Annotated in this window: 116 protein-coding genes, 1 other RNA gene and 1 pseudogene; 37 read left to right on the forward strand and 81 right to left on the reverse strand. The window is 45.3% G+C overall.

What is annotated here, in order from left to right; all coding sequences use genetic code 11:
• The 11 genes and pseudogenes from ICN48_RS09315 to gyrA all read right to left on the reverse strand — a co-directional run.
• A partial coding sequence (locus ICN48_RS09315) for a 2-dehydropantoate 2-reductase N-terminal domain-containing protein (RefSeq protein WP_304609754.1) occupies positions 1-331 on the reverse strand: 331 nt, incomplete at its 3' end.
• A 66-nt stretch (positions 332-397) separates the two neighbouring features.
• Positions 398-1,609, reverse strand: coding sequence for a lipopolysaccharide assembly protein LapB (gene lapB / locus ICN48_RS09320; RefSeq protein WP_216153424.1), 1,212 nt, complete (start codon positions 1,607-1,609; stop codon positions 398-400).
• A gap of 66 nt (positions 1,610-1,675) precedes the next feature.
• A pseudogene (locus ICN48_RS09325) lies at positions 1,676-2,014 on the reverse strand (integration host factor subunit beta); the annotation flags it as partial.
• Positions 2,015-2,066: 52 nt separating this feature from the next.
• Complete coding sequence (rpsA, locus tag ICN48_RS09330) at positions 2,067-3,740, reverse strand: 30S ribosomal protein S1 (RefSeq protein WP_068324328.1); 1,674 nt, start codon at positions 3,738-3,740, stop codon at positions 2,067-2,069.
• Positions 3,741-3,894: 154 nt separating this feature from the next.
• Positions 3,895-4,557 carry a (d)CMP kinase gene (gene cmk, locus ICN48_RS09335; RefSeq protein WP_216153426.1) on the reverse strand — a complete coding sequence of 221 codons (663 nt, stop codon included), beginning with the start codon at positions 4,555-4,557 and terminating at the stop codon, positions 3,895-3,897.
• Between the two features lie 25 nt (positions 4,558-4,582).
• Positions 4,583-5,911: a 3-phosphoshikimate 1-carboxyvinyltransferase gene (gene aroA / locus ICN48_RS09340; protein WP_216153427.1), complete on the reverse strand. Its 1,329-nt coding sequence runs from the start codon at positions 5,909-5,911 to the stop codon at positions 4,583-4,585.
• Positions 5,911-6,792: a prephenate dehydrogenase/arogenate dehydrogenase family protein gene (locus tag ICN48_RS09345; protein ID WP_216153428.1), complete on the reverse strand. Its 882-nt coding sequence runs from the start codon at positions 6,790-6,792 to the stop codon at positions 5,911-5,913. Before ICN48_RS09345 ends, aroA begins: the two co-directional genes overlap by 1 nt.
• Entirely contained in the window at positions 6,789-7,907 is a 1,119-nt protein-coding gene (gene hisC, locus ICN48_RS09350; protein WP_216153429.1) for a histidinol-phosphate transaminase, read from the reverse strand. Before hisC ends, ICN48_RS09345 begins: the two co-directional genes overlap by 4 nt.
• 63 nt (positions 7,908-7,970) lie before the next feature.
• A complete protein-coding gene (gene pheA / locus ICN48_RS09355) occupies positions 7,971-9,050 on the reverse strand; it encodes a prephenate dehydratase (RefSeq protein ID WP_216153430.1) in 1,080 nt (359 codons plus the stop codon).
• Entirely contained in the window at positions 9,050-10,147 is a 1,098-nt protein-coding gene (gene serC, locus ICN48_RS09360) for a 3-phosphoserine/phosphohydroxythreonine transaminase (protein WP_216153431.1), read from the reverse strand. The genes pheA and serC overlap by 1 nt, the downstream gene beginning before the upstream one ends.
• 27 nt (positions 10,148-10,174) lie before the next feature.
• Positions 10,175-12,889, reverse strand: coding sequence for a DNA gyrase subunit A (gene gyrA / locus ICN48_RS09365; RefSeq protein WP_216153432.1), 2,715 nt, complete (start codon positions 12,887-12,889; stop codon positions 10,175-10,177).
• 160 nt (positions 12,890-13,049) lie between these two features.
• On the opposite strand from gyrA, the gene ompA reads away from it, so the two are divergent.
• From ompA to ICN48_RS09390, 5 genes are all read left to right on the forward strand, one after another.
• Positions 13,050-13,619, forward strand: a complete 570-nt coding sequence (ompA, locus tag ICN48_RS09370) for an outer membrane protein OmpA (protein ID WP_216153433.1) — start codon at positions 13,050-13,052, stop codon at positions 13,617-13,619.
• Between the two features lie 96 nt (positions 13,620-13,715).
• Complete coding sequence (gene ubiG / locus ICN48_RS09375) at positions 13,716-14,405, forward strand: bifunctional 2-polyprenyl-6-hydroxyphenol methylase/3-demethylubiquinol 3-O-methyltransferase UbiG (RefSeq protein ID WP_216153434.1); 690 nt, start codon at positions 13,716-13,718, stop codon at positions 14,403-14,405.
• Positions 14,406-14,412: 7 nt separating this feature from the next.
• Entirely contained in the window at positions 14,413-15,093 is a 681-nt protein-coding gene (locus tag ICN48_RS09380; RefSeq protein ID WP_216153435.1) for an HAD-IA family hydrolase, read from the forward strand.
• 65 nt (positions 15,094-15,158) lie between these two features.
• Positions 15,159-15,517: a transfer-messenger RNA gene (gene ssrA, locus ICN48_RS09385) on the forward strand.
• 161 nt (positions 15,518-15,678) lie between these two features.
• Positions 15,679-16,932 carry an integrase arm-type DNA-binding domain-containing protein gene (locus tag ICN48_RS09390; protein WP_216153436.1) on the forward strand — a complete coding sequence of 418 codons (1,254 nt, stop codon included), beginning with the start codon at positions 15,679-15,681 and terminating at the stop codon, positions 16,930-16,932.
• Between the two features lie 7 nt (positions 16,933-16,939).
• Here ICN48_RS09390 and ICN48_RS09395 read toward each other — a convergent pair whose 3' ends face one another.
• From ICN48_RS09395 to ICN48_RS09415, 5 genes are all read right to left on the reverse strand, one after another.
• A complete protein-coding gene (locus ICN48_RS09395; RefSeq protein WP_216153437.1) occupies positions 16,940-19,000 on the reverse strand; it encodes an RNA-directed DNA polymerase in 2,061 nt (686 codons plus the stop codon).
• Between the two features lie 90 nt (positions 19,001-19,090).
• Positions 19,091-19,432 (reverse strand): M15 family metallopeptidase, encoded by a 342-nt coding sequence (locus ICN48_RS09400; RefSeq protein ID WP_216153438.1) that lies wholly within the window; start codon positions 19,430-19,432, stop codon positions 19,091-19,093.
• Positions 19,429-19,962 (reverse strand): hypothetical protein, encoded by a 534-nt coding sequence (locus ICN48_RS09405; protein ID WP_216153439.1) that lies wholly within the window; start codon positions 19,960-19,962, stop codon positions 19,429-19,431. The genes ICN48_RS09400 and ICN48_RS09405 overlap by 4 nt, the downstream gene beginning before the upstream one ends.
• Positions 19,963-20,144: 182 nt before the next feature.
• Positions 20,145-20,543 carry a hypothetical protein gene (locus ICN48_RS09410; protein ID WP_216153440.1) on the reverse strand — a complete coding sequence of 133 codons (399 nt, stop codon included), beginning with the start codon at positions 20,541-20,543 and terminating at the stop codon, positions 20,145-20,147.
• An 11-nt stretch (positions 20,544-20,554) separates the two neighbouring features.
• A complete protein-coding gene (locus tag ICN48_RS09415; RefSeq protein WP_071461894.1) occupies positions 20,555-21,601 on the reverse strand; it encodes a phage major capsid protein in 1,047 nt (348 codons plus the stop codon).
• 237 nt (positions 21,602-21,838) lie between these two features.
• Between ICN48_RS09415 and ICN48_RS09420 the strand changes: the two genes are divergently transcribed.
• The 4 genes from ICN48_RS09420 to ICN48_RS09435 all read left to right on the forward strand — a co-directional run bounded on the left by ICN48_RS09420 (position 21,839) and on the right by ICN48_RS09435 (position 25,177).
• Positions 21,839-22,255, forward strand: a complete 417-nt coding sequence (locus ICN48_RS09420; RefSeq protein WP_216153441.1) for a MarR family winged helix-turn-helix transcriptional regulator — start codon at positions 21,839-21,841, stop codon at positions 22,253-22,255.
• A gap of 76 nt (positions 22,256-22,331) precedes the next feature.
• Positions 22,332-22,721 carry a 4-oxalocrotonate tautomerase family protein gene (locus ICN48_RS09425; protein WP_216153442.1) on the forward strand — a complete coding sequence of 130 codons (390 nt, stop codon included), beginning with the start codon at positions 22,332-22,334 and terminating at the stop codon, positions 22,719-22,721.
• A gap of 239 nt (positions 22,722-22,960) precedes the next feature.
• Positions 22,961-23,566: a 3'-5' exonuclease gene (locus ICN48_RS09430; RefSeq protein WP_216153443.1), complete on the forward strand. Its 606-nt coding sequence runs from the start codon at positions 22,961-22,963 to the stop codon at positions 23,564-23,566.
• A gap of 111 nt (positions 23,567-23,677) precedes the next feature.
• On the forward strand, positions 23,678-25,177 hold the full coding sequence (locus ICN48_RS09435) for a Fic family protein (RefSeq protein WP_216153444.1): 1,500 nt from the start codon (positions 23,678-23,680) through the stop codon (positions 25,175-25,177).
• Between the two features lie 119 nt (positions 25,178-25,296).
• On the opposite strand, the gene ICN48_RS09440 is transcribed toward ICN48_RS09435, so the two are convergent.
• The 3 genes from ICN48_RS09440 to istA form a co-directional block, all read right to left on the reverse strand.
• On the reverse strand, positions 25,297-25,791 hold the full coding sequence (locus tag ICN48_RS09440; RefSeq protein WP_216153445.1) for a hypothetical protein: 495 nt from the start codon (positions 25,789-25,791) through the stop codon (positions 25,297-25,299).
• Between the two features lie 173 nt (positions 25,792-25,964).
• Positions 25,965-26,717 carry an IS21-like element helper ATPase IstB gene (istB, locus tag ICN48_RS09445; protein WP_216153446.1) on the reverse strand — a complete coding sequence of 251 codons (753 nt, stop codon included), beginning with the start codon at positions 26,715-26,717 and terminating at the stop codon, positions 25,965-25,967.
• 32 nt (positions 26,718-26,749) lie between these two features.
• Entirely contained in the window at positions 26,750-28,267 is a 1,518-nt protein-coding gene (gene istA / locus ICN48_RS09450) for an IS21 family transposase (RefSeq protein WP_216153447.1), read from the reverse strand.
• Positions 28,268-28,700: 433 nt separating this feature from the next.
• On the opposite strand from istA, the gene ICN48_RS09455 reads away from it, so the two are divergent.
• The 3 genes from ICN48_RS09455 (at position 28,701) to ICN48_RS09465 (ending at position 34,636) form a co-directional block, all read left to right on the forward strand.
• Positions 28,701-29,558, forward strand: coding sequence for a hypothetical protein (locus tag ICN48_RS09455; protein WP_216153448.1), 858 nt, complete (start codon positions 28,701-28,703; stop codon positions 29,556-29,558).
• Positions 29,559-29,908: 350 nt separating this feature from the next.
• A complete protein-coding gene (locus ICN48_RS09460; RefSeq protein ID WP_216153449.1) occupies positions 29,909-30,460 on the forward strand; it encodes a hypothetical protein in 552 nt (183 codons plus the stop codon).
• Positions 30,461-34,636: a calcium-binding protein gene (locus ICN48_RS09465; protein WP_255539524.1), complete on the forward strand. Its 4,176-nt coding sequence runs from the start codon at positions 30,461-30,463 to the stop codon at positions 34,634-34,636. It begins immediately after the preceding gene.
• Between the two features lie 144 nt (positions 34,637-34,780).
• On the opposite strand, the gene ICN48_RS09470 is transcribed toward ICN48_RS09465, so the two are convergent.
• From ICN48_RS09470 to ICN48_RS09505, 8 genes are all read right to left on the reverse strand, one after another.
• Positions 34,781-35,572, reverse strand: a complete 792-nt coding sequence (locus tag ICN48_RS09470) for a hypothetical protein (RefSeq protein ID WP_216153450.1) — start codon at positions 35,570-35,572, stop codon at positions 34,781-34,783.
• Positions 35,553-37,514 carry a hypothetical protein gene (locus ICN48_RS09475; RefSeq protein WP_216153451.1) on the reverse strand — a complete coding sequence of 654 codons (1,962 nt, stop codon included), beginning with the start codon at positions 37,512-37,514 and terminating at the stop codon, positions 35,553-35,555. The genes ICN48_RS09470 and ICN48_RS09475 overlap by 20 nt, the downstream gene beginning before the upstream one ends.
• 83 nt (positions 37,515-37,597) lie before the next feature.
• The gene (locus ICN48_RS09480; RefSeq protein WP_216153452.1) at positions 37,598-38,485 is read right to left on the reverse strand and encodes a GIY-YIG nuclease family protein; all 888 of its coding nucleotides are present in this window, start codon (positions 38,483-38,485) and stop codon (positions 37,598-37,600) included.
• A gap of 12 nt (positions 38,486-38,497) precedes the next feature.
• The gene (locus ICN48_RS09485; RefSeq protein WP_255539525.1) at positions 38,498-40,543 is read right to left on the reverse strand and encodes a hypothetical protein; all 2,046 of its coding nucleotides are present in this window, start codon (positions 40,541-40,543) and stop codon (positions 38,498-38,500) included.
• Between the two features lie 382 nt (positions 40,544-40,925).
• A complete protein-coding gene (locus ICN48_RS09490; protein WP_216153453.1) occupies positions 40,926-42,260 on the reverse strand; it encodes a terminase family protein in 1,335 nt (444 codons plus the stop codon).
• A 17-nt stretch (positions 42,261-42,277) separates the two neighbouring features.
• Positions 42,278-42,682 carry a hypothetical protein gene (locus ICN48_RS09495; protein WP_216153454.1) on the reverse strand — a complete coding sequence of 135 codons (405 nt, stop codon included), beginning with the start codon at positions 42,680-42,682 and terminating at the stop codon, positions 42,278-42,280.
• A complete protein-coding gene (locus ICN48_RS09500; protein WP_173960805.1) occupies positions 42,679-42,921 on the reverse strand; it encodes a hypothetical protein in 243 nt (80 codons plus the stop codon). Before ICN48_RS09500 ends, ICN48_RS09495 begins: the two co-directional genes overlap by 4 nt.
• Positions 42,911-43,852 (reverse strand): YdaU family protein, encoded by a 942-nt coding sequence (locus ICN48_RS09505; RefSeq protein WP_216153455.1) that lies wholly within the window; start codon positions 43,850-43,852, stop codon positions 42,911-42,913. The genes ICN48_RS09500 and ICN48_RS09505 overlap by 11 nt, the downstream gene beginning before the upstream one ends.
• A 551-nt stretch (positions 43,853-44,403) precedes the next feature.
• Between ICN48_RS09505 and ICN48_RS09510 the strand changes: the two genes are divergently transcribed.
• Positions 44,404-44,607 (forward strand): AlpA family transcriptional regulator, encoded by a 204-nt coding sequence (locus tag ICN48_RS09510; protein WP_216153456.1) that lies wholly within the window; start codon positions 44,404-44,406, stop codon positions 44,605-44,607.
• Between the two features lie 31 nt (positions 44,608-44,638).
• On the opposite strand, the gene ICN48_RS09515 is transcribed toward ICN48_RS09510, so the two are convergent.
• Genes ICN48_RS09515 through hsdR form a run of 3 tightly spaced genes read right to left on the reverse strand, consistent with a single transcriptional unit; the run spans position 44,639 to position 50,214 of the window.
• Positions 44,639-46,360, reverse strand: a complete 1,722-nt coding sequence (locus ICN48_RS09515; protein ID WP_216153457.1) for a restriction endonuclease subunit S — start codon at positions 46,358-46,360, stop codon at positions 44,639-44,641.
• Positions 46,360-47,832, reverse strand: a complete 1,473-nt coding sequence (locus ICN48_RS09520; protein ID WP_216153458.1) for a class I SAM-dependent DNA methyltransferase — start codon at positions 47,830-47,832, stop codon at positions 46,360-46,362. Before ICN48_RS09520 ends, ICN48_RS09515 begins: the two co-directional genes overlap by 1 nt.
• Before the next feature lie 39 nt (positions 47,833-47,871).
• Positions 47,872-50,214: an EcoAI/FtnUII family type I restriction enzme subunit R gene (gene hsdR, locus ICN48_RS09525; protein ID WP_216153459.1), complete on the reverse strand. Its 2,343-nt coding sequence runs from the start codon at positions 50,212-50,214 to the stop codon at positions 47,872-47,874.
• A 142-nt stretch (positions 50,215-50,356) separates the two neighbouring features.
• Between hsdR and ICN48_RS09530 the strand changes: the two genes are divergently transcribed.
• Complete coding sequence (locus ICN48_RS09530) at positions 50,357-50,659, forward strand: hypothetical protein (protein WP_216153460.1); 303 nt, start codon at positions 50,357-50,359, stop codon at positions 50,657-50,659.
• 13 nt (positions 50,660-50,672) lie between these two features.
• On the opposite strand, the gene ICN48_RS09535 is transcribed toward ICN48_RS09530, so the two are convergent.
• The 6 genes from ICN48_RS09535 to ICN48_RS09560 all read right to left on the reverse strand — a co-directional run bounded on the left by ICN48_RS09535 (position 50,673) and on the right by ICN48_RS09560 (position 55,696).
• On the reverse strand, positions 50,673-51,038 hold the full coding sequence (locus ICN48_RS09535; RefSeq protein WP_216153461.1) for a hypothetical protein: 366 nt from the start codon (positions 51,036-51,038) through the stop codon (positions 50,673-50,675).
• A 22-nt stretch (positions 51,039-51,060) separates the two neighbouring features.
• Positions 51,061-51,732 carry a hypothetical protein gene (locus ICN48_RS09540; RefSeq protein ID WP_216153462.1) on the reverse strand — a complete coding sequence of 224 codons (672 nt, stop codon included), beginning with the start codon at positions 51,730-51,732 and terminating at the stop codon, positions 51,061-51,063.
• 268 nt (positions 51,733-52,000) lie between these two features.
• A complete protein-coding gene (locus ICN48_RS09545) occupies positions 52,001-53,173 on the reverse strand; it encodes a methyltransferase (protein ID WP_216153463.1) in 1,173 nt (390 codons plus the stop codon).
• Entirely contained in the window at positions 53,174-54,028 is an 855-nt protein-coding gene (locus ICN48_RS09550; RefSeq protein WP_216153464.1) for a pirin family protein, read from the reverse strand.
• 41 nt (positions 54,029-54,069) lie between these two features.
• Positions 54,070-54,621, reverse strand: coding sequence for a carboxymuconolactone decarboxylase family protein (locus tag ICN48_RS09555; protein WP_216153465.1), 552 nt, complete (start codon positions 54,619-54,621; stop codon positions 54,070-54,072).
• 61 nt (positions 54,622-54,682) lie between these two features.
• Positions 54,683-55,696, reverse strand: a complete 1,014-nt coding sequence (locus tag ICN48_RS09560) for a tripartite tricarboxylate transporter substrate binding protein (protein WP_216153466.1) — start codon at positions 55,694-55,696, stop codon at positions 54,683-54,685.
• Positions 55,697-55,784: 88 nt separating this feature from the next.
• Here ICN48_RS09560 and ICN48_RS09565 point away from each other — a divergent pair, with 88 nt between their 5' ends.
• The 7 genes from ICN48_RS09565 (at position 55,785) to ICN48_RS09595 (ending at position 62,166) form a co-directional block, all read left to right on the forward strand.
• Positions 55,785-56,564: a sulfurtransferase gene (locus ICN48_RS09565; protein WP_216153467.1), complete on the forward strand. Its 780-nt coding sequence runs from the start codon at positions 55,785-55,787 to the stop codon at positions 56,562-56,564.
• Positions 56,565-56,633: 69 nt separating this feature from the next.
• Positions 56,634-57,638: a tripartite tricarboxylate transporter substrate binding protein gene (locus tag ICN48_RS09570; RefSeq protein ID WP_255539526.1), complete on the forward strand. Its 1,005-nt coding sequence runs from the start codon at positions 56,634-56,636 to the stop codon at positions 57,636-57,638.
• A gap of 66 nt (positions 57,639-57,704) precedes the next feature.
• On the forward strand, positions 57,705-59,078 hold the full coding sequence (locus tag ICN48_RS09575; protein ID WP_216153468.1) for an MmgE/PrpD family protein: 1,374 nt from the start codon (positions 57,705-57,707) through the stop codon (positions 59,076-59,078).
• A 24-nt stretch (positions 59,079-59,102) separates the two neighbouring features.
• A complete protein-coding gene (locus ICN48_RS09580) occupies positions 59,103-60,080 on the forward strand; it encodes a D-2-hydroxyacid dehydrogenase family protein (RefSeq protein ID WP_216153469.1) in 978 nt (325 codons plus the stop codon).
• Positions 60,081-60,106: 26 nt separating this feature from the next.
• The gene (locus ICN48_RS09585) at positions 60,107-60,652 is read left to right on the forward strand and encodes a chromate transporter (RefSeq protein WP_216153470.1); all 546 of its coding nucleotides are present in this window, start codon (positions 60,107-60,109) and stop codon (positions 60,650-60,652) included.
• Positions 60,649-61,170 carry a chromate transporter gene (locus tag ICN48_RS09590; RefSeq protein WP_216153471.1) on the forward strand — a complete coding sequence of 174 codons (522 nt, stop codon included), beginning with the start codon at positions 60,649-60,651 and terminating at the stop codon, positions 61,168-61,170. Before ICN48_RS09585 ends, ICN48_RS09590 begins: the two co-directional genes overlap by 4 nt.
• Before the next feature lie 18 nt (positions 61,171-61,188).
• Positions 61,189-62,166 carry a tripartite tricarboxylate transporter substrate binding protein gene (locus tag ICN48_RS09595; RefSeq protein WP_216153472.1) on the forward strand — a complete coding sequence of 326 codons (978 nt, stop codon included), beginning with the start codon at positions 61,189-61,191 and terminating at the stop codon, positions 62,164-62,166.
• Between the two features lie 54 nt (positions 62,167-62,220).
• Here the strand turns inward: ICN48_RS09595 and crcB are convergent, their stop codons facing one another.
• From crcB to ICN48_RS09615, 4 genes are read right to left on the reverse strand one after another with little or no spacing between them, the layout of a single operon-like run.
• Entirely contained in the window at positions 62,221-62,598 is a 378-nt protein-coding gene (gene crcB / locus ICN48_RS09600; RefSeq protein ID WP_216153473.1) for a fluoride efflux transporter CrcB, read from the reverse strand.
• Positions 62,599-62,608: 10 nt separating this feature from the next.
• Positions 62,609-63,388, reverse strand: a complete 780-nt coding sequence (ygiD, locus tag ICN48_RS09605) for a 4,5-DOPA dioxygenase extradiol (protein WP_216153474.1) — start codon at positions 63,386-63,388, stop codon at positions 62,609-62,611.
• A 9-nt stretch (positions 63,389-63,397) separates the two neighbouring features.
• Positions 63,398-63,535 (reverse strand): hypothetical protein, encoded by a 138-nt coding sequence (locus tag ICN48_RS09610; protein ID WP_216153475.1) that lies wholly within the window; start codon positions 63,533-63,535, stop codon positions 63,398-63,400.
• A 45-nt stretch (positions 63,536-63,580) separates the two neighbouring features.
• Positions 63,581-63,748, reverse strand: a complete 168-nt coding sequence (locus ICN48_RS09615; protein WP_216153476.1) for a hypothetical protein — start codon at positions 63,746-63,748, stop codon at positions 63,581-63,583.
• A 28-nt stretch (positions 63,749-63,776) separates the two neighbouring features.
• On the opposite strand from ICN48_RS09615, the gene ICN48_RS09620 reads away from it, so the two are divergent.
• Positions 63,777-64,439: a site-2 protease family protein gene (locus ICN48_RS09620; RefSeq protein ID WP_216153477.1), complete on the forward strand. Its 663-nt coding sequence runs from the start codon at positions 63,777-63,779 to the stop codon at positions 64,437-64,439.
• A gap of 64 nt (positions 64,440-64,503) precedes the next feature.
• Positions 64,504-64,956: a cytochrome c gene (locus tag ICN48_RS09625; protein WP_216153478.1), complete on the forward strand. Its 453-nt coding sequence runs from the start codon at positions 64,504-64,506 to the stop codon at positions 64,954-64,956.
• Between the two features lie 52 nt (positions 64,957-65,008).
• Here ICN48_RS09625 and ICN48_RS09630 read toward each other — a convergent pair whose 3' ends face one another.
• On the reverse strand, positions 65,009-65,689 hold the full coding sequence (locus tag ICN48_RS09630) for a cytochrome b/b6 domain-containing protein (RefSeq protein WP_216153479.1): 681 nt from the start codon (positions 65,687-65,689) through the stop codon (positions 65,009-65,011).
• A gap of 43 nt (positions 65,690-65,732) precedes the next feature.
• Here ICN48_RS09630 and ICN48_RS09635 point away from each other — a divergent pair, with 43 nt between their 5' ends.
• A complete protein-coding gene (locus ICN48_RS09635) occupies positions 65,733-66,938 on the forward strand; it encodes an MFS transporter (protein ID WP_216153480.1) in 1,206 nt (401 codons plus the stop codon).
• A gap of 41 nt (positions 66,939-66,979) precedes the next feature.
• On the opposite strand, the gene ICN48_RS09640 is transcribed toward ICN48_RS09635, so the two are convergent.
• A complete protein-coding gene (locus ICN48_RS09640) occupies positions 66,980-67,921 on the reverse strand; it encodes a 3-hydroxyacyl-CoA dehydrogenase family protein (protein ID WP_216153481.1) in 942 nt (313 codons plus the stop codon).
• Between the two features lie 85 nt (positions 67,922-68,006).
• Between ICN48_RS09640 and ICN48_RS09645 the strand changes: the two genes are divergently transcribed.
• The 4 genes from ICN48_RS09645 to ICN48_RS09660 all read left to right on the forward strand — a co-directional run bounded on the left by ICN48_RS09645 (position 68,007) and on the right by ICN48_RS09660 (position 72,974).
• Positions 68,007-68,936, forward strand: a complete 930-nt coding sequence (locus ICN48_RS09645) for a 2-hydroxyacid dehydrogenase (protein WP_216153482.1) — start codon at positions 68,007-68,009, stop codon at positions 68,934-68,936.
• A gap of 15 nt (positions 68,937-68,951) precedes the next feature.
• A complete protein-coding gene (locus tag ICN48_RS09650; protein WP_216153483.1) occupies positions 68,952-69,878 on the forward strand; it encodes a dihydrodipicolinate synthase family protein in 927 nt (308 codons plus the stop codon).
• Between the two features lie 33 nt (positions 69,879-69,911).
• Positions 69,912-70,862 (forward strand): TAXI family TRAP transporter solute-binding subunit, encoded by a 951-nt coding sequence (locus tag ICN48_RS09655; RefSeq protein ID WP_216153484.1) that lies wholly within the window; start codon positions 69,912-69,914, stop codon positions 70,860-70,862.
• 99 nt (positions 70,863-70,961) lie between these two features.
• Entirely contained in the window at positions 70,962-72,974 is a 2,013-nt protein-coding gene (locus ICN48_RS09660; protein WP_216153485.1) for a TRAP transporter fused permease subunit, read from the forward strand.
• An 85-nt stretch (positions 72,975-73,059) separates the two neighbouring features.
• Here ICN48_RS09660 and ICN48_RS09665 read toward each other — a convergent pair whose 3' ends face one another.
• Positions 73,060-74,193: a mandelate racemase/muconate lactonizing enzyme family protein gene (locus tag ICN48_RS09665; protein ID WP_216153486.1), complete on the reverse strand. Its 1,134-nt coding sequence runs from the start codon at positions 74,191-74,193 to the stop codon at positions 73,060-73,062.
• A gap of 297 nt (positions 74,194-74,490) precedes the next feature.
• On the opposite strand from ICN48_RS09665, the gene ICN48_RS09670 reads away from it, so the two are divergent.
• Positions 74,491-75,927 carry a M23 family metallopeptidase gene (locus tag ICN48_RS09670; protein ID WP_370624198.1) on the forward strand — a complete coding sequence of 479 codons (1,437 nt, stop codon included), beginning with the start codon at positions 74,491-74,493 and terminating at the stop codon, positions 75,925-75,927.
• A gap of 92 nt (positions 75,928-76,019) precedes the next feature.
• Here the strand turns inward: ICN48_RS09670 and ICN48_RS09675 are convergent, their stop codons facing one another.
• A complete protein-coding gene (locus tag ICN48_RS09675; protein ID WP_216153487.1) occupies positions 76,020-76,460 on the reverse strand; it encodes a universal stress protein in 441 nt (146 codons plus the stop codon).
• Positions 76,461-76,546: 86 nt separating this feature from the next.
• Between ICN48_RS09675 and ICN48_RS09680 the strand changes: the two genes are divergently transcribed.
• The gene (locus ICN48_RS09680) at positions 76,547-76,948 is read left to right on the forward strand and encodes a DUF2177 family protein (RefSeq protein WP_216153488.1); all 402 of its coding nucleotides are present in this window, start codon (positions 76,547-76,549) and stop codon (positions 76,946-76,948) included.
• A gap of 20 nt (positions 76,949-76,968) precedes the next feature.
• Positions 76,969-78,594, forward strand: coding sequence for a SulP family inorganic anion transporter (locus ICN48_RS09685; RefSeq protein WP_216153489.1), 1,626 nt, complete (start codon positions 76,969-76,971; stop codon positions 78,592-78,594).
• A gap of 7 nt (positions 78,595-78,601) precedes the next feature.
• Here the strand turns inward: ICN48_RS09685 and ICN48_RS09690 are convergent, their stop codons facing one another.
• Positions 78,602-79,321, reverse strand: a complete 720-nt coding sequence (locus ICN48_RS09690; protein WP_216153490.1) for a sulfite exporter TauE/SafE family protein — start codon at positions 79,319-79,321, stop codon at positions 78,602-78,604.
• Between the two features lie 76 nt (positions 79,322-79,397).
• Between ICN48_RS09690 and fnr the strand changes: the two genes are divergently transcribed.
• Positions 79,398-80,168 carry a fumarate/nitrate reduction transcriptional regulator Fnr gene (fnr, locus tag ICN48_RS09695; protein WP_216153491.1) on the forward strand — a complete coding sequence of 257 codons (771 nt, stop codon included), beginning with the start codon at positions 79,398-79,400 and terminating at the stop codon, positions 80,166-80,168.
• Here fnr and ICN48_RS09700 read toward each other — a convergent pair.
• The 10 genes from ICN48_RS09700 to ICN48_RS09745 form a co-directional block, all read right to left on the reverse strand.
• On the reverse strand, positions 80,165-80,425 hold the full coding sequence (locus ICN48_RS09700) for a hypothetical protein (RefSeq protein ID WP_215320646.1): 261 nt from the start codon (positions 80,423-80,425) through the stop codon (positions 80,165-80,167). The two genes, fnr and ICN48_RS09700, sit on opposite strands and share 4 nt — an antisense overlap.
• Entirely contained in the window at positions 80,422-80,625 is a 204-nt protein-coding gene (locus ICN48_RS09705; RefSeq protein WP_216153492.1) for a FixH family protein, read from the reverse strand. The genes ICN48_RS09700 and ICN48_RS09705 overlap by 4 nt, the downstream gene beginning before the upstream one ends.
• 26 nt (positions 80,626-80,651) lie before the next feature.
• Positions 80,652-82,109, reverse strand: coding sequence for a cytochrome c oxidase accessory protein CcoG (gene ccoG / locus ICN48_RS09710; RefSeq protein ID WP_216153493.1), 1,458 nt, complete (start codon positions 82,107-82,109; stop codon positions 80,652-80,654).
• 12 nt (positions 82,110-82,121) lie between these two features.
• The gene (ccoP, locus tag ICN48_RS09715; RefSeq protein ID WP_216153494.1) at positions 82,122-83,048 is read right to left on the reverse strand and encodes a cytochrome-c oxidase, cbb3-type subunit III; all 927 of its coding nucleotides are present in this window, start codon (positions 83,046-83,048) and stop codon (positions 82,122-82,124) included.
• Positions 83,045-83,212, reverse strand: coding sequence for a cbb3-type cytochrome c oxidase subunit 3 (locus ICN48_RS09720; RefSeq protein ID WP_215358288.1), 168 nt, complete (start codon positions 83,210-83,212; stop codon positions 83,045-83,047). Before ICN48_RS09720 ends, ccoP begins: the two co-directional genes overlap by 4 nt.
• Positions 83,213-83,247: 35 nt before the next feature.
• Complete coding sequence (gene ccoO / locus ICN48_RS09725) at positions 83,248-83,898, reverse strand: cytochrome-c oxidase, cbb3-type subunit II (protein ID WP_216153495.1); 651 nt, start codon at positions 83,896-83,898, stop codon at positions 83,248-83,250.
• A 12-nt stretch (positions 83,899-83,910) separates the two neighbouring features.
• Positions 83,911-85,350, reverse strand: coding sequence for a cytochrome-c oxidase, cbb3-type subunit I (gene ccoN / locus ICN48_RS09730; protein ID WP_216153496.1), 1,440 nt, complete (start codon positions 85,348-85,350; stop codon positions 83,911-83,913).
• 166 nt (positions 85,351-85,516) lie between these two features.
• Positions 85,517-85,696 (reverse strand): cbb3-type cytochrome oxidase assembly protein CcoS, encoded by a 180-nt coding sequence (gene ccoS, locus ICN48_RS09735; RefSeq protein WP_216153497.1) that lies wholly within the window; start codon positions 85,694-85,696, stop codon positions 85,517-85,519.
• A 9-nt stretch (positions 85,697-85,705) separates the two neighbouring features.
• On the reverse strand, positions 85,706-88,138 hold the full coding sequence (locus ICN48_RS09740; RefSeq protein WP_216153498.1) for a heavy metal translocating P-type ATPase: 2,433 nt from the start codon (positions 88,136-88,138) through the stop codon (positions 85,706-85,708).
• 8 nt (positions 88,139-88,146) lie between these two features.
• Positions 88,147-89,409 (reverse strand): nitrate/nitrite transporter, encoded by a 1,263-nt coding sequence (locus tag ICN48_RS09745; RefSeq protein ID WP_255539527.1) that lies wholly within the window; start codon positions 89,407-89,409, stop codon positions 88,147-88,149.
• 58 nt (positions 89,410-89,467) lie between these two features.
• Here ICN48_RS09745 and ICN48_RS09750 point away from each other — a divergent pair, with 58 nt between their 5' ends.
• Complete coding sequence (locus ICN48_RS09750) at positions 89,468-90,451, forward strand: tripartite tricarboxylate transporter substrate binding protein (RefSeq protein WP_255539528.1); 984 nt, start codon at positions 89,468-89,470, stop codon at positions 90,449-90,451.
• A 12-nt stretch (positions 90,452-90,463) separates the two neighbouring features.
• On the opposite strand, the gene ICN48_RS09755 is transcribed toward ICN48_RS09750, so the two are convergent.
• The 3 genes from ICN48_RS09755 to ICN48_RS09765 are packed head-to-tail and all read right to left on the reverse strand — an operon-like array spanning position 90,464 to position 93,528.
• Entirely contained in the window at positions 90,464-91,219 is a 756-nt protein-coding gene (locus tag ICN48_RS09755; protein WP_216153499.1) for a 2OG-Fe dioxygenase family protein, read from the reverse strand.
• Between the two features lie 32 nt (positions 91,220-91,251).
• Positions 91,252-92,217 carry a tripartite tricarboxylate transporter substrate binding protein gene (locus ICN48_RS09760; RefSeq protein WP_216153500.1) on the reverse strand — a complete coding sequence of 322 codons (966 nt, stop codon included), beginning with the start codon at positions 92,215-92,217 and terminating at the stop codon, positions 91,252-91,254.
• A gap of 9 nt (positions 92,218-92,226) precedes the next feature.
• A complete protein-coding gene (locus ICN48_RS09765; RefSeq protein ID WP_216153501.1) occupies positions 92,227-93,528 on the reverse strand; it encodes a TAXI family TRAP transporter solute-binding subunit in 1,302 nt (433 codons plus the stop codon).
• A gap of 114 nt (positions 93,529-93,642) precedes the next feature.
• Between ICN48_RS09765 and ICN48_RS09770 the strand changes: the two genes are divergently transcribed.
• Positions 93,643-94,404 (forward strand): SDR family oxidoreductase, encoded by a 762-nt coding sequence (locus ICN48_RS09770; RefSeq protein WP_216153530.1) that lies wholly within the window; start codon positions 93,643-93,645, stop codon positions 94,402-94,404.
• A gap of 7 nt (positions 94,405-94,411) precedes the next feature.
• On the opposite strand, the gene ccmI is transcribed toward ICN48_RS09770, so the two are convergent.
• From ccmI to ICN48_RS09870, 20 genes are all read right to left on the reverse strand, one after another.
• On the reverse strand, positions 94,412-95,614 hold the full coding sequence (gene ccmI / locus ICN48_RS09775; protein WP_216153502.1) for a c-type cytochrome biogenesis protein CcmI: 1,203 nt from the start codon (positions 95,612-95,614) through the stop codon (positions 94,412-94,414).
• A 2-nt stretch (positions 95,615-95,616) separates the two neighbouring features.
• Positions 95,617-96,093: a cytochrome c-type biogenesis protein CcmH gene (locus tag ICN48_RS09780; RefSeq protein ID WP_370624199.1), complete on the reverse strand. Its 477-nt coding sequence runs from the start codon at positions 96,091-96,093 to the stop codon at positions 95,617-95,619.
• Complete coding sequence (locus ICN48_RS09785) at positions 96,087-96,617, reverse strand: DsbE family thiol:disulfide interchange protein (protein WP_216153503.1); 531 nt, start codon at positions 96,615-96,617, stop codon at positions 96,087-96,089. Before ICN48_RS09785 ends, ICN48_RS09780 begins: the two co-directional genes overlap by 7 nt.
• Positions 96,614-98,533, reverse strand: a complete 1,920-nt coding sequence (locus tag ICN48_RS09790) for a heme lyase CcmF/NrfE family subunit (protein ID WP_216153504.1) — start codon at positions 98,531-98,533, stop codon at positions 96,614-96,616. The genes ICN48_RS09785 and ICN48_RS09790 overlap by 4 nt, the downstream gene beginning before the upstream one ends.
• Entirely contained in the window at positions 98,530-98,964 is a 435-nt protein-coding gene (ccmE, locus tag ICN48_RS09795) for a cytochrome c maturation protein CcmE (protein ID WP_216153505.1), read from the reverse strand. The genes ICN48_RS09790 and ccmE overlap by 4 nt, the downstream gene beginning before the upstream one ends.
• Entirely contained in the window at positions 98,961-99,149 is a 189-nt protein-coding gene (gene ccmD, locus ICN48_RS09800; RefSeq protein ID WP_216153506.1) for a heme exporter protein CcmD, read from the reverse strand. Before ccmD ends, ccmE begins: the two co-directional genes overlap by 4 nt.
• Entirely contained in the window at positions 99,149-99,919 is a 771-nt protein-coding gene (gene ccmC / locus ICN48_RS09805) for a heme ABC transporter permease CcmC (protein ID WP_216153507.1), read from the reverse strand. Before ccmC ends, ccmD begins: the two co-directional genes overlap by 1 nt.
• The gene (gene ccmB, locus ICN48_RS09810) at positions 99,916-100,581 is read right to left on the reverse strand and encodes a heme exporter protein CcmB (RefSeq protein WP_216153508.1); all 666 of its coding nucleotides are present in this window, start codon (positions 100,579-100,581) and stop codon (positions 99,916-99,918) included. The genes ccmC and ccmB overlap by 4 nt, the downstream gene beginning before the upstream one ends.
• Entirely contained in the window at positions 100,578-101,267 is a 690-nt protein-coding gene (gene ccmA, locus ICN48_RS09815) for a cytochrome c biogenesis heme-transporting ATPase CcmA (RefSeq protein WP_255539530.1), read from the reverse strand. The genes ccmB and ccmA overlap by 4 nt, the downstream gene beginning before the upstream one ends.
• Before the next feature lie 180 nt (positions 101,268-101,447).
• Complete coding sequence (locus tag ICN48_RS09820; RefSeq protein WP_216153509.1) at positions 101,448-101,999, reverse strand: flavodoxin family protein; 552 nt, start codon at positions 101,997-101,999, stop codon at positions 101,448-101,450.
• A 22-nt stretch (positions 102,000-102,021) separates the two neighbouring features.
• On the reverse strand, positions 102,022-102,993 hold the full coding sequence (locus ICN48_RS09825; protein ID WP_216153510.1) for a tripartite tricarboxylate transporter substrate binding protein: 972 nt from the start codon (positions 102,991-102,993) through the stop codon (positions 102,022-102,024).
• A gap of 7 nt (positions 102,994-103,000) precedes the next feature.
• Positions 103,001-103,747 (reverse strand): transporter substrate-binding domain-containing protein, encoded by a 747-nt coding sequence (locus ICN48_RS09830; protein WP_216153511.1) that lies wholly within the window; start codon positions 103,745-103,747, stop codon positions 103,001-103,003.
• 33 nt (positions 103,748-103,780) lie between these two features.
• Positions 103,781-104,635 (reverse strand): metal-dependent hydrolase, encoded by an 855-nt coding sequence (locus ICN48_RS09835; protein ID WP_216153512.1) that lies wholly within the window; start codon positions 104,633-104,635, stop codon positions 103,781-103,783.
• A 91-nt stretch (positions 104,636-104,726) separates the two neighbouring features.
• A complete protein-coding gene (locus ICN48_RS09840; protein ID WP_255539531.1) occupies positions 104,727-105,092 on the reverse strand; it encodes a carboxypeptidase-like regulatory domain-containing protein in 366 nt (121 codons plus the stop codon).
• Between the two features lie 129 nt (positions 105,093-105,221).
• Positions 105,222-106,202 (reverse strand): zinc-binding dehydrogenase, encoded by a 981-nt coding sequence (locus ICN48_RS09845; protein ID WP_216153514.1) that lies wholly within the window; start codon positions 106,200-106,202, stop codon positions 105,222-105,224.
• Positions 106,203-106,233: 31 nt separating this feature from the next.
• On the reverse strand, positions 106,234-106,677 hold the full coding sequence (locus ICN48_RS09850; protein ID WP_216153515.1) for a DUF2452 domain-containing protein: 444 nt from the start codon (positions 106,675-106,677) through the stop codon (positions 106,234-106,236).
• 42 nt (positions 106,678-106,719) lie between these two features.
• A complete protein-coding gene (locus ICN48_RS09855) occupies positions 106,720-107,253 on the reverse strand; it encodes a superoxide dismutase family protein (protein WP_216153516.1) in 534 nt (177 codons plus the stop codon).
• A 70-nt stretch (positions 107,254-107,323) separates the two neighbouring features.
• The gene (locus ICN48_RS09860) at positions 107,324-107,872 is read right to left on the reverse strand and encodes a DUF3833 domain-containing protein (protein ID WP_216153517.1); all 549 of its coding nucleotides are present in this window, start codon (positions 107,870-107,872) and stop codon (positions 107,324-107,326) included.
• Between the two features lie 3 nt (positions 107,873-107,875).
• Positions 107,876-108,424, reverse strand: a complete 549-nt coding sequence (locus tag ICN48_RS09865) for a chalcone isomerase family protein (RefSeq protein WP_216153518.1) — start codon at positions 108,422-108,424, stop codon at positions 107,876-107,878.
• The gene (locus ICN48_RS09870) at positions 108,421-108,825 is read right to left on the reverse strand and encodes a thiol-disulfide oxidoreductase DCC family protein (protein ID WP_216153519.1); all 405 of its coding nucleotides are present in this window, start codon (positions 108,823-108,825) and stop codon (positions 108,421-108,423) included. The genes ICN48_RS09865 and ICN48_RS09870 overlap by 4 nt, the downstream gene beginning before the upstream one ends.
• A gap of 60 nt (positions 108,826-108,885) precedes the next feature.
• Between ICN48_RS09870 and ICN48_RS09875 the strand changes: the two genes are divergently transcribed.
• A complete protein-coding gene (locus tag ICN48_RS09875) occupies positions 108,886-109,260 on the forward strand; it encodes a DUF2237 family protein (protein ID WP_216153520.1) in 375 nt (124 codons plus the stop codon).
• Positions 109,261-109,289: 29 nt separating this feature from the next.
• A complete protein-coding gene (locus tag ICN48_RS09880) occupies positions 109,290-110,189 on the forward strand; it encodes a histone deacetylase (protein WP_216153521.1) in 900 nt (299 codons plus the stop codon).
• A gap of 13 nt (positions 110,190-110,202) precedes the next feature.
• Here ICN48_RS09880 and ICN48_RS09885 read toward each other — a convergent pair whose 3' ends face one another.
• From ICN48_RS09885 to ICN48_RS09895, 3 genes are all read right to left on the reverse strand, one after another.
• Positions 110,203-110,754 carry a phasin family protein gene (locus ICN48_RS09885; RefSeq protein WP_216153522.1) on the reverse strand — a complete coding sequence of 184 codons (552 nt, stop codon included), beginning with the start codon at positions 110,752-110,754 and terminating at the stop codon, positions 110,203-110,205.
• A 151-nt stretch (positions 110,755-110,905) separates the two neighbouring features.
• Entirely contained in the window at positions 110,906-111,547 is a 642-nt protein-coding gene (locus ICN48_RS09890; RefSeq protein ID WP_255539532.1) for a hypothetical protein, read from the reverse strand.
• Between the two features lie 12 nt (positions 111,548-111,559).
• Positions 111,560-111,703, reverse strand: a complete 144-nt coding sequence (locus tag ICN48_RS09895) for a hypothetical protein (RefSeq protein ID WP_216153523.1) — start codon at positions 111,701-111,703, stop codon at positions 111,560-111,562.
• A 113-nt stretch (positions 111,704-111,816) separates the two neighbouring features.
• Here ICN48_RS09895 and ICN48_RS09900 point away from each other — a divergent pair, with 113 nt between their 5' ends.
• Entirely contained in the window at positions 111,817-112,494 is a 678-nt protein-coding gene (locus tag ICN48_RS09900; protein WP_216153524.1) for a DUF1345 domain-containing protein, read from the forward strand.
• The last annotated feature ends 178 nt before the right edge of the window (positions 112,495-112,672 follow it).

Raw genomic sequence — 112,672 nt, forward strand, 5'->3', positions numbered from 1 at the left:
TCATATGACGACCAATATTGCGCGCTGCCGCTACGACGTATTGCAAATCAGCTGAGCCATCTTCATCCGGAGGTGTACCAACCGCGATGAACTGAATATCACCATGAGCAACTGAGGCAGCAATATCGGTGGAGAACTGCAAGCGCCCTGCTGCACGATTGCGCCCAATCATTTCTTTAAGGCCTGGTTCGTAAATTGGGACACCGCCAGAATTGAGGATCTCGATCTTTTTTGGGTCTACGTCTACGCAAAAGACGTTATTGCCTTGCTCCGCTAAGCATGCGCCTGTTACAAGACCGACGTAACCGCTACCGATGATGGTGACTTTCAAATGACCTCCAAAATGTTTTTATTTATTTTCATCATTACACTATTTTTTTATGACGATTAAATTTATCTACATTGAAGGACCGCTAGGTGCGGCACCCTCACTTCGTCTTGGGGAATATGCCTCCCAATGATTGCAACCAGGGCATTGCCAATAAAATCTTCTCGCCCTGAAGCCACAGTTACCACATGTGTAACGAGCTAGACTGGTAGTTCGTTGGCGCAATAGGCTCAAAACGGATTGCAACTCCAGTAGTCTTTCTGGATTGGCACTTCCCTCTTCTAATGCTAAACGCGTTTCAGCCAATTTAGATAAAGCAATCAAAGTCGGTGAATGCTGCATCACATCAGACAACATCACATTGGCTGCTTGCGGTCCCCGAATTTTCATCAGATGTTTATGCACAATATCAAGCAACTCGCCTGTTGCCTGAGTTTTCAGCAATTCACAAAGACTATCTAAGCCTTCATCCACTTTATTAATAGCGATATGGGCTAGCATCCAACGATCTGCCAATAAATGCATGTATGCAGGATGCGTTCTAGCAATCACACCCCAAGCCTCGATCGCTTGAGTTGGGCGATCCATCGCCATCAAGTAATCACCTTGCAAAATTAAAGCACGCGCATGATTTGGCACGGCCTGCAAAGCCCGCTGTATCGATTGCTCAGCTTCAACCAAGTCCTTACGGCGTAAGGCCTCTTGACCAAGTTCACAGTGAAATTGTGCGATTTCAGTATGGTGTGATTTGCCCTGTATACCCTCAAGCTCACTGGCAGCAATGATGGCTTTTTGCCAATCATGCTCAATCTGATACATCTGCAATAAGCTCTCTTTTGCTGGCTCGGCATACTTGCCATTGCCCACACGATTTAATGATGCCTCTGCTCGATCAAGCAACCCTGCACGCAAAAAGTCTCGACCTAATTCATAGGCAGCATGATCACGATCGCGAGGCTTTAAGTCATCACGGTTAGCTAAGTGTTGATGCACCCGAATAGCGCGCTCAGTTTCGCCACGTCGGCGGAATAAATTACCCAATGAGAAATGAAGCTCAACGGTTTCTGGATCTAGCTGTGCAATTTTGACCAAGGTTTCAATAGCCTGATCGGGCTGCTCATTCAGCAAAAGACTTAAACCTTTAAACGTTGAGCGTTGCTGACGCATACGCTCGCGCTCGTCCATGCGATTCTCAAGACGCAAGTCCCAGCGAGCAGCCAACCAGCCAATACCAAACATGACTGGCAGCAGTAATAGCCAAGCGGTAGCTATCTGAATCATGGCGTGCAGAATTTAAATAAAAAAATGGCCCGAAAGGACCACTGAGGATGAGCCTGAATCTTAGGCACCAGAACCCTCTTTGGGGCCCGCCTGCTTCAACGGCTTGAAATCTACTCGCTCACGCAACTCTTTGCCAGGCTTAAAGTGCGGAACGCGTTTTTCTGGAATCAATACTTTCTCGCCAGACTTTGGATTGCGGCCTGTACGCGCAGGACGATGGTGAAGTACAAAACTTCCCACACCGCGCAGTTCAATACGCTTACCCTCAGCCAAAGCATGAGTCATTGTATCCAGCAAAGTTTTTACCGCCAACTCCACGTCCCTAGGCAACAGCTGCGGAAACTGTTCCGCGAGACTCTCTACTAGTTCGGAGCGGGTAATTGCTTGTAGCTCTTGATCTGTCATGATCTATCAATAAAAAATCGCCGCCATCCTAATGGATAGCGGCGATATTGATTTAGCCTTGATTATCCAATTTTGCTTTTAACAAAGCGCCCAAATTGGTTGTGCCAGACTGCGCATCACCTTGGAGCTTGCTCATTGCATCTTGTTGATCAGAGCTGTCTTTTGCTTTGATTGAAAGATTGATAACGCGTGACTTACGATCAATATTGATGATCATTGCAGTTACGCTGTCGCCTTCTTTCAATACATTGCGTGCATCTTCAACGCGATCTGTTGAGATCTCAGAAGCACGTAAGTAAGCTTCAACTTCATCAGCCAAGTGAATAGTTGCACCCTTAGCATCAACAGCCTTCACAGTACCAGTAACGAGGCTACCCTTGTCGCTGACAGATGTGTAGTTGTTGAATGGGTCGCCAGACAATTGCTTGATACCGAGAGAGATACGCTCTTTCTCAACATCAATTGCCAATACAGTGGCTTCAACTTCATCACCTTTTTTGTATTTCTTAACAGCTTCTTCGCCTGGCTCATTCCATGAGAGGTCTGAGAGGTGAACTAAACCATCGATGCCGCCTGGCAAGCCAATGAACACACCAAAGTCAGTAATAGACTTGATTGCGCCAGTTAACTTATCGCCTTTTTGCTGTGCACGTGAGAACTCTTCCCATGGATTAGCTTTGCACTGCTTGATGCCCAAGCTAATACGACGCTTGTCTTCATCAATATCCAGAACCATTACTTCAACTTCGGTTCCCAATGCAGTAGCTTTGCTTGGAGCAACGTTCTTGTTAGTCCAGTCCATTTCAGAAACGTGTACCAAACCTTCGATACCAGATTCGATTTCAACGAATGCGCCGTAATCAGTCAAGTTAGTTACTTTGCCGAATAAACGGGTATTTGGTGGGTAACGACGAGCAATACCAACCCATGGATCATCACCAAGCTGCTTCACGCCAAGTGAAACACGGTTCTTCTCTTGATCGAACTTCAAAATCTTAGCGGTAACTTCTTGGCCAACAGTCAACATCTCACTTGGGTGACGCACGCGACGCCATGCCAAGTCAGTGATGTGCAAGAGGCCATCGATACCACCGAGGTCAACGAATGCGCCGTAGTCAGTGATGTTCTTAACGAGGCCAGTAACCACTGCGCCTTCTTTAAGGTTAGACATCAACTTAGCACGCTCTTCACCTTGGCTAGCTTCAACAACAGCACGACGTGACAACACTACGTTGTTACGCTTACGGTCAAGCTTGATAACCTTGAACTCCATCGTCTTACCTTCGTAAGGGCTGGTGTCTTTGATTGGACGTGTATCAACGAGTGATCCAGGCAAGAATGCGCGGATACCGTTAACCATTACAGTCAAGCCGCCTTTAACCTTACCAGTAACAGTACCGGTAACGATTTCAGCTTGCTCGAGTGCTTTTTCCAAATTCATCCATGAGGCCAAGCGTTTCGCTTTGTCACGGGAGAGGATAGTGTCGCCATAGCCGTTCTCAAGAGCGTCAATAGCAACAGAAACGAAATCGCCAGGAGCTACTTCAATCTCGCCGGCGTCGTTATGGAATTCTTCAACAGGAATAAACGCTTCAGACTTTAAGCCAGCGTTAACAACGACGAAGTTGTGGTCGATGCGAAGAACTTCAGCCGAAATAACTTGGCCGGTCTTCATATTCGATCGGGTTAATGATTCTTCAAATAATTCTGCAAATGATTCAGACATGTGTATTCACTTTGTGCCGTCAGAAGGCCCGACGGGTTAGGTTATAAAAGCCTTAAAGAAACACGCTAATGAAAAGTCGCGTTGTGGAGTTTCTTAAGACACCAAAACTACTGCATAAAACTCACTACCAGCTCACTACTCAAAGCATACAAAATTAGGCAATCGCAGATTGATACCAATCCAAAACTGTCGTAACTGCTTGATCTATCGACAAATCTGATGTTTCAAGCACTTTTGCACCATCCGCAACTAACAAGGGTGCGGCACCTCGACTACTATCTCTGGCATCGCGCTCCTGCAAATCTTGCAGCAAGTCCTCAAGTTTAGCAGAAATTCCCTTAGCTATCAATTGCTTATAGCGACGCTCCGCTCTAGCAGCGGCTGTTGCGGTCAAGAAAACCTTCAAAACGGCGTCTGGGAATATGACACTGGCCATGTCCCTGCCATCCGCAACTAGGCCTTGAGCTTGACGAAAACTGCGCTGTAGACCCACTAAAGCAGATCTGACCTGAGGGTGAACCGCCAATGCAGAAGCTCTCAAACCAATATGTTCCGTACGAATAGCCTCAGTTACATCCTCTCCATTGAGCAAAATCTGACTATTTTTAAATGAAATCAGTAACTTAGGAACTATAAGGCCTAATTCTGGGCCATTTTTAACGTCAATTCCCTGCTTTTCACTGGCAAAAGCCACCAAACGGTAGAGTGCTCCACTATCCAAATAATGAAATCCCAGCTTTTCTGCGACCAATGAGGCAACCGTACCTTTACCAGAGGCAGTAGGCCCATCAATAGCAATGACTGGTGGAAGACTCATAAAAGGCTAGTTTTAGAAGAGTAAGTTAACTCACTACTTTCGCAAATTCAGCGAAGTAAGTTGGAAAAGTTTTTGCTACGCAATTGGGATCATTGATCTTTAATGCATTTGGACCAAAGGCAGCGAGCGAGAAACACATTGCCATGCGATGATCATCGTAAGTATCAATACCCTCGCTTGGTGATTTCCAATCAGCTTGTGAAGCAGGGGCTTGCACAACAATGTAGTCGACACCCTCCTCTACAACTGCGCCAACTTTTTTCAACTCTTTTGCCATCGCGGCAATACGATCAGTTTCTTTGACACGCCAGCTCGCAATATTATTCAAGCGTGTTGGGCCTTCTGCAAATAATGCAGCGACCGCAAGCGTCATGGCTGCATCCGGAATTTCCGTGCAATCAATGGTGATACCGTTGAGCTTGCCATTAGCATTTTTCACTCCAGCGACCTCTATCCATTCTTCACCAGCAGAAACATTGGCGCCCATCAAAGCAAGTGCATCAGCAAACGCCACGTCGCCTTGAATACTGTCCTTACCCACGCCCAATACTTTTACGGGGCCGCCGCCAATAGCGCCAAGAGCTAAGAAGTACGAGGCAGATGATGCATCGCCCTCTACCAATAATTGGCCTGGACTCTTGTAGACAGCCTCAGAAGTTTTCGCAGGAATAATGAATGACTGTTGATCTGGACATGCTACCTGCACACCAAAGCGCGCCATCAACTTTAAAGTAATGTCGATGTAGGGACGAGAAATCAATTCACCGATCACTTCGATACGTACCGGCTCAGCAGCAACCAAAGGCAATGCCATTAGTAATGCCGTCAAAAATTGACTGGATACATCGCCGCGCACTTTTACAACATCTTGAATCAAAATATCTGCAGCAGATATTTTGATTGGCGGATAACCTTCTTGCAATTCGTATTCAATCTTCGCGCCTACTTGACGCAAGCCATCCACCAAATCTCGAATTGGCCTCTCATGCATACGGGCAACACCAGATAAGCGATAGTTACCACCCTGCATGGCTAAAGCTGCAGTTAATGGACGCATTGCAGTGCCTGCGTTACCCATAAAAAGGTCAGCGTCTTGCGCTGGAAACTTACCGCCACAACCCTCAACAACACATACTTGATCCGCTTGATCAGTAACGGTCAATCCTAATTGGCGTAAAGCACTGCGCATGACTTGAGTGTCATCAGCATCCAGCAGATTCTTAAGGGTAGTAGTACCAGAAGATAGCGCGGCTAACAATAAGGCGCGATTAGAAATACTCTTGGATCCTGGCAAAACAATAGCGCCTTGCGCTTGTTTGAATGGCCCTATAGTGATATCCAGTAAACCACTCATCAAAGCACATCCAAATCTTGACGTGCTTTACTGGCCTTATTAAACAATTTCTCCAAACCTGCGCCATCATTTTCAGCAATGAGTTTGCGCATGTGATTGACGATCAAGAGGTATTGATCAAGCTCTTTGAGGATGGCTGTGCGATTATCTAAGCAGATATCACGCCACATTTCTGGACTAGAAGCAGCGATGCGCGTGAAATCTTTGAAGCCTGCACCTACATGACTTAATTTTTGCTCAGCATCTTCGGAATTCACTACGCTGGCCATCAAGGCATAAGACAAAATATGCGGCAAATGTGAAACAGCTGCATAAATAGCATCGTGTTGTACGACACCAATCTTTTTAACCTCCGAACCGACAGATTCCCAAAAACCCGTAATGAGCGCCGTGTCTTGCGGAGAGTTCTCTTGCAAAGGGCAAAGAATGGTTTGTTTGCCTTGAAATAAATCGGCCTTAGCTGCACTGGCGCCATGTTGTGCACCACCAGCAATGGGGTGGGCTGGTACAAATTGGCATGCTTTTTTACCCAATACTTCTTTAGCAGCCAAAATCACGCCACCTTTTGTACTGCCGGCGTCGGTAATCATGGTGCGAGGCTCAAGATATGGCTCAATCGCTTCAAACGCAGTACGCATTTGCGCGACCGGCACACAAAGAACAATCACATCAGATTGCTTAGCGGCTTCAACCAAATCGACCACGCCATCAATCGCACCCATCTTTTGTGCTTGTTCTAAATTTTCCTTGCTACGACCCACACCCAGTACTGTGGTCACCACACCAGCTTGCTTGAGAGCCAAACCCAAAGAGGCTCCGATCAAGCCAACACCTACGATGGTGACAGTGCCGTAATTGCTTACAGGATTAATGATGGTCATTTAAGAATATCTTTTAAGGCAGCAATAAATGCCGCATTTTCTTCTGACAAACCAATGGAAATGCGCAACCACTGCGGCAGACCATAGTTACCAACTGGCCGCACAATAATGCCGCGCTTAAGTAATTCCAAATTCATGCGCGCGCCAGCTTGATCATCTTCACCTACTTTAACTAGAACAAAATTTCCAGCGGATGATAGATATCGCAAACCTAATGCATCAAAAGCTTTGGTAAGCTGAGCATAGCCCGCGCGATTGAGCTCAAAGCCTTGCTGCAAGAATTCTTTATCTTGGAAGGCTGCAATCGCTGCAGCCTGAGCCAGACTGTTCACGTTAAATGGCTGACGAATACGATTCAGTAAATCAGTAAGGTGAGGTTGGGCGACGCCATAACCAATTCGCAAGCCAGCTAAGCCATATGCCTTAGAGAAGCTACGCGACAAAATCATATTCGGAAAACGTTTTACCCAAGCAATCGCATCATAGCGCTGCTCTAGCGTCAGGTACTCGTTATAAGCCTCGTCTAATACAACCACCACGTTTGATGGAACTGCCACTAAAAAATCTTCAATCTCTTTGGCGGTGAGATAGCTACCAGTAGGATTATTTGGATTGGCTACGAAAACCAACTTCGCTTTATCCCCTGAAACTTTAATCGCCGCCAACATTGCCGGTAAATCATGACCATACATATCAGTTGCATTCACTTCAATTGCTTTGGCACCAACAGCTTGTGTAGCCAAGGGGTAAACAGCGAAGGCATGCTTGGAGAAGATCACTTCGTCGCCTGCTTGCGCAACAGCACGTGCAGCCAATTCTAAAATATCGTTACTGCCATTACCTAAGGTAATCCAATCAGCTGGTACCCCTAGACGTGCAGCGAGAACATTTTTCAACTCAAAGCCATTGGAGTCGGGATAACGACCCAAATCACTTGCTGCTTTGAGCATAGCCTCTTGTGCAGACTTAGGCATACCCAATGGATTTTCATTAGATGCAAGCTTCACAATCTTGCTTTCGTCGAGGCCATACTCTCGTGCAACCTCGCTAATTGGACGCCCGCCCACATAAGGGGCAATTTCATGAATATGTTTTAGGCCGATTTTGGATGTCATTCGAGTTTTGCTAAATTTGTTTACTATTTTTATTGGCTAATGAATGTATAAATTCAGACTAAATCACGCAGAGTGCGGGTAAGAGCCTAAGTTTTTATAGAAAGCGGCAACACCTTTCAGCTCCTCAAGGGCATTCACCACTTTGGCATCATCAGCATGACCAGCAATATCAATATAGAAGTGATATTCCCAAGTGCCCTTACGAGCAGGACGAGACTCAAAGCGATTCATTGACACACCATGTTTTGCCAAGGGGGCTAATAAGCGATGTACCGCACCAGGCTGGTTGTCGACAGAGAGCACCAAAGAAGTTTGATCTTTTCCAGTTGGCTGGCAGGCATAGTTCCCCACAATCACAAAACGAGTGCGGTTTTGAGGGTCATCCTGAATCTGAGCGGCTACCGCTTGCAAGCCATACGCCTCTTGCGCAGGATCACCAGCGATTGCGGCCAAAGTAGGATCACTCGCCGCCATACGAGCAGCTTCTGCATTGCTACTCACTGCTTGGCGCTTTAACTGTGGCGCGTGAACACTTAACCACTGCTGACACTGTGCCAATGCTTGAGCATGAGCACAGACGGTTGTAACCCCATCTAAATTGCCGCTTTTGGTCAGTAAGTGATGACGAATTGGCAGCACTACTTCACCGCTAATACGCATCGATGAATCTAGCAATAAATCTAATGTGCGAGAAATCGCACCTTCGCTGGAATTCTCTACTGGCACTACGCCAAATTGCGCTGCACCCTTCTCTACAGCCTTAAATACCTCATCTAAACTGGCGCAAGGTAGGCCAGCAATCGAGTGGCCAAAATACGTTTGCGCCGCTTGCTCAGAAAACGTTCCTACTGGACCGAGATAAGCAATCGTTTGACGGGCTTCAAGCGCTCTGCATGCCGACATCACTTCTCGCCAGATTGCGGCAATGCCGTCTGGAAGCAAAGGGCCAGCATTGATTTCTTGTAAACGTCCAACCACCTGGCGCTCACGCTCAGGACGAAACACTGGTGATGCAAAACCACCTTTAACATGGCCAACCTCTTGCGCTGCTTTTGCACGCTGGGTTAGTAAATCTAAAATTTGTGCATCAAATGCATCAATTTTTTCCCGCAAGGGAGCTAAGCGCTGTTCTTCAGTACTCATTAAGCCCGCCTTTCAAAGTCGCGCATAAATTCAACTAAGGCTTTTACGCCTTCAATGGGCATAGCGTTATAGATGCTCGCACGCATACCGCCTGCAGCTTTATGACCACGCAAGGCAACCAAACCAGCTGCGTTCGATTGCGCCAAAAATTCTGCGTTTAGGTTCTCATCTTTTAAGAAGAAAGTCACGTTCATACGTGAACGATATTCTTTAGTGACGCGATTCTCATACAAACTACTTTGATCTAAGAAGTTATAGAGCAAATTGGCTTTTTCTTGATTGCGGTTTTCAATAGCCTTGACGCCGCCCTGCTTGAGCAACCATTTAAAGCCCAGGCCAGCCATGTAGATAGAGAATGTTGGGGGCGTATTAATCATGGATTGCGTATTTGACTGCACGGCCCAATCCCAAATCGTTGGAGTAATGCCCATGCTATGGCCAATCAGGTCCTTACGCACAATCACAATCGTCACACCAGATGGACCGATATTTTTCTGCGCACCACCAAACCAAACGGCGCACTTACTGACATCCATTTCTTTGGAAAGAATGTTGCTAGAAATATCTGCAACCAGTGGAGTGCCGGCAACATCGGGTACATCTGGAAATTCCACACCACCGATGGTTTCATTAGCGCAGTAAAGAACATAAGCAGCATCACTCGATAGCTTCCACGTATCTCTTGAAGGAATCGTATTGAATTTTTCTGCAGCAGATGAGGCGGCTAGATTCGCAACGCCATACTTCTGCGCCTCTTTATAGGATTTTTCTGACCATACGCCAGTAACGATGTAATCCGCCTTGGGTCCGTTTTTAGCCAAAGGCATCAAGTTCATCGGGATAGCCGCATTTTGCCCAAGGCCACCGCCTTGCAAGAGCAAAATCTCGTAACTATCGGGAATATTCATGAGGGTACGCAAATCTTGCACTACCTCTTCATACACTTCCATGAACTCTTTACTACGGTGACTAATCTCCATCACGCTTGTACCGAGTCCACGCCAATTCAGCATTTCATCGGCAGCCTGCTTCAACACCTCTTCAGGCAAAGTAGCAGGCCCCGCAGCGAAATTAAAAATGCGGCGGTCAAAAGTCATGATGTGGTCTAAGTCTAAAGGTGACGCTTAAGCGTCACCTGCCGTATCGTCATTAGAGTCGGTAGTTGGATCGGCAGATACGTCACCTTCTTCTGCACCATCAACATCACCTTCATCATCTGAATCGCTTTCGGCAATACGCTGCAAGCCAGATAGGCGTGTACCTTCATCAACGTTAATCAAAGTAACGCCTTGAGTAGCGCGACCCATTTCACGAATTTCAGAAACACGAGTTCGCACCAAAATACCGCCGGTAGTAATCAACATGATTTGATCTTCTGGCGATACCAGAGCAGCGGCAACCACTTTACCGTTACGCTCCGACGTCTGAATCGCAATCATGCCCTTAGTGCCACGACCATGACGCGTGTATTCAGCGATAGGTGTACGTTTACCGTATCCATTCTCCGTAGCAGTCAATACGCTACTTGGAATTGCAATGCCGTCCGCATCAACCACAGCCGCTTCAGCACCTTCTGCAGCTTCTGCTGGAGCAACCAACATAGCGATCACTTGATGACCTTCGCCTAAGTTCATGCCACGCACACCGCGTGCAGTGCGACCCATTGGACGAACATCATTCTCGTCAAAGCGCACTGCCTTACCAGCATCGGAGAACAACATCACGTCGTGCTGACCATCGGTAATCGCTGCGCCAACTAAGAAGTCATTTTCATTGAGGTCAACAGCAATAATTCCGGCCTTACGTGGATTAGAGAAGTCAGACAAGCGAGTCTTCTTCACGGTACCCAAGCTAGTAGCCATAAATACGTATTGATCGTCTTGATAACCCTTAATCGGAAGAATCACAGTGATCTTCTCACCCTCAATTAGCGGGAACATATTGACGATTGGCTTGCCACGCGAGGTACGACTTCCCTGCGGAACTTCCCAAACTTTGAGCCAATACATACGACCGCGATCGGAGAAACATAAAATAATGTCATGCGTGTTCGCAACGAAGAGTGTGTCAATCCAATCTTCATTCTTGGTAGCTGCGGCTTGTTTGCCACGTCCACCGCGTTTTTGTGCACGGTATTCGCTCAGCGGCTGACTCTTCATGTAACCAGTATTAGAAAGAGTCACCACCATATCTTGCGGTGTAATTAAATCTTCCGTGAAGAGTTCTGTTGCATTCATTTCAATAAATGAGCGACGACCTGTATCACCACCAGCAATACCAAACTCCGCTTGAACTTCTTTCAACTCAGATTCGATCACTTGAGTTACGCGCTCTGGCTTTGCTAATAAATCTAGTAAGTCTGAAATCTCGGACATTACTTCTTTATATTCATTAACAATCTTGTCTTGCTCTAAACCAGTCAAGCGTTGCAAGCGCATTTGCAAAATTTCTTGCGCTTGACTATCAGAGAGGCGATACAAACCAGTAGTTTGCATACCGTATTCAGGCAACAATCCTTCTGGACGATAGGCATTACGGCCGCCTGGCGTATCAGTCTCAGCGCGCGCCAACATCTCACGCACCATCGATGAATCCCACGCTTTGCCCATCAACTCTTGTTTAGCGATGACTGGGTTCGCGGCGGCTTTAATAAGCGCAATGAACTCATCAATATTTGCTAACGCTACAGCGAGACCTTCCAAGACGTGACCACGATCGCGTGCTTTACGCAATTCAAAAATCGTACGGCGTGTAACTACTTCACGACGATGCTGCAAGAAGTACTCCAGCATTTGCTTCAGGTTCAACAAGCGTGGTTGGTTATCTACCAAGGCCACCATGTTCATGCCAAAGTTATCTTGTAGCTGAGTGCTCTTATACAAATTATTGAGAACGACTTCAGGCACTTCACCGCGCTTGAGTTCAATCACAACACGCATGCCAGATTTATCTGATTCATCACGCAAATCAGAAATGCCTTCAACTTTTTTCTCATTCACCAGCTCGGCGATACGCTCGAGCAAGTTCTTTTTATTCACTTGGTATGGCAATTCATCAACGATGATGGCTTGACGCGCGCCCTTATCCAAATCTTCAAAGTGGGTTTTCGCACGCATCACCACACGGCCACGGCCAGTGCGATAGCCCTCACGGACCCCTTGAACGCCGTAGATAATGCCGGCAGTCGGGAAATCCGGGGCTGGAATGATCTCAATCAGCTCGTCAATCGTGCATTCTGGGTTGTGAAGCACATGCAAGCAGGCTGTAACCACCTCATCCAGATTATGCGGAGGGATATTAGTTGCCATGCCCACAGCAATGCCAGAACTGCCATTGATGAGCAAATTAGGCACTTTGGCAGGCAGAATCAGGGGCTCTTTCTCGCTACCGTCGTAATTTGGCCCAAAATCGACTGTTTCCTTGTCCAAATCAGCTAAAAGCTCATGGGCGATCTTGCGGAGGCGGATCTCGGTATATCGCATCGCAGCAGCGTTATCACCGTCTACGGAGCCAAAGTTACCCTGTCCGTCAACCAGCATATAGCGCAGAGAGAAGTCCTGAGCCATTCGAACGATCGTGTCATACACCGCAGAATCACCGTGCGGATGGTATTTACCGATTACATCGCCAACTATACGGGCAGATTTTTTGTAAGCTCGGTTCCAATCGTTGTTTAATTCATACATAGCGAATAAGACCCGGCGGTGAACCGGTTTGAGGCCGTCACGCACGTCTGGCAGGGCTCTGCCGACTATGACGCTCATTGCGTAGTCCAAATAGGACCGCCGCATTTCGTCTTCGAGGGATATTGGTAGTGTTTCTTTAGCGGCTTGTTCCATCTAGAAATAATATCATTTTGATGACAGGTAGGCCCTATGCTAAGATTCTGTCAGTTTGTACGAAATTGAGATGTGTCGCTTTGCAGTTTTTTGCATCAAGGTAGGGCGAATTACATTTAAGTTTGACTTTAATTAAAAAAGAGATTTTTGAGGACTAAAAATGAACAAAACCCTAAAAGTGTTGCTGGCTTCTGTTATTACTGTTTCTGCTTCTGCAGCAATTGCTTCTGATAACTGGGAAAACAGCTCTGGCTTGAATTGGAAAAACGGCGATGGCACATTGTGCTGGCGCGATAACAACTGGACACCTGCAACTGCAGCCAAGGGTTGTGATGGTGCTTTAGTTGCCCCTGCTCCTGCTGCTGGCGTTAGCCAAAGCAAGATCACTTTGCAAGCTGACACACTTTATGACTTTAACAAGTCTGATTTGAAACCAGAAGGTAAAGCTACTTTGGACAAGATCGCTGCTGACTTAAGCAAGATCAAGCTAGAAGTAATCATCGCTGTTGGTAATACTGACAGCGTTGGTACAGATGCATACAACATGGCCCTCGGTCAGCGTCGTGCGCAATCTGTTAAGTCATACCTCGTAAGCAAGGGTGTTGACGGTAGCCGTATCTACACAGAATCTAAAGGCAAGAGCAATCCAGTTGCATCAAATGCAACTGCTGAAGGCCGCGCTAAGAACCGCCGTACTGACATCGAAGTTGTTGGTACAGCAGCTAAGTAATTCACTTTACTTGTAAAAAAGCCCGCTTCTAGCGGGCTTTTTTATTTCCGCTATATTCATAAACTTCTTCTATCGCCCCACAATTAGCTAACCCATATGAACGTCGACCAATCAGAAATCGCCAAATTTAGCGCCCTAGCCCATCGCTGGTGGGATCCTAATAGCGAATTTAAGCCTCTACATGCCATCAACCCGCTACGCCTTAACTGGATTAAATCCTTTGTTAACTTAGACGGCAAAAAAGTAGTAGATATCGGCTGTGGTGGTGGCATCTTGGCTGAATCCATGTCCCAATCAGGCGCAGATACTACAGGCATCGATCTTTCTGAAAAAGCGCTCAAGGTAGCTGAATTACATGCATTAGAAGTGGGTGCAAACCTTACTTATCGCTCTATCTCAGCTGAAGCGCTGGCTGATGAGCAGCCAGAACAATATGACGTAGTGACTTGCATGGAGATGCTGGAGCACGTCCCTGACCCTGCATCAGTAGTGCGTGCTTGCGCAAAGCTTTGTAAACCGGGCGGAACGTTATTTTTCAGCACACTGAATCGCAATCCAAAGTCCTACTTATTCGCCATTATTGGCGCTGAATACATTCTGAAACTACTCCCAAAGGGCACTCACGAATACGCTAAATTCATCAAACCCTCTGAGTTAGTGGCCTTTACGCGTCACGCAGGCCTAGAGATGCTCGGCATGAAAGGGATGAGCTACAACCCACTTACCCAGGTATACAGCCTAGGTGAAGATGTGGATGTGAATTACATGATTGCCGTTAGAAAGTAATTCAACAGTGAACAATCTTTCAAGTCCTTATGCGGGCATCTTTTTTGACCTAGATGGCACGCTAGCCGATACCGCACCAGATTTAGTGGCAGCAACTAATAAATTGCTGATTGCACGCAATATAGCTCCCAAGCCTTATGAATTTCTGCGCCCTTACGCCTCAGCTGGCGCCCGTGGGTTGCTCGAAGAAGCCTTTGGTATCGCCCCTGATCATGTAGATTTCATTCCATTGCGAGATGAGTTTTTCAGTAATTATGAAAAAGCACTGCTAGTGGAGAGCAAATTGTTTGATGGAATTGATCATTTACTCGATCAAATGGATGAAGCAAAGCTGCCCTGGGGAATTATTACCAACAAAAGTGAGCGCTTTACCAACCCACTGACAGATCTAATGGGTCTGCGTCAGCGAGCTGTTTCAACTGTTTCTGGAGACACCACTCCTTATTCAAAACCACATCCTGAACCTATTCTGCACGCCGCTAGATCGATGAATATTGACCCTACAAGATCCATTTATGTTGGAGACGACATTAGAGACGTTCTCGCAGGTAAGGCGGCCGGGATGAAAACTGTTGCAGCCGCCTACGGATACTGTGGCTGCAAAGAGCCGCCTGAAGCCTGGGGGGCGGATTACATCATCAATAAACCACTCGATTTATTACAAATCATTTTCCCTAATAGGGGATAAGCCAAAAGATATTGGGCAAATTAAGGTCAGCGGCCTTAAAATAGGCTTTCCTATGCATGAACTCTGGGGTCGACATGGTTTCGACGTGGATTACAAAGCATCAAGGGCATACCGAGGACCCGTTATCTCGTAAATCAATGGGAATGTAATAACTGCAAACGACGAACGTTTCGCACTAGCCGCTTAATTGCGGTTGCCCCTGAACTGATTCTCTCTTGGGTCAGCTAGCGCAAGCTAGATCAGGGTCATTTACAAGAGATAAGATCATTTCATGTCACGGGGAATGATTCGAAAACTTAGTGAATCGTCAGCGTGGAACATGTCAATCTGTGCCTAGCTGGCTAAATTAAATGATATGACTAAGTATGTAGAACTTGTTGTAGAGGATTTGCGGACGCGGGTTCGATTCCCGCCGACTCCACCATTTTGAAGTATGTAACAGTCCAACGCCACCCACCAGGGTGGCGTTTTTCTTTGTAGATAAAGGGCTGTACGCCCATTGTGGTCTTTCTTGATTCCGCTGTATCCAAATACGCTGGGGGTATTATTGGGGGTATCAGAGCAAAATCGAACAGGGTCAAAAACATGGTTGGGGGTATTTCTGGAAAGCTTACGGAAAAAGGGATCAAGAGCTTCGTCAACCGCTCAGCCCCTGGCAGCAAGCTTGCAGATGGCCGAGGTCTTTATTTACTTATCACCCAGACCCAAACTGCTATTTGGCGAATCAAATATCGCATCGAAGGCAAAGAAAAAAGTTATTCCATTGGTGGGTATCCACAAAACAGTTTGGCCCAAGCAAGACTAGAGTTAAACGAGGTCAAAGCCTGTCTTACCAAAGGTCAGGATCCAGTAATCTCCAGGCGCCTTAATAGGGCCAATGCCGCCTCTCAGAGTGACAGCACCTTCAAGGCTGTAGCCGAAGAATGGTTCTCTATGAAAGAGAAAGATTGGAGTGCAACCCACTTCACGAAATCCAAGAGGGCTTTTGAGCGAGATGTTTATAAATCGCTGGGGGCACTGCCGATTGAAAGCATTACTCCATCGGTTATTGCCAAGGCAATTGAGACCATCAACAAACGAGATGTTCTAGAAACTGCCACAAGAATTTTGCAGCACCTCAATGGCGTCTTTCGTTATGCACAGGCTAAAGGTTTGTGTGAGGGCAATTCTGCTGCGCCAGTAAAGGAAATTCTTCCGCGGAAGAAAACCAATGGTCGTATGCCGGCATTACTCGATTGGAATTCTTTAGGCACCCTCTTACGCGCTGCAGATGCTGCGCGCCTCTCACCATCAGTTAGAGCGGCTCATCGTCTACTCGCATTTAGTGCAACGCGTATTAGCAACGTCGTGCAAGCTGAGTGGAAAGAATTTGATCTTGATGCAGATATTCCAATCTGGGTAATACCTCGCGCAAAGATGAAAGATCACACACGTATTGGTGATCACCGCATTCCTTTGGGCCCAGAAATTACTGCAGAGTTAAAACAATGGGGAAAACTTTTTGGAAGAAGAGGTTACGTATTTCCTTCACCTACTGGTAATCAATACATTAGTCGAGAAAGTCTAGAAAAGGCCTATCGAGTAACACTTAATATGGCTGGTAAGCATGCGCCGCACGGTTGGCGTAGCGCCTTCTCTACCCTTGCTAGAGACAATGGGTTTGAACAAGATGTTGTTGAATTAGCGCTAGATCATGCGCACGGGAATGAGGTGGTGCGAGCCTATGATCGTGGTGAACGATTTACGCAAAGGGTTGGGCTATATAAGTGGTGGGGCGAGAAGCTAACCCATGCGCAGAATGGTGCTGAGATTATTGAGCTGACTAAAAAAGCGGCCTGATTCACAACTAGTAACCAGATCTATGAAGTTCAGCCGTAGCGTTTCGTAGAAGACGAGATCCTGTTTTTAACCACTCAAACTTAATAGCCCGAGTAGGCTTTTGGTTCGCCCTAACAACAGCATGTGATAAGTGACTCAAGTATCTGCGATCATGAATTTCATTTAGATATCGATAAAGTGCAGGATACTTTATTCTCATTTTTTTACTATTCATAACACTACCAACTTCCCCCATCTTATATGAGCCCAAAAATGGATCTGCCCTATACAAAGAATCGAGTAGCCAATCATTAAAACCATCCATTGAATTTACCCATGCCGTAGCACTTGTCTGAAAATAGCCCTTTGAGCTAACGATCTGAGCCTCAGCTTTTTTGTAATTAGATCCAAATATAGATCTCCAATCAATTGGGATATCAGCAGAAGTCATTTCAAAAATAGATTTTCGGATTCCGCAGACAAAAGAGCCGGCACGTTTCACAACACCCAATTCCTTCAATAAAATTACCGCCTGAGGGTTCAACCCTTTAGAGGAACCCTTAACTGAAACCTCCAAAAATGCCGCAATCCAAGCCGCTGCTAATGCCACATCGGCACTCTTGGACCTGAGTGAAGTATTGATAAGGCTTGTACGACTAACCTCATCAATATCAAGCCATCTTGTTCTGTAATGCATTGATGCTGCAAGCCAGTCTGGCTGCACCTTAGTTAGACCATATTTTTGCTGGGCTAATGTAAATCCAGATTGATCCTGAAGCCAGCTCCATAATGCATTTGATAGGTCAGGCTGATGAAATTTTGGCTGCCATAACTTTTTAAAAATCGTCTTAAATCTAGCCAGATAAGATGATGGAATCCTTCCTATAGCCGAGTTAATCAGTGCAGCTCTTACGGCGGGATAGAGCTCCTGAGCCTCAATTTCCAGTAATAGTCTATCTGCCTGTTTATTGGATAGAACTTTAAATTTACTAAGATGACTAGCAATCTGTGGATAGTAATGTGGGGCATGCTCAAATACTCTCCATAATCTATCCATTAATTGATTTGAGGCTGTAGCTGATGCAACTAGAAATTTAAAGCGCGTTGGATTTAAAACTGCATAACCCCTTTTGCCTGGCGTAATCTCGGAAATTGCCTTCCTCAGGGCAGATTGATTTATGGAGGGCATTAAAAATAATGGTTCATAGGGATTGCTAATGCTCTTCAACTCATCTTGAATATTGACAACTTGATGGATATCGATTTTGCTTGACTGTGGAAATAACCCCACATCCTTGCTCAATCTATCAAGCTTAACTAAGGCATAGCGCAAATGTTTTTCTTGTTTTGCAAATAGCCTAATGTCATCAACATATCTAAGGTATGTAACCTTGTAATTAATATGATGATTTTCATCAAAGTGTTTGAGAACAACCTCCGCGATCAACCCAGAACTTAAGGGCCCCTGAGGTATTCCATGATTGTGATAGATTTGTGTAGCTGTAGCAGTCCACTTAGTGAGACATTGCGTTAAAAAATCTATCAAATCATTGGTTACGCCAATCCTCGAAAGCATTTGGCGCAATACATGATGATCAATACTGTCATAGAAGGCAGTTAAATCAAAACTTGCAGTCCAAACATAACCTGCATTGAATGTTGATTCAGATGCGCTGTTAAAAGCACGATAACCTTCCGACCATTTCTTATAAAACCAAGGACTTTTTAATCCAGCATATAAGTGACCAAAAACCTCTTTTTCGTATTTTGACTTAACGTGAGGTGCTAATTTTTCTGCAATTATATTTGCTATAGCTTGGTAAACAATTTGATCCTCTACACATAACAATGAGTATGGTCTCAGAATGCCAGAGGGCTTTGGAAAATAAATCTTGCAGGCATCAGTTGGCCCATATATGCCTCGGCGTAATCTATCTTGAAGGTGGTTGAGCTGCGCATCGCCAGCAATTGCATAGGCTGTATATGCATCCCTAAAATATCCCTTATAAGCCCTATCTGGATTTGATCTAATCCGCTGCCAAGCGAGATGCAAATTTTCAATTGCCCACACTTGCTTCAAGTCACTCATATAAAGCCTTATTTTGGATACTAGTCAACTATATATCCAGATGCTATCTACTGCTCCATTTCACTAAATTCTCTGACTCTCAAGCTAAATTTATGCAACCCTTTCAAAATGCGGCACATCCACAAATCCTTTGAAATTCCCACCCCACCGATTCTTCGGGCTTAGGCTCTCCCAGTATTCGCCAACCGCACGTATTAACTCTTTATCCCAAACAAGCTTTCCATTCCAGAAGAAATTGAGGTCAATAGCGCAACGCCTTAGATGATTGCTATTCATGGTCTTTGATCTACCACTCCTGAAATAGATCTCCTGCTGCTCTGGTGAGCGCCAGAGCTCACCCCCTGTAATGACCCAACCCTCTGCAGTAGCAAACTGAATAAGTCTACTGACATCAATTAAGAATGCCGATTGCTCCGTTACTAGACTGCTCATTGCTCTTCTTTTTTATTTAAGCCATGCATGCGCATCTCAAAGATTTTTTCGACCGATCTACCGCCAAAGTAGGCCAGCATGACTAGTTGACCCCATTCACCTAGAAGCTTTACATAAGCCTCATTGATATCAATACCCATAGCTGAGAGCAAGGCAAATAGTAGATAAGCCGTCAGGATGTAAACCAACGTTCCCGGTCTGATGTTCTTCGATAGCCTGGAGTCACTGCCCATATCGTATTGCCAACGATTGGTGGCATTGCCTTGTGAGGCTCGATGCATCTCGGCTAGCAACTTGGATTCTTCTATCTCGAGTTCTTTTTGCTTCAGGGTGTATTGCAGCAGTAACTGCTCTTGCTCAATCTCTAGCTGTTTAAGCTTAATGAGATCTTCCTGGCTAGGGTTCTCAGGAATGCGCACCCCAATCTTGCTCTCAATGAACTCCTTACCTTTGGCTTGGACCGCGCCCGCAAGTAAACCAAGGCCATTAACAGCCAAGGTTTGCACTAGAGAGGTGATGATTGGAAGCATGTCATTAGTTCTTTTTTAGATGCTTGTATTTAGAAGTCCACCGCCCCACTACCGCCAAGGCTTTTTATTGGTGTTGGCAGTGGGGCGCAGTTACGCGCGCCCACACACCATGGTTACTTCAACACCCGCAGCCGCACTCAAACACCTGCTGCTAGTGGTCATGGCGATGACCCTCCCTACTGCTAGCGTTTCTTGACTCCTTTGGTTTCTGGTGGATCTTGATGCGGTATTGCTTGCTCAAGAGTTCCTTCTAATGCCTTCTCTTGTGCTGGGAGCTGACCCTCTTTCATCAAACCTTCTACGATCTCCATTAGGCGATCCCCATCATCTTCACCAAAGACTTTAGCCACGACCTCATGACCATACTTGGCGCATAGACGGTCGTACTCTTGCTCTGGAGTAATCGTGGTCTTTGATGGGCGCTCGAACACCGTGACGTTCTCGCGCCCAAAGAGATTGCGCAGTATGTTGGTCTCATAGGGCGGTACATACACATGGATTGTTGTAAATGCATCCCTGCGCACTACTGCTTCCACCTCTTTAATTTGGAAGTCGCTATGAATGAGTTCTTTATGGTTCATGTTGGTCTTCCTTATTGAATCGCTAATACCGCATGGGCATTAGCGCGTGAGATGGATAAAGCGCAACGTAGGTTCACCATGGCATACATTGCCAAGGTATCGTGCGGACGAATTGGAGCAACGATGTCTAAATCATCATCACGCAGCTTCATAAAGCGAGTATTAAGGAAATAGCAACGCTTACTCCACTCCACCGTGCGATTCGCCATGGCATCAAGCTCATCAAACTGCGGATCCCAGATGATCTCCACACCCTTGAAGGCCAACCCTGTATTTACACCTGCGCCTACTCCTGCATCGATGTACTTGGTTTCACCTGACCCAGCAATATGGGTCACTGTGACTTGTTTTCGATAGGTATCAATGAACTTACCCCCAGCGATGATGAAATCAGGGCTACCGCCATGCTTAATACATTGACGCCATGCAGTCTCCATCTCACCTACTAAGTTACCCGGCGATGTTGAGGCGATGTCTTTGACTGCGTAGTTACGCCAGTAGCTTGCTTTGGCTCGATCGATACCACCTACCGTGCCGGCATCCGGCGCTAGGCTGACCAGACTATCTAAGCCAACTACTGCATCTGCACCGTGTGAGCCGTCGCGGTGTAGCTCTAGGTCCAGCTTATTGAGGAATCCCTCTCTCAGAACTTCTAACTGCTCATCTAGGAGGTTGATCAGTTGTACGCGCTCGTTGTATTCCAACTGGAATCCTCGCGCCCCACCTTCACGTACCTTAATGCCATTGCTAAATAGGCGGTCATAATCGATATAGAGGCCATCTACCGCCCTTCGCCACGGAAAGGAAGCCTGCTCAGTCGTGTTGCGTTTATTGAATTTGACTGTCTCCTCACCAAAAGCCCAGCTAAAGTTACTACCGTGTTCTTTACGGATGTTCTCGACTACGTTCTGTTTTGCGCCTAATAGGCTTTTTCGCCCTTCCATCAGTTTTTTAAGGAAAGGTCGCTCTACCGCGATTTGGTCGACTGGTAGATTGCGCAAGTACTCATCTAAGGAAACCTTAGCTAACTCTTGCAAGTCTGTATTTGAAATTGGCATATGCCACCCCTATCAATATGTTTATCTATTTACGAATTGGTTGGCTTCATTCCAATTGATAGAGCGTGAACCTATCCATTGCTACGCTACTAGGTGCGAATCTAGCTTTAACGCTGTGGTTTGAAGCACTGAGATCAATTATTGGGGTGGTAGGTGTGGGCTTAGGATATTTGTGGGTTTTTTGTTGATATTTTGAATATAGTTGCATAGCTAATTAATGTGGATTACACTAACCCAATGTTTGAACAATGCCTCTATTTCAATACCACCAGCCTAGCTCGCCAGCTAGAGCGGGAATGGACTAGTGCATTTAAACCCTTTGGCCTCACCCCGTCCCAGGCATTCATGCTTAGAGTGGTTTTAGATAAGGCACCCCTGTTACAAAGTGAACTAGCCTTAGAGATGAACATCAGTCGCCCTACTGCTACTAGAGGGTTAGATGGCTTGGAGCGTCTAGGTTTTATCAAACGGGCCTCATCCGCTAAGGATGGTCGGGAGCAAGAGATTCATCCCACCCATAGCGCTACAAAGATCAAGGTTGACCTTAATGCTGCTAGCGCTGCTGTTACCAAGCGCATGAAGAAGTTATTGGGTAGTAATGAGTTTGAATCCGTTGTAACGCAAATGAGGACTATTACATCAGTCCTGAAGTAAGTATTGATTTGTGAGTTTTTTTTATTTAAGTAATAGTTGCATAGCTAATTACTTTTAATTAACCAAGGAGATAAATATGCCTATCTTGAACGTAAAGGTCTGCGGACAAAAGAATGCTGCCACCACCAAAGCAATACATGAACTACTGTTAGATCTAACTCACCGGATTCTAGGTAAGAAGAAGGAAGTAACTGCCATTGCGATTGACTATGTAGATCCTGAATGCTGGATGGTGGGCGGGAAGCTATTGAGCGATCAAAATATGAATAGCTTTTACTTTGACATCAAGATCACCGATGAAACCAATACCAAGGATGAGAAGGCTAGATACATCCAAGAGGCTTTTGAGGGGTTTGCTCGCATCTTAGGAAACCTGCATGAAGAGAGTTATATCTACGTGCAAGATGTCAGGGCCACCTCTTATGGATATGGTGGAAAGACCCAGGAATACCGATACCACCAGTAGGTAATAACTAAGCCGCACTAGTCTTTATGCCCAATGTGTCTTTGTGCCACCTTGGGCATAAAAGAGCGTTTCTTTGGCAGTGGCCGTCAAGGGTGCGCAAGCCACCCCTTTGGGGTGCCCTTGACTGAATTACTTTCTTGTAAATTCATTAGTAGGAATGTGGTGATTTATTTTGTTTGACTCTTTGCGGCTTGATCTCTACATTGCACATTCATCTAAATGAATAGTGAAGGAGTTCCATGGATAAAGAGCAGTGTTATTTCTCGCTTGATTTAGAACTCAATAATGCCCAAGATAATTCCACAGTAAATCCAAAGATCATTCAAATAGGGTTAGCAGTCGGAAACTACCATGACTATGTCAATCAATCCCTATCTACGTATAAATGGTTCTTAGATCCTAAAGAGCCTATTTTTGAGTTCATCACCCAATTAACGGGCATTTGCAATCAGGATATTTCTGGCTATTCAGTTCCACATGAACAAGTAGCTAAAGAAATTGGGGAAATTATTACTACGCGTAATTGCTTTGTTAATCCCATTACCTGGGGCGGTGGCGATTCACTTGAACTGAAATCTGAATTTAAAGATCGAGGTATCAGCTTTCCCCATTTTGGTCGTCGCTGGATCGATGTCAAAACTTGGTATAGCCTGTACATGCTTGCCATGGGCAAAAAACCCAGTGGCGGTCTATCCTCAGGCCTGGGTTCTTTTAAGCTTCAATTTGAAGGCAGTCCACATAGAGCAGATGTTGATGCTCTCAATACCTTGAGGCTTTTCTTTGAAATCCTTCACAGACACAATCGGATATATCAACTGGTAAACGATGCCAAGGCTTTGAAATAGCCGTATCTATATCCCTAAAAATAGGGTTATTTTGATTCTATACACACTTTTGTTGACATTAAACTATAATATATGCATAGTTGTTGACATTAATGGATAAATTGAGGCCCTATGAACACTTCTGTTGACCAGCTGCCCCTCTTGCTTTTTAGTTCGAGAGAAGACAAAACCAATGCCCAGAGAATTTCCCGCTTGGCTAGGTCTGGTCGTTTGCGTCAAATTTATCGCGGCATTTACACCAGCGACCTCAACAGCCCACTCGAGCAAATCATTCGGCCAAATTGGCGGCAAATTACCGAATATCTTTATCCAGGCTCCGTAGTAGCTTACCGCTCTGCTCACCTTTGCAAACCGGATGATAGTGGGAATATATTTTTGGTGTCTGGCAATAGAGCACGTCAAATAGCATTTCCAGGGTTGACTCTCAATATCTTGCCAGGTCCTGCTGCAGTTCAATCGCACAAAGATTCGCTAAACGATACCCCGTATGGAAAACTCTTTATATCCTCGGAGGCTAGGCGGTTACTGGAGAACCTCTATAGCCGAAAAGGCTCAGATCTTCGCACTATGGGTCGCCCTTGGGTTGAGTCTTATTTAAGCAAGCTATGCACCATTCGTGGTGAACATAAGCTCAATGCACTGCGTGATGACGCTAAAGCGATTGCCCCTGAATTAGGTCTAGAGGTTCAATTTAAAACACTGAACACGATTGTTTCGGCCTTAATGCAAACTGGTAAGGCTCGCTCTTTAAGAGCAGCTGATGCATTAGCGCGCGCAGCTGGTAAGCCTTATGATCCTGATCGCATTGAGATCTTCGAAACTTTGTTTTCTGCATTAAGAAAACCTTTTCCCATCATTGAAGATCAGGCAAAAACGGGTAAAAGCGCCTTTAATTTCGCATTCTTTGAATCGTACTTTTCGAACTACATTGAAGGAACTACATTCACCGTCGAAGAGGCTTCCGAGATTATTTTCGATGGGAAGATGATTCCAAAACGAAATGAAGATTCGCATGATGTATTGGGCACCTTTAAAGCAATCATGGAGCAGCCCTTTCGCTCTAAGCCCCCAAAAGATGAAGATGATTTCTTAGCGTGGCTTTTGCAATGTAATCTCCAAATACTCTCTAGTCGCCCAGATAAAAATCCAGGCGAATGGAAAGAGCAAAGCAACCAAGCAGGAAATACCATTTTTGTTCACCCAGAGCTTGTAAAAGGTACTTTGCGCGAAGGATTCAAGCGCGTCGCTTTACTGGAAGATCCATTTGCGCGTGCATTGATGGCGATGTTTGTTGTTACTGAAGTGCACCCATTTATGGATGGTAATGGCCGAACTGCGCGCCTAACGATGAATGCTTACTTAACTCAACATTCCGCCTCTCGCATTATTATTCCCACAGCTTATCGTGAGGATTATTTGCTGCCATTAAAAGCGCTGTCTCAAAATAATGATCCCAGTCCTTTTATCCGATCCATGACTCGCGCCTGGCGTTGGACCGCTGGATTTGATTATTCGAACTTCCCAAATCTTTGGGAAAAAATGAAGGCTTGTAACGCATTTACAGACAACCCCTCACAGCATCAATTGCTTGATCCTCACGATATAAGCTAAGTTGTTGACGAAAAATGACTATATCGGCAGTTTTGTAGACAAAATGAGGCGATTTGGGTGTCTAAAGACATTTATGTCTACATGCCACTAGTTTTAAGTGGCATGTAATTCACAGCTATCTATATCCCCATATTGCCCAGGTGCTGGGCAATTCGATCCATGGGATTGCCTGCACTAGCTAACGGCGCTCCTAATGCTGAAGTTCGCGCCCGAATCGGTTGAGGGCTATGGATTGCCATAGGTTTAACACTTGCAAAGCTTGGCTCCGGCCTTCCTATTGCCTCATAGATAGACTCAATCATGGTCTGCCACTGCTCTGGCTGATTGCTCTGCACAAAGACTTGCATGTAGAACGGGTCTGACATGTATTTGTTAAAGCAGATCGCCTTATCGGTGTGATCAATTTCATCTGAACGAGTATTCAAAAACTTGAGCATCTGCAGCTTTGCTTCTGAGACCAATTCGGAAGGTTTTCTCTGGCTATCGGCGAGGGTCATCACATTGCCTACAAGCTTACCCTCTATTTCGTATTTGCGAACCGCGTCCTGAAGTGTGGCCACCATAGATTGCAAATCAACCACCTGCTTTTCTAGATCACGTTTTTCATTAATCATTTTCTGAATACGTTCACACCCTCGCTTTGATTTGATGCCGCTAGAGATTTCCGGATTAAGACTAGGTGCATATTACCGCCAAAAAGACCACCCGTTACCGTTCAAAAAGGCCACTCATTGCCACTCAAAATGAACCAGCAGTGCTGGGCACTGGTTCACTTTTTGATTTAAAACTAACTGCTGGCTTTATTATTCTTACGCTGAAGCCTCATGGATTCACCCCCAATTTCAATGCGCTCTGATCCACTAACCAACCTATCCAAGATAGCATCTGCAACCGTTGGATTTCCCCCGCTAAGATATCCATGCCACTCGCTCACCGGAAATTGGCTGGTAATGATGGTTGAACGTAATGCACAGCGTTGCTCTAGCACCTCCAATAGATCACCCCGTCCCGTGGGGTTCAATGGGGAAATGCCTAGGTCATCCAAAATAAGTAAATCGACTTTAGCTAACTGAGCCAGTCTTTTCCGATAGGTGCCATCACCATGGGCAATAGCTAAATCCTCTAGCAGCAAAGGAAGTCTGCAAAATAGGACTGTTAGTCCATAGCGACAAGTCTGATTGCCAAAAGCGCAAGCCATCCAAGTTTTCCCGCCCCCGGTTGGGCCAGTAATGATGAGATTAACCCCTTGCCTAACCCATTCAACTTTGGCCAATGAAGCAATGTGGGCCTTATTCAAGCCTCGACCAGGCAGATATTTAATATCTTCAATACAGGCGTTTTCTCGTAACTTAGCCGCGTGCAGCAAACGCTTTAGGCGCTTATTGTCTCTAAAAGTCATTTCCTCATCGACCATCAATCCAACTCTATCCTCAAAGGCCAAGTCTTTTGTGGCCGCGCTACAAAGTTGACCCTCAAAATTCTGGGCCATGCCCAGCAGTCGCAGGCTGTGTAATTTACGTTTAGTTTCTTCAATCATCATTTTGTATATTCTTTCGTAGTGGTGTGGAGTGTCTAGTGGTAGTAGGTGGAGCCGCGAACATTGGGATGCTCTAACTGGGACTCTTGGATTTGATTGTTTGCGTTGGGCTGACCATCTAAGCCAAGGCGCAGAATTGAGCGCAAGCTCGATATGGCATAGGCATCAATCTCCAGCGCTCTTGCGCAGGCCAATTCCATTCTCTGATCACCATATTCCTCTGCCAATTTTTTAAATACGATGTTTAGGCGATAGCCCTGCTCGTGACCACGGGTTTTTTCCAGCAACCTTTGTAGTAATTGCGCGACTGACCCGCCTATAGTCTGTGCCCAGGTTATTGCGCTAGTGGCGTTCCATGATCCAAAGCGACGATGCGCCTCTTCCATGTGCTCAGGCTTGATCACTATGGTTTGCCCATGTGATTTTGCGTGACTAGCTACTCGCTCCCCCTTGTGCAGGACCTCAATCGTGCCTATGCTAATTCGAAGCTCGACCTCTTTTCCAGCCAATTGCCACGGCACGCTATAAGAACAACCGTTAACCGTGATGCAATAATCCATGCCCACGCGTGCTTTGGAAAATTGTGCAAACTCGTATTTCTGGTCAGGCAATGGTTTTAAGGCGGGGTAATCTAAGGATTCAAATAAAGAGCGCCTTGACCCTGCTGTTTTTTGAAATGGCTTGCCGTTTATCTCAGACAAAAGTTCTTGTATGGCCGCATTGAGATCTGCAAGACTAGTAAAAATACGTTGGCGCAGGCGAAACAATATCCAGCGCTCAACAATCAAAACCCCATTTTCAGCCTTGGCCTTATCTTTTGGTTTGTACGCTCTAGCCGGAATTACCAATGTCCCATAATGCTCTGCCAGAGCCTGATAGGTTGCATTGATAATAGGCTCGGTTCTGCTCACCTTGGTTACAGCTGATTTAAGGTTGTCACAAACAATGAGCGATGGCACTCCACCAAAGTGCGCAAACATGCGCACATGCGCATCAATCCAATCCTCTAATTTTTGAGACCAGTTAGCTTGTGCATAGATATAGCTAGAGGCTCCGAGTACGCCTACAAATATCTGGGCATATTTTGGATCTACACTGCCAAGCTCATAAATTGGAAAAGTAGGTCCCGCATAATCGACAAAGACCTTTTCGCCAGGGGTATAGATCTGGCGCATAAACCGCTTCAGACTCTTTTTGTAAATACGGTAGTGGGTGCAAAAACGACTGTACGATAGGCCGCCTTGGTTCTGAGTCAGATACTCCTCATGCAAGATTTGCAAGGTAGCGCCTTTTTGCTTCATCGCCGCATGAATTTGCGCCCAATCTGGCAATGCCTTTCTAGTAAATTGCCCAGCCATATCACTTGGGTATAAATGCCGCTCAAGATCTAGATCGTTTAGTTGCGGTTGTAGTGGCCAAGTGAGCCCGCAAGCGCAAAAGCGAATTAAATATTCACTAGCAGCGTTTCTAGAAATGCCAAGGGATTTGGCAATCTCTCGCCCGCTGCTGTGGTGTTCGTAGTGCAGTCTTAATACCTGTCTAATTTTTCTCATGCAAATTCTCCTATTCATTTAATTGGGGATTGGTGATGGCTAAAAGCCAAGGCCAACCCCACCCCCTCCAATGAGAGCGAGCCAAGATTGGCGCGCCAGTTAATGGAATTTGTGTAAAAACCAAGCCAAAAGGGGTCATACCTATGACAAACCAAAAATGATGGATTGACAGAGGTGATGAAGTAGCGAGAAAATGAGGTCTTCAAAGTGGCATTTATTCGCTACTTAAAGCCATTAGAGTTCGCTCTCTAAGGGCTTTGTCTTTTGGCCATTACAGTTTCATGGACCCATTCATTTCTCCTTGATGTTGATTGAGCATTGATTGCTGGCTGGGCCGCATGGCCCCGTCAGCAAAACGAGTGTGCCTATGGGTAATAGACCAGTCCACCCGAATACAATCAATTCTTTTTCATACACTACACATTGGCATCCAATGGCCACCATGAAAATCAAGTCAGAAATAGGTCGGCCACCTCGCACCCGGCTAGAAAAGTTGCGTGATGACGTTTGGATTACAGGGGTTAAGCTGCAATCAGGGCTAAAAACGGGGTACGCCCTAGAAAAAGCTATTGAGCCCCATAAAATCAAGCGTGAAAAGGGTCATATCAATCGCCCCAGAAAATGGGATAACTATGTCAATGGCACTCAAGGCCCTGGAAAGATCAAGGACAAGCCAAGCTCAGTTGAGTTAGCTCAGGCAATGTTCCCTGGGACTGCCCGCTGGCATGAGCATCCCATCTGGCGAGTTCTAGATGAGGGCCCCATGGATCGATATGAGTGCGAAGTCCAAATAAAGCGATTGGACCGCCTTGTAACTGAAGTTCTGTATAAAGAGCTACCCAATCTTCCGGGGCAAAAGGTGCTCTGTGCATTTGGGCCTCATGTAGCAGATTGGCTGATGCGGTTGGGGAACTTAGATGGCTTAGCGGCCATCCTCTTGCTGGTGCGCTATGCAGAAGCTATTTCCTCGTCGGAATTGCGCAAAGACGCGCTCGCCTGCTACCCATCATTCCAGAAAACAATCCCCCTTATCCCCATGCTAGAGCCTCATTATTGCGAGCTTTTTGAGCTGGTAGATATGAGATTTAAGCATTGGGCATTTATCTCAAATAGCTTGCGCATGGATATCACCATTTTTCGAGAAAACCGGGCTGAAGACTTGCGCAAAAATGGGGTTGTGATTGAAGGCTCATGGATGGATCAATTTATTGAGATCACGCAGCAGTCTTCTGAAGATAATCCAGCGGAAAGTAGTGCGCCCATTGCGGGGTGGCCATCATTTCTAATATAAAAAATGGATTGCACAATGACTAAAGTTAACTATTTGTAAAATAGTTTGATGAAAACTGTCAAAAATAGGGTTTTTACTGATGAATCCATTGGGGGGGGGTAGGTAATAATGTGCATTGTTTGATCTGGGCGGCGATGTAGGGTGAGGTTTTAATGCTTGCAGAATGGCGAAGATGCTTTTGGATCGGTGTGTGGGTATTAATTTAATTGGGGTGGTTTGAGGTTGAGAAAAATATTTGGTAACTTAGTGGGTGGGCTTATTTATTGGTGGACGGGTGCAAGGATGGCTGACGCTGGTTCTTTGAATCTGTCGCTCGAGATTGCCCCCGCATTAGCTGTTGGCGAAATTCAATGAATAGCTATGTTCATGATGTTTCCCGAAGGTGGGATTCCTTGACCCGAGGCAAGAAAATTATTGCCTCGGTCATTTTTGGAGGCATTCTTTCATTAACGATTTACGCTGGCACACAGCTTTATGTGCATAGTATCACTCAAAAAATTGGGTATCAATTTGAGCATGCCCCCGTATTGACTGGGGTATTTAATTGTTGCGGAGGTGTGGAAAATTACCCCGTAAGCACCGTTGGTGGAGTAAAAATTTCATGCGCAGTGCCAAGTTATACAGGGCCTCCGCCGGCTGCTAAATTCAGTGACTTCAGTGAATATTGCAATTTTAAGCAATTAAACGGCATTTCTGTAATTGTTGAGCGGGTATGGATTGGGCACTTTGCTTACGTCACCAAAATTAGCACCAAAGATCAGACTTATTTTCAAAGAACAGATGAGCAATTAAGGCAAGAGTGGGTTTCTACATCTCGGCTTAACAATCTTCTTTTATGTATTTTATTTCCACTGGTTTTGGTGGTCGTTTTAATTATTAAAATCTTCAACGAGGAGCAATAAATGGCAACAGTCGTTAGCATTACAAATGTCTCAGCAGATATTAACAGCCTCCTCTCGGATGTAAAAACATCGCTTGAGAATCCAAATCAGAATAACTGGGCCTCGGTCATAAATGACTTTGCCGCTCTTGTAGCAGATGCGGGTTCGCTAGCAACGAATAATCCCGCATGGTCGACTGCTTTAAGCGGTGCTGTTGGTTATAGCGCCGCACAACAGCAATGGCGGAGCATGCTAGCTCAATATCAGCAAGGTGGTATTAGCAATATCAGGGCGGTTGATCTTTTTAGCATGATCAGTGGAGAGGCTAATGCATTGGCTGCGGCCGCTTTGGCTGTCACAACATCAACTGGCATACCTGCGCCAGCGCTCTTGGGGGTAGCGTTGGGAGGGCTTGGAGCCATTTCCGGCGTTACTGCTAGCGTTCTTAATGCAAATTCTCAACTTAAAGATCTAACTCTCGGAGCAATCGCCGGAAATCTATCTTCAGTCTTTGGCACCAGCGCTGATGGCAAGGTGGTAAGCACAGTTATGCTGGATAAAAGTGGCGCAAAACTTTCGGAAATTGCGCTCACATACACCGATAGTACGCGCACGACATTGCTTAGCAATAAGTCGATTATCTACAATGGTGGCGCTACAACCACAACCACCATTAATTACAATCCCAACAATCCAAATGGGGCCTGTAATGTCACTACCGAAACAACCTCGCTTGACGGCAAAACCCTCATCCAAAAAGTAGACAGCAACGCTGATGGCAAGATTGATTCCACCATTACCACTACAACCGATGCCAGCGGCAATAAGACCATCAAAACCGATAAAGATGGCAACGGCACTATCGATAGCTCCACCACCATCAGCTCGCTTGCCAAGAGTGTGCAGCTAGCCAAAAATGATGTTAACTACGATGGCTTTATCGATAGTGTCAGTGTCATTACCACCCTTGCTAATGGCACTCAGATTACGCGTGATACTACGGCTATTGGCAGCTTACAAAATGAAGACGCCTTGATGCGTTCACTCTATCAATCAGGGCAAGTGGATCAAGCCAGTTATCAAACTTATGCGAGTTGGTCTACCTCCCAGCTATTTTCAGGAACGGTCACGGTCTCTGCTGCTGCGTGGACTCCAGCTAGCGGAACAAGCTATGACGGTAAAAAAGCTTTTTATGAAGCTAGTACCAAAGTCGATAACTCAACATCAATTGCCAATAGAACCGGAGTCATCATTGGCAGCAACAATAAAGGCATCACGAGTTCTGCGCTACAGGCCTTAGATACCAATCAAGATGGCAAACTCTCTGGCGCCGAATTATCTAGCCTACAAATCTGGGCTGACGCTAATGAAAATGGCGTCCTCGATACCGGGGAGCTCAAAACTTTGGCTAGTGCAGGCATTAACCAAATAGCTAGCGCTGACTATGGCTTTTATACCAAGGGCAATAGTGTTTGGGCAAATACTCAAGGTTCCACCCCAGCCCAAACCAATCTGGTGCAAAGCGTTCCCAATAGCAACTACCGCACAATGCGCGATACCGATAACACCTATTGGATCAACTCTTCTCAATACATTGCCTTTGGGACAAATCAAGTCAAGATTAATAACTCTAATCGCACATATCTGATTGGCACAGATGGTAACGACAGTTTTGATGCTAATTACTACGCTGCGTATTCAGCCTACTTTAATAACGGTCTGCTCACCAACTTTGAAGCTGGTGCAGGCGATGATGTGATGGGTGGCTCATCACGAAACGACAATCTGTGGGGTGGCACAGGCAACGATACCCTCTTTGGATATGCTGGGGACGATAAGCTCTATGGTGAAGAAGGTAATGATCAGTTGCAAGGCAATGATGGCAATGACTACCTTGATGGGGGCATTGGTAATGACACCCTTTTTGGCCAAGTAGGTAATGACATCTTGGTTGGCGGTGATGGCGATGATTTATTAATGGGCTTTACTGGGGTCAATGAAGCGCAGCAAACGCTCTCTACTGGCCAAACAGATAATGATTATCTTTATGGTGGCAATGGTAATGATCAACTCTACGGCGGTCTTGGAGATGACTATTTGGACGGCGGCACTGGTGCAGATAATCTCAATGGTGGACTAGGTAATGATCAGCTTTTTGGCGGCTCTGAAAATGATCTTCTTAATGGCAATGAAGGCGATGATCAATTATCAGGCGATGCGGGCAACGACACTTTATGGGGCGGCGTAGGCAACGACATACTGTGGGGTGGTGATGGTAATGACACCTTGATGGGATTTACGCCAAGTAATGATGTCAAGCAAAGCCTGTTGGCTGGAGAGTCTGATAACGATATTATGTATGGCGGTGCTGGCGACGACCTCATCTTGGGCGGCCTAGGAGACGATGTTCTTTGGGGTGGTATTGGAGCGGATGAGTTGCAAGGCGGTATCGGCAATGACTCTCTTTATGGTGAAGATGGCAATGATCGCCTCTTTGGCGGGGCAGGCAATGACACCATCTATGGCGGAGCGGGCGATGATCTGATTTTCGGTGGGGCAGCTACCAATGAGACGGCATTGGCAAGTGGCACTGCGGACAGCAACTTTCTTTATGGGGGCGATGGCAGCGATACCATCGTGGGCGGCATTGGTAATGACTACATTGATGGCGGCGCAGGAGCCGACAATATGCAAGGCGGCTTGGGTGATGACACCTATATTGTAAATAGTGTGAATGATGTCATCTTAGAGCAGCAAAACGAAGGCTACGATACGGTAGTGAGTAGCTCTAACTACATGCTCAATGCCAATATTGAAGAGTTGCGGCTTGTTGAAGGTTTTAATATCAACGGCACGGGCAATAGTCTAGATAACCGGATCATCGGCAATAGCTTTGACAATATTTTAGATGGCGTTACTGGGGCAGATACCCTCATTGGCGGCCTAGGTAATGATACTTATGTCGTGGACAACCGTGGCGATACGGTAGTGGAGTTGGCGGGCGAAGGCGTTGATACCGTGCAAAGCAAGATTAGTTACACCCTGGGCAATAACGTTGAAAATCTCACGCTCTTAGATTTTTCCAATTTTGAGCGCGGGATTGTCAATGGGATAAATGTGTTGGTCTATGGTTACCCCAAGTCCAATGAGCTTGACTATATGCAGGGCAATGCCGTTGCTGGCTATAAAGGCACTTGCGCGCTCACCTCGATCGCTAACCTTGCCACCGAATCCGGGATTGCCACAACAGAAGCTCAAGTTGTGCAAACAGCCATTAGTAATAATTGGTGCGTAACGGATGCCACCAAGACCGATGCTGATAGGGGCTGCTCAAATTACGTGAGCCAACAGGCTTTGCTCAATAGCTATGGTATTCGCAATGACATGATTTCTGGGTATAACGAGCAAGCGGTTGCTAACCTCATTAAGAGTGGTCGAGGCGTATTGCTTGCCGTTAATGCAGGCAAGCTTTGGGGTGGCAATACCAATGCCAATTATGATTTTGGAGTGGTCGATCATGTCATCACTATTACCGGCGCTGTCTATGATGCTGGCTCAGGTGCGCTAAATGGTTTTTATATTGCTGATTCAGGTCGTGGTTTAGTGAGCGATATGTCGCGCTATGTATCTAGTGCTGATTTAAAGAGCGCTGCTACGGTAGGCTTAGCTTATACGCTCTATACGATTGATCCAATTAAGCTTTGGGAAGAAAGTATTAATGCAACAGGCAACGGCTTAGATAATGTGATTACTGGCAACCGTAGTAACAATATTTTGAACGGCCTTGCTGGTAACGATGCCTTAATCGGTGGCCTTGGCAACGACACCTATGTCTTTGGCGCAGGTTCTGGCACAGATACCATTATTGACGCTGACTCCACAGCAGGCAATCTAGATACGATAAGTGTTGGCGCTGGCGTAGCCAAAGAGCAATTATGGTTCTCCCAATCGGGTAATGATCTAGTGATGTCCATTATTGGGACTAACGACAAAGACATCATCAAGGATTGGTTTGCAGGAAGCCAGAATCAAATTGAACAAATCAAGCTATCCAATGGCAATACCTTGGCCAATGCACAAGTAAATACCTTGGTGCAGGCCATGGCGGGATACATGCCACCAGCAATGGGAACCACCACGCTATCAACTGCATATCAGGCGAACTTGGCCCCGGTGATTGCGGCTAACTGGCATTGATGAAGTATTGAAGCGGTAGAAAAGCTTTGCTATGCAAGCGCTAGTAATGGACTCTAAATTGGAGTCCATTTTTTTAAAGTGTGAATTGGAGTCGATTGCATCAAAGTAAGTTAACGCCGTTTTACTGATTGAACCCCACTGGAATCACTGGGCTTTTTTCCAGTGGAATGGGTGTGAGGCAAATAGACAATCAAGAGTCATGGCCTGCCCAGCATTGCTGGCCCACTTTGAACGGTAACGGGTGGCCTTTTTGAACGGTAACGGGTGGTCTTTTTGGCGGTAATATGCACTAGGATCGGCATCGGGACTCGAATCCGAGGATCCGGGGTTCAAAGCCCGCTTAATTAAATCTTCAGCTGTTTCAGCTTGAATTTCAGTTTTCGGTAGTGTATCGACGGTAATGGCGACTGGTGCAGGCAATATTTCACCAAGGTCATGGGCTTGTGGTGGCGCCGTAACCTCTGTGGCAGGCATAAAGGCTGGCACATGCACTTCGCCTTTAACGGGTGTAAATATAGACTCGGGCTCTAAAGCTTCTGACTCCTCTTCTAATACTTCGCCCTCATCAATATCCTCAGATAACTTGGCAAGGGATGCATTGGGGTTCTTACTTAAATCATCTAGTAAGTTGGTTGCTTGGCTCCGACTCTGGCTCTTACGTTCCGCCTTTTGGGTTTGTTGTGCCTGAGCGCTACGCTCCTTATCCAATTGAGCTGCCGCTTGCCTGGCTTTCGCTTGCGCAATCAGTTCAAGCGCACGCTCTTCCCTTGCCTTATTGCGCCTTGCGGCGCTCTCGGCGGCGTGCTTCTCGTAGGCTTCTTTTTCAAGCCGCTCGCGCTCCTTCTTAGCCTCTCTATCCTGCGCTCTTTGAATTGAGCCACCCTTAGTTAGCACCTCCGACTTAAAACCTTCCACTTCATTTGCTACTTGCGTCATTGCCTGTCTCCTCTTTTAATAAGTTGCTGCCGTAATTCATTTCAGCGTTTGTCTTTTGCCTTCGTTCAGAAAACCAATTCATTCCTAAGTTTGGGTCATCATCGCGTGACAATCCCTCCGCTTGCTTTTCTACATTCGGTATAAATAGATTTGAATCGATACGATCGTCATATCGCAAGAGAGTCTCTTGTAGGAGATTACGGATATGCTCGTAATCCATTCCTCTGACTTGTAGGTTTTGCATCTGTATTGATAGATTGGTAATCATTGGCAAGATCTTTAGCCAACCCTCCTTTTCCTCTATGCCATCGGGTGCGCCAGTGGTACCCGCTCTGATGCGCAGATCGACCATGTCAAAGATTCGATCTTTAGTGAGCTCTGGCCAGTCGTAAGTTTTCTCTTTAGTGGTGATGAGCTTGTCATCGACCATGGTGGTTTTGGTGGTGGGTGCGCCCATGAATCGTTCTACCTGCTCTTTAGTGAGTTCTTGCAAAAGTACCTGAGCGCTGTATTGAGCTATCTCTTGTAACCAATCCTCTATCTGGTCTTTGAATTCAAATACGCGCCCTGATAGGGCTCTTTGCAAAATGTTGGCTTCGGTAGCCGTCTTGGGTCTTACGACGGTGGAGCGTGCAGCATCTTGCAAGCCAGTGACTTGCTCCCAGTCATAACGTACTGCACTGGTGTCATAGACGATGGGATCAATCTTGGGGTGACCCCTAGGAATAATGACTTGATTAAGGGGCTTGCCTTCGGTATCGACAATCGTGATCTCACCAAAGCGGGAGTCTGAGTGTTTCTTAATGGTCTTTTCATTGATATCGGCAGAGGCTACCCATCCCGGTATGCAAAGGTCTCGATGTTGATTGAACCGATCCCTCGCTTCGTTGTGCTCGTCCTGTAAGCGTTCTGTCAGATCCACTAGGCTTGGGCCAATGAATTGACCATCTACTACTTGGTATGGCAATAGGAAGAATGGGTACCAACGCTCTCCAGCTCTTGGTGGTGAATAAGGTTCACGCAGCCATTCCGTTGCGCCCTCCACCATGGTGTAAACACGCTGGGTAGCCCTGTCCCAGATTTCTAGCACTGCTATTTGCTGATCATCAGTCACAAGGCCCGAACCAGCATTCATTTGCATTGAGGCTAGGCGTTTGACTTTCTTGTGAGATGGCTCACCTTGGCCTGGTTGGTAGATCTTGGCATTGGCTAAGTTCTTGTTGTAGAGCGCTTCTGCTTGGCCTCGCTTCATCGGGATGATTTGGCAGATCCAGTCGGCATCGGTGTAGTCCCAGAACTCACAGATCGAAGGATCAATTAGGAGATTTTCTGTAAGGACTCTATCGATTACCAATCCTTCAGCGGATTGGACTTCAGTTTGCTCATGAAGAGATTTGATGAGCTCCTCTAACTCTGCTCGCTTGGCATCATGATGATGGCGTTGGTCATCCTCCTGGAGGTCTCGGGCCAAGTCTTCTATAGCCAGTAGGTTTTCTTGGGCATCATTGATGCGACCTTGGATATATGCATCCTTACTGGGGTCTCGCTGATACATCACCTTGAGAATTCCGAAGCTGCAGGTCAGTGCTGCCCTTACTGTCGACTTGGCTCTATTCTTAAGCTGAGCGTGCTCAAGCGCTCTATTGGTGACCTTCTCTAGTGTTTTACAGAAGAGCTTGATATCCGCGCCCGAGTGGGTTGGTGCTGTTGAGATCTCTGGGTTGCGTGCATAGACGTTAGGTAGAACTGCAGAAATCGTGCCATGTATAAGGTTAGCTCTCAGGCTATAGAAGTCTTTGCCAGTGGGGTCTGCATTCCAGTTGAAGCCAGCTACAGTGTTGCGATTGTGTCTTACGCGCTTATGGAATGTTGACCAGTGAGCGCGCGCATGAGTGATGCGGGCGGTCCATTTTTGTTGAAGAGCTTTGGGGTCTTGGGGCACTCCTCATTTATAAAATGCAGTCAAGCGTCTCGAGGATATTTTTTGAATAAATTCTTAAATGGTGTGGCATCGGGTGGAGACCCTTAATTCATTGGAAGCAAATTAACCCTGCCATCCTCGAAAGCAATCTCCTCAGCTAAAACGTAAATCAATGAGCGCATAGCCTCTTCGGCATCAGCCAACTCGATTTTTATTGGCTCGCGATTATGGGGTAATGACTTGCCCAATAATTCCCAAATAAGGGATTCGGCTAAAGCCAATTCCTCAACGTTTCTATACCGATGAATCTCCCACTCACCCCAGGGATAGTGTTTTGATATTTGATTTAAGGCCCCACGCTGAATGCCTATCCTGACATAACCAGGCTTATCAGGATGGGTTAATAGGCAAACGACTCCGGCGTTTGCTATCTCCATCATCTCTTCTGGAGTTCTTGTGCCCATACCGCACTCGGGACAGCCCTCACCCTCCATCACCAACTTAGGTCGCGTACGCCACTGATGGCCATTGCTGCATTGGAAATCATTTCTGCCACTGACGATACTTTTGACATGACCTAAAAGAGTAATATCCCGCCCTACTAAACGTTTTTTAACCGAAACGTTATAGGCAGCCTGAAATGTGGGAACAGTTGAAGATTCTGGCCGCATTCCGGCGTCTTTAGCTGCTGCAATTCCAACGCAAACCTCTTCCCAAGACATTATTTCTATCTCAACGCCGCCTCTATAGGGAATAGCCGATTGAGGAATTTGACTCCAGAATGCTTTCTCAGCCCAATAGGGATCTTCTACAGGGTGAAAATCTTTTAATTGCCACTCTTGTCCTGTTTCTTTGACAATGCGTCCAGCAGCTTTGGTGAGATCACTATTGTGTTGGGCCATTCGAACTAAAGGATCGCGAATCGTCACCCCTATTTTGTAGAGACTTTGATTGGATGGGTGCGTAAGTACGTAGATGTAGCCGGGCTTCATGAAAAATTATTTCTACCGTAATTTAAGCACCGCTTTATATAAACCCTTCAAATGATCGGCGCCCATATCTAATATAGGCTCATACATAAATGAATTTAAATGTATGTTTTCAGGGGTCATAAGGTTTACTTTTTCCAAGAGCTCTAGAGTATTGTGACTATCTTGAAATTTACCCTTATAAGCATTGAAAAGTTCGTAAGTCTGCATTCCGGTAATTTCATCTACAAATTTGTCATCCTTTATTGCCGAAATCATAAACTCTTCAGCCTTCAATCTAATTCCCATAGATAAAATTATCTTGCCATCTAACTCAGCAGTCTCATTGGGGTCTGATAAAACAACATCGCAAGTTTCATAAATTAAATCAATCACCTTAATTTCGTGGTGTGGCAAAGAAATTGATGGATCATTTAATACCAGTTGATAAATTGACTCAAGTCTTTCTATGGTTATTCTTTTCGACTTAGGTCTTATGTGCAATAGCGCAGTTAGATCATCAGACTCTGAAGGCCTATTGCAATACTCAGCTAAATTTCTTACAAATGGTATCGCTGCAATTAAAAACTTGGCATTATCAAAGTGCTCCTTCCAGTAAGCAAATGGATCTTTCTGATAGAGCTCCTCGCGTAAGGCAAGATTGCGATTGCTTTTAACTGCAAATAGCTTTTTGTGCCTAGGTATTCCAAGCCTACTGCTAATTGTTCTATGAAAGTCAAAGTTATGCGTAAGAAATATGCAATTGAAATCGCCTTGGCGACTTAATTCGCGAAGATATTCAATGATCGCGTATTTATTTTTGTAATCAAACGAATCTGCAATATCATCAGCTACCACTAAAGTTTTTAGGCCTATATTTTTTCTCGCATTTAATTCGAAAAGAATATTAAGGATATATAAGGCTCGCTTCTCTCCTTGACTAAGAACCTGTATAAGTAAGCTTTGATCAATTTCAGTTACATCTTCACTGTCTTTAAATTTGAAGGCAACTTGTGGGGATGTTCCTTTTAAAATTACATCCTCTTGGTTAACAACCGCCAATTCAAATGGGACGGTAAATCTACTATTGAATTGCTCCACCACAGCCTCCCACAAAGTCCGCTCAGATTTGGCAGCCTCAATGGATTTTCGAATTACTTCTTTTGCCTGCTTGTACTGGTCAATAAATTCTTTAGCAATTACTTTATGCTCGCGCAAGTACTCGAGCCAAATCTTTCTCTGAAACTCGGAATAATCAGCCAACTCCGAAACAATATCCTTATTTTCCAATAGGTAATCTCGAAATTCGCGCAATTCCTTTGTTGTGAGTTTTTTATCTATTTCATTGAATTTCTTATTTAGATCATCATTTGAGAAGATTTTCTTTTTTTCTTCATCAATCTTTTCCGCTAATTCATCGGCAGTCTTAACCTCTTGCTTAACGCCTGCATTATTAAGATTAATTGAATGGCTGGCGCTAAAAAATCCGTTTTCCAGTAGATTTTTTTGCACAGTAGTTGCATGGTAGTAATTAAAAGTTTTTGAAAGAATCGGAGACTCTGCAACTAATTCATTATATTTTTCAATGTATTCGTTTAGCTGTCTTTTAATAGCGCCTGAATCTAAAAATCCCATTGTTTTATCATTAAAGAGATTGGCATACTTGAGTGCCGCAAATCTCTCATTCGCTACATCATCCAACCGCTCCTCAAGAGATTCGAGACAATCAAAAAGTGAATGGGCACCAAAGCATCTTACTAACTCACCTTCTGATGTTATATTTCGACCCGTTAAACCGGATGCCTCCTTCAAAATCTTTAATAATTCAATCTTTTTAGACTCAATACTATCCAGCGCTTGGTCGTAACCTTTTTTTATTTCTGCATTCACCAGAAGAAGGGATGCCTTACTAGACACAAAGTTTTGCTCGTAAGGTTGAATGACAAAGACAGATTCACCACTTAAATCAGCTCCATCTTGATCCTTAATATCCCTTACTGACACCCTATCTTTGTTGATTTGATCGCCTGAAGCAGATCCATTTATAAGGTCAATAAAAGACTTAGCCAAGGATGTCTTCATGAATCCGTTGGGTGCGTAAACTGAATACACCTTCGAGTCGTCAAATCTAAAGACATGATTAAGACTACCTATTCCGTAGCAGTTCTCAATTTTTACAGTTACTTTTTTCAATGAAATACCCACTTAAATTTTCTATCTTCCATCGTAACTATAGGAGGACGCTTACGCCAGCAATTCTTAGGCCTTAGTTAATGCTCTAAGTAAATGGCCATTAATATTCATTCAATCGCACACTCATTTTTTTATCCTCTAGACCATTGATTTATATAGGCTTTTAAATTGCCGTGACTTTTTTTAATCCATTGGTCGCGCGTTCGAATCCCGCCCGATCGAACCAATATAAATATCGTCACCTTAGCCTTTCTGAGCCTTGGAAATCCTGTTAGCCCCTCGATGCATAGAGTGAATCATTTTCAGGCATTCGTCTGGCTCTCATTACCCCATACCTAGTTGCATCCCAAGCATGATCTTCTGCATCGGTATCTACATCTTCAGGGTTTAATGAATCTGGAGGTAGTTGAGGGATAGTTCTTAACCAATGTTTACATGTTGAGAAGACTTTGAGTCTGTTTTCAGCCAGAAGCCGGATGATTTCTTGAGCGCCATTCACACTGCTTCTGGGAGCGTTATAGGCCTCCGTCCATTTCACGCCTTTATCCCTGAAGATTTGTCCGATGGATCGCTCCGCTCCAATCTTCGAAAAGATGGATGGATCAGCTAGGTTCATGCGGTATTCATAACCAAGGCGTTGGTCGTGTGTTTCGATTTTCTTGATCTTGTCTGCGACTACGGTTGCATCTTCTCTTGTGCCCGTGTTTTCTTTATCGCCATATCCATAGAGCTCTCTCCACAGGTAATAGATCCCATCATTCGATAGCGCGAACCAATACACGGCGTATGGCCTAGCATAACCCCAATCCATTGAGCGCCATACTTTCCATGCTGGTGGAATTGCGAATGGCTCTACAACGTGTTTAGAGGCCTGCCATACCCCTTCAAGGAAACTTCCCACGTGGATATCCCAATCACCCTCTAACCAGGCTCTGCGCCTGTTTGGATCGCTTAGCGACTCAAGGCTCATGAGGTAGTTGGGGTCGTTTTTCAGAAGAATGGTGTTCTCATAAATCGTCGAATGAATTCTGACTCTGGGTAACGCGCCCTCCTGTCTGATGATTTGTCCCGCCGGTATTGTCCCAATCTGAAATCGCTCTTTTACCGATGCATGCCCAACTCCGAAAGGATTGCAAGTAGCCCTTACCATCCTCGGCATTCCGGGGTGAGAAGACCTGCAAGTCGAATGCATGGCTTCGTAAAAAGAGAGGTTGCGCCAGTTAGTGAGCTCCTCAAATCCTAGCCAGGGATATTCATGGCCATGGTAATTCCAGTAGTCGTCCTCATTAGCCCCATACCGAAAGTACAGCATCTCGCCAGTTGGCCACTTCCAGACGTAATCCGATTCATTAAACTTGGCGCCTGGGAAGATTTGATAGAACCAGCGCTTGCTCTTAGCCACTACATCAGCCAATTGTGGATAGGTTAGACGGAATAAGGTACCGCGCCAGTGATCCCCAAAGCCTCTTCCTACATGTTGGGCATAGCTCATGAGCAAGGTATCAGTCTTACCCCCTCCTCTAGTACCTTCGAGCAATACTTCATAAACAGGGCATGTCAGAAACAAAGTCTGACTACCAGGCAATGGTGCCCAGATGGTTTTCATTGGTTTTGTTTAATTCACTAGTGTTTTGCTTGGGCAGCTTGCTCCCACTCATCTATGCTCATAGCGCTTGGCACGACAAGAACTCCACTCTGTAGGGGTGCGCCGTCTTTGCCAGTGTGCTCAATGGCTGATAAGCGTGGATGTACGTAAGGTGCAGCATGTCTTCCAACGGTGGCAGCCATGTTTAGAAGCTTAATACGAGCTTCATTTGCCAAAGCCTTGCCTCCAAGCTCTTCATCTTGAATATTGCTGGCTTCTTCGTATAGCTGGTGCATTACCTTCATCATGACTTCTAGAGGCGTGATCCCGTGGGTAGCAACAGCCTCAGCAATCTGGCGGGTACGCTTAGTTAGGCTGCCAGTCTTGCGACCAGCCCCCTGTCTTTTTCCACCCTTTGATTTCTTTTGATTGTTTTCAATCATGAGGTGACAGTTGTTACTTTGATGAGCTTTAAAAGATGGGGTTGCAATGCGACTGAATCACCAATGGGCTCATCAAACTCAATAATGATTCGTTGGAATAAGTCATGACGGCTTTGGGCTCCACGATGTTTGACCACGGTACCTACGCGCCCACTCGGGGTCTTCACTTTTGATCCAATAGGAAAGTCTTCCATGTCTAGACGATCAATGACGCCTGCAATGGTTGGATTAGTTTGCATTGGGTTTCTCCGTGGTTTCTGCGCGCTCTTTTCGCTTGTGTAGTTCTGCAAAGATCCTTGTTTTGAAGGTCTCGTAACTTTCTGCCCCCTCGGCCCTCATGCCTAGCTCCCTGCCTTTGGCGTCTATGCCTTCATTGGTTTTCCACCAGGCATCTTCGTCTGCGCTAGCGGCTTCTGCCTTCTTGCGCGCTCCTTTGAGTATTGCCAAGACATAGCCTGCATTGATCGGGGTTAGGTTTGAGACTTTCATGCGCGTTTCCTTTGCTGTGGCGATAGCCTCTGCCACCTCAGCATCCGTTACCCCGAGATTGACGATGTCCCGTATGCGGTAGTCATCTACGGCTGTAGCTCTGCCCTCCTTGCTGATCATGGCTGCAAAGCTTTTATATTTTTCGATGCGCCCCTGAAAAATCTTTTCATCATCGGCAAGCGTGGGTGGTCCTTGGGGAATTTTTTCCTTTTCACCCCCATTGTTTTGTTTGTCTGGTGTATGGAGATTGGTTACTGGTGACTGGTGTTTGGTGTCTGGTGAGCAATGCGTTCGCATTGCGGTCGCATTGCGTTCGCATCCTTTATTGGGGGTGATTTCGGGTTGAGATTCGTCCGAAGGAAATGATTGCCACCTACCTTCTGCGCTCCGCCTGGCTTTGAGTTGCTTATCTTTGAAGCGGGCTATTTCATGGTCACAGCGCTCTTGTCTCCAGCCTTGATCGGTGAGGGTAAAAAATTCGTTGAGGACGGAGACAACTGCATTTTTTTCTTCTTTTGATCGCGCGTTGATCAATCTTTGAACCAACTTAACATCTATAGGTAATGGCTTTTCTGTGGCGTAGTACTTTCTGATGAGGCGGCTATAAGTTGCATCCTCTATGAATGTAAGATGCGCAGTCGCCTCTGCATAATCTCCGATGTGGTGCTCGTAGTAATTCATCTCAATCTGTCTCCGTGTAGTTCTTTTTCTTGCGTGCAATATTTTTTTCAAGAGATGAATCTAACAATCGGAAAGCGTATCGTCAAATGCGTTTTTTCTGAATTTTTCTTTAATTTATTTATTCATCATTTCTCTGTAATCCATGTTTGAGAAATTCGTGAGAATAATTTTCTTTATCTGAAGTGTTTGTTGATCTATATGTGTCCACCACTCTCTTTGCGCTATCAGAATTTACTGACAAGGCTATAGCCATTTATTTATATGGCTTGTGTCACTTCTATGAATAAATATTTTTTTGTAGTCAAAAATTAATATGCGTCTTCAAAGTGGGTATTGACATTTGATTGACCACCAAAATTTCATTGACTACATTGCACTTCAGTAGCACACAAAACGATTCTTAACAAAACATAAATGGAGATTAAGTTTAATGATGGCAATTCGCTTATACAGCCTGTATCGATCTTACGGATACACCAAAATGAGTTCTGCAAAGATGGCGTTGCAGGTTTATCGTAAAAATGTAAAACGCGCCCGGTAAGGAAATGATCATGAATGACATCACATCTAGAGATATGAACGTGACCTTAATGCGAATTCCTCAAATTTTGAAAATGATGCCGATTTCTAAATCCAAGTTTTGGCTCATGGTGCAGAAAGGTGAATTTCCAAAGCCGATCAAAATTGGCAGGTCTTCGTTTTGGACGATTGAACAGGTTCAGTCATTTATTCGAGAGAGGACTGACAACATCTAAGAAAGGACCGACCCCTGATAGATTTCGGGGGCTATGTTAATGCTTTGTCTACCAGGGCATCTGCCACTTTACGTTGCAAGGCACTAGCGTGATTTATGCGGACCTTCATTTCATCACAAAGACGCAAAAGCTTTTCTAGAACTGTAACTATGCGATGCTGCTCAGACAAAGGAGGCAATGGAAAAGGGGCCGAATAAAATTGAGCGTCATTAATCGCGGGATATGCAATACCAGCTTGCACTGACTCAACATAGTCTATGAATGTAGGACTCCGTAAATAATAGTAAATAAACCTGGAGGATATCGAGGCCCACGGATGAATTACAACAAAAGCTGTACTTGCAATAGGCTCAATATCAAATTGTTCGTCAATGACCGCTACATTTAACAGATAGGGCCTAATGGTGGAATATATAACTGATCCAGGCCTCACGATTTTCCTTGCCCTTGAGGGTGCATTCTTAGGCGATACAATCTCAGGGGAAGAAACAACTCCATGCTCGCTATCTATTGAAGAAACATCGATATATAAAAAGGATTCAAGAGGAGTTTTTTGACCCCACTCATGACTTATGCGTTCATTTTGAGTCCATACCCAATTTTCTGGAATTTGAGGAAGATGATCTATTACCAAAGGCGAAATTTTTCTTCTTTTCGCTTGACCTCCAGAGAACGAGGAGTTGGTGCGCTCGTAATCTATTAATTTAAGCAGGTCTTGAGCAGACCCATCTGATGGGTTCTGTTGAGTTAACCTCCCCTGCATACCAAGTTGAAGTATCGATGACTTTAGCAAATTAATACTACTCTCGGATGTGAATAAGACATCAAAAATATTCGAAATATTATTCCAATTACCCTCAAATTCCTTAGACCCTCTAGAATCGAGCAAAATCTCTAAAAAATTTTTCACCAAGGCTTCGTGGGCAAGCGAAACCGAAATACTTTTATTCTCAAGTCCATCGCACAGCAAAAGTAATTCTCCAACTTTATCTGCGATTTGACGCTGCTCATCCAGAGGAGGCAATGGAAACAGGGCGTCTCGTCCATCCTCTGTCCCAAGTCGCGGCATCTTCATTCCGTAGCTAATTTTGGTTGTATACCTTAAAAAATATGGGCTCATCAGAACATATTTAAAATATTCTGGTACAAATGGCCCGTAACATCGAATGGGTAAAATTTCAGTAGTGCAAACACCGCCCTCATCGGCTACAAGAACTTTATTCAAATATGGCCTTAACTTTCCATAAAGAACATCCCCGGCCTGGAAAGCATTCTTATCGCTCAATGACCTTCTTTCGGCATATCGAACTTTACGAAGTAATTTTGATGTATCTTTTTCGATATCCTCAAGATCAAGAACCCACGTGTCATCATCGATAGAGTTTCTTTTTTCAGTTGAACCAAAATTTGAAATTTCACCAAGCCTCACCCAGATCCAATTTTTAGGCAAAGGGAAGGGAGTGTCTGTATCCGAGATAGCCTTGGTAGGTTTAAATTTCTTTGTTAATGCAACCGAAAATAATTTTTCCCTTGCATCCTGTATTTTCTTCAATAATTTCAAGGCATCATCGCCATTACCACCGCGCACTAAACTTCCGTTTGCTGCCAACCCTAAAATAACTGCCCTTAATTTACTAATTCCATAGAGATGAATTGCCTCAGTGGATGAGCGCCCTCTTTTAGAGAGCTTTTCAGCGTCTGCCGCACTCCATAAATCAATATTTTCTACAAGCAGCCTCTGAAAATGATTCATTATTTATCACCGCCTAGCAGGGCATCCCCGAGGACAACTTTCAACTCATTTCTTAATATTTTTATATCTTTTTGTAAAGCACCGTACTCTGCAAGTAGCTCATCAGGATCATGTGACTTCAGCTCACTCACAAACGGATTTTTAATATCAAGGTTGTAATTTCTGAACTTAATTTCTTCAATACTTATTTTCCAGGCGAAATTACCTACTCCGCGACTCTTAAAGCCGTCCTCCTCGCTTCCCCACCAAGTTTTTTCAATATTAAATTCTTCGAGCTTCATGGGCTTGGTCTTGTTATAACTTTTCACCCCGTCGGGATAAGGATGCTCATAAAACCAAATATCTTTTGTGGGACTTCCCTTGGTGAAGAAAAGTAGGTTGGTATTTATTGCGGTATAGGGTGCAAAAACGCCCTTAGGTAAACGCACAATAGTATGAAGATTGCATTCCTCTAAAAGCTTCTCTTTAATGCGGGTCTTGATACCATCCCCAAATAAAAGACTATCCGGCAAAACCAAAGCTGCACGACCACCTGTTTTAAGCATTTGCATAATTAAGACCAGGAAGAGATCAGCCGTTTCCCTTGTTCTAAATGCGGCTGGAAAGTTGGTTTCAATTCCATCCTCCTCCATTCCGCCAAATGGTGGGTTAGTAACAACTACATCTACCCGCTCTGATGGGCCCCAGCTAATTAAGGGTCTTGCTAAGGTATTGTCATGACGAATATTGCTTGGCACATCGATACCATGAAGAATCATGTTTGTGGTGCACAGCAAGTGCGGCATTGGTTTTTTCTCAATGCCGAAGATGCTGCCTTGAAGTTGTGCTTCGTCTTCTAATGTTTTGACATCTTGTTTTCTGATATGTTCAATTGAGCATGATAAGAATCCACCTGTGCCGCATGCTGGGTCCATTACCTTTTCACCCAGGCGCGGATTAACCATCTGGACCATGAATTCAGTTACAGCTCTTGGGGTATAGAACTCGCCTGCATTACCGGCTGCTTGAAGATCTCTCAGAAGCTGCTCATACATGTCGCCAAACAGATGGCGCTCTTGGGCTTTGTTGAAATCCACGCCCTCTTGAATCTTATTAATCACCTGACGAATCAGCTGACCAGATTTCATATAGTTATAGGCATCCTCGAATACGGAACGAATAACATAAGCGCGTTGATCGCCGCCTTTAGCCTCTAGGTTTTGAAGTGCTGGGAATAGATCATTGTCCAGAAATTGCTTTAGCTCATCGCCAGTCATGCCCTCAGCATTAGCCGCCCAATTTCTCCAGCGATACTTTTCAGGGAGCGGAGACTTGTATTTATCCTGCAGCAATTCCCACTCGCTCTCACGATCATCAAAGATCTTCAGGAAGAGCATCCACACCAATTGACTCAAACGCTGGGCATCACCATCAACACCCACGTCTTTGCGCATGATATCTTGGATTGATTTAATAGTTGAACTAATACTCATAAGTGGTAATGCCTATCTATTGGGGTGTTGCTATGAATTTTAGGCGTAGAGCTGGTTTTCTAGCTCATGTAATGCAGCTATATAGCCTGGCTTACCGCCAAAGACTGATACAAGTTCGCTGGCTGTGCCCATTTTACTAAACGGGTCTAGGGTCAGAATCTTAATATCATCGATATTCTCGATACCAGTATCTGCGTATTTTTCAAGTAAGGCCTCGAGAACCTTGCGAGCCTGTTCGCCATACTTGGTGAAGTAGTTACGCTTTTTGACTTGATCTGCACGCTCCCTACGAGTGAGTGCAGGCTGATCAAATGCAACATGGCAAATTAAATCAAAAGCATCGCAGTCTTTATTAACTTCGATTGCCAACGCCTCCAGTAAAAGACCATGCTCTTCTAGCTCCTTAATTACAGCAGCCTTACGCTCAGCGGAAGTCCATCTCTTTAGAAATTGATCCAGCGTTGAATAGTCTTTTCGTACTGCTTTACGGGTGTAGTCCTTTAAGGACTCTGTAATCAACTTACCTTCGGGTCCGTAATGCTGAACCCGCTCGGCAATAACCTGAACCTCTACGTCACCCACAAAGTATTTAGCTCTCACACCCTCCGGCCCAGGAGGAAAGCCAGGGGGTTCTGGAGGAACGGGTGGCTCAACTCCGGGAGGCGTTGGCGGCTCTACTGGAGGAACCGGGGGATCATCAACCCCAGGCTCATAGATAACAATTGGCGGACCATCAAATGCTTCATCAGCAAAAAGCTCAGTAGCCTTTTTAAAGTCCATGATGGTGAACCAGTACTTGTCGTAATCTTCGTTAATGCGGGTGCCGCGCCCAATCATCTGCTTGAATTCGGTCATAGACTTGATATGTTGATCAAGCACTACTAATTTACAGGTCTGAGCATCTACACCAGTAGTCATTAGCTTAGAGGTTGTAGCAATTACTGGATAACGCTCTTCTGGGTTAATGAAGTTATCAAGCTCAGCTTTACCTTCTTGCTCATCACCGGTAATACGCATTACGTATTTACGATTTTCTTTGACTCGCTCTGGATTTAGATTAACCAAGGCTTGGCGCATGCGCTCCGCATGATCAATGTCATCACAAAATACGATAGTCTTAGCAAATGGATCGGTAGCCGTTAAGAACTCAGTGATTTTCTTTGCCACCAGCTCTGTACGCTTTTCTAAGACCAGGGTTCGATCCATGTCATTCTGGTTGTAGATGCGATCCTCGATTAATTGACCACGTTTATCCACTTGTCCAGCGCTGGGTCTCCAGCCTTGGAGATCCCTATCTATATCAATCCGGATTACTTTATAAGGGGCAAGGAAACCATCTTCAATACCCTGTTTTAGTGAGTAGCTATAAACAGGGTCACCAAAGTAAGTAATGCTTGATATTTCTTTGGTTTCTTTTGGCGTAGCTGTTAAGCCAATATGCGTGGCAGAAGAAAAGTAATCCAAAATCTCACGCCAAGCTGAATCTTCAGAGGCGCTGCCGCGATGACACTCATCAATCACGATCAAATCAAAGAAGTCTGGAGAGAACTGCTTGTAAATATTCTTTTCTTCATCGTTACCAGTAACGGCTTGGTAAAGGGATAAGTAAATTTCGTAGCTCTTATCAATCTGACGCTTGCTGATCTTAGTCATTGCAGCGCCAAATGGCTTGAAGTCATTATTCTTGGTTTGATCTACAAGGATGTTGCGGTCAGCTAAAAATAGAATGCGTTTCTTTGTGCCAGACTTCCATAAGCGCCAGATGATCTGAAAAGCTGTGTACGTCTTCCCGGTACCGGTAGCCATTACCAGCAGAATACGGTTGGCGCCATTAGCTACCGCCTCGATTGTTCTGTTGACTGCATTGACTTGGTAATACCTAGGTGCGCGCCCAGCGCCATCGTCGTAATAAGGCATTTCTACAGTATTTTTTGCCTCAGGGGTATCAACACCCCTCCATCTGCAATAACGCGCCCATAGCTCTTCTGGCGACGGGAATGCGTCCAAAGAAAGCTCTTGCTCTACCTTATCCGCCTGGCCAGTTCGATCATGCATTAAGAATGCATCGCCATTTGAGCTAAAGACAAAAGGAACATCCAGCGTTTCCGCATAATCAAGTGCTTGCTGCATTCCCGCGCCAACACTGAGGTTGTTTTCTTTAGCCTCGATTACGGCGATGGGAATATTAGATTTGTAATACAGAACGTAATCTGCGCGCTTTTGCTGTCCGCGGGTATGTAACTTGCCGCGAACAATGATGCGGCCTTTAGTAAAACTTAATTCCTCGCGAATTTGAGTATGCAAATCCCAGCCTGCGCCAAGAATGGCTGGCGTAATGAATTTCGTACAAATATCACGTTCGCTAAGGGATTTCTTGCTCATTCAATAATGCCAAAAGTTATATATACCCCTTAATAATATAAGGAAATCAGTCATTTACTGGCATTTTTAGGGTTTGTATCCCAGGCTCACTATCTGAGCCTTTATAGGCATACACTTAAGTTGACGCAACAGGGGAAAGTTAATGAAATATCAATTTTGTTTGGTCGCACTGCTCATTTCGGGTTTTGCCCATAGTCAGGCCATTTATGGCCCTAACGGTGAATACAAAGGTTATATACAAACCTCTCCCAATGGAGTGTCTAACTCTTACAGTGCTACTGGGGCATTCCAGGGATCAGCTCAAGTACAAGGTAATCAAACAAATTTCTATGGGCCTCAGGGTCAATATCAAGGAAATATCCAAGCGCCGATTACCACCCCACCAAATACAACAATTGGAACGCCCCCACAGGTGAATCAAGTACCCAGCATCAAGGGCTGGTAGTTAAATAACTAATTTAAAATTTAATTAAATCTCCATAACCCCAGATAATTGCACCAATTATTGCCATATAGATTCCTATAGAAGATGCGCGCGCATCTAATACATTCTGCCTTCCCTCCTCAATTTCACTAGCGCTCGGGTCAAAACTACCTCCGCTGATCACGCTTTCCGACCTAAACCACTCATCAAAGCCCAATCTAATCAGGGGTCGAGCGGTTAATAGCACACCAATTACTGTAACTATAGATCCTGAGCGCCCAAACCAACTCCAATCCCCCTTATTAAGACCAGTTAATATGGAACTAACAACTACGCCCAGGGAAATAATTAGCAGTAGATAGATATTTGCCAGCACTTTTGCTCTAAAAAATTTATTCATCTCAAGCTACTTGTATGGCCTCTTACAGTCCCTGCAATGAATCTGCAATGTTTTGCCTACTCAACTCATACCTTCGAATTGATTCTTTTGATAGGAAATTTTTTGGCGCTTTTTTTGGAAGTAGCGCGTCAACCTCCGCCATTATTTTTTCAGAAACAAAGTCAATATCTTGTTGGTCCTTGATATTTGCCCTTAATCGACGAATTTCTTCGGCAAGCCTATCTATTCTTTTAGCACTAAGCTCGGTATCCACGGATGGTAAATCATGCCCAATTCTATCTATAGAATTATTTACTCTTTTTATTTGCCCAATAACCCCAATCCGAGCTTCGGTATGGATGGTCTCATTATGATGACATTGCGTCTGAAACAAGCACTCCAGCACCGTCGCCTCTGACAAACCTTTACCATCCGCCGCCAAGTAATCAATTCCCGCTCGAAATCCACCATAAAGAACTATTGCATTTGTAATCGCAATAGTTACCTTTGCATAGATGCTGGCCTTTATCTTTAAAGAACCATCCTCAAAAACAATTTCTGTCTCGATACCACTGCCGATAAAAAATTCACCACGTTTTTGAATAAATTCTTTTATCGTTTCCCTAAGAGTCTCAGCATCTTTTGCGCTAAAGTGAGAGGGTTCAACGTGCACATATGCCTGGCAAAGAATTTGCCTATCAATATAATCAGCCATTTGACCTCCAATACGAATCTAAAAAAACTATAGCAACCTTTTTAGAAATTAGGCCGAATACAGCAGCGGACTTACCCCTACATCTTGAATCTGGGGGTATTTTTGGGGGCACTCTTTGAAATTCGTACCTTTTTGGTGGCACGTAACCATATGATTTTGAGCTACAAAATGGCGTTTAGTTCGATCTCCGCCGACCCACCATTTTAAAGTCTGTAAAAGTCAAACGCCACCTACTAGGGTGGCGTTTTTCTTTCATCGCAAAATCAAACTACTTTGAAGCTAAACGCCAAAGTGATGTCACTTCTTTAGATCGCGCTACATGCAAGGCATCTTCTTTATCAAATGCTTTTTGATGTGTTGGCTTCGTATCCAAACGTGCGATAACTTTTAATCCAGCTTCCTCAATCCAATGAAGAAGCTCAGCCCTGGTTCGCAAACCTAGATGTTCAGCTAAATCCGAAAGAATGAGCCAGCCTTCGCCACTCTCAAGCAAATGATGTTTGAGATTACTCAAAAAGCCTTTTAACATCTGACTCTCAGGATCATATACAGCATGCTCTAGCAAGGAGCTTGGTCTAGCCGGAAGCCAAGGCGGGTTGCAGACAATGAGCGCGGCTTTGCCTTCAGGAAATAGATTGACCTTGCAAATTTCAATCTGGGAATGCAGTTCCAAACGATCAATATTTTCTTTTGCGCAAGTAATCGCTCGATCATTAAGATCGGTAGCGACAATTTTCTGAATGCCTCGCAAAGCTAAAACGACAGCCAAAACCCCAGTGCCCGTTCCAATATCGAAAGCTATAGAGCTTTGTTTCATTGCCGCCGGTAATGGAGCCTTTAGCACCAAATCAATATACTCACTACGTACTGGAGAGAAAACGCCATAGTGAGGATGAATACGGACCTCTTCATCATCTCTGGTGAGAACTTGAACGCCTGTCTTGCGCCACTCATGCGCACTAATAACACCGAGTAGCTCACGCAGCGAGATGACGTAAGGTGCAGCCTGCTCTCCATAAGCTTCAGAGCAAGCTCTGGCAACATCTGGAGCACGCCTTAAGGAGATGCTGTGATCAGCATTTACCTGCATCAGAATCATCCCTAAAATACGGGCACGCTGTGATTGAGCAAGGCGATGAAGGTTAAATGTATCTAGAGGACTTTTAACTTTATCTTTGGCAACTCTATCGGCCCTAGCGGATTTCTTAGAAGGCTTATCTACCCTTCGAACTAAAGCCTGCAATAGTTGGCGCGCATTCTGAAAGTCGCCTTTGTAAAGCATCGCCGTACCTTCACAAGCTAGGCGATAAGCAACGTCAGCGGTCAGAGTGTCATCCACGATCTGAATCTTTTTATGGGGCGCGATACCATTTTCTGAGTGCCACTTGGCGCTATGGGTTTGCCCATCATCTTCCCATTGAAGGATTACTGGTTGAGTCACCTAAGAAACCACAAACCGATTGTTTTGATAATCATCTATAGCTTGCTCAATCTCCGCACGGGTATTCATGACAAAAGGTCCATACTGCACGATGGGCTCATGCAGTGGCAAGGCTGCAAGGACAATAAATTGTGCGCCCGCAGGTCCTGATTTAGCTTTGAGGCGATCACCATCTCCAAGTACGACTGCAGCTTGTTTTGGTATCTCTCGCATTGGGCCCCCTACCTCAAGATCCCCTGCGTATAAATAAACAAAGGCATTGAGTTCTTTAGGAACAAGGTGTTCAAATTGAGTATTGGCTGGCAAGTGCACATCCAAAAATAAAGGTGTGGTGGTAATCCCCTGAATCGGACCTTGTACCTCTTTGCCGTCTTGACTACATGTACCCGCAATGACTTTTACTGAGCCGCCGTTGGCTAATGTGATCTTGGGGATATCTTCAACTTGAATATCTTTATATCCAGCCGCCTTCATCTTTTCTTTAGCGGGTAAGTTAATCCATAACTGAAAACCACGCATAGCACCGCTTACTTGCTGAGGCATCTCAGAATGAATAATGCCGCGCCCCGCTGTCATCCACTGCACGCCACCTGTTTTCAGATGACCTTGATTACCTAAATGATCTTCATGCAACATATGACCCTCAAGCATATAGGTCACAGTCTCAAAACCCCGATGAGGGTGCGCAGGGAAGCCTGCCACGTAATCATTCGGGTCATTAGAGGAAAATTCGTCGAGCATCAAAAAGGGGTCAAGCCTGACTTGATTTTGACCGCCAATACTACGGCGCAATTTGACACCCGCACCATCAGAAGTGGCTATGCCCGGAATGATGGTTTGGATATTGCGTATCATATTGATGAGTGTTTTAACTTGGCTTTGACTGAGTTTTGTCTTTAAGCCGGAGGATGATCTTCAGGATTAACATCAAGCGCAATTAAGAAGCGAGAAACCATGTTGTAAGCAGCAATCACTGTTACTAACTCAACGGTATCTGTACTACCTAACTCTTTTTGTAAACGCTCCATCAACTCAGGATCCACCTTGATGTTGCGCGTCATCTGAAAAGTCAGTTCAGCAGCATCATTCTCTGCTGGAGAGTACAAGTCTTTTGGAAAATTCGGCTGACCGATAAGACGCAAGCCTTGAACTTGCTCCTCAGTACCACCCGCCTTCTTAAATGGGGGTGCATGGTGAAAGAATTCATACTCAGCACCATTAAGGACTGCTACCCCACACATCGCCAGCTCACGCAACTTAGGATCTAAAGAAAGGTTATTGCGAATCTCACCAATGAAGTGATTCCAGCCCTCTGCGATAGGAACGCTATGCAAGAGCATGCGGTCCAAATTAATAAACTGCCCCCCACGTCTCTGGCGAATAGCTGCAACCAACTCGGCTGGCTCAGCCAAATCCATGGATTGATACGGAATTAAACGTTCTGACATAAATACCTTTTATTAATGCTTCTTATTAATACTTCTTATTAATATCTCTAATGAATCCTGATTACTGAGCAGTTTCTTTAATATTGTTTTCAATAACAAACTTGCCCCAAATGCCAATCTGCTTGCCAATAAACTCTTGGGCGGCTGCAGGAGTACCGCCAACAATTTGGATGCCTTGTGCCTTGAACTTTTCAGCAACTGCTGGTGTTTTCAATGCTTTATTCAAGGCCTTGTTCATCGCATCTACAACTGCTGGAGAAGTTTTGCCTGGAGCCAATACTGCCCACCATGCTGGCGCACTAAAGCCTGGGAAGCCACTTTCAGAAATCGTCGGTACATTCGGTAGCGATGGTGATCTCTTAGCTGTAGTAATGACCAATGGAATTACGCCGCCGCTATCAATATGGGGCTTCACTAAAAACTCAGAACCCACAGCCAATTCAACCTGACCACCCAAGGCGTCTTGCATCAAAGGGCCGCCGCCACGATACGGAATGTGATTCCAATCAAAGCCAGCTTGTTTAGCAAGGCGAGCCATTGCCAAGTGCCCAAGACTTCCAATACCAATAGAGCCGTAACTAAATTGCTTGCCTGTTTTGGAAAGATCCACTAACTGCTTGAAGCTAGTGATGCCTGACTTCTTACTCGCAACTAAAACCATCGGTGATGTACCCACCAAAATTACAGGCGCAATATCTTTAATAGTGTCGTAGGGGAGCTTATCTTTCAGACTCGGATTAACGCCATGAGTATCAAATACCACTGCAAAGGTGTAACCATCGGGATCTGAGCGCGTCATCGCAGAGGTGCCGATCACACCGGAGGCGCCGCCTACGTTCTCAACAATCACGTTTTGCTTGAGCTCTGACTGCAAGGCTGGTGCCAACACACGGGCAACCTGGTCAACTGAGCCACCTGGCGGAAAGACCGCAATTAAACGAATCGGCTTTTGAGTGGGCCATGCGCCTACACCCGCGTTTTGCGCCAAAGCAAAACTGCTTACACCCAAGGCCATTAAAGCAGCTAATAGGCTGTTTTTAAAGGCTTTTTTAGCCATTTTTGCTAAATCCTGCATGGATTTGTCTCCTATAAATAAGAACTCAAGATTAACACTCCCAAGGCCCATTTGCTCGATAATGGGCTTGTAGCCCAGTGAGAGAAAAATGAAGTCGATTCTAAATATTGCCGCCTATTTATTTGTCAGCCTAGATGGCTTGCCAGAGTTGCGCGCCAAAATGCTTGAAGAATGCAATGCTCGTCACCTGAAGGGCACCATTCTGTTGACTGGTGAAGGCATCAATATGTTTCTTGCCGGCAAATCTGAGGAGCTTCGTGGGTTTCTAGATTGGCTACGTACCGATTCCCGTTTTGCACCGCTTCAAGCAAAAGAAAGCTGGTCTGAGGATCAGCCTTTTAAAAAAATGCTGATCAAGCTGAAAAATGAAATTATCCGCATGAATCATCCAGCGATTCGTCCAGAGGAGGGTCGCGCCAAGTTCATTAGCCCGAAAAAATTACAGGAGTGGTTAGATCGAGGTACGGATGATTTGGGTCGCCCCGTGGTGATGGTGGATACACGCAATGCCTTTGAGGTTGATTACGGCACCTTTGAAAATGCTTTGCATTTCAATATCGACAAGTTCACTGAGTTTCCAGAGGCAATATCTGCGCACAAGGATCAGTTGGCAGATAAAACGCTGGTTAGCTTTTGTACCGGTGGCATTCGCTGTGAAAAATCTGGTTTGTACATGCGTGAGATTGGTATGCATCATAGCTATCAGCTAGAAGGCGGTATTTTGAAATACTTTGAAGAGGTCGGTTCTGCGCATTACCAAGGCAGTTGTTTTGTCTTTGATGAGCGCGAGGCGCTGGAGCCCAATCTGGATTCCATCCCCTTAGAACACTCAATTCGGAAAAGCTCAAAGCCAGCTCAGCTTAAATAGGGCTGGGATCATCAATAGTAGAATTACCAAGCTGCAAAACTTAATAAAACAATAATCTGGATTCGAGACATGTCTACAATAACTAATCGGCAGAAGCCGATTTTTTTATCCTCCCTTCTCATTGTATTTTTGGGAATGGCAATCAACTTCAATACGCAAGCTCAAAGTGCAGCGCCTGCTTACCCAACCAAACCTATCAAACTGATTGCACCAGTAGCTGCTGGTGGCGGACTCGATAATATTGCGCGTGCTGTTGCGGAAAAACTCTCTCGTTCAATTGGTCAAACAGTTGTTGTTGAGAATATGGGTGGTGGCGGTGGTTCCATCGCATCGCAAGCAACTGCTAAGGCACCAGCTGATGGCTATACCTTGATGATTGCTTATGTTGGGACACATGGCACTAATCCTGCGGTCCGCAAACTTCCCTATGATGCCCTCAAAGATTTCACGCCGATTGGCATGATTGGCGCAACGCCAAATGTACTCATCATTAATCCTGATCTGCCAATCAAGAGTTTTAAAGAGTTTGTCGACTATGCAAAAAAGAATCCCGCTAAATTAAGTTACGGCTCTGCTGGTCCAGGCACACTAACCCATCTTGGTATGGAGCAACTAAAGCTGGCTGCAGGAATATTTATGGTGCACGTACCTTATCGTGGCGTAGGTCCAGCATATACGGACTTATTGGCAGGCCAAACTCAAGCGATGTTCCCCACCCTATTTGCAGCATTACCTTACCTCAATACCAATCGTGTTCGCGGCCTAGCAGTCACTGGCTCTAAGCGTAGCTCAGCTGCCCCTAATATCCCCACCTTTAAGGAGTTAGGCTATAACGGCTTTGATGGTCAGCAATGGTATGGCCTAGTTGGTCCAGCCAATCTACCCCCTGCCATCGTCACTAAACTGAATGCAGAGTTAAATAAAGTACTTGCTTTGCCGGACTTCTCAGAAAAAATGACTAGTGAAGCGATGACCTTAATGCCAATGACGCCTCCTCAATTTACCAATTACATCAAGGAAGATATTGCACGCTGGGCTAAGGTTGCCAAAGATCGCAATATTGAAATTGACTAACTTTTCTGAATTTATACATTTGAATTTTAACTATTAAGCACTCCACTCTTTTACAGGAACCTTTATATGTCTCACGCTATTGCCGCAGCAGCCGACCTTAACGCACCACCAGTTACCAAAATATTGGCCGAGTTTGTCAATACTCACCCTAGCCAAGGCTGGACTCCAGAAGTTGAGCATGAGGCGCACCGCACATTTTTAAATTGGCTTGGTTGCGCCATTGGCGCAGCTAACCACGAAAGTGTGGAATCCTCTTTGGCTGCTATCCGCGAATTTCAGCCAGCGCCACAAGCTAGCATCCTTGGCCGCAAGGACAGGGTCGATATGGGCGGAGCTGCACTGATTAACGGCATCAGCTCACATACATTTGACTTTGATGACACCCACTTAAAGACCGTGATCCACCCTGCGGGTCCAGTAGCTTCTGCAATCCTAGCGCTAGGTGAGCACATTGGTGCCAATGGTCGTCAAATGATTGACTCTCTCGTTCTCGGAATTGATGTTGCCTGCCGTGTTGGTAATGCAATGTATCCAGACCACTACCATCGCGGCTGGCATATTACTGGCTCCACTGGCATGCTCGGTTCTGCAGCAGCATGTTCACGCTTGATGGGGCTCGATCTACAAAAAACAATTATGGCTCTGGGTATTGCTGCTTCACAACCAGTTGGTATGCGTGAGCAATTTGGCACGATGACTAAACCCTTTCATCCGGGTGGCGCTGCACGTGCAGGCCAACTCTCTGCACTTCTGGCAAAACATGGCTTTACTGCAAGCCCCAAAGCGCTTGAAGCTGGTCGTGGTTATATGCAAACTGTTTCTACTAAATGTGACTGGTCAGAAATCGATCGCGCCCTAGGAAAGTCTTTTGAGATTTCTTTAAATACATACAAGCCCTTTGCTTGCGGGATTGTGATTCACCCAGCCATTGATGCCTGCGCTCAATTACGCGCCCAAGGTGTTAATGCAGAAGATGTAGAACGTATTGAACTGCGCGTTCACCCACTAGTGCTGGAGCTTACCGGCAAGAAAACCCCTAAAGATGGTTTAGAAGGTAAGTTCAGCGTATTTCACGGATGTGCTGTTGGTTTGATGTTTGGTCAAGCTGGCGAAGGTGAGTATGCCGATGACATCGTGAACCGCCCAGACGTTGTAGCCTTGCGCGCCAAAGTAAATGCTACTACCGACACTTCCATTAGCGAAGCATCAGTTGATGTAAAAGCATTCCTCAAGAATGGCAAAGAAGTACACATCTTCGTAAAGAATGCGATTGGCTCAGTAGAGAATCCAATGAGTGATGCTAACTTGGAACAAAAGTTCACAAGCCTGGCAGAGCCAGTAATTGGCAAAGAGAAAACGATTCAGTTGATTTCTGCACTCTGGAAATTGGGACAGGCGCATGATCTCAAACAAATCCTGAGCCTTTGTACACCAGATTAATTATTGACTGAAAGATTTCCATCCATGGCCTCATTACCTAATATCGTTGTCCTCGGAGACTATGAGCGTGCGCTGCGCCGTTTTTCTAATTGGGAAAAATTAGATCAACAAGCTAAGCTCACAATTCATCATGAGCCACTACGAGATGAGGCTTTATATGAAGCCGTCAAAGATGCTGACGCAATTGCTATTGTGAGGGATCGCTCGCCTTTTAATGAGGCGATGATTGCACGATTACCCAAGCTCAAGTTCTTAATGTTTACTGGTGAGCGTAATGGCACCCTTGAAGCATCAGCCTTAGTTTCTAGAAATATCCCCATGGGTTGCACTCCTGGTGGACCCTCCAAAGAAACCACTGCAGAGCTTACTTGGGCCTTAATTCTGGGTGCCTCCAAGCGCCTCATCGAAGAAAACAAACTCATTGCCTCTGGTGGCTGGCGTGATGCCATGTCTTTGCTACCAATGCTCTCTGGTGAACGCTTGGGCATCATGGGATTAGGCGCCATTGGTAGTCGCGTAGCGCGTGTTGGTGCAGCTTTTGGTATGGAGGTGGTGGCCTGGAGCCCTCGCATGACTCCTGAACGTGCTGCCGCTGAAAATGCAAAGGCAGTCAGCCTTGATGAACTCCTTAAAACCTCTAAAGTTGTCTCCATGCACCTAGTGGCCGGCCCCGGAACTGAAGATTTACTGAGCGCCGATCAATTAGCCCTTATGCGCCCTGACTCTATTCTTATCAACACCTCGAGAGCTGCCCTCATCAATATGCCTGATCTGCAAAAGGCCTTAGCCGCCGGTAGACCGGGGCAAGCAGCAGTCGATGTTTTTGATGTAGAGCCTCTTCCAGAAAAAGATGCACTTCGAAACACGCCAAATCTTCTCGTAACGCCGCACCTAGGATTTATTGCAGAGCCTATTTTTGCAACCTTCTCAAAAGGTATTACCGAAACACTCGAAGCTTGGCTAGAAAATAAACCTGTGCCACATCCCTTTAAGCCGCAGTAATATTTCAAATACCTTTTTAGATACCTATGCAACCCAAGGTACTTACACCCAAGCAGCTCTTTATTGGGTTTAGCAAAATTGGGATGTCTGGATTTGGTGGCGTACTACCATGGGCACGACGCACGATTGTTGAGCGAGAGAAATGGCTCACTTCGGAAGAATTTAGCGCCATCCTCGGCATTTGCCAAATCGTTCCAGGCCCCAATATTGTGAACCTCGCCGTTTGTGTTGGCTCTCGCTTTGCGGGAGCTAGAGGTGCTGTTGCAGCCGTTCTTGGTCTTACGCTCGGTCCAATTGCGATAGTGCTTTTACTGGCCATGCTTTATCAGCATTACGGCTATCTGGATGCGATCAAAGGGCTTTTACGGGGTATATCTGCAGTGGGTGTAGGCCTCATTGCTTCAACTGGCTTTAAGATGCTGCGCGACGAGTTTCGCTTTCCCATCATGCTGCTAGTGGTTGCTATCACTATTAGTGCCGTCACCTATTTCCATCTCGGACTAGGGTGGGTTGTGCTCACAGTTTTACCGTTAGCACTCTTCTTAGCCAACAAGAAGGCGAGGAGATTATGAGCATGCTTTTAAGCGTCTTCTTAAAACTATCAGCCTTCTCTTTAGTTGCGTTCGGTGGCGTTAATGCATTACTGCCCGAGCTTTTAAATTTAGCCGTCTACCAAGAGCATTGGATTGATCTTCAAACTTTTTCGGATTACTTTGCAATAGCGCAAGCAGCGCCCGGCCCTAACTTTATGACAGTCACGCTATTGGGCTGGCATATTTATGGTGTCTTGGGCGCATTACTTGCAACACTGGCAATTTCGCTACCCTCATCCATCTTGATTTATTTTTTACAACGCATTATTTTGGGCATTAGAGATCCCATTAAAAGAAAATCTATCCAATATGCAGCAGCAGCCCTAGCTATTGGACTTGTTCTCTCTTCTGCATGGCAAATTGCCACTCAAATTAATCACAGCGCTGCAGCATATGCCTTGACCCTTGCTACTATCGGCTTTACAATATTTACACGCTGGCACCCACTCTATCTGATTGCAATTGGTGGAGCGTTGGGTGTCCTAGGATTTATTTAAATTTTTTTCGGAAAAGATATGAAACTTATTCAAAAACTTTCAGCATCCCTACTTTGCCTGATCGCTATTTTTTCATCTACAGTTTTCGCTCAAAGTAACTACCCCAATAAAGCAATCAACTTTATCGTGCCCTACGGTGCCGGAGGCAGTGCTGATTCTAGAAGTCGCCAAATTGCGCAAAAGATGAGCGTCCTTCTTAAGCAACCAATCGTCGTGGATAACAAACCGGGTGCAGGTGGCAATATTGGCACTGAAGCGATTGTTCGTGCTGCACCTGATGGCTATACGATTGGCATGGGGAATTTTGCGCCGATGGCAGTCAATAAAACACTTTTTGGCAATTTACGTTACGACCCGGAGACTGATTTAACGCCGATCATCTTGGTTGAAAAAGGCCCTCTCGTATTGGTAGTTAATCCCAACTCTCCATACAAAACTGTGCAAGACATCGTTGCGGCAGCTAAGGCAAAGCCTGGTGTTCTGACCTTTTCTTCAGGTGGCATTGGAGGCAGCCATCAACTCTCAGCCGAACTATTTGAGCTCAATGCTGGCATTCAGATGATTCATGTACCTTATAAGAGTGGTTCTGCAGCGCTAACCGACCTCATGGGCGGCAATGTTGATCTCATGTTCGACCAAATGTATTCGGCTGTACCTAGCATCCAAGCGGGTAAGATTCGTCCTCTTGCCATTACCAGCAAGAAACGCGCCCCTCTACTTCCGAATGTTCCTAGCTTTGCAGAGTTAGGCTATCCAAAAGTTGAGGTTCTCAATTGGCAGGGATTAATCGCCCCCAAAGGCACACCCAAAGCCATTATTGATAAATTAAATGCAGCTGCAAATGAGGCGCTCAAAGATCCTCAGTTGCGTGAACTAATGCTATCTCAAGGTAATGAAATTGGCGGCGGAAGTCCTGCAGAATTTGCTACTCTGATTAAAGCCGAGGCCTCTAAATGGAGCGCAGTAGTGAAGAGCGCAAATATCAAGCCCGAATAAAACATAGGTATCAGCAGGACTAATCAGGGGCTTATCGCATTATCGCCCCTGATTTTATTTGAATGCTTGGTAAGTCAAGATACCCAAGAAGGTCAAGACGAGAGATCCTACTAGATTCAGTAGTGCTGTACCTAAAGCCCAAGTAAATTCACCGCGCTGCATAAAGCCAACTACCTCTGCTGAAAAGCTTGAGAAAGTAGTGAGGCCTCCTAAAAAGCCGGTAACCACTAAGAGCTTCCACTCAGGAGAAAGGTGTGGATTATTGCCGAAGAATGCCACTGCAATACCGATCAAATATCCACCAACCATATTCGATATAAAAGTACCCAAGGGTAGCGATGAGGCAATACCTACAGAGGCGAAATTAAAGCCTGCTCTTAACAAAGCGCCGAAGCCCGCGCCGAAGAAGATTGCAAAGATAGGTAGCCACATAATCTACTCTTTATTGAATTGAAAAACCCAGCATGCTAATGGAACTCATCTCTATTCCATCTGTATAGACTTTTACTTGCTCGCCCTCTTCTTGTAAAGCTAGGGTATACAAAGCAGGCCAGTAGTGTTCAGAAGTCGGAATAGAAAGATGCGCTGCATCACCATAACCCTCCCAATCAATCAAAGGATCGTGATGATTGGCACGCATTTCTGAAGCAAAAAAATTGTTGAATTCTGTTGCCCAAGGATAAGGCTCAGAACCTGCCTGCCAATGAATAGTGCGCAAGTTATGCACGACATTTCCGCTCGATAGAATCAAGATATTTTCGTCACGCAAAGGCCTTAGCTGCTTGGCAAGCTCATAGTGCTCACGCGCTGTCATAGACCCGTCAAGACTTAATTGCACCACGGGTACATCGGCTTCGGGATACATGTATTTGAGAACTGACCAAGCGCCATGATCGATGCCCCACTCATTTTCTTCGAGCACTACAGGGACATTTAATAATTCTTGTACGCGATCCGCTAAGGCAGGACTACCTGGTGCTGGGTACTGAACATCAAATAGTACTTGTGGAAAGCCGCCAAAGTCGTGAATCGTTTTTGGTTTTGGCATTGCAGTAACCCAAGTACCTCGAGTTACCCAATGCGCCGAGATCACCAATATCGCGTCAGGACGCTTTAAAGATTTTCCAAGAGCAGACCAAGCCGCTGTGTAGCGGTTGGGCTCTATGGCATACATTGGACTGCCATGGCCAGCAAATATTGCAGGTTGGCGATGGCTAGTCATTAATACAGATTAACCGAATACGTAACCTATGTGAGCCGCAACTAAGGCAAACAAAATAGCTAAGCTGGTAGCGCCTGCCAACATTACAACCAATGTAATGATCTTTTTGTTGATTTCTTCTTTAGATTCGTTATGCCACTCGTTCATTGCTAAATCCTCTGTAAACACATTAAAGAATAGGGTAATTATCCACTATCGACCGCGTCCGGCCTTGCGCATCATGCCTTTTCCCCCGCCAAAGCCTGCCTGAGGCCTTCCAGCCGGCCCCGAGGGTCCTTTTGGAACAGGTGGACGTGCTGGTGGCTTAGCTACAACCGCTTTTGCTGGGGTTTTTGAATCGGGTTTCTTTTCTTCAGTCACTTTGAGCTCCTATGGATATCATATTGCCATGATTACTGACTATTCTATCCAAGCTGTCGCCATTAATGCGATTCCCTTGATTTTTGCCATCACTATCCATGAGGCAGCCCATGGTTATGCGGCCCGTAAATTTGGTGATAACACTGCTTATATGCTTGGTCGGGTAAGCCTAAACCCAGCTAAACATATAGACCCAGTTGGCACAATCTTGATCCCGCTGGTTTTAATCCTGACAGGATCTCCCTTTTTAGTAGGGTATGCCAAGCCGGTACCGGTTAATTTTGGACGCCTCAGAAACCCAAAAATTGACTCCATTTGGGTCGCCCTGGCTGGACCGGGATCTAATTTTATTCAGGCGATTATTTGGGCAATTTTTTGGGTACTAATTCAAGGGATTGGCATAGATGAGCCTTTTCTGACCTCTATGGCAAAAGCAGGTGTGATGTGGAATATTGGCTTATTGGTTTTTAACCTCTTCCCACTACCTCCGCTCGATGGCGGCAGAATTTTGGCCGGCCTACTACCGGCCCGTCAATCGATAGCACTTGGACGGCTCGAGCCATGGGGATTCTTCATCGTACTTGGCCTCGTCTTTACAGGAATTATTGGCTCCTTATGGATGGAGCCCCTAAGCAACCTCTTTTTAGGGATCATTAATCTACTAATGACTCCCTTAAGGATGATTTTTTAAGCGAGAAATACTAGTTTGGGATATGCTGAAACCACGCAGCGCACCTGATTAACGGAGAACCATCATGAAATTACAGAAATTTTTTTTAGCAGGTACTGCAATTGTTTTAGCGATTGGCACAGGTTCAGCATTTGCTCAATTTCAAAATGCAGAAAAAGCTATTGAATATCGTCAAAGTGTCATGACGATCATTAACACTCATTTCGGACGAATTGGAGCTGTAGTTAAAGGTACTGCACCGTATAACAAAGACGATGTGAGTAAAAATGCTGAGATCATAACTATGATGTCTACCTTACCTTGGCAAGCTTTTGGTCCTGGTACTGAAGGCGGTAAAGCAAAACCTGAAGTGTGGTCAGACAACGCAAAGTTCAAAGCTGCTGCAGACAAAATGCAGTTAGCGGTGATTGACCTCAATAAAGCAGCTCAGTCAGGCGATCTAGATAGCATCAAGAAATCTTTTGGCGCAGTAGGCTCAACCTGCAAAGGTTGTCATGACGATTTCAAAAAGAAATAACTATCTTATAACCAGCTTTAGTGACCACCTTTATAACTGCTGTTATTGAGAGTTACTTCGTAATCAAGTAACCCACTGCTACCGCGATCACACTTAGTAAGACCAAAGCAAAACCGCGCTGCAGCACTCCATCCTTGGAGGCCCGACCCAAGTCAGCTGGCAAATATTTTGCCTCCTCGCTTGGGTCAATTTCTTTATCGCCACTAATCATTGGCTTAATCAGATCTTCACCTTTGAATTTCTTATAGAAAAGAATGGCGGCAATGTGAATGGCAATCAGCGTCAGTATTACCACTTGATTACCTTCGTGAATCTGCGATAAAAATGAAGATATCGAACCGGATACATATTTTGCCAAGGGCCCCTGAAAAGAGACCTCATCATCAACAAATAATCCTGTAAATACCTGAATGCTTAAGACAAACAGTAGAGCGAATACGGAAAGTGCGCCTATTGGATTGTGACCAAGAACATGCGGTGAGCGTCCCCTCGAGTAATCGAAAATTGCTTGTTTACTTGGAATAAACGTTAAGAAGCGCGCATGGGTTGAGCCAACGAACCCCCAGATGATTCTGAAAATCAATAGAGTCAAAATGCTGTAGCCAAAATAGGCATGCCATTGAATGAATTCATCACCCAAATTGATGGTCACAAAGCTGCCGGTGATACAAACCACCAGTAGCCAATGAAATAAACGGATTGGCAAGTCCCATACGCGAATAATTTTGTTCATACCTTAAGGATAATCCTCTTCTCCTCTAAAATGGAGAGAATTCATGAATCCTGGCAAAGCCTTTAGAACCCTGCTCCTGTATCGCATCGGCGCAACACTCAGCTATCAAATTACGATGGTAGCGGTAGGCTGGCATCTCTACGAAATCACCAATAGCGTGGTTTCTCTCGGATTGATTGGTCTGGCAGAGCTCATCCCCTACTTTGCGCTCGCACTTTACTCAGGACATGCAGTTGATCACCACTCCCGCAAATGGATTGCAGCAATAGCATGCATGATTCATATTGCGGTAGGTTTATTTTTGACAGTCATTGCACTGGGCTGGCTTTCTCCGCCCGTGCCGCTGATATATACCGCTGTAGCTTTCATTGGTGTTGGTCGCGCCCTACTGAGACCTTCTTACCAAGCACTTTTTGGACAAGTGATCCCAAGAGATCAACTGCCACGTTACACAGCCTACGCCTCCTCTGCCTTTCAGATTTGTGTAGTAGCCGGCCCAGGCTTGGGCGGACTCATGATTGGCTTTGCTGGTCTTGAATGGACCTACTTGCTGGCCGCATTCTTTGGAGCGATCGGCTTGTATGGCATTACCTTTATTACTGCTGTTCAAGAAAAGTCGAGCAACTTATCTCGACACTTCCTGAAGAGTTTTTTAGAAGGCTTTCATTACGTCAGAAAGCATGAGCTTATTTTGGGAATCATGGCGCTTGACATGTTTGCCGTGCTTTTCGGTGGTGCAGTCTCCATACTTCCCGCCTTTGTTAAAGAGGTGCTCAATGCAGGCCCAGAGACTCTTGGTATTTTGCGTGCTGCACCTGCTGCTGGGGCTGTCATTACAGGCATCTACTTAGCCAGGTGCCCCATTCTGACCGACTCCGGTAAACATCTCCTGATCTCGGTTGCGGGATTTGGCGCAGCGATTATTGCTTTTGGTATCTCCAGCAATTTATGGATATGTGCCTTTTTCTTATTTATCTCTGGATGCTTTGATTCCATATCCGTAGTGATTCGAGGCAGCATCATGCAACTCACAACTCCAGATCACATGCGCGGCAGAATAAGCGCCATCAATGGAATCTTCATTGGCTCATCTAATGAATTAGGTGCACTTGAGTCCGGCATTGCCGCGAGCATGATGGGCCTAGTACCCTCCATCGTATTTGGTGGGGCTGCGACGATTGCTATCGTCCTGATCACTTATCGACTCGCCCCACACCTTGCCAAACTTCATCTGAAAGATATCTCTTAAAGCTGGTTGCCTTATTGCCTTACTGTCTTATTGCCTATCCGCTACTTAATTTCCGGAAGATCTTTCTGAATAATCTTTAAGCCAGCACGTAAAGCCTCTTGGTAACGCTCACGCTCTGCCTTAATAGTTTCAGCAGTCCATGTATAAAAGCCTTCACCAGTTTTCATACCAAACTTACCGCTAGCAATACGATCACTTAAGCACTTGGCTATTGTTGGTGAGTTGTTTAGTGTTGGATAAATAGTTGTTCCCCCCGCCCCATGGACCTCTAAGCCTGCATGATCACGTTGCATTGCTGGGCCTGCTGCGATGTAGCGAAAGCCAAAACCAAAACGAACGGCTTTATCAATATCTTCCGGCGTGCAGATGCCTTCATCAACCATGGAAAAGGCTTCGCGCGATAAGGCGTGCTGTAGGCGATTAGCTAAAAATCCTGGAAGATCTTTTTTAACAGTAACGGGCACCATTCCACACGCAGTCATCAAACGTGAGAGGCTCTCGCCAACCATTGGAGACGTCTTCGCACCATAAACTACCTCTACGCAAGGTACTAAATGTGCGGGCATAAAGAAATGCAAGCCAATCATTCGTGCGGAAGTTTTTAGGCCGCTAGCAATTTCACTAATAGGGAAACTCGTGCTGTTGCTCGCTAGCACTGCTTCAGGCTTTGCATATTTCTCAAGCTTGGTAAATAACTCGCGCTTAATATCCAAACGCTCTGGCACACACTCAATCACCAGATCAATATCAGACCAATCGACTTCTTCAAGCGTACCAGCAACTGAAAGCAAATGAATACGATTCTCATATCCGATCTCAGTCATCGTGTTTGCAAAATAATCAGGCAAAAGTGCTCGCCGCTCGGTCGTCGGCTCGACTACCTGGACAGCGCAACCGCCGCGAGCACAAACAGCCGCTACGTCAGCGCCCATCGTGCCACCACCGACTATGACTACCTTGGTTTCTGCTGGGGTAAATAACATGAATACTCTCCTAAATGGGGGCGGACTTTTTCTAAAAAATCCTCTTACAATGAGGTCATTATTTCAATAAAAAAGTTAGTGAGACATGATCCCCGTCAATTCGGTACTCCAGGTCGGCCATTTCCCTGAAATTATGCAGGCAGAGATAGATCGGCGCTTTACCCCTTTTCACCATCTCGATCCTAAAGCACCCGCCCCAGCCGGCAATTTTCAAGCTATCTTGATTCGCTCCAACACCAAACTTCCCCTAGAGCTCGTTCAGCAAATCCCTAGTATTCGCATGGTAGCTACTTGCGGGGTTGGTTACGACAACCTTCCCTTGGGCTATTTAAGGGAACAAGGTATCAAAGCAAGCAATACTCCGGGAGTCTTAAACGATGCGGTGTGCGAACTTGCCATTGGCATGGTGCTGGCACTACTTCGCAAGCTACCCGAGGCTCAGGAATACGTTAAAAGTACTGCCTGGTCAAAGGCCCCTTTTAGACTCACTACGACTCTAGCTGGCAAGCGTGTGGGCATTGCTGGGATGGGTCGTATTGGGCAGGATCTTGCTAAACGTTTAGAGCCCTTCAAGGTTGAGATAGCGTATTCAGGACCCAATCAAAAATCTTTACCTTATGCCTACTATCCAGATGTTCAAGCCTTGGCCAAGGGCTGTGACATCTTATTTTTAGCCTGCCCCGCAACACCTGATACCGACAAAATGATTAACGCCAAGGTGCTCGAGGCTTTGGGACCGTCCGGATATTTAATCAATATTGCCCGCGGAAGTGTAGTTGATGAGGATGCCCTTTTATATGCACTGCAACATAAAAAGATTGCTGGTGCGGCTTTAGATGTTTTTGAGAATGAACCTAACCCAAGTCATGCTTTTTTAGCACTTGATAATGTATTGTTAACACCACATATTGGGAGCGCCACCTCGGAAACGCGGATAGCCATGACCAACTTAGCTGTAGATAATTTAGAAGCCTTTTTTAACCAACAAGCACTTCCATCGGAAGTAAATAATTAAAACAACGGAGCTAGTATGACAATTTCCCTGCACCCTTCCACCTTACCTGCGGTGTTGTCCCCTGTACTTACACCTTTTAAGGCGGACGGTAGCCCCGATGCTCCTAAATTACTAAAGCAATGCAAATGGCTAGAAGCCAATGGCGTTGGCCAAGCTATCTTTGGAACCAACTCAGAAGCAAACTCAATGTCCGCTCCACAGAAGATGAGCACATTAACTGCATTAATTGAAGGTGGATTAAAGCCTGAGCACTTGATGCCAGGTACTGGCGCAACATCTATCGATGCTACTGTGAACATGACCCGTCACGCAGTGAACCACCAGTGTGCAGGCGTATTGATGCTGCCACCTTTCTATTACAAAGACGTAACTGATGACGGCCTATTTGCTTATTTTTCTGAAGTGATTCAAAAAGTCGGTAGCGCAGCATTACAAATTTATATCTACAACATTCCGCCCGTCACCAAAGTAACCTTAAGTCTCTCTTTGCTTGAGCGCTTAGCAAAAGAATATCCAAAGACAGTTGTAGGCATGAAAGATAGTTCAGGTGATTGGGCTTATACAGAGTCTGTGATTAAGCTTTTAGCCCCATCAGGCTTCCGTGTGTATGCGGGTAGCGAAGTATTTCTGATGCGCGCCCTACGTGCTGGTGGCGTTGGCTGCATCTCCGCTACCGCCAACGTGAACCCTAAGGCTATCGCCGATTTAGCGGGGCACTGGACGGAATCTAATGCCGATGAACGTCAAGCAGGCTTAGATCAAGTACGAGGAATTTTCGCCAAGTACCAAATGATTGCGGGAATGAAGACTGCCGTTGCGCATTACAGCAAAGATCCTGAGTGGCTCAGAGTACGCCCACCACTAATGCAGTTAAGTGCTGAGCAACAAGCCCAACTTCTTAGTGAGTTGCAAGCGATTAACTTCAGCATGCCAGGTTTGTAATTTAAAAACTATAAAGATAATTAGGAGACAACTATGAATCTACTTAAGGTAATTGCTTTATCGCTAAGCTTCCTTTGTGCAAGTGTGAGCGCTCAAAATATTTCTATTGCAACGGGTGGTACAGGCGGGGTTTACTACCCTATGGGTGGTGGCTTAGCTTCCGTACTCTCTAGCAAGGTTCCAGGAATGTCTGCTACAGCAGAAGTTACTGGTGGCTCAGTAGATAACTTAAACCTCATTGGCACAGGAAAACCTTATGTTGGCTTTTCAATGGCTGATGCTGCAAAAGACGCTCAGATTGGCGAAGGCAAGTTTGCCGGGAAAAAAGTAGACCTGCGTACTTTGGTGGTTCTGTATCCAAACCTAATGCACGTAGTAACAGTTGAATCCACTGGCATTAAATCCATGAAGGATTTAAAAGGCAAACGCATTAGTACTGGTGCCCCAGGTAGCGCAACAGAAGTGATGGCCTTTCGCTTGCTAGAAGCTGCAGGCATTGATAAAGACAAAGACGTCAAACGTGAGCGCTTAAGCGTAGCTGAATCCGTTAATGCTGTAAAAGACCGCAAGATCGATGCCTTCTTCTGGGTTGGTGGCTTACCGACTGCCGCCGTTACTGATTTAGCCAATAGCCCAGGCATGAAAATTGTTATGGTGGATACCTCCGATGAGGTACCTATCATGAATAAGAAATATGGCAATCTGTATTTCACGGCCGTTATCCCTAAGGCCATGTATAGCGGTATGGCTAAAGACAATAAGGTTGCAGCCGTTGCCAATATCTTAGTGGTCAATGCCAACATGCCTGATGATCAAGCTTATAAGATTGTCAAAACCATGTTTGACAACAAGCTTGACCTAGTCCGCACGCATCAGGAATATATGAACGTCAGCTTAGAAAACCAAAAAACGAAATCAACTCCAGTTGACTTTCATCCAGGCGCCCTAAGGTACTTCAAAGAAAAGAACGTCAAACTAAATTAAGCTTATGTTTGGATCAGGGGGTGAGTGAATCTCACCCCTTTCGTTTTACGGCAGTGAATAAATAAAATAGTACATAAAAATAATTACAGAGGTTGAGACATGAATCAAAACGTTATTGACAACGAAACCCAAGAAAAACTAGACGCCTTTATCAAGCAAGAGGAAGGTGACTCTAATGACTACAAGGGTCTACTAGCCAAATTCATCACACTAGTGGCTGTAGGCATGTCACTCTTTCACTTATATGCCGCCTATTCCATTGTTCCAACACAGGAGTTACGAGTCATTCACGTTGCTCTAGTTTTATTTTTAGTGTTTCTGAGCTTCCCGATTGCCGATCGTTTCAAAAATCGCCTAATGCCCTGGGATATCATTTTTGCAGTTGTATCAGTTGGAATTGCTTATTACATTCTGAGTGGTGGCGATGACTTTATGGATCGCAATACCGCGCCCAACTCTACCGATGTCATGGTGGGTATTGTATTAATTCTGCTGATTCTCGAAAGTGTTCGAAGAACCAATGGTTTGATCTTGGTTTCGGTAACCGTCCTGTTTCTGCTCTATGCCTTGTTTGGCAACTACTTACCAGCACCTTGGACTCACAAGGGTTATGGCCTTGATCGTTTAGTGGGCTATATGTATATGACGCTAGAGGGCATCTACGGTACTGCTGTGGATGTATCAGCAACCCTCATTATTCTCTTCACTATTTTTGGCGCCTTCTTGCAGTTCACTGGTGCCGGCAAATTCTTTATTGACTTCTCCTTTGCGGCGATGGGCGGTAAATCTTCTGGGGTTGGTAGAACTATCGTAATGTCCTCCTTCTTGCTCGGCGGCCCTTCTGGATCAGGTGTTGCTACCACCGTTACGGTTGGCTCAGTTGCAGCCCCCATGTTAGATAAGGTGGGTTACGAAAAAAATGCAGCGGGTGGACTTTTGGCAGCGGGTGGTCTTGGTGCCATCATCTCGCCTCCAGTACTGGGTGCAGCCGCCTTCTTGATTGCAGATTTTCTCAAGATCTCCTATTTAGATGTGCTGCTAATGGCAACTATCCCAACCATCCTTTTTTATCTTGGCTTATTTGTGATGGTCGAAATCGATGTACGCAAATATGGCATGAAGAATATTCATTTTGAATCTGCTGAAACTGCGTGGCAGCTCACCAAAAAATATTGGTTCCATTTTTTCTCCCTCATTTCAATTGTGGTGTTTATGTTGATGGGCTTCTCACCTGTTATGTCCGTATTCTGGGCGACAGTGGTCTCAGCCCTCTCAAGCATGCTGCGCAAAGATACCGCCATCATTCCTTGGGCATGGTTTAAGGGTAAAGAACCCATTCTTTCTGGGCTATACAACTCCAACCTCACTAAGGCGCTTGCCTCTGGCTCTACCGGCGTCTTAGCAATTGCAGCTACCTGTGCTGGTGCAGGCTTGATTGTTGGTACCGTTACCCTCACAGGTCTTGGCCTGAAATTTAGCTCGATTGTGATTCAATACGCTGGTGGCTCGCTCTTACTTACTACTATTTTTACAGCTTTAGTAGTGTGGGTGGTTGGCTTAGCTGTTCCGGTTACCGCTTCTTATATTATTTGCGCAGTGATTGCGGCGCCTGCACTGATTAATTTGGGCGTACCTGCATTTGCCGCGCACATGTTCATCTTCTATTACGCAGTACTTTCTGAAGTATCGCCACCAACTGCACTTTCTCCATTTGCGGCGGCTGCAATTTGCAAAGGCAATCCCTATAAGACCACCTTGCAAACATGGAAGTATGTGGCCCCTGCCATCCTAGTTCCGTTCATGTTTGTACTAGATAAGTCGGGCGTAAGTTTGCTTTTAATGGGCTCTACCAGCGCATTAGAGCAAGCTGACTGGATGCAAATCGCTTGGGTTTCCTTTACGGCTGTTGTTGGCATCATCTGCTTGGCCGGTGGACTACAAGGTTGGTTCATTGAAAAAACCAAGATCTTTGAGCGCATCATTATGGTAGTCTCTGGCGTTGCGCTGGCCTATCCCTCTACAGAAGCAGACTTGATTGGCTTTGTTGGTTTTGGACTAGTTCTAGTGACGCAAACTCTTACGCACTTCAAGCTAAATCCACGATCTTCTTAAGTAGAAGTACTGCTTAAGAGCAATAAAGCCCGCAATAGCGGGCTTTATTTTTAACTTGGCATGCGACACCCAGCTCGACTCATGATTAGGCTATCTTGGTCCAAGCGGCTTTGCCTGCGTACTTCTTCACAGCAACCTCATCAAACTCAAATCCCAACCCAGGGGTTTTATGCAAAATCAAATCCCCATTTTTAAAGGTGAGTTGTTTGTTGATTAATCTACGGAAGTTGAGCACTTGATCATCCAAGAAGAATTCAACAAAGCGCGCATTAGGTGTGGCTGCAACTAGGGGTGCATGTAAATCATGCATCCAATGCGGGCAGACGATTACACCCTTCAAGTCTGCATATGCGGAAATTCTTCTCCACTCGGTTATGCCGCCACAGACTGCAGCATCTGATTGCAAGATGGCAGCGCCACCAGCATCAATTAATTCCCTAAAGCGCCAGCGCCCCGCTTCCATTTCACCGGTAGCTACATTGATTTTGGTTTGACGCGCTAATGCTGCATGCAGATCTATGGCATCTGGAGAGAATGGCTCCTCAATCCAATAAGGGTTGTAAGCCTCAAAGCGACGCACATACTCAAGAGCCGTCGGCAAATCACGCCAAGCATTGTTGGCATCCAAAGTCAGCAATACATCGTCACCTACTGCGTTGCGAGCCGCCTTCACGCGCGCCTCTTCTTCAGATGGAGAAAGACGCCCTACTTTCATCTTGACAGCCTTAAAACCCTGCTTTACGTAAGACTCCATTTCCTTACCCAGCTTAGCAGGCGTTTTGCCTTCTAAGTAGTAGCCACCACTTGCGTAGGCTGGCACACGATCATCTACAACCGAACCCAAGTATTGGTGCAAAGGCAGGCCGACTGAGCGTGCATTTAAATCCCATATGGCCGTGTCCAAAATAGAGATGCCACGCATTACCGCACCTGCACGACCCTGGAGAATAGACTCGTTGTACATGTCCATCCAGAGACCTTCACTGCGGTGACTGTTTTGACCAATCAATTTTGGAGCCAGCAATTGCTCCACAGCAATTTTGGCGATATCTCCACCAGCACTTCCGACGTAACAAAAGCCGATACCTTCATTGCCATCCTCGCCCCGTACTTTTACGAGACAGTAATGACGCTCAGAAACAGTGCGGGTAGAAAATGAGGTGACTTTATCTAAAGGCACTGCTACAGATGCAACTTGGACAGATTCGATAATCGGCATCGATACTCCTTAATCAAAAAATAATTGTATCGATAATTTACCTCTCTATACCTAAGATCGGCATATGTCTAAGTTACGAGACAAATTTAGTTAAAAGTGGCAAAACTGTTACTCCTAAAGATTCTGGATTTTCGACCTGTTCCGCTTATGAGACAGTCGCCAGGAAGCAGAATGGCAAAAAAAACTCAGCGAAGCTTTTGAATTTCTTATGTGAGATTCATATCAAGATTGAATTCATTTTGCTGCAGCACAACATATTTATTCGGGTTCGCCCTCACATTATTGGATAATTGAGGGGTGAATAAAAAAGTATCTCTTAGCTCCCTGTTCACTAGGGGAATAATCATTTTGGCTGGCTGCGCCTTTCTTAGCTCAACACCGGGCTTGGCATATGCAGCCCAAGCTCAAGGCGCCAACCAAAACCGTCAAAAGGTAATTGTTCAATCTTCCAAGCAGGTTGGTTTCAAGGATAAATCGGGAGGGACTGGCTCAAAAACTAGCAGCATGAGCCTAAACCCATCCCTATTTCAGCGTAAAGCTCCTGATGAGATCATGCTCGATAGCGATGCCAATTTAGACTACCGGGTTGCTCAAGGTTGCTTACGTCGCAGCTATAACGAAGACAAGCTACCTGCCAGCATTGGTATTGATAACCGTCAGTTTGCTGAATTCTTCAAAAATCAGACTAAAACTTTTTTTGACCGCATGCGTGGAGATTGCATTCCTTACGCGGTTGCTTTTGGTAGCCGCAATCGCTTTGATTCATTGAGCATCATGAATGGCCCTATCCAAGATAGCAAAACAGAGGTGTGGACATTTACACCTTCAGCGGTTGGCGGATTCTTAATTGAGCAAGACTATCTCAAAGATGAGTCCAAACGCTTAACCGAGATTCGCATCCCCCTAAGAGATGTCTTGTATGACCCACGTAAAGTCAGCGATCAATTGCCTGTTGAACTAGTCTGGGAATTGAATTCTCTGATCAAGCAAATTTATCCAGAAGAAAATAATTCACTAGAGAACACCAATAGTGTCGTGCGCTTGATTGTAGATTTCGGTGATCGAGAAAAATGGGCGCAAATTTGGGCAGTAGAAATTATTGATCCCAATACTAAAGAGGTTTATGCAAATGCCTTTTGGATGGAGCGTTCTGACATCCCGGGAGGATTCTTTACGGGAACTGGAGAGTCTCTTGAGCGCTCCTTCTGGACTAACCCATTGAGCTATCGCCGTATCTCACGCGGTGTTGGTATGGTCAGAGCATCTTCCAAAAAGCGAAGTAAGAGTCCTGTGCCAGTAGCCCCAACCCAAGCACCTGCAAGCAAGCAAAAATATCGCGCCCATATGGGTATTGATTACTCCGCACCTATTGGTACCCCAGTATTTAGCGTCGCCAATGGCAGAGTGGCGCACATTGGTTACAGCGGCGCCTTTGGTAACTTGATCATTTTAGAGCACCCAGGTAATTACCATACCTACTATGCTCACTTAAGTAATTACAACGTTGAACTTGAGCTTGGAAATGAAGTACGACGGGGCTTGGAAATTGGCTATGTAGGAACCACGGGTAGATCCACTGGACCACACCTTCATTTTGAATTACGAAAAAATGGGATTTATGTAGATCCTTATGGCTCTAAGACACAACTTGATTTGTGGTCTATGCGTGATAGTGAAAGCGGACAGCTCACTAGAGAAATACTCCTACTAGGTAGTCCGATTAAATATAACTAATCAAGTTACTGAAATCAGTTACTTAAATCATATTAATTTCGTTGAAATAAAAAAGGGTCCACTCGGACCCTTTTTGTTTAGCGCTGATTAAGTTAACCAAGAACTAAAACTGGTAGTGTGGAATGAACGATTACTTCATGAGTCTCGCTACCCAACAAAATACCTTTAATACCGGTACGCTTATGAGATGCCATCACAATCACATCCGCCTTTGCTTTTTTGGCACCAGCCAAAATGCCTTCAGATAGATTGCTATTTTCAATATGAAGACTTTTCACTTTGGCGCCAAGCCCCAGAGCAGTTGTCGACCTCTTAATTACATCTAGTGCATAAGCTTGGCAAGCTTCTGTGTGCTGTTTCTTAGAAATTCCATAGCCCATAGTGCTATCTGAGTACACCATTGGAGGCGTTGGATCAGAAACATACACCAATGTCACTGCAGCGCCATCAGCCTTTGCCAGTGCCGCGACTTTCTTCAAGGATTTTTTACTGACATCTGAACCGTCTACCGGCACTAATAAATGCTTAAACATATTGACCCCTCTTAAATTGAACTACTAATCTACTCTTTCCATCATAATGCTAATTATTAGCCTATAAAAGCATAAAGGTAACTTAATTGCTCAAGAATTTTGCTATTTACCTCTCATTTTTAGCTACCCTCATCGCAATCGATTTGGTATGGCTCTTAGGTGTCGCAAAAAACCTCTATCGCAATGAGATGGGTGATTTGATGGCCACCGATCCCAAACTTCTTGCTGGACTCGCGTTCTACCTCATTTACGCTCTGGGTGTCTGTATTTTTGTGATTGTTCCCGCACTGTCAAAACAGTCATGGGTATATGCACTGCAATATGGCGCCTTATTCGGGCTATTTTGTTATATGACATACGACCTCACTAATTTGGCAGTTATCAGAAACTTTCCAACTCAATTGGCCTTCATTGATATTGCATGGGGTAGTTTTGTCACGGCCCTTTGTTCTGTATTTGCATACTGGGTTGGTAACCGTATCTCTTGAATGATTAAAACATCACAACAATGTTTTTTCGCTCTCGGCTTCTAGATTCATTTGCAGGCTATAACCGCACCCTTTTTACAAAGGATGTTTTTGCCGGACTAACTGTTGGTGTTGTAGCCCTTCCCCTGGCGATGGCCTTTGCCATTGCTAGCGGGCTAAAGCCTGAATCTGGTATTTTCACGGCCATTATTGCTGGCGGTCTTATTTCCCTACTTGGTGGAAGCCGCGTGCAAATCGGCGGGCCAGCTGGTGCCTTCATTGTGATTGTCTATGGCATAGTCGAGCGCTATGGTGTTCCCAATTTATTACTAGCTACGGCTATGTCGGGAGTATTTTTATTCCTGATGGGAGTGTTTCGACTCGGGACACTGGTGCGCTTCATTCCGATCGCAGTCATTATTGGCTTTACTAACGGTATTGCTTTTTTGATTGGCCTATCTCAAATCAAAGACTTTTTTGGTCTTCAGATTGACAAAATGCCTGCACAGTTTTTTCAATCCGTTCATACGCTCTACTTGGCGGCAGATACCTTTAATCCTATTGCACTAGGCATAGCTTGTGGAAGTCTGACTTTATTAATTCTCTGGAAATTGTCTCAGAGTCGTCTAGGTTGGCTATCGCACCTGCCTGGCACAGTAGTGACTATGGTGGTAGCAACCATCATTACCAGCACCCTTAACTTGCCTGTAGACACTATTGGTAGTCGCTTTGGCGGCATCCCCTCTGGACTTCCCTCTTTTGAATGGATTCCGGTAAGCTGGGATAGTGCTCAGTTCATGGTGGCGCCAGCTCTCACACTTGCCCTATTAGGTGCAATTGAATCTTTACTCTGCGCGCGTATTGCTGACGGCCTCATTCATGATCGTCATGAATCTAATCAAGAGCTCATCGCTCAGGGTATCGCCAATTTCACTATTCCATTTTTTGGTGGCATGCCCGCTACAGGAACGATTGCTCGTACGGTCACTAATGTAGAAAGTGGCGCATCAACGCCAATAGCTGGTCTTGTCCATTCAGCTACTCTACTGATCATTGTTTTATTTGCGGCGCCACTTGCTAAAAATATTCCCTTAGCCAGCCTTGCTGCCATCTTGATGTATGTAGCCTGGAATATGGGTGAGTGGCAGAAGTTTATCGAGCTCAAACAGTTCCGCTTACCTTATCGCATCACTATCTTGAGCGTTTTCACTCTCACTGTGGTCTTGGATCTGACCATCGCAGTTGAAGTGGGCTTATTGCTAGCTTTCATCACCTTCATTTATCGCATCTCCAGTCTATCGCGTTGTGAGACTGCTTTAGTCAGCGACTTTCCAGGACTAAGCAATCAGCAAGGAAGAATTGATGCCTACCGTATTCATGGGGCCATCTTTTTTGGAGCAGTTAAGCTTCTAGAAAAGATTGAGACAAATCTACCCACCCAAACGCTTTTACTTGATTTAAAGAATGTGATTTACATCGATACTTCTGGCATGGATACGATCATGGAACTAGCTCATCTGTGCAAGATTCGGAACATTCGATTAATCATTTGCGGCTTAGCGCATCAACCTCTGGAGATGGCAGAGCGAAGCGCCTTTATTGTTTCACTTCCGCAAGACTCCTTCTATCCAGATCTTGCCTCTGGAATAGAGGCGGCCCTAACTTAAGAGCGGATTAAGAAATACAAAAGCCACCTTTTAATAAAGCTTCAGGTAAAACCCAAGCGCGATACAAACCAAAACTGCCGGCAATCAAGAGCAATAGGGCTGCCAAATACCGAACCCAAAGATATTGCCCAAATTGAGTAAGTGCTGCGGAAAATTTAGAGATCAGCAATAAGTTAGGTAATGTACCCAAACCAAATGCCAACATCAGAGCAGCACCAGTAAGCACATCACCTGATAAAAAAGCGAGTGGTAAAACGCTATAAACCAATCCACAGGGAACTAAACCCCACAACATACCGCTAAACCAACGTGAAGGGCCACTAGCCATGCGACCCAAGTATTTAGCCCAATAAGCTGCAATTTTGGTGCTTAACCATTTACCTCCAAGCAACCCTTCTGACTTGCCAATTCTCAATAAACGGATGCCCATGAAAATCAAGATGAGAGAAGTCAGAGCGAATAGGGGTCGCTGGATAGGAATGAGGCTTTGTTGCCAAACCACAACCCCTACAGCAGCAGCTAAAGCGCCCAATAAGACGTAAGTCGTTACGCGCCCCATATGCATAATCAACTGCAGGTAAAACAGCTCAGATTTAGCCCTTAAAGGGGTCTCCAGGGCTGTAGGCCGCTCAATGGCAGCAGCTATACCACCACACATCAAAGCGCAGTGCCAGCCGCTAACTAGAGCACCCAGAAATACAGCAATTAGCAGACTGGTTGTCAGCATGAAATCAGTAAAAAGTAGGTGAAAGCGAGGATTTTCATATTAATAGAATAAACTGCTCTTATAGACCCAATCAAATATGAACTACAAACCTACCGATAGCCCAACCAGCAAATGCTCTGTATGCGTACTGGGTCAGTTTTGCCTTCCGGTTGGATTAAATAGTAACGAAGTTTCCCAGATTGATACCTTAGTTAAAGAGCGTGTTCATCTTCAAAAAGGTGAAAGCCTTTATTGTCACGGCGACCCACTCAGTTCTGTATATAGCGTGCGCTTTGGCACTCTTAAAACAGAGTTCTGCCTGCAAGACGGTCGACAACAAGTGATTGGCTTTCATCTGCCCGGTGGAATTCTAGGTCTTGATGGCATTGGTGAAGGACATTATCAGTCTGATGCGATTGCACTTGAAGAAAGTGAAGTCTGCATTATTCGTTACGATGCTTTTGAAGATTTGGCTCGGCAGATCCCTGTATTGCAAAATCAGTTCCACAAAATAATGAGTCGTGAGCTGACTCAAGATCAGCGTCACCTACTGTCACTTGGCACGATGCGTGCAGAAGAAAGATTGGCAGCCTTTTTATTGAGCCTCTCGCAACGTCTTGCTGCACGCGGCTATTTAAATAATGAATTTGACTTACGTATGAGCCGCAATGATATTGGCAGCTATCTTGGGATTCAGATTGAAACCGTTAGTCGCATGCTTTCACGCTTTGCAGAGTCGGGCCTCATTCAAATTAAACAACGCCACATCAAACTCATCGATATGAATGGGCTTTACGAACTAGCAGGAATTCCAAACCCAGATCGCCACGGCTGCGCAAGCCCTGAAATTCCAATCAAACAGGCTTAAATTAAGCCGCGGTCGATTTCCTTGCTATCGGGTGACTCAATCCCAGGCAGAATATAAGCAGTCAACGCGCTGGACGCCGCACAGAAGGTCCAGATCACAAAAAATCCAATGGTATAGATGCCCTCATCAGAAATATCTGGGTGATAACCAAAAAATAAAAGGTCTTGTGGGTGGATCACAGTAAATAACAAGCCCTCTGCCATACCGGCCACCAAAAATGAGGGCCACAAAATCCAGATTAGTAGGCGGTACTTCATTTTGTTGCCTGCGTATCTTTAATCTGTTCAACTTTTAAGCCCTGTTTCACAACGCCATCACGCAATGGCTTATCTGCATATAGATTTACAGCTAAGTAAATAGTAATAGCGCAGCCAATCATGGCAACAGCTGGTCCGCTAATTAAAAGCCATGGCCATAGTTGCTTGAACCAGGGTTTAGTAGTTTGTTGTTGTGTCATATCCATCCTCTCCATTGCCTTCTAGCTTAACGGGGAATAATAAAAGTTGATTTCTCTTCGCGGGTTCTAGTAATTAACTCGTCACCTGACATCTCATGGGCAACCACATCAAAATGAATTGGGTAGTTACCAGCCTCATTCGCCCCAACATTGGCGCTCACCTTGATTGGCATCAGAAGATTGCTAGCTGGCCCAACTTCAATCTCGGTAACAATCTGCCCTTGTGAATTAAGCACTTTTAATCCATCCAAACCAAGCGCCTTCACCTGCACATTCATATTATTTTCAGATGCATTCATGATTTGAATGCGATAAATATTCTCAATCCTTACACCCTCGACTTCGCGCGCCAATGCTCCACGATCACGCATCACATCAACCCTTAGTGGGTTTCGGGTGGCGAGAGAAACTAGAAAAGCGGCTGTAAGCACAGTAATAAAAGCGGTGTAGATCAATACGCGCGGGCGCAAAATATGACGAATCGCACTTTGATTGGACTCTTTATCCTCAATGGCACGCTCAGTCGTATAACGAATGAGTCCTTTTGGATAATCTACCTTCTCCATCACTTGATCGCATGCATCAATACAGGCACCGCAACCAATACACATATATTGCAAGCCATCACGAATATCAATGCCAGTAGGGCAAACTTGAACACAAATACTGCAGTCAACACAATCACCTAAACCTAGAGAAGCTTGATCTGCAGATTTACTGCGGCTACCCCTGGGTTCACCACGCACTTTGTCGTATGTAACCAAGAATGTATCTTTATCCACCATCACACTTTGGAAGCGTGCATATGGGCACATATATTTACAAACCTGCTCACGCATAAACCCTGCATTACCCCAGGTTGCAAAGCTATAGAAGCACAACCAGAAAGTCTGCCATGGGCCCAAAGACAGGTGAATTAATGCGGAACCTAAGGTGCTAATTGGGGTGAAATACCCAATAAAAGTAAAGCCTGTCCAGAATGCGATTAATAACCAGAGGAAATGCTTCGTAATCTTTAAACGCCATTTACGGAAACCCCAAGGCCACTCTTCGCCATCCAAACGAATACGAGCAAAACGGTCACCCTCGACCTTGCGCTCGATCCACATGAAGATTTCGGTATAGACGGTTTGCGGACAGGCATACCCACAAAATAAACGCCCGGCAACTGCAGTAAATAGAAATAAAGCGAGCGCAGAAAGAATCAATAAGAGGGTGAGATAAATCACGTCTTGTGGCCATAATACGAGGCCAAAGATATAAAACTTACGCTGAATTAAATCAAAAAGAACTGCTTGACGGCCATTCCAACTAACCCATGGCAAGCCGTAAAACAGCAGCTGAGTAGCAAATACCAGAATGAAGCGCCAGCGGGCAAAGAGCCCTGATACTGAACGCGGATAAATCTTTCGCCGAACCTCGTAAAGAGACTCCTCAATAACTTCTATCGGAACAGGTTTCCCACCCGGCGAAATATATGGCACTGATTGCTATTCTTACTTAGCTGTTGCTGGTTGTTTATTGTTAGATAAACCCCAGACATAAGCTGCTAACAAATGAATCTTCTCGGGACTCAATACTTTATCTTGAGCAGGCATCATTGCCATACGACCCTTAGTTACCGTTTCAATAATCGTCGCTTCTGAACCGCCATATAACCAAGTTTTATCAGTTAAGTTTGGTGCACCAATAGCAATATTTCCTTTGCCATCAGGGCCATGGCAGGCTACGCAGTTTGCAGCGAATACTTGTGCGCCACGAGCTGCTTTCGCATCATCTGCTGACAAACCGGAGAGACTACGTACATAGTTAGCAACATCCAAAATTTGATTGCTATCCAGTTGTGGGAATGGAGGCATCACACCGCCACGACCATAGGTAATGGATGCCTTGATATTTTCTGGTGAACCTCCATAGAGCCAGTCACCATCAGTTAAATTAGGGAAGCCTTTAGCGCCTCCAGCATCAGAGCCATGACACTGTGCACAAGAATTCAGGAAGAGGCGTTGACCCATTTCTCGGGCTTTAGGATCGGCCGCTACTTGCTCAATTTCCATCTTGACGTATTTCGCATAAACCGGCTTTAGCTCATCATTTGCTTCAGTCATAGAGCTCATCAAAGCACCATCAGTGGTGTAGCCCATAATCCCCGGAAATGATCCCAAACCTGGAAATAACACCAAGTAGACCAATGCAAAGATGCAAGAGAGCAAGAACATCCACATCCACCAACGTGGCAATGGATTGTTTAACTCACGCAGATCGCCATCCCATACGTGACCCGTATCAGCAACCGCACCATCGGCCGTATGCACAACCTTAGCTTTCCTTTGGGAGAACAAAAGCCAGATACACCAGAAAATTCCAACTAATGCAACTAAGGCGATGTAAGCACTCCAACCACTGCTAAAAAAGTCACTCATGATTTGTCCTTACTAAATTCATCCGGAAGATCAAATGGAAGCTCTGCTGATTCCTGATTTGCTTTCTTGCGACCAGGAGACCAAGCCCACAAAACAATTCCTACAAAAAAAACTAGGCCTATTACTGTAGAAAATGCCGAGAGGTAGGGAGTAATCTGTTCCATTTGATTTAAGTAGTTTTAATTAATAACCTTGTTAATTACTTCGCTACAACTTCTTCGACAGTAATATAGCGACGCGTAATACCTAAGCCTTGCAGGTAAGCAACTAATGCATCTAACTCCGTCTTACCCTCTAACTCTGCAGGTGCATTTGCAATCATTTCATCAGTGTATGGAACGCCTAAACGACGTATAGCAACCATATGTGACTGAATAGAGCTTGCATCAGCTGCATTTTTCCCGAGCCATGGATAAGCAGGCATATTTGACTCCGGCACCACATCGCGTGGGTTATTTAAGTGGATCTGATGCCAAGCATCTGAATAGCGTCCTCCTACACGAGCTAAATCTGGGCCTGTACGCTTACTGCCCCATAGAAATGGATGGTCATATACAGACTCGCCAGCCAAAGAGTAAGGGCCGTAGCGCTCGACTTCAGAACGCAAAGTCCGTATCTGTTGTGAATGGCAACCAACACAACCTTCACGTTGATAGATATCGCGGCCAGCTAAACGTAAAGCTGTGTATGGAACAACGCCAGGGCTAGGCTCAGTCGTAGTGTGCTGGAAAAAGAGTGGAACAATTTGCACCAACCCTGCAATCGATACCACCACGATCGTTGCAATAATTAACCAACCAACGTTTTTCTCAAGTGTTCCGTGGGAAAAGAATTTATTTTCGCTAGACATTTTCTTCTCCTTTTAGTGTTCAGCAACGGCCATTGGAATAGGCGCATTTACAAAAGTTTTACCCTGCACTGTTTTGAAGACGTTATACGCCATTAAGAACATGCCGCTTAGATAGCACAAGCCGCCCATCAAACGAATGACATAGAAAGGGAAAGTCGCTTTAACAGACTCGACAAAGCTGTATGTCAATGTGCCATCTGGTTCAAATGCTCTCCACATCAAACCTTGCATAACACCGGCAATCCACATTGCAGCGATATAAAGAACAACACCAATAGTGGCGATCCAGAAATGCAACTCAATCCACTTGGTGTTGTACATTTCTTTTTGCCCAACCAAGCGTGGAATTAGATAGTAGAGAGAACCAATAGTAATCATGGCTACCCAACCTAAAGCTCCAGAGTGCACGTGTCCAATAGTCCAGTCTGTGTAGTGAGACAAACTGTTCACTGTCTTGATGGACATCATGGAGCCTTCAAAAGTAGACATACCGTAGAAGGACAATGCTACTACCAAGAATTTTAAGATCGGATCACGACGTAATTTATACCAAGCGCCAGACAATGTCATGATGCCGTTGATCATTCCGCCCCAAGAAGGAGCTAGTAAAATTAAAGAGAACACAGTACCGAGCGACTGAGTCCAGTCGGGCAAAGAAGTGTGTTGCAAGTGGTGAGGGCCTGCCCACATATACGTAAAGTTCAAAGCCCAGAAGTGAACAATCGACAAACGATATGAATAGATTGGACGCTCAGCCTGCTTTGGAATGAAGTAATACATCATGCCCAAGAAGCTAGTAGTCAAGAAGAAGCCTACTGCGTTGTGACCATACCACCACTGAACCATCGCGTCTTGTACCCCAGCATATGCGGAATAGGACTTCCATAATGTTGCAGGCATCTCTAAGTTATTAAAGATATGCAGAATGGCAATAGTCAGAATATATGCACCGAAGAACCAGTTCGAAACGTAAATATGTTTCGTTTTGCGCTTCATGATGGTGCCAAAGAAAACAACTGCGTAAGCTACCCAAACTACAGTGATCAAAATATCAATCGGCCACTCAAGCTCAGCGTATTCTTTTGAGGTTGATATGCCCAATGGCAATGTCACTGCAGCCAGCACAATAACTGCCTGCCAACCCCAGAAGGTAAAGGCTGCTAGCTTGTCACAAAACAAACGCGCCTGACATGTACGCTGAACGATGTAATAGGATGTTGCGAATAAAGCTGATCCACCAAAAGCAAAAATCACTGCATTAGTGTGCAAAGGACGCAAGCGACCATAGCTCAGCCAAGGAATATTAAAAGTGATTTCAGGCCAGATCAACTGGGCTGCGAGGATAACTCCCACAAGCATGTCAACAATTCCCCAAAGCACAGTAACGATGGCAAATTGGCTGACAACCTTGTAATTGAAGGTGTCTTGATTACTCCCCACGGTAAGTCCCATGGTTTCTCCTTTTTTGTGACCAAACAACGACATAATCCAAATAGACTGAATTAATTATCAAAGTAAGCCTGTAGGGGCAGTTTGATCTACATCAAAAAGGATGGGGCAAATTCAGATCCTACCCAAAAGTAAATTCTTCAATTTCTTAGGGCATTAAGATATATAGCTATTTTTGAGAGTGCTTACTAACTTCTTGGGGTGCTGGAGTGTCATCATCCATCAAAATAGCGTGCCCCGGACCATCCAAATCATCGAATTGACCGCTTTTGATAGACCAACGCAAAATCCAGACCAATAGACCAACCAGAACTAGCGATAAAGGGATGAGTAGAAATAGACTTTCCATCCTTATAGTCTAAGCTTTTCGTAAACGCCAAGCATTTAAAGTCACCGCAAGAGAAGAAAGTGACATACCGATACCAGCAACCCAGGGATTGACTAAACCCATCATTGCAGCAGGAATAGCCAACAAGTTATACGCTAAGGCCCACCATAAATTCTCTTTAATGATGGCTTGAGTCTTGTCAGCCAGTTGTAAAGTTTTAGCTAGAGGCCCTAAGGAGATGGCAGTCAGAATTGCATCAGCCCCCGCTGCCGCCAATGGCGCTCCTGCGCCAACTGCAATGGAGACATCAGCATGAGCCAGTAAAGGCGCATCATTAACACCATCGCCAATTGCCCACACAAAACGATTTTCTTTTTGCAAGCGCTCAATATAATCATATTTATCCTCAGGTGTGCAGCCACCCTGATAATGATCGATGCCAACATGCTTAGCCCACCAAGCAACAGTAGCGCAATCATCACCTGAAACTAAATGCACCACAATCTTTCTGGATTTCACTACCGTTAAGAATTGCTCTAACCCCGCTCTAGGTGTGTCTAAGAATACAAAGCTGGCTATTAAGCCTTGTGTATCTGCTAAATGCACTTGTCCGTATTGACCAAGCTGAGCACCCTGCTCCACACCTAGCCACAAGGCACTTCCTAAGCGATATGCCCCCGAACTCAAACCTTTCCCTAACTGATTCACCACAGGCTCAGTCAATACGGGTAAGGATATTTTTTCAGTTACGGCAGCACGCATCAAAGAAAGCGCTAAGGGATGTCTTTGTCCAGCCTCCAATGCGGCAGCTAAAGCCAATGCATCTTCACGTCGATAGCCCGCGCGTAAATGAATAATTTCTTGTAACTCTGGTTGACCCATCGTTAAGGTGCCTGTTTTATCCAACACCAAATCGGTTGCCTTTACCAAGCCCTCCATCACATGTCCGCGTACGATGAGTAAGCCTAATTTAGTTACCGTACCTTGTGCTGCTGCCATCGCAGTAGGTACTGCAAGTGATAAAGCGCAAGGACAGCTGGCAACCAAAACGGAGACTAAAACAGTCCATGCACGGCTGGGGTCAAAGTACAACCAAATAGCTGAGGAAGCAAATGCGCCGAACAATAAGAAGGCAACAAAGTATGCAGTCCACTTTTCTGCAAGACTGATCATTACCGGCTTAGCAAGCAATGCTTGATCTAACAAAGAAGCAATACCCGCAATGCGCGTAGACTGCCCAACCGCCTCGATTCTCATCAATAATGGATTGAGAATATTGTGGGTTCCAGCGTATACGCGATCCCCAATCTTTTTCTCAACAGGCTTAGATTCACCAGTCAATAAAGATTCATCTAAGGCGCTAGGGTTCTCAATCAAAATGCCATCCGCAGGCAATACTTCACCAGGAGAAACACGCAGCACCTCACCAGGATTGCAATTCACAACAGGGACAACTTCAATCTCTAGGGAGGTCGGATAATTCAATGCGCGCTCGCATGTTGCAGGCAATTGCTTTGCTAAAGCCTCAGCTCCACCTTGCGCATCTTGCCTTGCCAACAACTCCACATATCTCGCCGCCAAAATAAATGCAACAAACATCGTGATGGAATCAAAATAGCTATGGCCCGCGCCAGTAACTAAATTAATTGTGCCTGCAGTAAACGCCAGAGCAAGAGCCAATGCGATTGGCACATCCATGCCTAACATATGGGTTTGTTTGAATGATTGCACGCTACGCCAAGCCGCTTGAAATATTGGTCCTGCCGAGTACACCATCACTGGCACGGTTAAGGCCCAACTCGTCCAACCCAAAAGGACCTCAAATTCAGGCGTAATATCAGCACCAACATAAGTCGGCCATGCGTACATCATGACCTGCATCATGCCTAGCATCGCTACACCAAGCCGCAGAAGAAGGCTGCGTCGTTCCTTTTTTGCCCTATCCAAAGATTGAGAAGGCTCAAAAGGCCAAGCTTCATAACCAATGCGCTCAATTTCAAAAAGTAATCTTGCTAGACTCGTTTTATCCGGTGAAAAACGCACCATCACTTTTTGCGTAACGTAATTAATTTGCACATCTTGAACACCCGCATTACGACGCAAATGTTGTTCGCACAGCCAAACACAAGCTGCGCATCGAATTTTTTCTAAACGTAAAGTGGTCTCAAGATTGCCATCACTTCCAGATGGACGAGTGAAACGACCAAGTAATGAGGGATCATCATAAGGCCTTAGCTTTTCTGGAATCTCATTACTAGCAAGATAGGCTGCCGGCTTATCGCCAGACTGAGAGCGTCTGGCATAAAAAACAGCAAGACCTTCACCATGAATCGTTTGTGCGATCGCCATACAGCCCGGACAGCAAAATGCTCGGGGCTCACCACTCAATTCTGCCTCGATTAATTCACCAGGAAGAATCTGACTTGAGCAGTGATAGCAAATCAAAGAATTTTTCTGATTCATCTAATGATTCATCCACGCACTGAACTACCCCAACCCCTACGACGCTCATAAATCACAAATAAAACTCCCCAGATGACGACAGCAAAATATGCCCATACCCAAGAAACTTGCGAAGCACGAGAACCAGAAACATCCAAAACGAAACCAAAAATAGCTGGGCCTAATAAGCCGCCACCAAAACACATTAAGGAGTGCAGACCCATAGCGGCACCTTTGATATTTTCTTGTGCGCTAATCACCAAGCCCGCAGTGAGTGTTGAGGAGTCAGCCATGATAAAAATAGCATGCCCTATAGCAAGAGCAACAACCAACCACCATGATTGGCCTGTAGAGCTAGCGAATGCGATACCTAATAAGGCGCTAGTCAACATCACAATACAGATCCATTTTTGACGCCCTATTTTCAAAGCAATTTCATTTCCCAGTATGGAAGAAGGTACGCCAAAGAAATTAATTACTCCTGCCAATGTAGTGGCAGTCAAAAAGAATGTCTCTCCAGAGGCAACCGCGCAAAAAGCAAAGAAGGCAACAATCCAACTTCTAGAGGCAAAGAGCTCCAGGGTATGCGCGGTATAACCGAAAATATAGCCTGATGCATTCTTGTCCTGCAAAACCAATTTCCATTTATCTACAGGGAAAATGTCATGCAAGCGGATGCGAATTGGACCCTTCCATTTTTCATGATCTAGTGCTGGAATCAGCATTAAGACAATCAAAAAGGCACTCAATGGACCCAATGCAATCAAACCGAACACATAGTGCCAACCCAGCGCACTTAGCATCCAACCCGAACATAAATAAGAAAAGCCAGTGCCAATGCCAAAGAAGGCTGTGTAGAACGCAATGTGGCGCGTTAACTCTCCTGACTGAATGCGATCAGACAAAATTTTGAGCCCGGGCATATAGGTACCTGCAAGACCAGCGCCATTCAAAGCCATAAACAATAGCGCCGTCCAAAAGTTATATGCGAGCAAACTCATACCTAAGAGTCCAGCGGTGGCGATCAGGCCACCTACCAGATAGACCTTACGTGCATCAACCCGATCAGTTAACGCGGTAGCTAATGGCACAGCCAGCATGTAGCCGAAGAAGAAGGCGCTGGCAATTAAACCCGACTGCAAGTTACTTAAATGCCACTCTTCTTGCAAAGTAGTCAGTACAACAGCGTAACAAGCAAAGCCCAATAAAGCACAGGTTTGTGCCAAGAGCATTAGAGGGGTATAGCCAGCTGAACGAAAGCGCATAAATAGTTGGTAGAAACGTGAACTCATTCTACTCGCCCAGAACAAAAGAGACCCGTTACACTATTAAAAACAAGATGGAGACAGCATGAACAGTAAATTATTTACCAGCAGCCTAATGCAAATTAGCATCAGCCTGTTTATTGGCCTGTTAAGCCCTTTAGCCATTGCAGATAACTATCCCTCAAAGCCCATTAAGGCGATTGTTCCATTTGCACCTGGAAGCACTACAGATCAAATTGGACGTGCCTTTGCTGCAAAAATGTCTGAGACCTTAGGCCAGCCCGTGGTGATTGAAAATCGCCCTGGAGCAAATGGACTAATTGGTGCAGATTTTGTGGCCAAAGCACCCGCAGATGGATACACAATCTTGTTTGGCACAAATAGCACTAATGCAGCCCTGAAAAGTCTTGTCAAGAAACTGCCCTACAACCAAGACACTGCTTTTACACCCATTGGGTACTTTGGCTCGGCCCCACTCATCATTGCCGTCAATAACGATGTACCCGTTAAATCACTCAACGGATTTGTGTCACTAGCTAAAGCAAACCCAGGGAAAATCACTTTTGCTTATGCGAGTACATCGCAGCGCGTTTCTTCAGAAATGTTGGGAAGTTTTGCTGATATCAAAATGACTGGCGTGTCATATAAAAGCGGGCCTAATGCGATGACTGATTTAATCGGCGGTCAGGTCAATATGTTCACCTCTGACTTTGGGGTCTCTTTACCTCAAGTACAAGCTGGGAAAATCCGTGGTCTTGCGGTAACCTCACTTAAGCGCTCTCCAGCTATTCCTGGGTTACCTACTGTCAACGAGGCCTTGGGCACTAAAGGCTACGAACTCATTGCTTTCTTTGCTGCCTTTGGGCCTGCCGGGATGCCAAAAGAAACTGTTACCAAACTGAATAAAGCAATTAACGATGCCGCAAATTCGAAAGAGTTGATTGAGCGCTTCTCCGCCATGGGCTTTGAAACTCAGCCCGGAACGCCCGAAGCACTGGGACAAAAAATTAAGCTAGAAACAGTGAAGTGGGCCAAAGCCATCAAAGAAGCTGGCATGGAGCCAGAATAAAAGCAGCAGTTTTTATTGCTGGCTACGATTAGGTGAATCTTGGAAACCGTTAGAGCGATAAGTGAGAACCAAAGTATCTCGATAGCCATATTTGGCTATCGGCTGAATGGGTGTAGATTCATGAATCATGCGTTGATCATTCATCAGCAATAAAGACCAGGGTTGCGTTAGAGTAAAACGCAATCCCGCAGATCCGGAAGTATCAAATATTCTGGTCTCACCACCCTTAATACCCTCTCGATCTAACAAGAAGACTGCTACGAAATCAACGCCATCACGATGAGCGCCTTCAGGCGTCGGACGCCCAATTCCATCAGTGGTATCAATTCGAAATTGATGCGCCTCAACAAACCAGGTATTGACTGGCTTTAAACCATTGAGGATCTGAGCAAGCCCAAGCAATACCGATTGCCAAGCAGAGTCATTCAGCAACTCACCTTGAATAGGCTCAAACCAACGTTCAATCCCACCATGCAATGCGTTGTAATCAAGAGACTGCCAATGCGCACGATGTGGAACCAAGGCAAGGTCGTTGCCTTTAATTTGGTAGCTAGCATGACGGCGAAAGCGATAGCGGCCACCATCTTTTAGGTATGGGTCACGCGGTAAATTTTCCCAAAACTGCGTGAGCCTTTGAAGGCTGGGCAATTCAATATGACTAAACTGAGCAACAGTCTGAGCTGAAACAACTGCAAACCCGTCATTACGCAAAGCCTCATCAATCTGCTTGAGAGGGGTCAGTGGGGGCGCAAGGCCAGCAATCGTCATAGCTCTATTTTAGGTTAAGCGGGGAAAATTCGTTAATCTAACTGAGCGCCAGATACTTTGACAATTTTTGCCCACTTTGCCAACTCATCTTTTAATAAGGCACTTAACTTCGTGGGGGGCACAGGAGATAGATCCAAGCCCTGTGCAGTTAACTTTTCACGCACATCTGATTTGGACATCGTCTTATCCATTGCCGCCTGAATCTTCTTCACCACATCTGCGCTGACACCGATAGGCGCAAAGATCGCCACCCAAACCTCACCCACGCAATCAGGATAGGTTTCTGCAATTGTCGGAATGTCTGGTGCTGCACTGGATCGTTTAGCCGAGCTAATGGCAATTGCCTGCAGCTTGCCGGCCTTAATGTAATTTAAAGCAGAGGGTAGGCTTGCAAATGCCAAAGGTACCTGCCCACCCAATACATCGTTGATGGCTGGAGCCACTCCTTTATATGGAATATGCTGCATATCAATTCCAGCGCTAGCATTGAGCATAGCGCCCAACAAATGACTAATCGTGCCATTACCGGCTGAAGCATAAGACAGCTCACCAGGCCTCTTCTTGGCCGCAGCCACAACATCAGCCAATGTTTTGTAGGGTGAACCTGGTGGTGATACCAGGACGTAAGGAGTAGCACCAATGTAATACAAAGGTACAAAATCATTAATAGGATCAAAGCCAGGATTTTTATAAATGGATGGATTAATAGCTTGCGCGCTGTTAATAGTCAGTAATAAGCTATAGCCATCCTTCGCCGAACGGGCAACACTTTGAGTACCAATATTGCCTCCGGCACCCGGCCTATTTTCAACCACAATGGAAGCGCCAATGGATTCACCAAATGCGGGCGCAATCAAGCGCGCAACAATATCGTTGGTGCCTCCAGCAGTCTGAGGAACAACCATCGATATGGGTTTATTGGGATAGCCCTGTGCTTGAACTCCAAAGCAAATGGCGACACCTAATGCTAACAATAGATTTTGAATTGTTTTATACATCTAGCCTCCTTAGTGAACCAAGCTTAAGCGCATGCGTACTTCGCCCACATGCCCCTTAAGGTCATATAGCTCTTTCGCATCCAACATCGAGACCTTAATATTGCCAACACGCCTCTCAATATTCTCTAGATCTTTAAAGTTCTTTTCTTTTAGCGCAGGATTTTGCGCATTCCGCTCAATGACTTTGAGCTCTTCATACACTTGGGCTAGCTTGAGGCGTAATAAGAAATTTTTAGTTGTTGGAATATAGGTAAATAGTGGGATTAAGATTACCAGCAATGGAATAACAATTTTTACAAAACGTCCGGCCCATACTGCAGTCCAGAACGGTAAGTGGCGATGCAAGAATGAAGGACCATCTTTTAAATAGATCTCGACATCAGCATGTAATGGAAAATCCAATCCAGAACCAGAGGGAAACTCGCCCACCTTTTGTAAACGTGAGTAAGATTTCAAGATGTCGTATGAAGCGCTGAGCAATAGCGAAACCAAAGCTGGACTCACATTGTCATGAGCCACTAAAGTGGCGGTCGCCGCCATTACCTGAATATCCTGACGGGGTTGATCGTATTGAATGCTCAATAGCCCCCTAGGCACAGTGACCTTTGATAAATACGGAAGATTGCGAGTGCAGGCATCTGCCTGATCAAAGTTCATTAAACGAATTCCGGGAATAGCGTAAAACTTTTTCAGAACCGGTGCCTCTGCTGCAGCCACGATAAATACTGCATCCAACTCACCATTGCTTAACTTGGCTATAGCCTCATCAGGCTTTAGTTTTTGTGCGCCAAATTCTTTTTCAGTCATGCCACTAGCATGCAATAAATCCTGAGTGAGCGCCAAAGTGCCGCTTCCTTCATTGCCTATGGAGATGTTCTTGCCCTTGAGCTGACTCAATATCTTCAGTTGGCCACCTTCAGACTTGAAGGCACCTTCGCGATACCAAACCCAAATTGGTTCATAAAACATTCCTGCGATGGACACCAAATTGGGATAGTCGCTAATCTTGGCAACCCCGCCCTGAACCATCGCAAAATCCACCCCAGATTGGGGATCATTTAAGAGATTGAGGTTATCTATCGTACCGCCCGTAGAACGCACCTTCAGTTCAACACCATCTTGGGATACCTCTGCCTTGAGGCGCTCTCCAAATTGGTAATACAGCCCAGTAGGAAAGCCGGTTGCCATTTCGATTGACTTGGGTGGTGGTGGGACCAGAACCCACAGCACACCAAAAAGAATAATTAACAGCGCAAAAAAGGCAGCTGTTATAGCTAAGGGGTTGTACATTTGTTTTTTAATAAAATTCATGAAAGTCTCTTATGTTTTTTGCATTATGCCCCGACCATGGCATTAGGAAAAGGTTTCAAAACCGATCATCCAAATCGAGATAAGATGATACTTTTAGATGCTCCCAAGACCATTATGAATTCAGCAAAAACCAAGGTAGCCCTAGTCACTGGCGCAGGAACTGGTATTGGCAGGGCAGCAGCAAAAGCCCTTCTTAAGGGCGGCTATCAAGTGGTTCTAACCGGGCGCAGTCTAGATAAATTAGAAAAGGCTATCTCTGATATCGGTGGCAATCAGATTAATTGTCTTGCCGTATCTTGCGACGTTGGCAAACCCGATGAAGTCAAAAATCTATTTGCTGCTCTTCGTAATAAGTTTGGCCGCATTGATGTCCTCTTTAATAATGCCGGGATGGGTGCACCAGCCATTCCCATGGAAGACCTGAGTTACGAACAGTGGATGAATGTAGTGAATGCCAATCTGTGCGGAGCATTCTTATGCTCACAAGAAGCGATTCGCATGATGAAAGCCCAGTCTCCTCAAGGCGGCAGAATTATCAATAACGGTTCAATCTCTGCACATGCACCGCGCCCAATGTCGGCACCTTATACCGCAACAAAACATGCTATTAGTGGCCTGACTAAAACGATTGCACTCGATGGACGCGCATTTAATATTGCCTGCGGACAAATCGATATCGGCAATGCTGCTACAGAGATGACCGAGCGCATGGCAGCTGGAATTATGCAGGCTGATCAATCTATTAAGGTAGAGCCACGAATGGATGTGGATCATGTTGGAGAGGCGGTACTTCACATGGCTCAGCTTCCGCTAGAAAGCAATATTCTCTCCATGACCATTATGGCTACTAACATGCCTTTTGTAGGCAGGGGCTAAAGTCTTACTATCGAACTTGATCGACTAGCAGACGCACATTATTAGCACCGACTTTAATCGTTTGCGCCAAAGAGATTAAATCCCCCGCCTCTGGCTTAGCCATTCCTGTTTTTGAGATGCGCACCTCAATACTTGCTTCAGACAACTGCGAGAGAGGTGCGCTAGGGTTCATTGCTAGGGCATCATTCAAAGCAAAGCTCATTGGAAAATTGCTGGCAGGCATCTTTAAGACTGCCACTGGCATACGCTCACCTGGCTTACGAGCTATCACCATCACAATATCGCCAGGCTTGATTTTGGATTTGAGTTCGGCAGATATTTCAATCTTGCCACTGATTTCTTTTCCAGAAGAGGCAGCTAGTGTAGTAGCAGTGGTAGCTAAGCCACCTTTAGAGCGCGCCTCGGCAATCGATCCCTGGATAGCTCGCGCTTCATCAGTATCGGACGGAATTTGTTTTGCTAGTTTTTCCCAAGTCTGCACTGCTACCTTGTAATTACCAGAGTTATAAGATGCAGTTCCAGCAAGCCAAAGAGCCATCAAGTTATTGGGATCGAGCTTAAGAGCCTGGTTAATTAACTGCATAGGCTTTCCAGTAAAACTGCCGTTTGCATTACTGGCCAATACATCTGCATAGTCGGCCAATAATTGCGGATCAGAATCTATAAAGTTACCGGCACGTGCATAAGCTTTAGCAGCATCTTCATTACGACCCAAGATTCGGTAAGAGCGAGCCAACATCGCCCACCCTTTTAGGTTTGTTGGATCTTTTTCCATTTTGATGGCGAACTCGGCCACCATTTTCTCGACACCCTCTTGAGTGACCGGTTTCTCAGAATTTTTTTGAGCTACACGAACCACATCCCCTAAAGAGAAATATAGCGCCGACGATAGCAAGACAATAAAGAGGCACAAGCCAATTGCAGTCTTCTTGGTGGATCCGGCAACCTCTCGATCATCTTCCTCAATAGTGTCTTGAAAAAGTCGCTGACGCATTTCTGCATGAGCAATTTCATAATCGGTTGAAGTGATGGCGCCCGATTGATGTTCGACTTCTAATTTATCGAGCTCCTCTCGGTAAATAGTGGCATTCATCTGACGACGCGATGTTGCCTTACTCTTCGCGGGAAATATAAAAGGTCGCAGCAGTAATAGCAGCACTAATACCAGAAGCAGAAAAGCGGGAATCAAGAAGCTAGTCACTAAATTCATTCCTATTTCTTATCAGTCGCATTGAGCATGGCATCAATTTTCTGATTATCAGCATCGGTCAGAGCAATAGTCGGCACACTGCTGTTTCTACGCCTTAGATACATTAAAAGTCCAACAATACCAAGACCCAAAATAACAAACGGGCCAATCCAAAGCAACCATGTCACCGGCTTTACTGGTGGACGATAGAGCACGAAATCACCATAGCGCTCAACCATAAACGAACGAATTTGATCATCGCTCTTGCCCTCTTTGATCAATATACGGATTTCACGACGTAAATCATTTGCGAGATCCGAACGAGAGCCAGCTAAAGATTCGTTCTGACATACCAAGCAGCGCATTTCTTCGGAGATACTAATTAATCGCTGCTCCGTGACAGGATCATCCGCCAATGGCGCCGCCTCATTAGCAATGGCGCCACCCAGACCCAATACGAATAAAGTGAAGAGAGCAATTAAAAAAATCTTTTTCATGATTTCTTAAGCTCACTTAGCAAAGGATAAATTTTCTGGTTCAGCAAATCCATTGTTAGTGGGCCGATATGCTTAAAGCGAATCAAACCCGCTTTATCAATAATGTAGGTCTCAGGTACACCATAAACACCGTAGTCGATACCAACGCGACCATTACCATCAAAGGCGGAGAGAACATATGGATTGCCCTGCTTTGCCAACATTGCTAAAGCATCTTCACGCTTATCTTTGTAGTCCAAACCAATGACTGGTGCTACTTGAGATTTAGCTAACTCCACTAAGACGGGATGCTCTTCACGACAAGCTACGCACCAGGATGCCCAAACATTCAATATCCATACCTGACCCTTCATACTTGCAGGAGAAAATATTTTATTCGCCTCGGTCAATTGAGAAACCTCAAATGCAGGAGCTGGCTTGTTAATTAAGGGTGATGGAACTTCATGTGGATCCCGATTTAATCCAATTGCCAAAAAGACCACCAAGCCAATAAACAAAACGAGTGGGATTAAAAATTTCGCTTTCATGAGAATTTGCTCCTCAATTTCAAGCGATAACGCTTATCTGACATCGCCAATACGCCACCTAAAGCCATTAGCAGGCAACCACCCCAAATCCAATCAACGAAAGGCTTGTAATAAACACGTACAGCCCAAGACTGATCTCCCAGCTCTTCACCCAGTGACACGTAAATATCACGAGTGAGCCCTGCATCAATCGCCGCCTCTGTCATTGGCATAGTTGATGAGAAGTAACTGCGCTTCTCGGGATAGAGGCTGATCTGACCACTGCCATTTTTGGACATTATGAATGTACCGCGTATTGCTTGGTAATTTGGGCCACGAGCTGCATTGACACCTTGAAGCTGAATTTGATAACCGCCAACTGTTACTGTATCGCCCGCTGACATGCGTACATCTTTTTCTTCTTGATAAGCGCCAACCATCGTGACACCAATCACAAAAATAGCAATACCTAAATGCGCTACTTGCATACCAATAAAAGAACGTGTGGGCTTGCCGGCTTTTGCTTGGCGCGCGATTTGCATGCAACCAGAGGCAATCACCCAAAAAGCAAGCATGAAGCCCATACCTGCAAGCCAGGTAAATTGCCCCATAACGAATGGGATTGCTATGCCTGCGATTAAAGCAACTACACCTGCCAACCATAAGCGCTTAATGATGGCCAATAAGTTACTTTGCTTCCAACTCGACCAAGGGCCAATGCCCATCAATACCAATAAAGGAACCATGATGGGAACAAACACGCTATTGAAATAAGGAGGGCCTACAGAAATCTTGCCAAGATGCAGGGCATCAATCAGCAGTGGATATAGCGTACCCAGCAGTACAGATCCAGCAGATACCACTAAAAATACATTCCCAAGCAAGATAAATGTTTCTCTAGAGCTCAAATTAAATTTACCGCCCATTGTGCTTTTCGGTGCACGCCATGCATACAGCAATAAAGATGAGCCCACCACCAGAGACAAAAAGATCAGGATAAAAATACCGCGTCTCGGATCAGTTGCAAATGCATGCACTGAGGTTAAAACACCTGAGCGAACTAAAAAGGTACCTAGCAGTGATAGCGAGAATGCAGTAATCGCCAAGAGGACGGTCCAGCTCTTAAAGCCACCGCGCTTCTCTGTCACTGCCAAAGAATGTAATAAGGCTGTACCTACAAGCCAAGGGATAAAGGAGGCATTTTCAACGGGGTCCCAGAACCACCAACCACCCCAACCCAATTCGTAATAAGCCCACCATGAACCGAGCGCAATACCGAGAGTTAGAAAAACCCAAGCGGCAGTAGTCCAAGGTCGTGACCAACGCGCCCATGCAGCATCCAATCTGCCTGATAACAAAGAGGCTATCGCAAATGCAAATGCCACTGAAAAACCAACGTAACCCATGTACAACATTGGCGGATGAAATACTAAGCCTGGATCTTGCAAGAGTGGATTTAATGAGCGGCCATCTTGCGCTGCAGGCAATAACCGTTCGAAGGGGTTTGAGGTTGTTAAAACAAATAACAACAGACCGCTAGTAACCAAACCCAATACACCAATGACTCGTGCCACCATGAAATCATCCAACGCCTTGGAGAGCTGCGCCACCAAAATAGTCCAGGTAGCTAGTAAGAAGATCCACAAGAGAAGCGAACCTTCATGACCACCCCATACCGCACCCAATCGATAGATAATCGGTAGTTGCGAATTGGAGTGCTCAGCAACATAGAGTACAGAAAAATCGTTGACGTAAAAACTCCAAGCCAATATTCCAAAGGCAATCGCCAACAACAGGAAAACAGTTTGCGCGGCAGGTCGTGCTAACACCAACCAATCACGGCGGCCAAAGTGTGCGCCCAGCAAAGGTAAAACGCCTTGAATCAGTGCAATACAAAGCGCTAGGACTAATGCGTAATGCCCAAACTCAGGAATCATTTATTACTTCCATTTTTTTGAGCTTGCTCTAAAGCATGTTTGGCTTCGGGTGGCATGTAATTCTCATCATGCTTAGCCAGCACCTCACTGGCAATAAATTCACCATTAGCATTCATACGGCCTTGAATAACTGCGCCCTTACCCTCTTTAAATAAATCAGGAAGGATGCCAGTGTATGCAACCGGAATATCTTTCACGAGGTCAGTGATCACAAAGTGCACTGTTAATCCATCGCGTTTTAGTGAGCCATCTTTCACCATACCGCCAATTCGGAAGGCTTGACCTTGAGGTGCTTTACCAGCCGCTACTTCACTTGGAGTGACATATAAAGCGATATTACTATTCAGTGCATTCAGGATTAAAAGCGCAGCTACTCCAATAGCAACCAGTGCAGCAACAATAATCAATGCGCGTTTATGTCTAGGCTTCACTTACTAATCTCTTTATCAAACTGCTCTGCTAATTGCTCTTGCTTTAACCTGCGAACGATTGCATTAAAACGAGCACGCACAAATAGGGGCTCTAATATCAACACTAGCGCACAAACACCAAAACTGCTCCATACGTACAAGGCGTAGCCGCCCATGGCAAAAAACTCAGAAGGACTATTCCACATCAGCTTTTCACCTCAATTGATTGTCTCACCCAATCGGCGTGGGCTTCACGCTCCAAAATGATTGCCCTCACTCGCATTAAGGTGACTGCAATGGTGTACATCCAGAGACACAAAGCCATCAAAAGCATTCCCCACAGCATGGTTTGAGCCATAGCCGGAGCTTTTGTTAGGGAAATAGATGCTCCCTGATGCAAGGTATTCCACCATTTCACAGAAAAATAAATAATGGGCACGTTAACCACTCCCACCAAAGCCAAAATAGCACTAGACTTATCAGCGCGACGAGGATCATCGATAGATGCCCGTAAGGCAATAAATCCCAAATACAGAAATAAGAGAATCAACTCTGAAGTTAGGCGGGCATCCCAAACCCACCAAGCACCCCACATCGGCTTACCCCAAAAAGCACCTGTCCATAAAGACAGAAATGCCATCCAGGCACCTATTGGTGCAAGAGCCTGCGCCATCATGGCAGATAGGCGGGTATTAAAAACTAAGCCTAGACCTGCCCATGCGGCCATCACTAAATAGATAAACATCGACATCCAAGAGGCAGGTACGTGGATAAAAATGATTCGATAACCCTGGCCCTGAACAGCATCTACTGGGGCAACAAAAAAACTGACCCACAAACCAGCAGCACCAAATAAAAAAGTCAAAACCCAAAAGAATGGGATGAGCTTACCCGCCACCGGATAAAAGGTACTAGGGCTTGATAACTTAAACCAGTTAACCAAGCGGTGATTAGAAAAATTATTTACCTGATTCATTCAATCGCAATCTTGACAGCGGCGCTACTTACCCAAGGAACAAATGCTAAAGCCAAAATCAATAATGCGCCTAGCAATGAAAAATGGCCTGATGTATCCAAGCCCACACTATTTGCATAAACAGCGCCGGCACCAAAAATGAGTACGGGAATATATAAAGGCAAAATTAATAAGCTTAATAAGATGCCGCCGCCCCTTACCCCCAAGGTCAATGCTGCGCCTATAGAGCCTAGCAAGGATAGCACTGGGGTACCTAGCAATAGAGTTCCCATCAGCACATATAAGGAGCTGGTATCTAGATCAAACTGAATGCCAATAATCGGGGCCAAGAGCACGAGTGGCAAACCACACACAATCCAGTGGGCAATAATTTTTCCAGTTACCAGCACAACCATAGGCTGGGGTGATAAAGCGAGCTGCTCCAAAGCACCATCTTGATAGTCTGCCGCGAACATACGTTGCAGGCCTAATAAGGTCGACAACAGGGCCGCGACCCACAGAACGCCAGGGGCAATTTTGCGTAGCAACGCTGTGTCTGCACCAATGCCCAATGGAAATAAGCTAGTCACCACCACAAAAAAGAATAGGGCTGTGAGCACCTCACTTTTACGGCGCATTACTAGGAGTAAATCTCGGCGGATGATTGCTAACAAGGCATTCATAGGTCAAGCACCCTCACATGAGGAAGACTCACTTCTTGATGGCTAGTGAATACCACCAACCCACCCTGCTCTACATGCTCGCCAATTAGTCCTTGCAATGCCTGCATCGCATGAATATCGAGTGCATTAAATGGCTCATCTAAGATCCATAACTTAGCCTGACGTGTCAGCATGCGAGCCATTAAGACGCGACGCTTTTGTCCTGCCGATAAACAATTGACTGGTAAATGTTCGCGTCCGCGCAAACCAAAACGCCAGAGAGCAGATAACGCTTTTTCATCGGAGAGATCAACACCATCAAGAGCTGCATATAGTTGTAAATTTTCTAGCGCCGTGAGATCTTCTTTAAGAGCATCTCGATGCCCCAGAAATAAAAGCGCGCGATGATAGGTAGCGATGTCTTTAGAGATGGATTGACCGCCCCACAGAATTTCTCCAGCCTCTGGCTTAGATAAACCCGTCAAAAGCCTTAATAGACTCGTTTTTCCAACACCGTTCTCACCGCGAACATGCAGACACTCACCACCTGAGAGCATTAAATTCAGATCCTGAAATAACGTTCTTTCGCCTCGAATACAGCAAAGAGCGCGAGCTTGGAGCATTAGATGTGGCTTGCTGGGGGAGAAGGAGGTGTCGGCTGTCATGTAGGCAATGGCTTGAATCAAACCACCCCAGGCATTGTCCAAGAGCCCATAGGGGCTGTCAAACCAGCAAAAGTGGAATTAAGGGAATAATCCCTTTCAATTCAATTACTTATGAAATTATAAACCGACTGTAGGTGGAATGCCGGCCAAGAAAGAAAAAACCACCCGAAGGTGGTTTTCTTCATCAAATCAAGTACTTAGCGAACAGCAAGCCTGCCAAACTTACTTAAGTCGCTGAGTAATTTCGGCAATACGTTGCCCATAGAGTCTGGCAGTCTCTAAGTCCCCAACATTCACCTCATCCGCACTAGCGTCTGAAGGAGTTTGCATCATCGCCCCAGCAAACGAACCAACATAGTTAACGTCGTCACGCTTAGCGGCTTTAGAGTTAGAAGGCATCAAACCAGTGCCAACCCATAAACCAGAGTGCTGCATAGCCAAGGTAAAGAAATAATGCAATGTGGAATGCTTGTCACCATTCATAGTTGCTGAATTGGTAAACCCGCCGAACACTTTATCTTTCCACTGCTGAGAAAACCATTGCTTAGAACTCGCATCAGCAAACTTTTTAAATTGCCAGCTGACGGTTCCCATATAAGTAGGTGAACCAAAAATGATTGCATCAGCCTCATTCACAGTTGTCCACTGCGCGTCAGTCAAATTTCCTTCAGCATCGATTGCAACTAATGTAGCGTTAGCACCCTTAGCAACCGCTTCCGCTTGTTTTACTGTGTGACCATAGCCACTATGAAATACTACTGCGATTTTTGTCATCTCGTTTTCCTTAAAGAATCAGTTATTCCGGCTTTATACCAGCGCTTTTAATGATCTTACCCCAGCGTACAGATTCCTTCTTTTGAAATGCCCCAAATGCCTCAGGAGTCATTGCGTAGTACTTTGCTCCCTCTGACTCAAGCTTCTTTTGTACTGCTGGCTGCTGCATAATTTTGCCGACCTCATCATGCAACTTTTTAACAATAGCTGGCGGTGTACCTACCGGCGCAAATAGGCCAATCCAATTCTTCACATCAAATCCCGGTAAGGTTTCGCTAATACTGGGTAAATCTGGCATAGATGGATCCCTACTTGCGCCAGTTACTGCTAGACCTCGCAACTTATCGCTTTTTACATAAGGAAGAATGGTGGGCATTGTTGCAAACATCACTTGAGTTTGTCCGCCAATCAAATCCGTAATGGCAAGGGCGTTACCTTTGTATGGAATGTGCGTCATGTCTACTTTTGCAGTCATTACAAATAATTCGCCCGCTAAGTGGCTAGCAGTACCAATACCACCGGAACCATAGGAGACCTTTCCAGGGTTGGCCTTTAAATAGGCAATTAACTCAGGTACATTTTTTACCGGCAGATTTGGATTGACTGCTAACAAACCTTCAGCATCCAGCACAAAGACCACTGGTACAAAATCTTTTAGTGGGTCATAGGGCATGCTCTTCACTAAATAGGGATTGACCGCATGCGTTCCAATACTACCCATAATTAAGGTGTAACCGTCTGCTGGGGATTTGGCAACAAAGTCTGCGCCAATGTTTCCACCACCACCAGTTTTGTTTTCCACAATCACTGGCTGGCCAAAAGCCTCGCTTAATCCCTGCGCAATGATTCTGGAAAATCCATCTGCAATACCACCAGTAGCGAATGGAGAAATAATTTTGATTTGTCGATTAGGGTATGTACCAGTTTGAGCATTTGCAATATGGCAAGCCAATAACCCAAGCAGCACACTCAATGTGAAAACAATTTTTTTCATATTATTTTTATAAAGAATTTTGATTTATGGGTGCAGCAGCTAAACCTTGTAATTGATACTGTCGAATCAAATCAGCCACTAAACCGCTGCGAATAAATTCTTCAACACAAGTACTTAAAAATGTGATTGCCTCTAGATTAGATTTCTTGGTAGCAATTGCCTGCTGAATACCAGTGAACTGACCTTCTAATATCCGTAAGCCCGGATGTTTTTTAGCAAAAGCAACTAAGCCTGTCTTAAGCCCAGCTAGCGCATCTAAACGCTCACTCAGAAAAAGTTCATTGCTTGCCTGGAGACTATCCGCATGAACGAGAGTGCCATGCTTTAGATTACGCTGTAACCAGTGATCGTATGCACTCTTAAAGAAAGATGCGATTCGAACACCCGGTTGATCTACTTGGAAAATATCTTGAATTGGTGAATCATCGGAAACTAAGTAAGTCGCCTCCAACTCTACATAAGCGGGGGTAAAGGTGACTTTTTCAGCGCGCGCCGGATCAGAACCTACCAAAACAATTCCGCATCTTCCACTAGCAGCAGCCTCCACTACTTCTTCCTGGGATTCATAACCCGTCAGTTCGAGCGGAACTTCCAATCGCTTTGCTACTGCACGACAAATGTCTGGCGCTATACCGGTAGGCTCTCCTGCAGAGGTGCGGCCAGTAACCAATAAAAAATTACCTAGATAAACCGCAGCAGAAAGAACGCCGTGAGGGGCAAGCTGCGCCCTCACTTCGGTAGAAATTGAACTCAAAAGAATCTCCGTAATTTAAAAGGTGGTAACTAGTTAGAACTGAACAGTTTCGCCTTCAGTCATTGGAATGATTTTGATATTGCTACCCTTCATAGCCGCCTGAAACTCAGCCAATGTTCCCTTGGTCATCGGATTGGAGTTGTAGTGCATCGGTATGACCATCTTAGGCTTAACCCAAGTGCGCAAAGCAAATGCAGCATCGTCTGGTGCCATCGTGAAATTTCCTCCGATTGGAATCATGACTAAGTCCGGCTTGTAATGCTCGCTAATAAATTTCATATCGCTAAATAAGCCGGTATCACCCATATGCCAAATTTTGAATCCATTTTCCAACTCGATGATGTAGCCCACTGGCTCTCCAGCAGGATGAGATTCCATCTTGTCTGTTGCAGGATTTTTCCAAACTAATAGGGATGAATGCTCAGCTTGTACCGCAGTTACCTTAATCCCAGGAGCAGGTGTAACACGACCTGTCTTATTAAAGCGATGACCTAAGTCTGCTGGCAGCACCCCTAAAGTAGTTAGGGGTGTGATCATATCTGCGGGACCATAAAGCTTGATATTGTTCATCTTAGCCAAAGCCGGAGCATCACCAATGTGATCAACGTGCGCATGAGTCACAAGCAGCACATCAATCGGACCAATCGCAGCTAAATCAGTCTTATACATCGGTGGGGTCTTAGGGCCACCAGTAATCCAGGGATCAATCAAAATCATTTTGCCCTGAGGAGTTTTGATACGAAAACCTGCTTGCCCTAGCCACAGCGCCTCTGTTTTGCCTTGAGCTCCAGCAGGTGCGGCATTTTGCGCACTACTGATTGTCGATGCTGAGGCTAGAACTGCTGCAAGCAATAGGCCCAAGCCACCCTTAGTTAAAAAGCCCTTCATTGGAACGTCTCCTCGTTATCGTAATAATCAAGAAACTATAGACCAAATTAGCTGTTTAGGCTTATGACGCAATGCGTCATTTAGTGAGCGACTACTTCCAAAATAGGGAAATCTTTTGTGGAGAGTCCGCACTAATAGAAAGTGCTCGCTTTTGGACTACCCCTTGGTATGTTGCCTCAATTGCATAATCACCAGGCACTAAGTTAATTAGCATATAAGGACCGTCTGCTTGAGCCTCAAAAATAGCCTGCTTTTTTGAGTTGGTGATTTTGATGGATGCTCCAAATATCCAAACGCCTCTGCCATTTTCAATTTGAGACATTTCCAATAACAAAGGCCACTGCTTTGCTTGGGCAAGAATGGCAACAGTCTCACCCTCACCTACGCCACCAGTGACATAAGAAATCCCTTGTGAATATTGCGTCTCTGGAATTTGCGCCAAAGCCCAAGAGCTCATCAAAATTAGATGAGTGGAGATAATTATTTTAAGTAGTGTTTTCATATCTTCATAGTACGACTGATTGAGATATAAAAAAAGCCCCGTTGCAAAAAACAACAGGGCTTGTGTGCGCTAGAACACTTAAGCTTAGGGCGTCATCACAATAGCGCCGGAAACTTTTCTTCCTTCGGCAGCACGATGCGCATCCGCAGCCTGCTCCAAAGAAAACTTAGCACCGATTTGTACTTTGACTTGACCTTTAGCAATTGCATCAAATACTGCCTTGGCATTTTCTTTTAATAAAGCTGGAGTTGCGTTATGCGGAAAGACAGATGGTCTTGTCAAAAACAGGCAGCCCTTCTTGTTGAGAATTTCTGGCTGAATTTCAGGCGCCGGTCCAGAAGCAGCTCCAAACAAAGCAACTGTACCGAATGGAGCAGTGCAATCCAACGATCCCAAGAAAGTAGTTTTAGCTACTGAGTCATAAACTACATTAGCTTTTTTACCGCCAGTGGCCTTAAGCACATCCTCAACCCAAGTTGGTTGGGAATAATCCACTACCGCATCACAACCCGCCTCTTTAGCCGCTGCGAATTTTGCAGGTGCCCCCACGGTACCAACAACAAACGCACCTAATGCTTTTGCCCAGCCAGCCAAAATTTGACCAACACCACCGGCAGCAGCGTGCACTAGAACGATATCGCCTGCTTTTACTTTATAAGTCTTTTGCACCAGATATTGCGCAGTCATTGCCTTAAAGAAAACAGCTGCAGCTACTTCATCAGAAATATTGCTCGGTATCTGAACCAATTTGTCAGCCGCTACGTTTCGCGCACTTGCATATGCACCAATACCGGCATTCATATATACAACGTGATCGCCAACCTTAAAGTCAGTAACGCCTTCTCCTACATGCTCAACAACACCAGCAGCTTCGTGACCTAGGCCAGTAGGCATCTCTAATGGATAAACGCCAGAGCGCTGATATACGTCAATGAAATTAAATCCGATAGCAGTTTGACGAATCTGCACCTCACCTTTTGCTGGTGGGGGCAACTCTTTATCAATTACCTTGATTACGTCTGCACTGCCTAATTCAGAAAGACTAACTACTCGCGCTTTTGTCACATGTCACCTATATATTTTTTATAAAAAATCATCATACAGTAAGGGCGTTAGAAGACTCTTCTTCAATTACCGCCCAAGTACTATCGCCTAACTTCTTAACCGCCATTGAATATGTCCACCCGTCTGGAATCCCACAACTCCACCCACTTGGGCCATTCTGAATGAGTACGTTGACGCTATTTCTGCTGTCGTAGTACAGGTGATAAATTTTTCCATGGATGGGATTAAAACCAAATTTAGCGCTATGTACCATTTCAGTGGCGTCCAGCCTTGCTTGCAAGGCTTTGGCTTGTTTCATCAAGACTTCAGCCTGCTCCATAATGCGGTCATACTCCAGCTTCGCATTCTGGCGCGCTACATTGACAGCCTTATCTTTTTCTTCGGTGACCTTAATGGGCGCAAATACAGGAGCACCCACTTCCATTGGATATTCAATCCCTGCGTGACGCGCTGGATCGGTATCTTCGATTCTCATGAAATGCCCTGTATCTCTTTTAATGTATTTAAATAAACTCGACTACTTAATCAAACCACAAGCAATGCGTGGTCCAGAATTTCCAGCAGGTTGAGACTTGTAATCATCTGGATCGCGATGCACTACAACTGAGCGGCCTACAATACCAGTTGGTCCAGTATTTACAGCAAAGCCATGTAGTTTAGCTGTGTAAGTTGCGTTACCACTCGCGTCTGATTTAATGTTTGGCATATCACCTGCATGATTCATGCCACTGTCTGGCATGCCATGTGCTTTTGTCTCAGGATTAAAGTGACCACCTGCACTCATTGCATCTGGAGCAGAGCAATCGCCCTTCTCATGCACATGAAATCCTTGCTCTGCATTTGGCTTCAAACCAGAAAACTTACCATTGATAAGAACATCATTGCCTTGCCAGGTGAAAGTCACTTCACCCTTGGCCTGCGATCCTGATCTTGAATCTAGGCTTGCGCTGGCTTTTTGCCCTGTGCCCTGTTCCATCGATTGACAGGCTACTAAAGATAAGACTCCAAACGCAGATAGAGCAATCGAAACTTGCTTTAATTTCATATTCATTTAAATCTCCTTGGATTGGGCGCTCAGCGACGCCTTCCAAGAAAGTGTGACACAAATCTAGCCCTTTTGCTTAACGCTTATAGAAGCTCAGGGTGACCTCACCAAGCTCAATGCCAAACTTACTCATCTTGGCCTTGTTTAGCATTACTTTAGGGGTAATAAGGTACATCCAATCGTTAAATTGCACGTTATAAATGGTTCCATCTACTGGCAAGGCAAGGGTGTAGGTCCAATTCAGGGCATTTCCAGCCAATTGGCCCTGGGCATCTCCCACTACATCATCTGCCCTGCCAATGAAATTACCCGGGGACTGCTCAGTCAAAGTCCAAATGCGTTTTTGCTTTGTGCCATCCGAGTACTCAAAGCTTTCATCTAAGGTACCCACCTTCTTGCCATCAACCATAGTCCAATTAGATTTAATTAATACAGTAAAACGCTTCTTCACCTCACCACTACGATCTGTAAAGATGCCATAGGCATCAATCGTTCCTGAAAAATATTCACTTAAGTCTAGAGCAGGATTCTCGGAAGCATATTGAGAAACTTGCGGTGTAGAGCAAGAGGCCAAAAATAGGCTGCACAAGGCCAACAAGATAATTCGGATAAAAAGTGATTTCATAGATTAGCAAGCCTCAGTAAAAAGTGGTGGCGGACAAGATTGTCCAAGTAGATCGGTGCGAAGCTTTGGTGCACTTGTTTTGGGGTCAAGCCAGATCCCAAAAAATGCTTTCGAAAAATCAGTGCCTGGTATTTGCGCAATTTGCTTACCATCGTGATAAAAGATTGTTCCTTGTTTAGGAGAATAGACAGCAGTCAAAGTATGTCCTGACTCTACATTCGGCAAGAAAGCGGTTAACTCTCTACCCCACTGTGCTGCCTGAGCATCCGTAATACCAATGCGCTTCATCTCTTCCACACTGCGATTAGCAATCGAGACTCCAGAAAAAGATTTTTGATAGCGCATGTCTAGCGCAAATTCCGGGGAGGCTAGTGAACCCACTCGATAAAAGGAGGCGTCATATATATGCAGACCCCACCAAGTCAGTCGTCCACTACCCTGAAGTTTTGCGGAGCTTAAATAGGGTGGCAGTTCCTGTGGATCAAGGGCAAAGCTAGCTGGCGCTAATGCGCTAAATAAAGCGACGATTAAAAACAATCGAATCATCTTCATAGCGATGTTGATTTTGATTTCACCAAACGCAATGCTGCTGGTCCCAAAAGACTAGAAATAGCATGTCTATTCTTAGCAAAAAATAGGTAACCCAACTTCAAAAATGGTTGCAGGGCTTTTCTGGAAAAAAGCCAGGCAAGGCGGGGCAAATTGGCCCTACGATAAGCCTCGGGAAATACTGAAACGCCGTGAATTAATTTACCGCTAGCAAACTGCCCATACATTGCAGCCAATGCAGCCTCACAGGAGACACCAACTTTCTGTGGGTCAAACTGCTCTGAATTAATATCGACAAAGTCCAAAAGATTGGCTTGATTTCGCCCAGATAGAAACAGAATCTCCGCCTGGCATAAAGGACAAGCGCCATCGTAAAACAAAGTAAGTTTTTCTAACTGAGTCATTGTTCAGCAAGTTTACGGCTTATTCAATAAACTGGCTGACACATTCATTTTAAGGTTGCTATGCAAAAAGAGATCGCGTTAAATGTATTTGGGGAACCACTCATTCCCTGTTCTTTTGATCCTTTAACGGGGTTTTTTAGGGATGGTTGTTGCAAAACTAATGATGAGGATGTTGGTAGCCATTTAGTGTGCGCCATTGTCACAAATGAGTTTTTACAATTTAGCCTTCAAAAAGGCAATGACTTAATTACCCCACGACCAGAGTATCAGTTTCCAGGATTGGTTGCGGGAGATCAGTGGTGCTTATGCATCAATCGCTGGGTAGAGGCATTCAATGCCCATTGCGCCCCATTGATCAAGCTCGAAAGCACCCATATTAAGGCACTAGAAACAGTCTCCTTGGATACCTTAAAGGAATATGCGAGAGAAGTCTGACAGAAGCGTGACAGAAGCGTGAGAGAAGCATGAAGGCCTTTTACACAGATCATTTTGTCTTACCTCTTCCGGCGGGACATCGCTTCCCAATGGAGAAATACTCTCGCCTACGAGATTTGGTCAATACACAAGCAAATATAGAGCTCATGGAGGCGCCGCCTGCAACAGACACCCAAATCCTATATGCCCATGATCCAAGCTACCTGATTAAAGTCATTGAAGGCAAGCTATCCCCACTGGAGCAAAGAGAAATTGGATTTCCCTGGAGCGAGCAAATGGTAGAGCGTTCACGCCGCTCAGCTGGGGCCACAGTAGCTGCAGCTAAAACTGCTTTGCAAGAAGGTATAGCTGCCAATCTAGCTGGCGGCACTCATCACGCCTATCGAGATACCGGCAGTGGCTTTTGTGTCTTTAATGATTCAGCCATTGCTGCACGCACACTCCAAAAGGAAGTGAGCTCATCTCTTAAAATTGCTGTGATTGATTTGGATGTTCACCAAGGCAATGGCACAGCATCCATTCTGCAAAATGATGAATCTATTTTTACTCTGTCAATCCATGGCGAAAATAATTTCCCGTTTAAAAAAGAACAAAGTGATCTTGATTTGGGTCTTGCTGATGGCTGCAGCGATGAAGCCTACTTGCACTCCCTGAGAGAATGCCTAGATCAACTCGATACGCGCTTCAAGGCGAATTGCCTTATTTTCTTAGCTGGAGCAGACCCACATGAGGGCGATCGCCTTGGAAGGTTAAATGTAAGTACTGAGGGAATGCGCTTACGAGATGCAATGGTTTTTCAGTATGCGTTAGATCGCCAGCTACCAGTGGCATTTTCAATGGCAGGCGGCTACGGCAAAGAAATTGAATCCACTGTGGAGATTCATTTTCAGACCATTAAAACCGCCCTGCAATTTCAGAAGCAGTATTAGCAAACTTAAATCTTCAGCCCTTCTTTTTGGCCGCGCCTTTTGGGCTTGCAAGATTACCCATATTCTCTACACTCTTCTCGAAATTGGTAAACGAGTCAGCCATTGCAGCACGGATCAATTCAAAATTTTGCAGCGCATTATTAAATGAGGTTTTAAACACAGATACATAAGCTTCGCTACCAAGCGGTGCATTATCTGTCGCATCATTTACAAAGTGAATTAAATCCGCCTTGGATTCTTGGATCATGGTTTCTGCAATATCAGCTAGCTCTTGGTTACCACTTTTCAGAACCTGAACTAATTGGTTGTGATATTGAGAAATTTCTTTAGCAGCATCTTGTAATACCTCAGCGTGCACATTCTCAAAAACAGAGCGAGGATCCTGAATTTTCATCAACTCTGATACCCGCGCTTGAATCATGCTGGCCAATTCCTGTGAAGCCTGCTGATTAATTTGTGCAATGGCCTGTGCACTTTCAATCGCCACACGCCCAGCAGCCTTAGTCGCATCTATAGCCCTTTGTTGCCCCGGCATTGCATTCATATCCAATGGTTTCTTGCTCATATCAGCCTTTCAAATAGGTAAAGTCATTTACCAATCTACTCTCGTTCAGCCTTGTTGCTATAGAGAAATACCAGTAGATGAGCCTTCTACCTAAAAAGAAAAGCCCCAACTACTGCTAGTTGGGGCCCTGACTTCAAACTCTTTACTTTGTTTATTGCTTCTTCTTTGGTAAGTTATTCAGGGTTGAAGCACTATTTAGCTGCTGATCGACTAGGTAGAGAGTACCCCCGTAATTAGCCTGTAGATCATACCCAGAGAGGCCTACCGTATAAAAGGTAATTTCAGGATTAAATGAACGAATGGTACCGCCTGAACCAGCAGAGAAATTAGCATCTACATCAACACCACCGCGATGCCCATCAACCGAAGTTAGTAAAAACTGATCTATCGCGCCAGGGGTCTTGAAGATCGCCACTTGATATTGATCTTGATATCCAGCGCCTAGGCCTTCCCCGGTTTTGAGCGCTTGCATAAAAATAGGATCTGTACGACGCTTATCAAATAGAACGCCTTCACCACGCGCTAAGACTATCAAAACAATATTGACATTGGAGGTGGTAAAGACCGCATAGCCAGCAGCCTGGTCAATCTCTTTTTGAACATCTGGTTTTTGTTTTATTAAGGCATCAAGACCTGTCTTAGCCATTTTCAAAGTTGCGTCGCGCTTTTGCATAATTTCTGCAGGGGTCAGCGGCTTGCCATCTTGGCCAGTGGATTGGCAGCCAGCTAGAAATGCGACCGCGAGTAAAGTCAAAGCGGCATGCCTCGAAATAGATTTGAATGAAATAGTCATGGTTAAATTAATTTATACGGTTTGAATAGTGACAAGCGGAAATAAGATCGATGCATCAGCCTCTGCCGGCTTAGTCGATACATAAGAGAAAACACAAGCAGCCAAAATAATGAGTGCTCCGGCTACTAAGCTCCAATTTCTAATATTTGACCGCACTTTAAAATCCTCTAGTAAATTGACGTTATACGTATTACCCATTACACACCAAGCTTAGTGAGCTGGTGGCCCACGATTAACTCCCACTATTTTAAGTGCATACTAGAGCCATTATGAAAGTATCTCGTTGGACACAATACTGGCATCAAATCGGCGCCACTCACAGACTGCTCATTGTTGCATTAACTGGATTTGGATCTTTTTTCATCATTCCAGCCGATCAGAGCCCAGTCATCCGTTTGGCCCTTTCCTGGGTTGCTGCAGGAGGGCTTTACTTAATACTGACCTACATCATGATGTATTTTTCTACTCAGGAAAATATTCTTGGCCTCTCGAAAAAAGAGGATGATGGCGCGGCGATGATTCTGATGATTATCGTGCTTGCGGGAATAGCCAGCTTAGTCACGATCGTGATTATTCTTTCAGGCATCAAAGCACTTCCCATCAACCTTGCCATTCGCCATGTTGGACTGGTTTTAGCAACTTACATCATTTCCTGGTTATACGTACACACTGCATTTGCTCTGCATTACGCACACGTCTACTATCAAGAGCTTGAAAAAAACAATGAAGTACCTTTACTATTTGCCTCCAAGCCAAAGCCAACCTATGTAGACTTTCTTTACTTCTCGATGGTAATTGGTATGACTTGCCAGACTGCTGACGTCAATATTGCCAGCTCCAGAATCCGGTTCTTAGTCATGCTTCAGGGCATGACTGCTTTTATCTTTAATGCCACCTTACTGACTTTGGCTATTAATTTGATATCAGGGGTAGTTGCACTTTCATAAACCGCTAAAGTTAACGTCTACGAACTATTTCAAACAAAAAGCCAACCCCAGTGAGCTGACCCCCAAAAGTTGGACATTATGTCCAACCAAGGGGGTTTTGTTTTATGAGCAAGTACAGCAAGCAGTTCAAGCTAAAGGTAGTTAAAGAGTTTCTAAAGTCAGGTGGTCTTAAGCGGGT

It is taken from the genome of Polynucleobacter sp. JS-Safj-400b-B2 (genome assembly GCF_018881975.1).
Lineage (GTDB): Bacteria > Pseudomonadota > Gammaproteobacteria > Burkholderiales > Burkholderiaceae > Polynucleobacter.

What these genes read in the sequence shown, in the direction of transcription:
- ICN48_RS09345 (WP_216153428.1), bottom strand. Translation starts at nt 6,792, where the DNA reads ATGACCATCATTAATCCTGTAAGCAATTACGGCACTGTCACCATCGTA.
- ICN48_RS09685 (WP_216153489.1), top strand. Translation starts at nt 76,969, where the DNA reads ATGTTTTTTCGCTCTCGGCTTCTAGATTCATTTGCAGGCTATAACCGC.
- ICN48_RS09395 (WP_216153437.1), bottom strand. Translation starts at nt 19,000, where the DNA reads ATGAGTGACTTGAAGCAAGTGTGGGCAATTGAAAATTTGCATCTCGCT.
- ICN48_RS09580 (WP_216153469.1), top strand. Translation starts at nt 59,103, where the DNA reads ATGGCCTCATTACCTAATATCGTTGTCCTCGGAGACTATGAGCGTGCG.
- ICN48_RS09480 (WP_216153452.1), bottom strand. Translation starts at nt 38,485, where the DNA reads ATGAAGCCCGGCTACATCTACGTACTTACGCACCCATCCAATCAAAGT.
- ICN48_RS09460 (WP_216153449.1), top strand. Translation starts at nt 29,909, where the DNA reads ATGAATAGCTATGTTCATGATGTTTCCCGAAGGTGGGATTCCTTGACC.
- ccmD (WP_216153506.1), bottom strand. Translation starts at nt 99,149, where the DNA reads ATGTGGAATAGTCCTTCTGAGTTTTTTGCCATGGGCGGCTACGCCTTG.
- ICN48_RS09520 (WP_216153458.1), bottom strand. Translation starts at nt 47,832, where the DNA reads ATGAGTATTAGTTCAACTATTAAATCAATCCAAGATATCATGCGCAAA.
- ompA (WP_216153433.1), top strand. Translation starts at nt 13,050, where the DNA reads ATGAACAAAACCCTAAAAGTGTTGCTGGCTTCTGTTATTACTGTTTCT.
- crcB (WP_216153473.1), bottom strand. Translation starts at nt 62,598, where the DNA reads ATGTGGCTACCTATCTTTGCAATCTTCTTCGGCGCGGGCTTCGGCGCT.
- ICN48_RS09835 (WP_216153512.1), bottom strand. Translation starts at nt 104,635, where the DNA reads ATGAAGGGCTTTTTAACTAAGGGTGGCTTGGGCCTATTGCTTGCAGCA.
- ICN48_RS09495 (WP_216153454.1), bottom strand. Translation starts at nt 42,682, where the DNA reads ATGATTGAAAACAATCAAAAGAAATCAAAGGGTGGAAAAAGACAGGGG.
- ICN48_RS09625 (WP_216153478.1), top strand. Translation starts at nt 64,504, where the DNA reads ATGAAATTACAGAAATTTTTTTTAGCAGGTACTGCAATTGTTTTAGCG.
- gyrA (WP_216153432.1), bottom strand. Translation starts at nt 12,889, where the DNA reads ATGGAACAAGCCGCTAAAGAAACACTACCAATATCCCTCGAAGACGAA.
- ICN48_RS09540 (WP_216153462.1), bottom strand. Translation starts at nt 51,732, where the DNA reads ATGGCTGATTATATTGATAGGCAAATTCTTTGCCAGGCATATGTGCAC.
- ICN48_RS09700 (WP_215320646.1), bottom strand. Translation starts at nt 80,425, where the DNA reads ATGAAGTACCGCCTACTAATCTGGATTTTGTGGCCCTCATTTTTGGTG.
- ubiG (WP_216153434.1), top strand. Translation starts at nt 13,716, where the DNA reads ATGAACGTCGACCAATCAGAAATCGCCAAATTTAGCGCCCTAGCCCAT.
- ICN48_RS09420 (WP_216153441.1), top strand. Translation starts at nt 21,839, where the DNA reads ATGTTTGAACAATGCCTCTATTTCAATACCACCAGCCTAGCTCGCCAG.
- ICN48_RS09510 (WP_216153456.1), top strand. Translation starts at nt 44,404, where the DNA reads ATGAATGACATCACATCTAGAGATATGAACGTGACCTTAATGCGAATT.
- pheA (WP_216153430.1), bottom strand. Translation starts at nt 9,050, where the DNA reads ATGAGTACTGAAGAACAGCGCTTAGCTCCCTTGCGGGAAAAAATTGAT.
- ICN48_RS09485 (WP_255539525.1), bottom strand. Translation starts at nt 40,543, where the DNA reads ATGAAGACATCCTTGGCTAAGTCTTTTATTGACCTTATAAATGGATCT.
- ICN48_RS09405 (WP_216153439.1), bottom strand. Translation starts at nt 19,962, where the DNA reads ATGCTTCCAATCATCACCTCTCTAGTGCAAACCTTGGCTGTTAATGGC.
- ICN48_RS09825 (WP_216153510.1), bottom strand. Translation starts at nt 102,993, where the DNA reads ATGAAAAAAATTGTTTTCACATTGAGTGTGCTGCTTGGGTTATTGGCT.
- ICN48_RS09875 (WP_216153520.1), top strand. Translation starts at nt 108,886, where the DNA reads ATGCAAAAAGAGATCGCGTTAAATGTATTTGGGGAACCACTCATTCCC.
- ICN48_RS09400 (WP_216153438.1), bottom strand. Translation starts at nt 19,432, where the DNA reads ATGAGCAGTCTAGTAACGGAGCAATCGGCATTCTTAATTGATGTCAGT.
- ygiD (WP_216153474.1), bottom strand. Translation starts at nt 63,388, where the DNA reads ATGACTAGCCATCGCCAACCTGCAATATTTGCTGGCCATGGCAGTCCA.
- ICN48_RS09675 (WP_216153487.1), bottom strand. Translation starts at nt 76,460, where the DNA reads ATGTTTAAGCATTTATTAGTGCCGGTAGACGGTTCAGATGTCAGTAAA.
- ICN48_RS09665 (WP_216153486.1), bottom strand. Translation starts at nt 74,193, where the DNA reads ATGCCGATTATCGAATCTGTCCAAGTTGCATCTGTAGCAGTGCCTTTA.
- ICN48_RS09635 (WP_216153480.1), top strand. Translation starts at nt 65,733, where the DNA reads ATGAATCCTGGCAAAGCCTTTAGAACCCTGCTCCTGTATCGCATCGGC.
- cmk (WP_216153426.1), bottom strand. Translation starts at nt 4,557, where the DNA reads ATGAGTCTTCCACCAGTCATTGCTATTGATGGGCCTACTGCCTCTGGT.
- ccoO (WP_216153495.1), bottom strand. Translation starts at nt 83,898, where the DNA reads ATGTCTAGCGAAAATAAATTCTTTTCCCACGGAACACTTGAGAAAAAC.
- ICN48_RS09490 (WP_216153453.1), bottom strand. Translation starts at nt 42,260, where the DNA reads ATGAAAACCATCTGGGCACCATTGCCTGGTAGTCAGACTTTGTTTCTG.
- ICN48_RS09870 (WP_216153519.1), bottom strand. Translation starts at nt 108,825, where the DNA reads ATGACTCAGTTAGAAAAACTTACTTTGTTTTACGATGGCGCTTGTCCT.
- ccmC (WP_216153507.1), bottom strand. Translation starts at nt 99,919, where the DNA reads ATGAATCAGGTAAATAATTTTTCTAATCACCGCTTGGTTAACTGGTTT.
- ICN48_RS09785 (WP_216153503.1), bottom strand. Translation starts at nt 96,617, where the DNA reads ATGAAAGCGAAATTTTTAATCCCACTCGTTTTGTTTATTGGCTTGGTG.
- istA (WP_216153447.1), bottom strand. Translation starts at nt 28,267, where the DNA reads ATGAGAAAAATTAGACAGGTATTAAGACTGCACTACGAACACCACAGC.
- ICN48_RS09655 (WP_216153484.1), top strand. Translation starts at nt 69,912, where the DNA reads ATGAATCTACTTAAGGTAATTGCTTTATCGCTAAGCTTCCTTTGTGCA.
- ICN48_RS09595 (WP_216153472.1), top strand. Translation starts at nt 61,189, where the DNA reads ATGAAACTTATTCAAAAACTTTCAGCATCCCTACTTTGCCTGATCGCT.
- lapB (WP_216153424.1), bottom strand. Translation starts at nt 1,609, where the DNA reads ATGATTCAGATAGCTACCGCTTGGCTATTACTGCTGCCAGTCATGTTT.
- ICN48_RS09705 (WP_216153492.1), bottom strand. Translation starts at nt 80,625, where the DNA reads ATGACACAACAACAAACTACTAAACCCTGGTTCAAGCAACTATGGCCA.
- ICN48_RS09720 (WP_215358288.1), bottom strand. Translation starts at nt 83,212, where the DNA reads ATGGAACAGATTACTCCCTACCTCTCGGCATTTTCTACAGTAATAGGC.
- ICN48_RS09750 (WP_255539528.1), top strand. Translation starts at nt 89,468, where the DNA reads ATGAACAGTAAATTATTTACCAGCAGCCTAATGCAAATTAGCATCAGC.
- ccmI (WP_216153502.1), bottom strand. Translation starts at nt 95,614, where the DNA reads ATGAATTTAGTGACTAGCTTCTTGATTCCCGCTTTTCTGCTTCTGGTA.
- ICN48_RS09645 (WP_216153482.1), top strand. Translation starts at nt 68,007, where the DNA reads ATGATCCCCGTCAATTCGGTACTCCAGGTCGGCCATTTCCCTGAAATT.
- ICN48_RS09555 (WP_216153465.1), bottom strand. Translation starts at nt 54,621, where the DNA reads ATGTCAGAACGTTTAATTCCGTATCAATCCATGGATTTGGCTGAGCCA.
- ICN48_RS09880 (WP_216153521.1), top strand. Translation starts at nt 109,290, where the DNA reads ATGAAGGCCTTTTACACAGATCATTTTGTCTTACCTCTTCCGGCGGGA.
- ICN48_RS09660 (WP_216153485.1), top strand. Translation starts at nt 70,962, where the DNA reads ATGAATCAAAACGTTATTGACAACGAAACCCAAGAAAAACTAGACGCC.
- hisC (WP_216153429.1), bottom strand. Translation starts at nt 7,907, where the DNA reads ATGACATCCAAAATCGGCCTAAAACATATTCATGAAATTGCCCCTTAT.
- ICN48_RS09855 (WP_216153516.1), bottom strand. Translation starts at nt 107,253, where the DNA reads ATGAATATGAAATTAAAGCAAGTTTCGATTGCTCTATCTGCGTTTGGA.
- ICN48_RS09415 (WP_071461894.1), bottom strand. Translation starts at nt 21,601, where the DNA reads ATGCCAATTTCAAATACAGACTTGCAAGAGTTAGCTAAGGTTTCCTTA.
- ICN48_RS09410 (WP_216153440.1), bottom strand. Translation starts at nt 20,543, where the DNA reads ATGAACCATAAAGAACTCATTCATAGCGACTTCCAAATTAAAGAGGTG.
- ICN48_RS09390 (WP_216153436.1), top strand. Translation starts at nt 15,679, where the DNA reads ATGGTTGGGGGTATTTCTGGAAAGCTTACGGAAAAAGGGATCAAGAGC.
- ICN48_RS09865 (WP_216153518.1), bottom strand. Translation starts at nt 108,424, where the DNA reads ATGAAGATGATTCGATTGTTTTTAATCGTCGCTTTATTTAGCGCATTA.
- ICN48_RS09650 (WP_216153483.1), top strand. Translation starts at nt 68,952, where the DNA reads ATGACAATTTCCCTGCACCCTTCCACCTTACCTGCGGTGTTGTCCCCT.
- ICN48_RS09550 (WP_216153464.1), bottom strand. Translation starts at nt 54,028, where the DNA reads ATGATACGCAATATCCAAACCATCATTCCGGGCATAGCCACTTCTGAT.
- ICN48_RS09435 (WP_216153444.1), top strand. Translation starts at nt 23,678, where the DNA reads ATGAACACTTCTGTTGACCAGCTGCCCCTCTTGCTTTTTAGTTCGAGA.
- ICN48_RS09765 (WP_216153501.1), bottom strand. Translation starts at nt 93,528, where the DNA reads ATGAATTTTATTAAAAAACAAATGTACAACCCCTTAGCTATAACAGCT.
- ICN48_RS09770 (WP_216153530.1), top strand. Translation starts at nt 93,643, where the DNA reads ATGAATTCAGCAAAAACCAAGGTAGCCCTAGTCACTGGCGCAGGAACT.
- hsdR (WP_216153459.1), bottom strand. Translation starts at nt 50,214, where the DNA reads ATGAGCAAGAAATCCCTTAGCGAACGTGATATTTGTACGAAATTCATT.
- ICN48_RS09535 (WP_216153461.1), bottom strand. Translation starts at nt 51,038, where the DNA reads ATGAATAAATTTTTTAGAGCAAAAGTGCTGGCAAATATCTATCTACTG.
- fnr (WP_216153491.1), top strand. Translation starts at nt 79,398, where the DNA reads ATGAACTACAAACCTACCGATAGCCCAACCAGCAAATGCTCTGTATGC.
- istB (WP_216153446.1), bottom strand. Translation starts at nt 26,717, where the DNA reads ATGATGATTGAAGAAACTAAACGTAAATTACACAGCCTGCGACTGCTG.
- ICN48_RS09430 (WP_216153443.1), top strand. Translation starts at nt 22,961, where the DNA reads ATGGATAAAGAGCAGTGTTATTTCTCGCTTGATTTAGAACTCAATAAT.
- ccmB (WP_216153508.1), bottom strand. Translation starts at nt 100,581, where the DNA reads ATGAATGCCTTGTTAGCAATCATCCGCCGAGATTTACTCCTAGTAATG.
- ICN48_RS09850 (WP_216153515.1), bottom strand. Translation starts at nt 106,677, where the DNA reads ATGAGAATCGAAGATACCGATCCAGCGCGTCACGCAGGGATTGAATAT.
- ICN48_RS09505 (WP_216153455.1), bottom strand. Translation starts at nt 43,852, where the DNA reads ATGAATTACTACGAGCACCACATCGGAGATTATGCAGAGGCGACTGCG.
- serC (WP_216153431.1), bottom strand. Translation starts at nt 10,147, where the DNA reads ATGACTTTTGACCGCCGCATTTTTAATTTCGCTGCGGGGCCTGCTACT.
- ICN48_RS09610 (WP_216153475.1), bottom strand. Translation starts at nt 63,535, where the DNA reads ATGAACGAGTGGCATAACGAATCTAAAGAAGAAATCAACAAAAAGATC.
- ICN48_RS09500 (WP_173960805.1), bottom strand. Translation starts at nt 42,921, where the DNA reads ATGCAAACTAATCCAACCATTGCAGGCGTCATTGATCGTCTAGACATG.
- ICN48_RS09570 (WP_255539526.1), top strand. Translation starts at nt 56,634, where the DNA reads ATGTCTACAATAACTAATCGGCAGAAGCCGATTTTTTTATCCTCCCTT.
- ICN48_RS09575 (WP_216153468.1), top strand. Translation starts at nt 57,705, where the DNA reads ATGTCTCACGCTATTGCCGCAGCAGCCGACCTTAACGCACCACCAGTT.
- ICN48_RS09425 (WP_216153442.1), top strand. Translation starts at nt 22,332, where the DNA reads ATGCCTATCTTGAACGTAAAGGTCTGCGGACAAAAGAATGCTGCCACC.
- ccoN (WP_216153496.1), bottom strand. Translation starts at nt 85,350, where the DNA reads ATGGGACTTACCGTGGGGAGTAATCAAGACACCTTCAATTACAAGGTT.
- ICN48_RS09515 (WP_216153457.1), bottom strand. Translation starts at nt 46,360, where the DNA reads ATGAATCATTTTCAGAGGCTGCTTGTAGAAAATATTGATTTATGGAGT.
- ICN48_RS09530 (WP_216153460.1), top strand. Translation starts at nt 50,357, where the DNA reads ATGAAATATCAATTTTGTTTGGTCGCACTGCTCATTTCGGGTTTTGCC.
- rpsA (WP_068324328.1), bottom strand. Translation starts at nt 3,740, where the DNA reads ATGTCTGAATCATTTGCAGAATTATTTGAAGAATCATTAACCCGATCG.
- ICN48_RS09900 (WP_216153524.1), top strand. Translation starts at nt 111,817, where the DNA reads ATGAAAGTATCTCGTTGGACACAATACTGGCATCAAATCGGCGCCACT.
- ICN48_RS09820 (WP_216153509.1), bottom strand. Translation starts at nt 101,999, where the DNA reads ATGACAAAAATCGCAGTAGTATTTCATAGTGGCTATGGTCACACAGTA.
- ICN48_RS09590 (WP_216153471.1), top strand. Translation starts at nt 60,649, where the DNA reads ATGAGCATGCTTTTAAGCGTCTTCTTAAAACTATCAGCCTTCTCTTTA.
- ICN48_RS09565 (WP_216153467.1), top strand. Translation starts at nt 55,785, where the DNA reads ATGAAGTCGATTCTAAATATTGCCGCCTATTTATTTGTCAGCCTAGAT.
- ICN48_RS09840 (WP_255539531.1), bottom strand. Translation starts at nt 105,092, where the DNA reads ATGAGCTCTTGGGCTTTGGCGCAAATTCCAGAGACGCAATATTCACAA.
- ICN48_RS09740 (WP_216153498.1), bottom strand. Translation starts at nt 88,138, where the DNA reads ATGAATCAGAAAAATTCTTTGATTTGCTATCACTGCTCAAGTCAGATT.
- ICN48_RS09640 (WP_216153481.1), bottom strand. Translation starts at nt 67,921, where the DNA reads ATGTTATTTACCCCAGCAGAAACCAAGGTAGTCATAGTCGGTGGTGGC.
- ICN48_RS09440 (WP_216153445.1), bottom strand. Translation starts at nt 25,791, where the DNA reads ATGATTAATGAAAAACGTGATCTAGAAAAGCAGGTGGTTGATTTGCAA.
- ICN48_RS09790 (WP_216153504.1), bottom strand. Translation starts at nt 98,533, where the DNA reads ATGATTCCTGAGTTTGGGCATTACGCATTAGTCCTAGCGCTTTGTATT.
- ICN48_RS09585 (WP_216153470.1), top strand. Translation starts at nt 60,107, where the DNA reads ATGCAACCCAAGGTACTTACACCCAAGCAGCTCTTTATTGGGTTTAGC.
- ICN48_RS09860 (WP_216153517.1), bottom strand. Translation starts at nt 107,872, where the DNA reads ATGAAATCACTTTTTATCCGAATTATCTTGTTGGCCTTGTGCAGCCTA.
- ccoP (WP_216153494.1), bottom strand. Translation starts at nt 83,048, where the DNA reads ATGAGTGACTTTTTTAGCAGTGGTTGGAGTGCTTACATCGCCTTAGTT.
- ICN48_RS09465 (WP_255539524.1), top strand. Translation starts at nt 30,461, where the DNA reads ATGGCAACAGTCGTTAGCATTACAAATGTCTCAGCAGATATTAACAGC.
- ICN48_RS09690 (WP_216153490.1), bottom strand. Translation starts at nt 79,321, where the DNA reads ATGCTGACAACCAGTCTGCTAATTGCTGTATTTCTGGGTGCTCTAGTT.
- ICN48_RS09885 (WP_216153522.1), bottom strand. Translation starts at nt 110,754, where the DNA reads ATGAGCAAGAAACCATTGGATATGAATGCAATGCCGGGGCAACAAAGG.
- ICN48_RS09470 (WP_216153450.1), bottom strand. Translation starts at nt 35,572, where the DNA reads ATGACGCAAGTAGCAAATGAAGTGGAAGGTTTTAAGTCGGAGGTGCTA.
- ICN48_RS09890 (WP_255539532.1), bottom strand. Translation starts at nt 111,547, where the DNA reads ATGACTATTTCATTCAAATCTATTTCGAGGCATGCCGCTTTGACTTTA.
- ICN48_RS09455 (WP_216153448.1), top strand. Translation starts at nt 28,701, where the DNA reads ATGGCCACCATGAAAATCAAGTCAGAAATAGGTCGGCCACCTCGCACC.
- ICN48_RS09560 (WP_216153466.1), bottom strand. Translation starts at nt 55,696, where the DNA reads ATGCAGGATTTAGCAAAAATGGCTAAAAAAGCCTTTAAAAACAGCCTA.
- ICN48_RS09760 (WP_216153500.1), bottom strand. Translation starts at nt 92,217, where the DNA reads ATGTATAAAACAATTCAAAATCTATTGTTAGCATTAGGTGTCGCCATT.
- ICN48_RS09620 (WP_216153477.1), top strand. Translation starts at nt 63,777, where the DNA reads ATGATTACTGACTATTCTATCCAAGCTGTCGCCATTAATGCGATTCCC.
- aroA (WP_216153427.1), bottom strand. Translation starts at nt 5,911, where the DNA reads ATGAGTGGTTTACTGGATATCACTATAGGGCCATTCAAACAAGCGCAA.
- ccoS (WP_216153497.1), bottom strand. Translation starts at nt 85,696, where the DNA reads ATGGAAAGTCTATTTCTACTCATCCCTTTATCGCTAGTTCTGGTTGGT.
- ICN48_RS09745 (WP_255539527.1), bottom strand. Translation starts at nt 89,409, where the DNA reads ATGAGTTCACGTTTCTACCAACTATTTATGCGCTTTCGTTCAGCTGGC.
- ICN48_RS09630 (WP_216153479.1), bottom strand. Translation starts at nt 65,689, where the DNA reads ATGAACAAAATTATTCGCGTATGGGACTTGCCAATCCGTTTATTTCAT.
- ICN48_RS09755 (WP_216153499.1), bottom strand. Translation starts at nt 91,219, where the DNA reads ATGACGATTGCTGGCCTTGCGCCCCCACTGACCCCTCTCAAGCAGATT.